The organism is Pseudomonas sp. LBUM1656 (genome assembly GCF_059716065.1).
Genome location: NZ_CP166800.1, coordinates 172,364 through 286,264, shown reverse-complemented (window position 1 = coordinate 286,264; position 113,901 = coordinate 172,364). Strand labels below are relative to the sequence as shown.

The window sequence follows — 113,901 nt, the reverse complement described above, 5'->3', positions numbered from 1 at the left end:
GAATCTCCTCAGGGCTGATCTCGCGACGCTGGAAGCCCAACCCTTCGCTGACCTGCAACACCAGCGCATCGACCTCCGGATCGTGCTCAGCCTGTCGGCTGCCCGGTTCGTAGTGGTAATAGCCATTGCCACTCTTTTGACCAAAACGGCCCAATTCACAGAGACGGTTATCCACTTGAACCTCGGGCGCATCCTGCCCTGTGCCCGCCAGTTCCCGAGCCCGCCAACCCAGGTCGACGCCCACCACGTCGTACATGCGGAACGGCCCCATGGCGAAGCCGAAACCTTGCAACGCCGCATCCACCTGATAGGGATAAGCGCCTTCCAGCAGCATCTTGCGCGCTTCCAGCACGTAGGTATTGAGCATGCGGTTGCCGATGAAACCATCGCAGTTACCCGCTACCACACTGACCTTGCCCATGCGCTTGCCCAACTCCAGTGCCGCATCGAGCACTGCGGTCGAAGTCTGCGCACCTCGGACGATTTCCAGCAACTTCATGATGTGGGCCGGGCTGAAGAAATGCAGGCCCAGGACTTGAGTCGGACGGCGAGTTGCAACAGCAATTGCGTCGATATCCAGCGCCGACGTGTTGCTGGCCAGAATCGCTTCGGGTTTGAGCAGTCCGTCCAGTTCACGGAAGATTTTTTGCTTGAGCTCAAGGTTTTCGTAAACCGCTTCGATCACCAGATCAACCTCGCGGATTGCCGAATAATCAGCTGCCGCCGTGACCCGTGCGATGCGCGCGTCCGCCTCGACCTGATCGATCCGGCCCTGTCGCACATTGTGCGCGTAGGTGTCTGCCACGGTGGCCAGTGCCTGTTCCAGCATCTGCGGATTGTTATCGACCCACTGCACCGGAACGCCGGCATTGGCCAGGCACATGACAATGCCACGGCCCATGGTGCCCGCACCAATCACGGCGGCGCGCTGAATGTTGAACGGTGTCTGGCTCATGGTTGTTCTCTTGTTGGCGATCCAAAGACAGCCTTCACCATAGTCAGCCGCTGGGCATTTTTGAAATTTATTCCTGTGATGAGCAACATTCAGCGGATGGATCTACCCGCGAATACACCAAAGATCCCTGTGGGAGCGTTTCAACTGGGCAGATGCGCTTCAGCCCATTCCCGCACCTCGGCGTATGGATAATTTTCCAATGCCGAAAATCCCGGAATCGAACGCGCCTTCAACTTGGTAAACAACGGCACGCTGATCCCGCACAAAAACCGGGTTACCCGCTCAGCCGACGGTACGTTGCCGGTGTGCTGTTCATGCCTGTGGATAAAATCACCGCACAGCGCTTCGAAGTTTTTATCCACAAGCGCCGGCAATTCCGGCGGCGATGGCAGCCGCGCCACGTGCCCATGACACACCGAACAATGTCCGCACAGACGAGGCGCGTTGTCGTCGCCGAAGTACTCGGCCAGGCGATAGCCCAGGCAATGATCGGTGGCGAACAGATCCAGCATGGCGTGAATCCGCGCGATCTCGGTGCGTTCGTGCTGGGTAAAATAAGCGTGCAGTTCGGCGCTCAGCGCGTGACTGTCGAAATTCGTTTCAAGCACGCTGTAGACCTCAGTCATCTGCTTGCTTTCGAGCTCGACCCAACCCTTCTCCTGGAAGTAATCCAACGCCTTGACCACGCGGTTTCGCTCGGCCTGATGCTGCTCATACAACGCGTCGAAATTCACTGTGGCCCAGGTCCGCGCACGACTGGAAGTCTGGATGATCGCCGCAACGAAATCTTTGCGCTCGCCCTCGAAGCGAGCCAGCAAGGCTTCAGGTTCCTGCAAATACTTAAAACGGTATTCGGCGTAATAGGCGTAACGCGGGGCGATGATCCTGCGTAACTCAAGCTGCACCAGCAAGGTCTTGAGCGGTAATTGACGAATATTGCTCTGATCCGACAGCGGCCCCAGCAGAAATTCCCACTGGCCCTCGGGTGCGGCGGCTTGTAACTCATCAAGCACACAGCGAATGCCATCCAGCTCCGGCGTGTCGCCGTAGACGAAGTTTTCCAGCACGTTGAGGCTGTCGCGATTCGCCAGTACCAGGCAGTCGGATGGTTGCCCGTCACGCCCGGCACGGCCGATTTCCTGGCTGTAATTTTCGATGGATTTGGGCAGGTCGAAATGAACCACGTTGCGGATGTCGCTTTTATCGATGCCCATGCCGAAGGCAATGGTCGCAACAATGCAATTGGACTGCCCGCCCATGAAACGCTTTTGAATGGCTTCCCGTTGTTCGTGGGGTAAACCGGCGTGATAGGCCTCGGCCTGGATGCCATTGCGCCCCAGGTGTTCAGCGATGTGCTCGGCGGTTTTTTGCAGGGTGACGTAGACGATGCTCGGCTGGCCGGGACGTTCGCTCATCCACTCGACCAGACGTCGGCGCTTGTCCTGACCGCGTACCGGCTCGACCAGCAGATTCAGGTTCGGCCTGTAAAAACCCGTGGTCACCACATCTTCCCGCGCGATGGCGAATTTCGCCTCCATGTCCGCGATCACTTTGGGCGTCGCGGTGGCCGTCAGCAGCAGCGCTTGAGGAATGTTGAACTGGCGCTGGTAGTCGGGAAGCTTGAGGTAGTCGGGGCGAAAATTGTGGCCCCACTCCGAGATGCAGTGCGCCTCGTCCACCACCAACAGAGAGATCGGTACCTGCTGCAAGAAATTGCGGAATCGCTCGTTCTTCAGGCGCTCCACAGAGATCATCAAAATCTTCAGTTCGCCGGACTTGGCCCGGGCCATCACATCACTTGCGTCATCACGGCTCTGGGCCGAATCGATACTGCCCGCCGCAATGCCGTGCCGTTGCAGGAAGGCCAACTGATCCTGCATCAACGCCAACAGCGGCGAGACCACCAGCGTCAAGTGCGGCAGCAACAGGGCCGGTAACTGATAGCAAAGCGACTTGCCTGAGCCGGTGGGAAAAATAGCCGCCGCCGATCGCCCGGCCAACACCGCGCTGACCGCCGCCTCCTGGCCAGGCCGAAACTGTGGATAACCGAAAACCTGTTCCAGGGTGTTGTGCATAAGCTGTCACTCCGTTGACCGCTGCGAAGCCCAAAGCCTAGCCGGCAAACGCAGCGAGTCGAGAAAAGGTCGGGGACCAAAACGATACGGGATGATACAGCCTCGCTCCAGGGGCCTTTGCCACAGGATGAAACAAACGAAACACTTTGTTCCTCGCGCAGCCCTTGGATCTGACGTTAAGGTCTTCTCGCACAACCACCGTCCGCGCACTTCACATCACGGCAGGACGCCTGATGAGCGCGGCACTTGAACAAGGAACGACCATGCCTCAAAAATCGTTTTTCGCGACCGCCCTGATCCTGACATCTCTGCTGCTGCACGGCTGCGACAGAATTCCCCAGGAACCACCGTTACTCGCTACGTGCGACACCCTGGAATGCGCAACCCAACAAGCCTGGCGAACATCCTGACGACTGCGGGACACGTGGCTACGGCACCCTCACGGCCACTCGCAGTTGCTCGTTCAACACCTGTTCCTGAAACACCCGGCTCTTGCTCGCCCAAACCGCATGAGCCGGGCTGATTTCGCCGGTGAACGCGGCCGCCAACTGACGCAAATCGGCGACGCTTCGCACGCGGGGGCAGAAGGGTTCGCCGTCGCAGTTCTGACTGGCGCTGCGGTAGGTGGTCAGTAACCGATCCCACAGACCGTCACGCACTTGCCTGACCGACTTGAGCTTCAAATCCTGTACGCCCAGTCGCTGTTTGAGACTCTGTTCGTCCAGCGTTTCACTGGCCAGCAGTGCCTTGCCGAACATCAACACCTCGGCGCGGGACGCAGTGTCCACATTCGCCTGGCTTGTCAGCGCATCGGGCCAACCGGTGCGATCCATATTGGCGAGAATTAACGAATTACCCGTGTCAGCCGCGCCCGCCAAACGACAGACACCCGCCCACAGCAACAAAATCGAGGCCATGCGTAGCCATTGCATACTTAATTCCCTTTAAGCGTTAAGCAGACGTTTTTTAACGTCCTACAGATTCTGACGCGCACCATACAGAGGATTGGTGCGTTGCGCCTGACAAACACGTAGGAAATTCGACCTGTAAGGGAATGGCTGAAAGAAAGCTCGGGGTGTACGTAGGAAAAGGTCGATCTCGCAGGTAAATCCCCTACAAAACCCGTCCATTTGCACTGTATTGCGACGCCTGAACGCACGCCTCTATAGTTTGCGCCGCCGCTGAAAAACAGGACTGACCTCATGCAAGACCGCTATCGCCCGCTCAAAACCAGCTACAGCGAAACGCCCGTATTGGTCATCGACACCGCCGCCAGCACCGGCGCCGTCCTCGACGCCGCTCACCAACGCCTGCGCGCCGCCAGCGACCTGCTCGAAACACTTTATTGCCTGTGCTTCAAACAGGCTGACGTAAAAGACATCCCACATATAGTGAATGCGCTTTATCTGTTAACGCAGGATGGCTGCGAACTTCTCGAAGTTGCAAGACAAAGAACACAACTTTAAAAGCACAAACATAGAAACAACTAACTTCCTCAACTTACAAACAACAAAAATTGGTCTGCAAGCTCTTAAACCAATCAAGAGCACCATAATGACTACATTCACTATTTTCTTCTGCGGCACCGGCTCGACCAAGTTCGACGACACCCATGAAAACTTCTGGGACGGTGAACGGGTCTCCACGCTTGCCTCTCACCCTACCGGCCGCGAGTTCGCCGAATGGATTGTGGTCGACGGTCCCGGCAGCGGTAACCTGCAAGCCGACGACCTATTTACCAAGTTCAAGGATTACGGCCTCAGTGGCTCACTGTTCGGCAAAGGCTGGGAGGCTCCCATCGACGATGCTGCCTACGAGGCGTGGTTCATCGGGCAGGTTCAGGCCAGCATTGATGATCCACGGCCGAGCATTTCCGATGAGGACGCAAGGAAGCTGATGGCGGAAAAGCGCGAGAAAATACATCACGGAATATTCCTATAGAAAGGGCCTATCCGAGGTTCGGCCCGTTCCTACAAGCGGGGACTCTTTGTCGTCTATCGCTGCCTGGTGGCTCATATCTATAGTCGTGACTGTCGCTGCCAAATCAGCGATTTCGGGCTTGGTCACCCGATGGAATTCATAAACGCGTCCGTTGTATGCTGCCGGCACTCAAGTGTCTACACGCTATATGGTGGCTGTGTTTGGGACGCCTTAGGGCGTGCCGGCCTTATGGGTTCCACCGGTTGACCAACCCGAACACAGTCCGCCTCCATCGCTTGGTCACGATGGTGATGGCTTCATCTAGTGCATTTGAGAATACATAAAATGAAAACACGGAATCCGTCCATAAATGATCGCTACCTCCCACTACAAACCAACCTCACCGATTCCCCGCCCCTGATCATCGATACAGAGGCAAACCCTCAGGACATCCTCGAAGCCGCCCTCCAGCGCATCCGAGCTTCCAGCGACCTCCTCCAAACCCTGCATTGCCAATGCTTCAAACACGGCGATGTCGAAGACATCCCGCACATCACCCACGCGGTCTACCTGCTAACCCAGGACGGCTGTGACCTGCTGCAAGTCGCCCAGCAACGCATGATGGACTGGAAAGCACCCGCCTGACGCCGAGTGAAGATCGTTCCCACGCTCTGCGTGGGAATGCCTCTACGGACGCTCCGCGTTCGGCTCTTGGAACGTCGAACTCCGGAGATAACCATGAGCAAATTCTTCGATGAGCTAATGGAAAGCGTGCAACAGATGAACGAAATCATATGCGGTGAGCGTGAGCCTTCCCGCGAATTCCATGTTGATGCGTTGCCAGTCAAAGAATCCCGGGATCAATCGGGTACCTGTATGGAAGCGATCAACAGATGCTCCCTTCCCCCAAAGCCAGACGCCCAATAAGATCCGCGTAAGCCCAACCGGACACTTCCACCATGAACCTCGCCCCCAACTTCCCCGACGACCACACCATGCACCTGCTCATGCAGTTGCTGCACGAAGAGCTCGGCCTGCCCGAACGCAAAACCATCAGCCTCAATACGTCGATCAACTTCGACCTGAGCTGCAATGGCGCTGATGCGCGGAATTTGATGGAAGCGCTGGAAGAACAGTTCGGGATCGACCTCGTGGACTACGACGCCTATCGCTACTTTCAGCCCGAAGGGTTTGATGTGCATCTGAAGCGAAAGGCAAAGGGTCGCGGTGACAAAGTCCCACTGACCATCGGCATGCTTTACCAAGCGGTCAAGGCGCAGCACTGGGACACACAGGAACTGGAAAGCCAATAAAGCAGCTGTAGCAGTTGAGCCAGTCTGCATAACTGCAATTATTCTGGCGCTATCACCCCAGAAGTGAAGGAATACTAGCTGCATGGCCAGAAAAACAGCGCCACTGCTTCCTCGTACAAAACGACTGCTTACCGAGTTCGGCGAACGCCTGAAACTGGCTCGTTTACGTCGAAGGCTGACCGCCAAAATGGTGGCCGAGCGAGCGGGTATGTCTGTCATGACCTTACGCTCACTGGAGTCGGGTGCTGCTGGGGTGACAATGGGGGCGTATCTGTCAGTGATGCAGGTATTGAGTCTGGAGCAAGACTTGAACAAGGTAGGCGAATCCGATGAGTTGGGACGTCGATTACAGGACGCTCAGTTAAGTCGAGCCCCAGGCCAAAAGATCAAAAAACCCAAGCGCGAACAAAGCTCCACAGCCGCCAAAGTAAGCAAACAGTGCGGCTCTCCGACAAGTAGTGTTATTCGTGAATCGGATTACAGCGGGATCGAACTTCACGACTTCCCACTGAATACCCATTCAATGTCCGCTTTACTCACAAGAAAAAAGAAGTCTGAACCCAACACATGGCGAGTCAGGTAGATTGCGGCGTGCATCCGTCTAACACGATGAAGCCCCCCATCGACTACGACGCCTATCGCGACTTCCACCCGCAAGGCTACGATGTGTTCCTCAAACACCGAGCCAAGGGACGCGCCGACAAACTGCCGCTGACCATCCAAATGCTCTACCAGGCCATCAAGGCCCGACGCTGGGACACTCAGACGCTGGAAAGCCTCTAACGTCCGCAGCGCACACCTATAAGGACATAGCGTGGACGTATTGATGGGTTTGCTCGCCGCCTTGCTTTGGGGCGGCACGGATTTTCTGGTGGGATTGAACGCCCGCGCAGTCGGCGTTAAACGCGCTGTCTATTTCGGTCAAGCGCTGGGCTTCAGCATCATGAGCCTGTTGCTGATCGCTTTTCCTGCCTTCATTCTCAAATCGATGTCGGCATCACTCGATGTCTGGCTGATCGGCATTCTCGCCGCGGTGTTGACCGTGTCCGGAGCGCTGGCCTTGTCCAAGGCGTTCGCGCTCGGCAAGGCCTCGATCGTCGCGCCGTTGGTGACTTCTTATGGCGTGGTCACCACGTTGCTGTCCTGGGCGGGCGGAGAAAAGATCAGCCTGATCCAACTGCTGTGCATCGCGCTGTGCGTGCTCGGGGTCATCCTCTCCAGCATCCACTCTGACTCGAAACTTCCACACACCACTCAGGCCAGCAGTTCGATTACCTATGCATTGTTGGCGGCGGTTTTTTATGGCACCAGTTTCTGGCTGCAAGGCCGCTTCGTTCTTCCGGTGCTGGGTCCGGTCACGATGCTTTGGCTGGCCTATCTGGTTGGGCTGATCGTGCTGGTTGTCATGGTGTTGAAGATCAAGGATGGCTTGAAAATCCCACCGTTGAAAAACTGCATGACGTTAACAGGCGCCAGCCTGATGAACCTCGGTGGGTTCTCTTCATTTGCCTGGGGCGCGGTGGCGGGATCGGTTTCCGTGGTGACGGTGATCAGCACGCTGTCTGGCGGCATTGCGGCGATTTTGGGTTACGTGTTTTTCAAGGAGCGACTGGTGAAGGTGCAGGTGCTGGGTGTTGTTTTGGTCCTGACAGGGGCGTTAGTCCTGCATCTGAAAACCTGAAACTGACGCCCACAAAAAAGCCGCCCTCAAAGGGCGGCTTTTTCATTCGCTAAATCCAAGCCTTACAGCTTAGGCCCAGCAGCCTTGATCGCGTCGCTCACTTCAAACTTCTTGAAGTTCTCGACAAACAACCCGGCCAGAGCCTTGGCAGCTTCATCGTAAGCAGCCTTGTCAGCCCAGGTGTTACGTGGGTTCAACAGGCCAGTCTCAACGCCCGGTACTGCCAACGGCACGTCAAGGTTGATGGTGTCGAGGTGCTCGGTTTCAGCACCGATCAACGCGCCGCTCTGGATCGCTGCAATCACGCCACGAGTGGTCGGGATGTTGAAGCGTTTGCCAACGCCGTAGCCGCCGCCGGTCCAGCCGGTGTTGACCAGGTAGACCTTGGAGCCGAAACCGCGGATGCGCTTGATCAGCAGCTCTGCGTATTCGCCGGCCGGACGCGGGAAGAACGGTGCGCCGAAGCAGGTGGAGAAGGTCGACTTGATGCCGCTGCCGGAACCCATTTCAGTCGAGCCCACCAGAGCGGTGTAGCCGGACAGGAAGTGGTAGGCCGCTTGTTCTTCGCTGAGGATCGAGACTGGCGGCAGGACGCCGGTCAGGTCGCAGGTCAGGAAGATCACAGCGTTTGGCTCGCCACCGAGGTTCTTCTCGGAACGCTTGGCAACGTGCTCCAGCGGGTAAGCGGCGCGGCTGTTCTGGGTCAGGCTGACGTCGGCGTAGTCGGCGTGCTTGGCATCATCGATAACGACGTTTTCCAGGACTGCGCCGTGCTTGATGGCTTTCCAGATGACCGGCTCGTTCTTCTCGGACAAGTCGATGCACTTGGCGTAGCAGCCGCCTTCGATGTTGAAGACAACGCCTTCGCCCCAGCCGTGTTCGTCGTCACCGATCAGGTAACGGCTTTCGTCGGCGGACAGGGTAGTTTTACCGGTGCCCGACAGACCGAAGAACAGGGTCACGTCGCCCGCTTCACCGATGTTGGCAGCGCAGTGCATTGGCAGCACGTCGACAGCCGGCAGCAGGAAGTTCTGCACCGAGAACATGGCTTTTTTCATTTCACCGGCGTAGCGCATGCCGGCGATCAGCACTTTCTTCTGGGCGAAGTTGAGGATCACGCAACCATCGGAGTTGGTGCCATCACGCTCTGGAACGCATTCGAAGTTGGCGACGTTGAGCACTTGCCACTCATCACGGCCAGCCGGGTTGTACTGGGCCGGGTTGATGAACAGGCAACGACCGAACAGGTTCTGCCAGGCAGTCTGGGTGGTCATTTTCACGGGCAGGTAGTGATCGGCAGACGCACCTACATGAACGTGGGAAACGAAATGCTCTTGCGCATTGTTGAAGGCCTCGACGCGGTCCCACAGGGCATCGAACTTGTCGGCCGGGAACTTGCGGTTGATCGGGCCCCAGGCAATGGCGGCCTGAGTGGACGGCTCTTCAACGATGAAACGGTCGACTGGCGAGCGGCCGGTACGGTGACCGGTGCGAACAACCAGCGCGCCAGTGTCGGCAAGCTCGCCTTCACCGCGATTCAGGGCTTCTTTAACCAGATCATCAACACTCAGATCGGTGTACACGGCGTTATTGGCTTGCGTCATGAGGTTCCCCGTCGGCCAGTGGCCGAGTGCTCCAAACGTTTTGTAGTAGAAAGTCGTGCACTACTACCGCGAAAAAAGTGGGCCGGATTATGCCAGAAAAGCCCAAAAATAGTAGGGCCCTCCCGTCAGAACGGCGTTATTCCGGCGCGGAGCAGTGAATTTACCTGCGCTGAACCGTTTTAGTGACGGGTATCTGACGGCGTATCGACACCCGCACCAGCGAACAATTGGCTGATATCGGCGGCATCAAACAGGTAGCGCTGGTTGCAGAATTGGCAATCGATCTCGATATTGCCGCCGTGCTCGATGACCAACGCTTGCGCGTCTTCCATCCCCAGACTGACCAGAGCATTGCCTGAACGTTCGCGCGAGCAGCTGCAACGGAAACGCAGTCTCTGCACATCGAACAGGCGCACTTGCTCCTCGTGATAGAGGCGATGAAGCACGGTTTCGTTGTCCAGGCTCAGCAATTCGTCAGCGGTCAGGGTGCTGCCCAGCGCGGTGATGTGCTGCCAACTGGCGTCGCGCTCTTCCTGGTCTTTCAAGCGGTCGGCAGGCAGTTGCTGCAGCAACAGGCCACGGGCACGACGGCCATCGGCGTACAGCCAGAAACGGGTGCCGACCTGTTGCGACATCACGAAGTAATTAGTGAAGCACTCCGACAGGGTTTCGCCATCCAGATCAACAATGCCTTGGTAACGCTGGCCTTGGGTCGGGTCGATGGTCAGCGCCAGTACGCCGTTGGGCATCAGGTCAGCAAGGGTCGCGTCGGGGGCAATCTGGTCGGCTTCATAACGGGCCAGACCACGGATTTCGCGCTCGCTGGAGCACTCGATCATCAGCAGCGGAATGGGGCCGTCGGAGCGGGCCTGAAGAATCAGCAAGCCATCGAACTTCAAGGTGCCAACCAGCAACGACGCGGCCGCCATCAGCTCGCCGAGCAGTTGCGCTACCGGCTCCGGGTACGAGTGTTTGGCGAGCACTTCGGCGTAACTGCGCTCTAACGAAACCAGCTCGCCGCGGGTGTCGCTGTCATCAAAGATGAAGCGTTGGGTGTAGTCGGTATCCGGTAGCTCGGTCATAGGTCTGGGTTCTGAAGTAATGACAAATGGTTACAAAACGTGAAATTTGCGCCTGTGCAGCACCACTTGGTGCGCGATGTTCAGCCATGGGAGGCATTTTATGAACAATCGGGGTTTGTTCCAAGCAAGGTGGAACCTGCGCCGGTTGGCTTTGTGCAAATTTGTGCCTCTGACGCTGTTGGCCTTCTGGTTATGGCTTACGGCTCAGATGCTGTGTTTGATTTTCGACGAGCGGCTACATCACCTGTTGAATGCGCCGCTGGGCAGTTACCCGATATGGCTACGCATCTGGGCGATTGCAAGTCTGCGCCCATTAGATGTGGTGCGTAGTGGCTGATTCCGGGGTGCTGCCGGCGAGTGCTACGCACTCGATCGCGAGCAGGCTCACTCCCACAAAGGACTGCGCAATACCTGTGGGAGCGTGGCTTGCCCGCGAAAGCGTCAGCCCAGTCGACACAGAAACATCTGCCTCACTCGTCGTTGCTACTACCACGAAACTTGAACAAATCCCGCCGCTGTTTCTTGCTCGGCTTGCCGTCGGTGCTCACGCCCAACGCGCCGGCCTTGCGCATGGCCGCGGCCGCTTCGCGCTTGGCGATGCTGGCATCGGTCTCCGCGTACAACGTCTGAGCCTCAGGCGCGCCACGGCGCACAATCGATAGCGCCTGAACCACCACCGTGCGTTCCTCGAACCCCACACGAATCTGAAACTCGTCGCCGACCCTCGGCTCCTTGCCCGGTTTGCAGCGCTCACCCCGGCAATGCACCTTGCCGCTTTCAATCGCCGCCTTGGCCAAGGCACGTGTTTTATAAAAACGCGCGGCCCACAACCACTTATCGAGACGGACCTTGTCGTCCTCTTCCTGTTTTTGTGCCATATGAATTCCTCTTTCCGCCTGTAGTCGGAACTGTACTACCGTTTCTGTCGGGCGCAAGAACTCGGCCCTCCAGATAGACTGTGATCTTGGCCGGCTCACCGGCATGGAGTGATCGAGTGACTATATTCCCGTCTTCATTGACCTCGCCGCAGGGCGGTTGCCAGGGCTGTCAGCAAAGCGAGCCGCTGGGCTTCGATTTTTCTTTTGCCTACCAACCGATCGTCGATCTGCGCGACCGGTCGATTTTTGCTCATGAAGCGTTGGTCCGCGGCGTTGCCGGGGAAGGCGCCCTGTCCGTGCTCGACCAGGTCAACGAGGAGAATCGCTACCGCTTCGACCAGCTCTGTCGGATGCGAGCGATTGAGGGTGCGGCCAATCTAAACATGCAGACACACTTGTCCATCAACTTCATGCCCAACGCTGTCTACCGCCCGGAGCTGTGCATTCGCAGCACCCTGGAGGCCGCGAAAAAACATAACTTTCCGATCAACCGTCTGATTTTTGAAACCCTGGAAAGCCAGCACGTAGATAACTATCGCCATTTGACTAATATTCTGCGTGAATACCGCGAATTCGGCTTCATGACCGCCATCGATGATTTCGGCGCGGGCTACTCGGGGCTCAATCTGCTGGCTGATTTCCAACCGGACCTGATCAAACTCGACATGGCGCTGATCCGCGATGTCGATCGCGACCGTGTTCGTCAGGCTATCGTTCGAGGGGTTGTCACAATCTGTGCGGAGTTGAACGTTACAGTCATTGCCGAAGGCATCGAAAGCGCCGGAGAACGGGATTTCCTGGCGGACTGTGGAATATTTCTGATGCAGGGTTACTGGTTCGCCAAGCCTGCATTCAAAGCGTTGGCCCAGGTAACGCCTGAGGCCTGGACGCGTTAATCGCCGGTTTTTTCCTATTGAAGACATTTGACCATTTGACCGTTATCGGTCTGCGCGAGTGGGTGGCGCTCCCGGATCTGGGAGTCGCGGGCCTGCGCGCAAAAATCGATACCGGTGCCAGTACCTCAAGCCTGCATGCCACCGACATCGAGCCGTTCGAGCGCGACGGTGAAAGCTGGGTGCGCTTCACCGCGCACCTTGGCACGGTGGTGCAGTTGCGTCATCGACGCTGCGAGGCGCCACTGGTGACGCGCAAAACCATTAAAAGCTCCAACGGTCACGCGCAGATGCGCTATGTGGTCAGCACCACACTGGCCCTGGGTGATCGGGTATGGCGGGTCGAATTCACCCTCGCCTGCCGCAAGTCCATGCGTTATCGCCTGCTCCTCGGTTCCAAAGCCCTGATCGACGGCCAACTGGTGGTCAATCCGGGTATCAAGTATGTACAAGACAAGCCGGTGTTCCCGGTATCTACCTCTTCCACAGGTGTTGCATGAAGATCGCTGTGCTGTCGCGGAACCCGCGTCTGTATTCCACTCGTCGTCTGGTCGAAGCCGGTACCGAGCGTGGCCATGAAATGGTGGTGATCGACACCCTGCGCGCCTATATGAACATTGCCAGCCACAAGCCGCAGATCCACTACCGCGGCAAGCCGCTGGAGGGTTTCGACGCGGTGATCCCAAGGATCGGTGCCTCTGTAACGTTTTATGGCTGCGCGGTGTTGCGCCAGTTCGAAATGATGGGGGTTTTTCCGCTCAATGAATCGGTGGCCATCGCCCGTTCGCGTGACAAGTTGCGGTCGCTGCAATTGCTCTCGCGCCGGGGGATCGGTTTGCCGGTGACCGGGTTTGCGCACTCCCCGGATGACATTCCCGACCTGATCGACATGGTCAACGGCGCACCGCTGGTGATCAAGGTGCTGGAAGGTACGCAAGGCATCGGTGTGGTGCTGTGTGAAACAGCGACGGCGGCAGAGTCGGTGATTGAAGCCTTCATGGGCCTGAAGCAGAACATCATGGTTCAGGAATACATCAAGGAAGCCGGTGGCGCGGACATTCGTTGCTTCGTGGTCGGCGACAAAGTGATCGCGGCAATGAAGCGCCAGGCCAAGCCTGGAGAGTTCCGCTCCAACCTGCATCGCGGCGGCAGCGCCAGCCTGATCAAGATCACCCCGGAAGAACGCATGACGGCGTTGCGTGCGGCAAAAGTCATGGGTCTGGCGGTGGCGGGTGTGGATATCCTGCGCTCCAACCACGGGCCGCTGGTGATGGAAGTGAACTCGTCGCCGGGACTGGAAGGGATCGAGACCACCACCGGGAAGAACGTGGCGGGGATCATCATTGAGCATCTTGAGAAGAATGGCGGGCCGAATATGACACGCACCAAAGGCAAGGGTTAACGTGCCGATCGTTCCCACGCTCTGCGTGTGAATGCCTCAACGGACGCTCCGCGTTCGGCTTTGAATGGGACGCGGAGCGTCCCGGGCTGCATTCCCACGCGGAGCGTGGGAACGAGCGGGTTAGACGGCATCCCGCGGCAGCATCAACCCAAGCGGCAACCGCACCCGAGCTTCGAGACCACCACCCGACCGATTGCGCAACTCAACATTCCCGCCATGCATCGAAGCAATCCGCTTCACAATCGCCAGGCCCAACCCTGTCCCCTTCCCGCCCCGGGCACGATCACCTCGAGTGAACGGGTTAAAGATCGCTTCCAATTCAGAGGGGTCAATCCCCGCCCCACGGTCCATGACGCTCAGCACCACGTACGGCGCGCTGGTATCGCCAGACACATAAGCTGCCACCTCAACCCCGCTGCCAGCATGGTGCAACGCGTTACCGATCAAATTGTTCAGCAACCGCTTCATCGACACCCGGCGCAGCGGAAACGGCTGGATCGGTTCCAGACGCAGCCGCACTTTTTCTTCGTTCTGGTTGTAGGGCGCAGCGACTTCACGCACCAGGTCGCTCAGGTCCACTTCCTCGACAGACTCGTCACGACCATCGCGGATAAACGCCAGGAACTGGTCGAGAATCGCGTCCATGTCCTCGATGTCGCGCACCATGTCGTCCGTCAGGTCGCTATGGTCGCCCATCAACTCCAGGGACAAACGCAAACGGGTCAGCGGCGTACGCAAGTCGTGTGACACCCCGGCCAGCATCAGTTCGCGCTCTCGGCCTGCCTGCTCGACGTCTTCAGCCATCTGGTTGAAGGCGCGATACACCTCGGTCATCTCGCTCGGCGTGTCGCTGATCGGCAGGCGCACGCTGCGACCCTGGCCAAGTTGCCTTGCGGCATACACCAGACGCTTCAACGGTTGATTGAGCTGGCTGACGAAGATCCACGCTGAAGCGGTGGACAGCAGGCCGATCGCGAGGAACCAGCCGAGCACGTTCCAGATTTTCTGGCCGCGCAACGGATGCGGGTACAGCGGCACTTTCAGCCAGCCATCGCCCAGGCTAGGCGCCCGAACCCACAGGGCCGGCGGTGAGTGCATGCGTAATCGCACTTCGGTGTCGGCCCCCAGCTCAGCCTGCATCTGTCGCTGATAGATCTCGCTGTAAGGCCAGTGTTGCTCGCCCTCCGGCACACCCGCGCCCACGACCCGGATCAGGGTGGCGGCATCAGCGATTTTTTCACGGTTTTTTTCATCGGCAGCCCAATAGGCGCGCAGCGTCAGGGCGACGCCGTGGCTGTATTGGCGGTCCACCAGCACGTCTTCGTTCATCAACAGATAAACCAGGGTCAGCGCCTTGGAGAACAGGACGACGATCAGCACCAGCCACAGGGTGCGGGAGAAGAAACTCTGGGGGAACCAAACGGGGGTTTTCATGGATAACCGCTACACACTTGCAGGAGCGAGCGATGCTCGCATATTGCGGATCGCGAGTCTGCGGACAATCGTCCGCCAGACCCGCTCCTACAAATCGCCGATCACTTGGTGGCGGCGCCATCCGGTACGAACACGTAGCCCACGCCCCAGACCGTCTGGATGTAACGCGGTTTGGATGGATCAGGCTCGATCATCCGGCGCAGACGGGAAATCTGCACGTCGATGGAACGCTCCAGGGCATCCCATTCACGGCCACGGGCCAGGTTCATCAGCTTGTCGCGAGTCAGTGGCTGACGCGCGTTCATGACCAGGGCCTTGAGCACCGCGAATTCACCGGTGGTCAGCATGTGCACTTCGTCACCGCGCTTGAGTTCGCGGGTGGCCAGGGACAACACGTAATCACCGAAGGTCACGTTTTCGTCTTCGCTGCCCGGCGCGCCCGGTACCGGTGCCGCCTGACGACGCAGGACTGCCTTGACCCGAGCCATCAGCTCATCCGGGTTGAACGGCTTGGCCAGGTAATCGTCGGCACCCAGTTCCAGGCCCTTGATGCGGCTCAGCTCATCGCCCTTGGCGGTGAGCATGATGATCGGGATCTGATTGTTCGCCGTGCGCAGTCGGCGGCAGGCGGTCAGACCGTCTTCGCCGGGCAGCATCAGGTCGAGGACGACCAGGTTGAACACTTCACGTGCCAGCAGGCGATCCATTTGTTCAGTGTTCGGTACGGCGCGGGCGCGGTAGCCCTTGCTGACGAAAAAGCGTTCCAGCAGGCTGCTCAGCCCTGGATCGTCGTCAACAATAAGAATTTTCTCGCCTTCAGCATTGTTTGCAGTGCTGCTCATTAGATGCTCCTTTGATCTCGGCGCGCATTATGGCGTAGCTGCCGTTATACGCACCGTGTGCATTGTTAGCAGATTTTTCCTTCACCGCCAGAAACCCGGCTCTCGCGCTGCCGCCTGCGATGCCCCCTGAATGATAGAACGCTGGTTATAATGCGCGGCCTTTTGTGTCAGGCAACGTCTGATCATGGCTGCAGGTCGCCTCTTTTTATTTTCATGGCGCCGGCAGTCATTGTTCGATTTCACGGGTCAACGGAATACCTGTTGATCCAGGTAGCGGCGCAGGCCAGGCCGCTCAACCAGACTCGCCGAGCCTTTATTTCTGCGGCCGCGAGCCTGCTTTCACAATTTGTCAGGTGGTTTTATGGACAGCATCAACAGCCGCATCGCCGAGGAACTCGGTGTACGCCCACAACAGGTCGAAGCGGCCGTCGCGCTACTCGATGAAGGCTCTACCGTTCCCTTCATCGCCCGCTACCGGAAAGAAGTGACCGGCAGCCTCGATGACATCCAGTTGCGTCATCTGGAAGAACGTCTGCGCTACCTGCGAGAACTCGACGAACGGCGCATCAGCATCCTTGCCAGCATCGAAGAGCAAGGCAAGCTGACCCCGCAACTCGAACGCGATATCAAACTCGCCGACACCAAGACCCGCCTCGAAGACTTGTACCTGCCGTACAAACAGAAGCGCCGCACCAAAGGCCAGATCGCCCTGGAAGCCGGCCTCGGCGAGCTGGCCGACGGCCTGTTCAACGACCCGAGCCTGACGCCGGACGCTGAAGCCGCACGCTTCGTCGACGCTGAAAAAGGCGTGGCCGATGTGAAGGCTGCCCTCGAAGGCGCCAAGTACATCCTGATGGAACGCTTTGCCGAAGACGCCGGTTTGCTGGACAAACTGCGCAGCTACCTCAAGCAGGAAGCGACCCTCAGTGCCCGCGTGATTGCCGGCAAGGAAGAAGAAGGCGCCAAGTTCCGCGACTACTTCGAACACGACGAGCCGCTGAAAAGCATGCCATCGCACCGCGCGCTCGCCATTTTCCGTGGCCGCAACGAAGGCATTCTGAGTTCGGCGCTGAAAGTCGGTGACGAGCTGCCGGGCACCATGCACCCGTGCGAAGGCATGATCGGCCAGCAATTCGGCATCCAGAACCAGAACCGCGCCGCCGATAAGTGGCTGGGCGAAGTGGTGCGCTGGACCTGGAAGGTCAAGCTCTACACCCACCTCGAAACCGACTTGCTCGGCGAACTGCGCGATGGCGCGGAAACCGAAGCGATCAACGTGTTCGCTCATAACCTGCACGACCTGCTGCTGTCGGCTCCGGCCGGCCCGCGCGCCACCTTGGGCCTCGACCCGGGCCTGCGTACCGGCTGCAAGGTCGCCGTGGTCGATTCCACCGGCAAGCTGCTGGATCACGCCACGGTTTACCCGCACGTGCCACACAACAAGTGGGACCAGACCCTCGCGATTCTCGCGGCCCTGTGCGCCAAGCACTCGGTGGACCTGATCGCCATTGGCAACGGCACTGCCAGCCGCGAGACCGACAAACTGGCCGCCGAGCTGATCAAAAAATACCCAGCGATGAAGATGACCAAGGTCATGGTTTCCGAGGCCGGTGCATCGGTTTACTCGGCGTCGGAACTGGCTTCCAAGGAATTCCCGGACCTCGACGTGTCGATCCGTGGCGCGGTGTCGATTGCCCGTCGCCTGCAGGATCCGCTGGCCGAGCTGGTGAAGATCGATCCGAAGTCCATCGGTGTCGGACAGTACCAACATGACGTGTCGCAGCTGAAACTGGCGCGCGGTCTGGACGCTGTGGTCGAGGACTGCGTGAACGCCGTGGGCGTCGACGTCAACACCGCTTCCGTGGCGCTGCTGGCGCGCATCTCCGGTCTCAACGCGACTCTGGCGCAGAACATCGTCAGCCACCGCGACGAGCACGGCGCGTTCAAAACCCGCGCCGCGTTGAAGAAAGTCGCTCGTCTGGGCGAGAAAACCTTCGAACAGGCCGCTGGCTTCCTGCGCGTCATGAACGGCGAAAACCCGCTGGATTCCTCGGCGGTTCACCCGGAAGCCTATCCGTTGGTGCAGCGCATTGCCGCTGAAACCGACCGTGATATTCGCTCGCTGATCGGCGATGCGAGCTTCCTCAAGCGTCTCGACCCGAAGAAGTACACCGACGAAACCTTCGGTCTGCCAACGGTCACCGACATCCTGCAAGAGCTGGAAAAACCGGGCCGCGACCCGCGTCCGGAGTTCAAGACCGCCGAGTTCCAGGAAGGCGTCGAAGAGCTCAAGGACCTGCAACTGGGGATGATCCTCGAAGGCGTGGTGACCAACGTGACCAACTTCGGCGCGTTCGTTGATATCGGCGTGCATCAGGACGGTTTGGTGCACATCTCTGCGCTTTCGGAGAAGTTCATCAAGGATCCGCGTGAAGCGGTGAAGGCCGGTGACGTGGTGAAAGTGAAGGTCATGGAAGTCGACATCCCGCGCAAACGCGTGGGTCTGTCGATGCGCATGAGCGACACACCGGGCGAGAAAATCGACGGTGCCCGTGGTGCGCGTCCGGGTTCAGCACCGCGCCAGTCCCAGAACACTGCACCGCGTAAAGAAACCACGGCAGCAGCCCCGGCCAACAACGCCATGGCTTCGCTGTTCGCCAACGCCAAGCAGTTGAAGAAGCGCTGATGGAGATTCCCGCCGGCCTGACCGAAAGCGCGTTTTTCAAGCTGCTGGGCTGTCGCTTGCACAGCCTGGAAACCGGGGTGGCGCAAGTCGCCCTGGCGCTTGAGCCAGAGTTGCGCAATCGCGGCGGCAAGCTGCACGGCGGGGCCTTGTTCAGTCTGGTGGACATTGCCATGGGGCTGGCCTGTTCCAGCACCCACGGCTTTGACCAGCAGAGCGCGACCATCGAATGCAAGATCAATTACATTCGCGCCGTTTCAGACGGTGAAGTGATGTGCACGGCACGGGTGATTCATCCGGGTCGCCGCACGCTGGTGGTCGAAGCTGACGTGATGCAAGGCGACAAACTCGTCGCAAAAGCACAAGGCACGTTCGCTGTCCTGTAGCTAGATGTCACTCATTTGAGGTAATTTCGGCGCTACGAAAGCGGCGCCGGAGTTCCCTGTGGGAGCGGGCTTGCTCGCGAAAGCGGTGTGTCAGGCAACATTCAAGTCGACTGATCCACCGCTTTCGCGAGCAAGCCCGCTCCCACAGGGGGTTGCGGTGATCGATCCTTGACCGACTGGCATGAGGTCCGTGCTGCTCAAAAACCAGGCGAAAACGCCAGTTTTAACTTCACCCTTGTAGACCGTCTTGCCCACCCCCATATTGGGGCGACTGACGCGTGAAGGAATCCAACTTGAGCGAACTTCTCAACCGCCGCCTGGCTCTGCTCGGCGAGCGCGCTAACCTCTCTCTGCTCGAACAGTGCCTTCACGGCATCGAACGTGAATGCCTGCGCGTGACCGGCGAAGGTCGCCTGGCGCAAACGCCGCACCCGGAAGAATTGGGTTCCGCGCTGACCAATGAACAAATCACCACCGACTATTCCGAGTCGTTGCTGGAATTCATTACCCCGGCTCTGCCAGACCCGGCCGACACCCTGGCGAGCCTGGACAAGATTCACCGTTTCGCCTACAGCAAGCTCGGCAACGAGTTTCTGTGGAGTCCGTCGATGCCGTGCCCATTGCCGGCCGAGGAAGACATCCCGATCGCCTACTACGGCACGTCCAACATCGGTCAGCTCAAGTATGTCTACCGCAAGGGCCTGGCCCTGCGATACGGCAAGACCATGCAGTGCATCGCCGGGATTCACTACAACTTTTCCCTGCCGGAAAAGCTCTGGCCGCTGCTCAGAGAGACTGAAGGCTTTGTCGGCACCGACCGCGACTATCAGTCGTCGGCCTACATCGCGCTGATCCGTAACTTCCGTCGCTACAGCTGGCTGCTGATGTACCTGTTCGGCGCCTCCCCTGCGCTGGACGCCGGTTTCCTGCGCGGTCGTTCGCACCAGTTGGAACAACTGGACCCGGACACCTTGTACCTGCCGTATGCCACCAGCCTGCGCATGAGTGACCTGGGTTACCAGAGCAACGCCCAAGCCGGCTTGACGCCGTGCTACAACGATCTGTCGAGCTACACCGACAGCCTGCGCAAAGCGGTCGCCACGCCGTATGCGCCGTACGTCGAAATCGGCACGCATCAGGACGGTGAGTGGGTTCAGCTCAACACCAACATCCTGCAGATCGAAAACGAGTACTACTCCAACATCCGCCCGAAACGCGTGACCTACACCGGCGAACGGCCGATCCAGGCGCTGGTGGCTCGCGGCATTCAGTACGTCGAAGTGCGTTGCCTGGACATCAACCCGTTCCTGCCGATGGGCATCGACCTGCCGGAGTCGCGCTTCCTCGACGCGTTCCTGCTGTATTGCGCGCTGAACGACAGCCCGCTGCTGACCAATACCTCATGCAGCAACGCGACTTCGAACTTCCTCAGCGTGGTCAAGGAAGGTCGTCGTCCGGGCTTGCAACTGCAGCGCGACGGTCAACCGGTCGACCTGAAGGAATGGGCCGGCGAATTGCTGGAAAAAATTGCTCCGCTCGCCGCGCTGCTGGATCAAAGCCACGGCGGCGATGCCCACAGCAAGGCATTGGATGCGCAGCTGGCCAAGGTCAAGGACCCGTCCCTGACGCCATCGGCCCAAGTGCTGGCGGCGATGGCTGAGCACAAGGAGAGCTTTGCCCAGTTCTCCCTGCGTCAGAGCCAGGCGCATGCGGAGTTTTTCCGCAGCGAGCCGTTGAACGGCGAAGATCAGGCGAAGTTTGAAGCACGCGCGCGCTCCTCGCTGGCTGAGCAAGTGGAGCTGGAGCAGAACGAAGTCGGCGATTTCGATGTGTTTGTCGGGTCGTATCAAGCGAGCATTCTGGCAATCAGCAACTAATCTCCTTGGCTCTGATCGTTCCCACGCTCTGCGTGGGAATGTCTCAAGGGACGCTCCGCGTCCAGTGACGCGGAGCGTCACGGGCTGCATTCCCACGCAGAGCGTGGGAACGATCATTACTTATGCGATCCCTGTGGGAGTGATCCTGCTCGCGATGGCCGCGCCACGGTCTTGCTTAGAATTTTCCGCTCATAAGCTCATTCGAAAAAGTTATTTATTTTCGGATTCTTAGATCATTTAGTCTCCTTTCACGCCGACTCTCGGTCGCCTGACAAGGAGCTTCTCAATGAAATTGAATGTCCCCCTTCGCCTCCTGGCGGCCGCGTCTTTGGCTGCGGCGAGTTTCTTTGCCCAGGCGGCCGACGTGACCGTCGCCTACCAGACCACCGTTGACCCAGCGAAAGTCGCCCAAGCCGACGGCGCCTACGAAAAAGCCACCAACGCCAAGATCGACTGGCGCAAATTCGACAACGGTGCCGACATCATCGCCGCCATCGCTTCCGGCGACGTACAGATCGGCTACCTCGGTTCCAGCCCCCTGACGGCGGCAATCACCCGCAAAGTCCCGGTCGAAACCTTCCTGATTGCCACGCAGATCGGTGCCGCCGAAGCCCTGGTCGCCCGCGACGGTTCCGGGATCAAAACTCCGCAGGACCTGATCGGCAAAAAAATCGCCGTGCCGTTCGTTTCCACCGGTCACTACAGCCTGCTGGCCGCGCTGAAGCACTGGAACATCGACCCGTCGAAAGTCACCGTGCTCAATCTTGCGCCGCCAGCGATCATCGCTGCGTGGAAACGCGGTGACATCGACGCCACTTACGTGTGGGACCCAGCGCTCGGTGTGGCCAAGGAAAACGGCAAGGTGCTGATCACCTCCGGCGAACTGGCCAAGTTCGGCGCGCCGACGTTCGATGCCTGGATCGTGCGTAAAGACTTCGCCGAGAAGCACCCGGAAATCGTCACCGCGTTCGCCAAAGTGACCCTGGATGCCTACGCCGATTACCGCAAAGACCCGAAAGCCTGGCTCGCCAATCAATCCAACGTCGACAAGCTGGTGAAACTTTCCGGCGCCAAGGCCAGCGACATTCCGTTGCTGCTGCAAGGCAACGTCTTCCCGCTGGCGGCTGACCAGGTGATCACCCTCGGCGCACCGACCACCAAGGCCATCACCGACACCGCGGTGTTCCTCAAGGAACAAGGCAAGGTCGAGGCCGTGCTGCCGGACTACGCACCGTACGTCAGCGCCAAGTTCATCACCCACTGATCGGGAGTTAACCGCAATGGCTTTGCTACAGCTGGAGCGCATCAGCGCACAGTACCCCGGCAGTCCGGAACCGGTACTGGCGGATATTTCCCTGAGCCTTGGGCCCCAGCAGTTGCTGGTTGCCCTCGGCCCGTCCGGCAGTGGCAAGACTTCGCTGTTGAACCTGATTGCCGGTTTCGTCGAGCCCAGCGCCGGGCGCATCACCCTTGATGGCGTGCCGGTCAAAGGCCCGAGCGCCGAACGCGGCGTGGTGTTTCAGGACGACGCCTTGCTGCCTTGGCAGGACGTGTTAGCCAATGTCGGTTTCGGTCTGGAACTGGCCGGTGTGTCCCGGGAAAAACGCGAAGTCCGAGCTCGGGAAATGCTCGCATTGGTGGACCTATCCGGTTTTGAAAATCGCCGAATCTGGCAGCTCTCGGGTGGCCAGAAACAACGTGTAGGCCTGGCCCGTGCCCTCGCCGCCGACCCTCGCGTTCTGCTGATGGACGAACCCTTCGGCGCCCTCGACGCCTTCACCCGCGAACAGATGCAGGAGCTGCTGCTGCAAGTCTGGCAGCGCACCGCCAAACCCGTATTCCTGATTACCCACGACATCGAAGAAGCGGTGTTTCTCGCCACGGATTTGATTCTACTGGCGCCGAACCCGGGGCAAATCGTCGAGCGCCTGAGCCTGGATTTCGGCCAGCGATACGCGGCCGGTGAATCGGCACGCTCGATCAAGTCCGACCCGCGTTTCATCGAGACCCGCGAACACGTGCTCGCCAAAGTGTTCTCCCAACGCAGCACCGCCCAGCGGCAGGAGCGCGCATGAGCAGTTATCAAATTCCCGCCGTTGCGGTGAAACCCGGTTCGACGGTCATTCCGGTCCGTCGCAGTTTGAGCACTCGGTGGATCAGCGTGCTGACGCTGCTCGCGCTGGTGTTCATTTGGTGGGCCGTCACCGCCACTGGAATGATCGAGCCGCTGTTCCTGCCGCCACCGTCTGCCGTGCTGCAAAAGGGTTGGCTGCTGGTGACCACCGGCTACATGGATTCAACGTTGTGGCAGCACTTGGGCGCGAGTCTCAGCCGCATCGGTCTGGGCCTTGGCTTTGCCGTGCTGACGGCCGTACCGGTCGGCATCGCCATCGGCCACAACCGCATCGCGCGGGGCATTCTCGATCCGCTGATCGAGTTCTACCGCCCGATTCCACCGCTGGCTTACCTGCCGCTGATCGTAATCTGGTGCGGCATCGGTGAGTTGTCGAAAGTCTTGCTGATTTACCTCGCGATCTTTGCCCCGATCGCCATCGCCACCGCGACCGGCGTGCGCACGGTCGACCCGGCCAAATTGCGTGCCGCTCAATCGCTGGGCGCAACCCGGGCGCAGTTGATTCGCCATGTGATTCTGCCAAGCGCGTTGCCGGATATTTTGACTGGTGTGCGTATCGGCCTGGGCGTGGGTTGGTCGACGCTGGTTGCCGCCGAGTTGATCGCCGCCACCAGCGGCTTGGGTTTCATGGTGCAGTCGGCCGCACAGTTCCTGGTCACCGATGTGGTGGTGCTCGGGATTCTGGTGATTGCGCTGATCGCCTTCGCCATGGAAATGGGCCTGCGCGCGCTTCAACGCAAACTGGTGCCATGGCATGGCCAGGCTCACTGAATATTCAACCTGTGGGAGCGGGCTTGCTCCGGGCGGCGTTCCGACGAATGCGGTGTGTCAGTCGATGGAATGTTGCCTGGCACACCGCATTCGTCGGAACGCCGCCCGGAGCAAGCCCGCTCCCACAAAAGCTCGGCACCCGGATTGAAGAGAAAGACCATGAGCAACCTGACCATCGTCCCCCTCAGCTCCGCCCTCGGCGCGCAAATCAGCGGCATCGACGTCAGCCAACCGCTGAATCAGGAACAACGCGATGCCATCGAACAAGCGCTGCTCAAGCATCAAGTGCTGTTCTTCCGCGACCAGCCGATCACGCCACAACAGCAGGCACGATTCGCCGCGAATTTTGGCGATCTGCACATCCACCCGATCTACCCGAATGTCCCGGAACAACCGGAAGTGCTGATCCTCGACACCGCCGTCACCGACGTGCGCGACAACGCGATCTGGCACACCGACGTAACCTTCCTGCCGACCCCGGCCATGGGCGCGGTGCTGAGCGCCAAGCTGCTGCCGAAATTTGGCGGCGACACGCTATGGGCCAGCGGCATTGCGGCGTATGAAGCATTGTCCGCGCCGATGAAAGGCTTGCTCGAAGGGCTGACGGCGACTCACGATTTCACCCGTTCGTTTCCGCTGGAGCGTTATGGCAACACGCCTGAGGCCCTGGCTCAGTGGGAAGAAGCGCGTAGAAAGAATCCGCCGTTGTCGCACCCGGTGATTCGCACGCACCCGGTGAGCGGGCGCCGGTCATTGTTCGTCAACGAGGGCTTCACGTCGAAGATCAATGAGCTGTCGGAAACCGAGAGCCAAGCGATTTTGAAGTTTTTGTTTGCCCATGCGACGCGGCCGGAATTCACCATTCGCTGGCGTTGGCAGAAGGATGACGTGGCGTTCTGGGATAACCGCGTGACACAGCATTACGCCGTCGATGATTACCGGCCGGCGCGGCGGGTGATGCAGCGGGCTACGGTGTTGGGGGATGTGCCGTTTTTTCGCTGAGCCAATCGCCCGATCGTTCCCACGCTCTGCGTGGGAATGCAGCCATGGACGCTCCGCGTCCACTGTGACGCGTAGCGTCACGGGAGGCATTCCCACGCGGAGCGTGGGAATGATCAAGTAGGGTGTTATTCGGCCGTCGAAGGCTTCTCCCAAAGATTGATCCCGCCTTCCTGGGCAAACCGGTCAATCTCCGCCAGCTCTTCCGCGCTAAAGCTCAAATTCTTCAACGCCCCGACGTTCTCGATTATCTGCTCCGGCCGGCTCGCGCCGATCAACGCCGAGGTCACGCGCGGATCGCGCAGCGTCCACGCCAACGCCAGTTGCGCCAGGCTCTGACCGCGACGCTTGGCGATTTCGTTGAGCCCACGCACATGGGCAATGTTGGCTTCGGACAGATGCGATTCCTGCAAAGAACCACCGCCCGGGCGATTGACCCGCGCATCTTTCGGAATGCCATTGAGGTATTTGTCCGTCAACAAACCTTGCGCCAACGGTGTGAAAGCAATCACGCCGGTGCCAAGTTCGTCGGTGACATCCAGCAGATCCTTTTCAACCCAACGATTGAGCAGGTTGTAAGCCGGTTGATGAATCAGCAACGGCACTTTCCACTCTTTCAACAGCGCCGCCATCTCACGGGTTTTCACCCCGGAATACGACGAGATACCGATGTACAGCGCCTTACCCTGCTGCACGGCGGTGGCCAGCGCACTGGCGGTTTCTTCCAGCGGCGTGTCCGGGTCGAAGCGATGGGAATAAAAGATGTCCACGTAGTCCAGCCCCAAACGCTGCAGGCTCTGGTCGAGGCTTGCCAATACGTATTTGCGCGAGCCGCCACCCTGACCGTAAGGCCCGGGCCACATGTCCCAACCGGCCTTGCTCGAGATGATCAACTCGTCGCGGTACTGCTTGAAATCTTCACGCAGCAAACGACCGAAATTGATCTCGGCACTGCCGTACGGCGGGCCGTAGTTGTTGGCCAGGTCGAAGTGGTTGATGCCCAGGTCGAACGCGGTGCGCAACAGCGAGCGCTGAGTGTCGATCGGCGTGCTGTCGCCAAAGTTGTGCCACAGGCCCAGGGACAGTGCCGGCAGCACCAGACCGCTGCGGCCCACGCGGCGGTAAGGGATAGAATCGTAGCGGTTTTCGGCAGCGGTGTAAGTCATCGAATCCTCTCTTGTCTGTCTTGAAGTTGGTATCGACTGCTTCGCAAGTTGCCCAGCATACGCCCAGACAAACGCCGATAAACCTCGGACTCGAGAAAATGCTGAAACGTTTCACAAATGATCGTTCCCACGCTCTGCGTGGGAATGCAGCCCGGGACGCTCCGCGTCCCATCCAGAGCCGAACGCGGAGCGTCCGTTGAGGCATTCCCACGCGGACGGTTCGACGCCTCGACGTGGGAACGATCAAGAACAGCGAGCAAGGTCAAACAGCATCCGCAAACACCTCCCCCAACCACTCCACAAAAACTCGAACCCGTGGCGACATGTGTCGGTTGTGGGGATACAACACCGAAACCGGCATTGGCGGAGGTGGCGTGTCGATGAGGACTTCCTGAACAAGGCCTTGGGCAATCTGCGTTTCCATTCGGTAATGCGGACACTGGATCAGGCCAAGCCCGGCAATCGCCGACGCTGCGTAAATTTCCGCACCAAACACTGAAACAGCGCCGTCGATAGCGACTTCTTTCAGTTCGCCATCGACCATGAATTCGAAGGGGAACAACTTGGCGGTGGTGCGCAAGACGTAGTTCACCGCCCGGTGGTGTTTCAGGTCTTCAAGGCTTTTTGGTTCGCCGTATTTGCGCAGGTACGCGGGGCTGGCGCAGGTGATCTGGCGCAGGTTGGCGATGCGTTTTCCGATCAGTGCCGAATCACTCAGGGTGCCGGCGCGCAGCACGCAGTCGACGCCTTCTGCGATCAGATCGACAAAACGGTCGGCTTCGCTGATGGACAGTTCGATGTCAGGGTAACGCGCCATGAACTGCGGCAATGCCGGGATCACAAAATGCTTGGCCAGGGTGCCGTGCAGGTCGACGCGCAGCCGGCCTTTGGGTGCGCAGCCGCGGAATGCCAGTTCGGCTTCTTCCAGTTCCGCCAGTAACTGCACACAGCGTAGGTAGTACGCCTCGCCATCAAGGGTCGGGCGTACCTTGCGCGTGCTGCGTTCGAGCAAACGCGTACCGAGCCATGCTTCGAATTGATTCAGCGTATGGGTCAATGTCGCCCGCGGCAGGTTCAGGTCTTCGGCGGCCAGCGTGAAGCTGCTGCGCTCGTAGATCCGCACAAACACCTTCATCGCTTTGACTTGATCCACGACGTTGCTCCTGAAACTCGATTGTTGGCGATTATCGAACAGTCAAGGCAACTCTCGTGCATTTATCGGCCTGAGTAAACATGTGAATCTGGCTTCACCCCAAGCAAACACCTTCAAAGGAATCACCGCCATGACCACTCAAACTTCGAAAGTTGCCATCGTGACCGGAGCCTCCCGCGGCATCGGCGCGGTGATCGCCAGACAACTGGCCAGCGAAGGTTTCGCCGTCGCCATCAACTATGCCAGCAGCGCCACCGAGGCCTCAAAGCTGGTTGTTGAATTGCGCCAGGCCGGCCATCAAGCCATAGCGATCAAGGCCGACGTGGCCAGTGCCGATGACGTGCGCCGCATGTTCGATGAAACCGAAACGCAACTGGGCAAAGTCGATGTGCTGATCAACAACGCCGGCATTCTCAAGGTGATGCCGCTGGCGCAACACACCGATGAGCTGTTCGACCAGACCTTCAACATCCATGCGCGCGGCACCTTTAACACCTTGCGTGAAGCGGCGACGCGTTTGAACAGCGGTGGGCGGATCGTCAACTTTTCCAGCAGCACCGTCGGCCTCAACCTGCCAGGCTACGCGGTGTACATCGCCAGCAAGGCGGCGGTGGAGTCCTTGACTCAGGTGTTCGCCAAGGAAATGCGCGGGCGCAACATTACCGTCAACGCTGTAGCGCCGGGGCCTGTGGCGACCGAGTTGTTTTTGCATGGAAAGAGTGAAGAACAAATTCAGAACTTCGCCAAAATGCCTCCGCTGGAACGCCTGGCGCAGCCTGAGGATATTGCCCGTGTGGTCTCGTTTCTGGTCGGGCCGGATTCGGCTTGGGTTAACGGACAGATTCTGCGGGCTAATGGTGGATTGGTTTAACTATGCTCAACTTGAGACCGCAGTCTTGATCGTTCCCACGCTCTGCGTGGGAATGCAGCCCGTGACGCTCCGCGTCACTGGACGCAGAGCGTCCCTTGAGGCATTCCCACGCAGAGCGTGGGAACGATCACATCTGAAGGGAGGACACGCATCATGCACACCACGATCATCATCACCTTCGGCCTGATCCTGCTGGCACTGATGCTGTTCATCGGCGAGAAAATCGGCTTCAGCCGCCAGACCCTGGCCTACAGCTTTGTGGTGCTGTGGCTGGCCCTGACGCTGATCAACGGCGCGGTCGGCATCGTCCATGCCGGCCAGCCGTTGAGCACCGAACTGGTCGTCGGCAGCGCGGTGTTCGGTGTACCGGTGGCGGCGCTGGTGCTGTTCATGGTCCTGAGCACTGAAACATGAACGCCACCGCCCTGATGTTCAACGCACCAAGTGCAAGAACTGCAAATGCCGTTCGTACTGATCGAGGATGTCGTTGATGATCTGCTCCTTGGTGTAGCCCACCAGATCGTAGTCCTGACTGCCCTCGCTTAAATGCACTTCCGCCCGGTAATAACGACGGTTGTTGAGTTCCTTGGAACCCATGCCGCCACGGGCAAACGATGGCGTGAAGTAACCACGCATCTGCACCTGATAGATAAACGGATGCTCCTCGCCGTGACCGATTTCCAGGCTGACGTTGTCGTTGGCCGGGTCTGGCTGAGTGACCACGTTCAAACCCTTCTCGACGAACACCGCACTCACCTCTTCAATCGCCGGGCGCACCGTCGTATCGAGGAACCGATAGACCTCATCGCGAGACGGGAAGTGCACGGCCTGAGTCAAACGCTGACGCCAGCCACCACGCCGCGAGCCGGACACCGGCGCCAGGGAATGCAGCTGCGCGATCTGCTTCTGCGACTCCAGATAGAACGCCTTGTGCAGCCCCCACATCATCAGCAGCAAGATCATCGAGAACGGCAACGAGGTCAGCACCACCGCTGATTTCAGCGCGTCGATGCTGCCGGAGAACAGCAGCGCGCTGGTCACCAGCGCCGTCATCGCGCCCCAGAACACACGCAGCCATTTCGGCCCGTCTTCATCCGGATTACCGCCCTTGGCGGATAGCGTCGACAGCACCACAGTGCCGGAGTCGGCCGATGTGACGAAGAAGACGAAGCTGATGAACACCGTCACCGCAATCACGGTTTTGCTCCACGGATAGGTTTCCAGCAGCAGGTAGAGGGTCATCGAGGGGTTGTCGATGGCCGACATGCCAAGCGCAGTCATGCCGTGGTTGAGCACTTGATCGATGGCGCTGTTGCCGAAGATCGACATCCACGCCAGGGTGAAACCGAGCGGAATCAGCAACACGCCAAAGACGAATTCGCGGATGGTCCGGCCACGGGAAATCCGGGCGATGAACAAGCCTACGAACGGCGACCACGCAATCCACCAGGCCCAGTAGAACACGGTCCAGCCGCCCAGCCAGTCGCTGGGTTTGTCGTAGGCGTAGAGGTCGAAACTCTTCATCGGCAGGGCGCCGAGGTAGTCGCCGATGTTCTGGATCAGGGTGTTGAGCAAGTGCTGAGTGGGGCCGGCGAACAACACGAACAGCAGCAGCGCGCAGGCCAGCAGCATGTTGATGTCGGACATCACGCGCACGCCTTTGTCGACGCCGGACACTGCAACGATGATCGCCGCGCCCATCATCAGCGTGATCAGGCCGACCTGAATCCACTGGGTGTGAGCGATGCCGAACAGGTAGTCCAGACCCGAGTTGAGGTGCAACACCCCGAAGCCCATGTCGGCGCCCAAACCGAACACCGTGGCGATGATGCCGAAGCCGTCCACCGCGTAACCGATCGGGCCGTTGATGCGCTTGCCGATCAGTGGATAGAGCGCCGAGCGCAGGGCCAGCGGCAGGTTGTGACGGTAGGCAAAATAGGCCAGGGCCATGCCGACAAACGCGAACACGCCCCAGCCGTGCAGGCCCCAGTGCAGAAACAGAATCTGCATCGCCTGCCGCGCCGCATCCGCCGTGCCGGCTTCGCCTTGGGGCGGTTGCGACAAGTGGGTCAGCGGTTCGGACACGCAAAAGAAGAACAGCGTGATGCTGATCCCGGCGGCGAACAGCATGCCGGCCCAGGACAGGTAACTGAATTCGGGCTCGTCGTGGTCGGCACCGAGCTTGATCTTGCCGTAGCCGGACAAGGCGGTGACCACCACGAAGACCAGATACAGGGTCATCGCGAGCATGTAGTACCAGCCGACCGTGTTGGCCGCCCAGTTTTGCGCTTCCAGCAGCCAGGCGCCGGCCTGTTCAGGCATGGCGATGACGACGATGCCAAACAGCAGAATGAAGGTCGCCGCGAAGTAAAACACCGGCGGATTCATGCGGACCTGGCCGCTCGGAGGGAGGGACGATGCACTCATGAAAGGTGCACCTCGAAGGGGTGAAACTGGGCAATCAGTAACGGACTCGGCAAGGCAAGCCTCCTGTTGTGAACGGGCAGCAAACCGGCGGTTTAACTTGAATGAGCGTTCAAGTTAAACATGAATAGGGTGCTAAGGACTAATCGCAGGGCTCGGCGGTACTCTGTGGCGAGGGAGCTTGCTCCCGTTGTGCCGCGCAGCGGCACCCGGTTTTTTGCAAAGGTACGGCTGCTTCGCACCCGAGCGGGAGCAAGCTCCCTCGCCACAAAATCTTGTGCCTTTACGCTAGCTCAAGGATGGGTATGACGGGGGATTTGGAGGATTCGTTCAGAGGGAAATTAGCTGGATGCCAGTATTTGGCTCGGCTTGAAACCAATCGCGAGCAGGCTCGCTCCCACAGGGATAAGTGTCGTCCACAAATCAGTGGTCCAACACCCGTCCACTGTGGGAGCGAGCCTGCTCGCGAAGAGGCCAGTTCAGTCAGCCGAGATTTCGGAAATCATTTCTGCGTCCCATCATCATGCTGCAAATTAGCCTGCGTCAGGTTGCACCCCGCCGGCACGCTACGGGTCAGCCAGACGTTACCGCCAATGGTCGAACCCTTGCCAATGGTGATCCGTCCCAAAATCGTCGCCCCGGCATAGATCACCACATCATCCTCGACAATCGGATGCCGTGGATGGCCCTTCTGCAACTGCCCGTCCTCATCCGACGGGAAGCGCTTGGCGCCCAACGTCACGGCCTGATAAATCCGCACACGCTCACCAATGATCGCCGTCTCGCCGATCACCACACCCGTCCCGTGATCGATGAAGAAGCTGCGACCGATCTGCGCGCCCGGATGGATGTCGATACCGGTGGCCGAGTGGGCGATTTCCGCGCTGATCCGTGCCAGCAGTGGCAGCCCCGCGCGGTACAAATGGTGCGCCAGACGATGGTGGATCACCGCCAGAATGCCCGGATAGCACAGCAACACTTCATCGACGCTGCGCGCCGCCGGATCGCCGTGATAGGCCGCCAGCACATCGGTGTCCAGCAAGCTGCGCAACCCCGGCAATGCGAGGGCAAAGTCCTGAATGATCGCAATGGTCTTGGCCTCGACTTCGGTGTCGGCCTCGGCACTGTGGCGAGCTGCGTAACGCAGTTCGAGTCGCGCCTGCGCCAGCAGCGCGTTCAACGCGACGTCCAGCGTGTGGCCGACGTAGAAGTCTTCACTCTCCTCACGCAAATCCACCGGCCCCAGACGCATCGGGAACAGGGCACCGCACAGCGCTTCAAGGATCTCCGCCATGGCTGCCCGCGAAGGCAACTCGCGACCGCCTTGCTCGCCGCTGGCGCGGCCGTTCTGTGCACGCCACTGATCGCGTGCCGTACGCAGTTGGCTGACGATGGTCTGCAATTGCCAATGGCTGGAACGCTGGCTCACGGTAAAAACTCCTCACGGGCGGCCGGACTGTCTGGCCGCGCTATCGGCGATTACTTTACGGCAAGGTCCGGAAGCCGAATTAAGAACCAATTGTGCTGTGTTCAGCACTTTCGGATATATGCGATTGGCGGTTGCCCACGCATATTGGCGTGCCTATAGTCCTGACATCTCCCTTGGCCAGTACGGACCCATGATCAAACAACAGCTTGCCCGCTTTAACCGCCTCGACCTCCTCGGCCACCCTACCGCACTGGAAAAACTCGAACGCCTGTCGACCTGGCTCGGCCGCGATGTGTACGTCAAACGCGATGACCTGACACCGCTGGCCATGGGTGGTAACAAGCTGCGCAAACTCGAATACCTGGCGGCCGATGCCTTGGCCCAGGGCGCCGATACATTGATCACCGCTGGCGCGCTTCAGTCCAACCACGTACGCCAGACCGCCGCCATTGCCGCCAGGCTTGGCCTGGGTTGCATTGCGCTGCTGGAAAACCCGTTGGGCACCGACGACGCCAACTACCTCGGCAACGGCAATCGGCTGCTTCTGGACCTGTTCGATGCCAAGGTCGAGCTGGTGGAAAACCTCGACAACGCCGACGAGCAACTGCAAGCCCTCGCCGATCGTCTGCGCAACAACGGCAAGAAGCCGTATCTGGTGCCAATTGGCGGCTCCAACGCACTGGGCGCTTTGGGCTATGTGCGCGCCGGGCTGGAACTGGCGGAACAGATCAAGGACACCGGCCTGGAATTTGCTGCCGTGGTTCTGGCCTCGGGCAGTGCCGGCACCCACAGTGGCCTGGCGCTGGCACTGAGTGAAGTACTGCCGGATTTGCCAGTGATTGGTGTCACGGTTTCCCGTAGCGAAGAAGATCAGCGCCCGAAAGTCCAGGGCCTGGCCGAGCGCACTGCCGAGTTGCTGGGCGTGAGCCTGCCGGCAAGTTTCAAGATCGAACTGTGGGACGAGTATTTCGGTCCACGCTATGGCGAGCCGAATGCCGGGACGCTCTCGGCGGTGAAGCTGCTGGCGGGTCAGGAAGGTTTGTTGCTGGATCCGGTGTACACCGGCAAGGCCATGGCCGGGTTGCTGGACGGCATCGGTCGTCAGCGCTTCAACGACGGCCCGATCATCTTCCTGCACACCGGTGGGGCGCCGGCGTTGTTTGCCTACAAAGACTTCCTGTAGTGATCGTTCCCACGCTCTGCGTGGGAATGCAGCCCGTGACGCTCCGCGTCACTGGACGCGGAGCGTCCCATGAGGCATTCCCACGCAGAGCGTGGGAACGATCTCGATCTCATATTCAATTAAAGAATAACAAATACAATATTTATTATTTTCCTATCTAAAAGCGCCATCATATAGTCACGCCGCAGGCGAATTTGCAGCGAGACGCATACGCTGCTTTAGGGCAGGATATCGCAGTCGTCCAAATCCCGATTTTGCCAACATTCCTAAAAGCGTCTTCATAAGAAAACACAGGGGCTTGTCATGAATTTTTCCGCACTACGTCGAAATCTGCTGGTCGGTTCGCTGGGCCTGGCGCTGAGCGCCGGTCTGCTGGGGCAAGCGGTTGCCGGTGAGCAGCTGCAAAAAATCAAAGACGCAGGCGTGATCAACGTCGGTCTGGAAGGCACTTACCCACCGTTCAGCTTCGTCGACGCCGACGGCAAACTGGCCGGTTTCGAAGTCGAGTTCTCCGAAGCCCTGGCCAAAGAGTTGGGCGTGAAGGTCAAACTGCAACCGACCAAATGGGACGGCATCCTCGCGGCGCTGGAATCCAAACGTCTGGACGCGGTGATCAACCAGGTGACCATCTCCGAAGAGCGCAAGAAGAAGTATGACTTCTCCGAGCCGTACACCGTTTCCGGGATTCAGGCGCTGGTACTGACCAAGAAGGCTGCGGAGCTGAACATCAAGACCGCCGCCGATCTGGCCGGCAAGAAAGTCGGCGTAGGCCTGGGCACCAACTATGAACAATGGCTCAAGGACAATCAGCCTAAAGCCATTATCAAGACCTATGACGATGATCCGACCAAGTTCCAGGATCTGCGTGTCGGCCGCATCGACGCCATTCTGATCGATCGCCTCGCCGCGCTCGAATACGCTAAAAAGGCCAAGGACACTACCGCCGCCGGCGAAGCGTTCTCCCGTCAGGAAGCCGGTATTGCCCTGCGCAAAGGCGAGCCTGAGTTGCTGGCTGCGGTGAACAAAGCCATCGACAAGCTGCGTGCCGACGGTACGCTGAAAAAGCTTTCGGAAAAATACTTCAGCGCTGACGTCACTCAATAATGGAAGAAGCTTTCCAACTCGCACTGGACTCCCTGCCCTTCCTGCTCAAGGGGGCTTACTTCACGGTCATCTTGAGCCTGGGCGGGATGTTCTTCGGCCTCATGCTGGGCTTCGGCCTGGCACTGATGCGCCTGTCGCGCTTCAAGCTGGTGAGCTGGATCGCCCGCATCTACGTGTCGTTCTTTCGCGGTACGCCGTTGCTGGTGCAACTGTTCGTGATCTATTACGGCTTGCCGCAATTGGGCATGGAACTCGATCCGCTGCCGGCGGCCCTGATCGGCTTCTCGCTGAACATGGCCGCTTACGCCTGTGAAATCCTGCGTTCCGCGATCAGCTCCATCGAGCGCGGTCAGTGGGAAGCTGCCGCCAGCATCGGCATGACCCGTGCGCAGACCCTGCGCCGGGCCATCATCCCGCAAGCGATGCGCACCGCATTGCCGCCGCTGGGCAACAGCTTCATTTCGCTGGTCAAGGACACTGCGCTGGCCGCCACCATCCAGGTGCCGGAGCTGTTCCGCCAGGCGCAGCTGATCACGGCACGCACCTTCGAAGTGTTCACCATGTACCTTGCCGCCGCGCTGATCTACTGGATTCTGGCCACGGTGCTCTCGCACCTGCAGAACAAGTTGGAAGAGCGGGTCAATCGGCACGACCAGGAGTCCTGACCCAATGATTGTCGTGGAAAAACTGACAAAGCAGTTCAAGGGTCAAGTCGTGCTCAACGGCATCGATCTGGAGGTGAAGGAAGGCGAGGTGGTGGCGATCATCGGGCCTAGCGGCTCGGGTAAAACCACGTTCCTGCGTTGCCTGAATTTTCTGGAAGAACCCACCAGCGGCCGGATCAAGGTCGGCGACATCGAGATCGATGGCAGCCGCCCGTTGAACCAGCAGCAGAGCCTGGTACGGCGCTTGCGCCAGCACGTCGGCTTCGTGTTCCAGAACTTCAATCTGTTCCCCCATCGCACCGCTCTGGAAAACGTCATCGAAGGCCCGATCATCGTGAAGAAGATCCCGCACGCCGACGCCGTTGCCCTGGGTAAAAAGCTCATGGCCAGGGTCGGCCTGGCGGGCAAGGAAGACGCTTACCCGCGACGTCTTTCCGGTGGTCAGCAACAGCGTGTGGCGATTGCCCGTGCACTGGCGATGGAACCGGAAGTGATCCTGTTCGATGAACCCACCTCGGCGCTCGATCCGGAGCTGGTGGGTGAAGTGCTGGCGACCATCCGCAGCCTGGCTGAAGAGAAGCGCACCATGGTCATCGTCACCCACGAAATGGGCTTTGCCCGGGACGTGGCCAACCGTGTGGTGTTTTTCGACAAAGGTGTGATCGTCGAGCAAGGCGAAGCCAAGGCGCTGTTTGCCAATCCGAAAGAAGAGCGAACCAAGCAGTTTCTCAGCAAGTTTCTGAATAACACCAACCCCTAATACCGCATCATTACTTGTTAACTTCCACGGATGGAAGTGACAACTATCCCCGCCACAAAATCCTCGCCTTCTGATTTGAACAATAGATCAAGCCCTATACCCACATGCGGTACATATATATGTCCTGCAACAGATTTAACCCGTCTAAAATCTGCCAAATCCCGCACTCAGGCCAAGCACGCGATCGCCGCCATCCACACCTGAAAATCGATGAATGCGCGGAAAAATTCGACGGAGCGGTGCAGCTTCTTAACTTTAAAGCGTAGGATTTTTCTGAATAACACTGAATACCTTACTTAACTAACCAATTCTATTGACACCTATTCAAGCGCACTCTTATCTAGTCTCCAGCAGGCGTCAGCCATCGTTCCAATTCATTATTTAAACTTGCAAATAGTGAACAACTTTGTTGCTCGGTAATTCACGCCTTTTGTTCTTTCAGAAACGGACTTCGCTGCAAGGCTTCAAGGAGAAACCCATGACAAGCATCTCGAATACATCCGGACTTGCGGCCCCTACCCTGGCGCAATCCCACAAGACCGGCATCAATGTCACGTCGGCGGCCCATCTGCTGATCGACGTGGCGCCCTACCCCGGCATGGACGAAGGCGACCTGATCGAACTGTTCTGGGACAACTGCTACGTCGCCTCCCGCGTACTCACGGTCGATGAGGTTGGCGAAATCGTCAGCTTGCGCGTGCCGCAAAGCTTCATCGCCAACGGCTCCTCAAGCATTCACTACCGCGTCATGCAGGTCGGACAAGGGCCGGCGCTGTCGCTCGCCACTCGGGTGCAGATCAAGCTCGATTGCCCGGGCGGCCAGCCGCTCACCCTGTGCGGTCACGAGAACGAGCACCTGGCACCGGTGGGCATTCCCGAAACCATTCGCCGTCAGGGGGTCAATCCGAACCAGATCAAGCGCGGCGTGCCGTTGACCATCGAGCCTTACCTGAACATGGCCGTCGACGATGAAATCACCTTGCGTTGGGGGGATGTGCGCATGGACTTGCCGCCGCTCAAGGCTGATGAGGTGGATAAGCCGATTCAAGTCTGGGTGCCGCCGGCGATCATCCTCGAAGCCGGCGAAGACCTTCGGCTGGAAGTGACCTACTGCATCCTTGACCGCGTGGGCAACAACTCCGGCTGGGCACCGCCGCGCAGGTTGAAGATCGGTTGCGCCAATCCCTACCTGAAGGCCCGGCCCAAAGAGCTGCTCATGGCCGCCGAAACCCGCAAACGCTGAGATCCCTTGTAGCAGCTGGCGAAGCCTGCGTTCGGCTGCGAAGCAGTCGTTAAACCAGAACACGCAGTCTTCCTGAAACACCGCAGCAGCTGATTTGGCGACTGCTTCGCAGCCGAACGCAGGCTTCGCCAGCTGCTACAAGAGCAAGTGTTGCTGCATAAACAAGTGTTGCGCTACGAACAGACGCCCTTCTATGCATATTCCCAAAAGTTAGTTTATTAATTTTTTATACACGCTTAGGGTATATGCACCGGACCACCGGACATTCTTGATTTTCGTTCGCCGCATCCATCGCGGCGACTCCATGAGATGTGAGGTAGGTATGGTCCGGAACACAATCACCCCAGTGCAGATCGCCAGGGCATTGCGTGCAGCCAAGGAGCGGCACTGATGTCCAGTCTGGCAGATGCAATCGTTCAGAGTGATCTGGACATCGCCCCGTTGTTGTTGCCCGCGCAGGTCTTGCGCAACGACGCACAAGCCATCAAGGCCGCCCATGAGCTGGCGCAAGTCGCCCGCCTGCAAGCAGCCAAACGTGACCGGCAGCGCAAGTTGCCATGGTCGGAAATCGAACAGTTCACCCGCAGCGGATTAGGCAGCATTGCCATCCCGCGCGAGTACGGCGGCCCGCAGGTTTCATTCGTCACCCTCGCCGAGGTCTTCGCGATCATTTCCGCAGCGGACCCGGCACTGGGACAGATCCCGCAGAACCAGTTCGGCATCCTCAATCTGGTGCTCGGCAGCGCCACGGAATCGCAGAAAAAACAGCTGTTCAAAAGCGTGCTCGAAGGCTGGCGCATCGGCAATGCCGGGCCGGAACGCGGCACCAAAAATACCCTGGAACTCAAAGCCCGGATCACCGCTGACGGTGACGGTTTTGTCATCAGCGGGCAGAAGTTTTACTCCACCGGTGCACTGTTCGCCCATTGGGTGGCAGTCAAGGCGTTGAACGACGACGGCAAGCAAGTGCTGGCCTTCGTCCGCCGAGGCACGCCGGGCCTGCGCATCGTTGATGACTGGTCGGGCTTCGGTCAGCGCACCACCGCCAGCGGCACCATTTTGCTCAACAACGTGCGCGTTGACGCCGAGCTGGTGGTGGATAACTGGAAAATCAACGACAGCCCGAACATCCAGGGCGCCGTGTCGCAATTGATTCAAGCGGCCATCGACGCCGGCATCGCCCGCGGTGCCATCGATGACGCTATCGAGTTCGTGAAAACCCGTGCTCGACCGTGGATCGACGCGAAGGTCGAACGGGCCAGCGATGACCTTTACGTCATCGCCGATGTCGGCAAACTGAAAATCGAACTGCACGCGGCCGAAGCGTTGCTACGCAAGGCCGGGCAAGTGCTTGATCAGGTCAACGCCGCGCCGCTCTCCGCCGAGTCCGCCGCCCGCGCCTCGATTGCCGTGGCCGAAGCCAAAGTGCTGACCACCGAAATCTCGCTGCTCGCCAGCGAAAAGCTCTTCGAACTGGCCGGCAGCCGCGCGACGCTCGCCGAGTTCAACCTCGACCGTCACTGGCGTAACGCGCGGGTGCACACGCTGCACGACCCGGTGCGCTGGAAATACCACGCGGTCGGGACTTATCACTTGAACGGCACCTTGCCCGCTCGCCACTCCTGGATCTAACGACCAGAACACTTTTGACCAGATCTCTGGAGAAACACATGACTCTTTCTCACCACGTCGCGGTCATAACGAGCGATGAGCAAGCCCTGATCGTCGCGACCGATCTGGCCGAAGATTTCAAGCGTGACAGCGCCCTGCGCGACCGCGAACGCCGTTTGCCTCACCCGGAGCTGGAAGTGTTTTCCCGCTCGGGTCTTTGGGGCATCAGCGTGCCCAAAGAGTACGGCGGTGCGGGTGTTTCCAACGTCACCCTGGCCAAGGTGATCACCTTGATTGCCCAGGCTGACGGCTCGCTTGGACAGATCCCACAGAACCATTTCTACGCCCTCGAAGTGCTGCGCGTGAACGGCAGCGAAGAGCAGAAAAAGCGCCTGTACACCGAAGTGCTCGCCGGCCAGCGCTTCGGCAATGCCTTGGCGGAACTGGGCACCAAAACCGCCCACGACCGCGTCACCAGCCTGACCCGCGACGGCAATGGCTATCGCATCAACGGTCGCAAGTTCTACGCGACCGGCGCGATTTACGCGCAACGCATTCCGACTTCGGTGGTGGATGAAAACAGCGTGCAGCAACTGGCGTTCGTCCCCCACAACAGCAAAGGCCTGACCGTCATCGACGACTGGAGCGGCTTCGGCCAGCGCACCACCGGCAGCGGCTCGGTGGTGTTCGAAGACGTCTACGTCGCCGCCGAAGACGTGATCCCGTTTCAAAGTGCCTTCGAGCGCCCGACCACGGTCGGCCCGCTGGCACAGATTCTTCACGCCGCCATCGACACCGGCATCGCCCGCGCCGCTTATGAAGATGCGCTGCACTTCGTGCGCACCAAAACCCGGCCGTGGATCGACGCCACCGATGAAAAAGCCACTGACGACCCGCTGACCCTCAAGAGCTTCGGCCACCTGAGCATTCGTCTGCATGCGGCTGAAGCACTGTTGGAACGCTCCGGCGAATTCCTCGACAAGGCCCAGGCCGACACCAATGCCGAAACCGTCGCCGCCGCCTCGATTGCCGTCGCCGAAGCCCGCGCCATCAGCACCGAAATATCCCTCGCCGCCGGCAGCACGCTGTTTGAACTGGCCGGCAGCCAGGCGACGCTGATCGAACACGGTCTCGATCGCCACTGGCGCAACGCACGGGTGCATACGCTGCACGACCCGGTGCGCTGGAAGTATCACGCCGTCGGCAATTACTACCTCAACGATGAAAACCCTCCGTTGCGAGGGACCATCTGATGGCCGAGGCCAAAAAGAAGATCCTGCTCAACGCGTTCAACATGAACTGCATCGGGCACATCAACCATGGCCTGTGGACGCATCCACGGGACAACTCCACCCAATACAAAACCCTCGAATACTGGACCGGACTGGCGCAGTTGCTGGAGCGCGGGTTGTTCGACGGTTTGTTCATCGCTGACATCGTCGGGGTTTATGACGTTTACCAAAACTCCGTCGACGTGCCGTTGAAAGAGTCGATCCAGCTACCGGTCAACGACCCGCTGCTGCTGGTTTCGGCCATGGCGGCGGTGACGAAAAACCTCGGCTTCGGCCTCACCGCCAACCTGACGTACGAGCCGCCGTATCTGTTCGCCCGACGCATGTCGACGCTCGATCACCTGAGTCGCGGCCGGGTCGGCTGGAACATCGTCACCGGCTACCTCGACAGCGCCGCCAAAGCCATGGGCCTGAGCGAACAAGTCGAACACGACCGCCGTTACGACCAGGCAGATGAATACCTGGAAGTGCTCTACAAACTCTGGGAAGGCAGTTGGGAAAACGGCGCGGTGCTCAATGACCCGCAGCAACGGATCTACGCCTTACCTGAGAAAGTGCACAAGGTCGAGCACAAGGGCGAGTTCTATCAGGTCGAGGGTTATCACCTCTGCGAGCCGTCGCCGCAGCGCACGCCGGTGCTGTTCCAGGCTGGCAGCTCCGATCGCGGTTTGCTGTTCGCCGGGCGTCACGCCGAGTGCGTATTCATCAGCGGGCAGAACAAACCGTCAACCAGGGTTCAGGTGGACAAGGTCCGCGCCAGCGCTGTTGAAGCCGGGCGTCATCCCGAGGACATCAAGGTGTTCATGGGCTTGAACGTGATTGTCGGCGCCACCGAAGAGCTCGCTTGGGCCAAGCATGCCGAGTACTTGAGCTATGCAAGTGCCGAGGCTGGAGTTGCGCATTTTTCGGCATCGACCGGGATCGATTTTTCCGAATACGAGATCGACGAACCGATCCAGTACGTGAAAAGCAACGCGATCCAGTCGGCGACCAAAAATCTGCAAAACAACGACTGGACCCGACGCAAATTGCTCGAGCAACACGCCCTCGGCGGACGCTACATCACGGTGGTCGGTTCACCTGAGCAAGTGGCGGATGAACTGGAATCGTGGATCGCCGAAACCGGGCTGGATGGCTTCAACCTGACACGGATTGTCACACCGGAAAGCTATGTGGATTTCATAGAACTGGTGATTCCGGAGTTGCAGCGGCGTGGGTCGTACAAGACGGCTTATGACGACGGCAGCCTGCGGGAAAAGCTGTTCCACGGCGAAGCGCATTTGCCTGAGCAACATACCGGATCTCACTACCGACGCTAATCCCTGTAACTGATCGTTCCCACGCTCTGCGTGGGAATGCAGCCAGTGACGCTCTGCGTCACAGCCGTAGGGACGCGGAGCGTCCCGGGAGGCATTCCCACGCGGAGCGTGGGAACGATCGGCCTTAACTTGACTGGAAAACTCATCATGAAAAAGACCTACCTCTCCCACCCAGTCAAAGCACTGGCCCTGGCCCTCGGCCTCTTCAGCTCCATCTCCTTCGCCGCCGACGCGCCGCTGAAAGTCGGCACCACTGCCGCCTTCGCCATCCCGCTGGAAGCCGCCGTCGAGGAAGCGAAAAAACAAGGCCTGCAAGTCGACCTGGTGGAGTTCAGCGACTGGATCGCCCCCAACGTCAGCCTCGCGGCCGGCGACATCGACGTGAATTACTTCCAGCACGTTCCGTTCCTGGAAAACGCCAAAGCCGCCGCCGGTTTTGACTTGGTGCCGTTCGCACCGGGGATCATCAACAACGTTGGCCTCTACTCGAAAAAATACAAAAGCTTCGACGAGTTGCCGCAAGGCGCCAGCGTCGCCATCGCCAACGACCCGATCAACAGCGGTCGTGGCCTGCAACTTTTGGCCAAGGCCGGTTTGATCACCCTCAAACCGGGTGTCGGCTACAAGGCCACCGAAGAAGACATCATCGCCAACCCGAAGAAAATCAAAATCCTCCAGGTTGAGGCCGTGCAACTGGTTCGCGCTTATGACGACGCCGATTTGGTCCAGGGCTATCCGGCCTACATTCGTCTGTCGAAGACCTTCGATGCCGGTTCGGCCCTGCTGTTCGACGGCCTCGATCACAAGGAATACGTGATCCAGTTCGTAATCCAGCCGAAAAGCAAAACCGACCCGCGCCTGATCAAGTTCGTCGATATTTATCAGCATTCGCCGGCTGTTCGTGCAGCCTTGGATAAAGCCCACGGCAAGCTCTATCAAGCTGGCTGGGAAAGCTGAGGATGACGGCCGCCACCCAACTGCGACTGGAAATTCCAGAGCCCCACAACGCGATACACACTGAACTGCATCCAGCCCTTAACCGTGCCCACGTGCGCTTCATTGGCCTGGGCAAAACCTACACCGGCCAGCAAGGCCCGGTGGCGGCGTTGCACGGCATCGACCTGGTGATCCAGCGCGGCGAGGTGTTCGGCATCATCGGTCGCAGCGGTGCCGGCAAGTCGTCGCTGATCCGCACCATCAACCGTCTCGAACAACCGAGTACTGGCCGGGTGTTGATCGATCAAGTGGACATCGGCGAGTTCGATGAAGACCGTCTGGTGGCGCTGCGCCGACGGATCGGCATGATCTTCCAGCACTTCAACCTGATGTCGGCAAAGACCGTTTGGCAGAACGTCGAGTTGCCCTTGAAAGTCGCCGGCGTGCCCAAGGAAAAACGCGAGCAGAAGGTCCGCGAACTGCTGGAACTGGTGGGCCTGCAAGGCAAGCACAAGGCCTATCCGGCGCAGCTGTCCGGCGGGCAGAAACAACGCGTCGGCATCGCCCGTGCCTTGGTGCACGACCCGGAAATCCTGCTGTGCGACGAAGCCACGTCGGCGCTGGACCCGGAGACCACGCAATCGATTCTCGGCCTGCTGCGCGAGATCAATCAGCGCCTGGGTTTGACCATTGTGCTGATCACCCACGAGATGGCGGTGATTCGCGATATCTGTGATCGGGTCGTGGTGCTGGAACACGGGCACATCGTCGAGCAAGGGCCGGTGTGGGAAGTGTTCGGCAACCCGCAACATGAGGTCAGCAAGACCTTGCTCGCGCCGCTGCAACACGCGTTGCCGGAAGAACTGCAAAGCCGCTTGCGCCCGCAACCTCAGTCTTCGGACGCGGCGGTGGTGTTGCGTTTGCAATTCACCGGCAGCGCCACGGATGAACCGGATCTGGCGGCACTGTTCTGCGCCCTCGGTGGCCGCGTGCGGTTGCTGCAAGGTGGCGTGGAACGGATTCAGGGCCACGCGCTGGGGCAATTGCTGCTGGCGGTGAGCGGATCGTCGGTCGGCGCTGAAGAATTGCGTCAGCGTGCCGGCCACTGGGCGCAACAGGCGGAGGTAGTGGGTTATGTGGTTTGATCGGTTGCTGCAAGGCTTCATCGACACGTTTTTGATGGTCGGCGTGTCGTCGCTGATTGCGTTGCTGGCGGGCATTCCGCTGGCGGTGATTCTGGTCACCAGCGCCAAGGGCGGCATCTACGAAGCACCGGCGCTGAACCGCGCACTGGGCGGCTTCGTGAACCTGTTCCGCTCGATTCCGTTTCTGATTCTGATGGTGGCGCTGATCCCGTTTACCCGGTTGATCGTCGGTACCACGTACGGAGTCTGGGCCGCCGTGGTGCCGCTGACGATCGCGGCCACGCCGTTTTTTGCGCGCATTGCGGAAGTCAGCTTGCGCGAGGTGGATCACGGCTTGATCGAAGCCGCGCAGGCGATGGGTTGCCGGCGCTGGCACATCGTCTGGCACGTGCTGTTGCCTGAGGCGCTGCCGGGGATTGTCGGCGGTTTCACCATCACACTGGTGACCATGATCAACTCATCGGCCATGGCCGGGGCGATTGGTGCGGGCGGGTTGGGCGATATCGCCTATCGATACGGGTATCAGCGGTTTGATAGCCAGATCATGTTGACGGTTATTGTGTTGCTGGTGGTGTTGGTGGCGGTGATTCAACTCGGTGGGGATCGGTTGGCTCGCGGACTCAACAAGCGCTAACCGAGATGGCCGCCGCGACAAACACCTTGTAGCAGCTGGCGAAGCCTGCGTTCGGCTGCGAAGCCGTCGTAAATCCTGCGTGCATAGTCTTCCTGAAACACCGCGGACTCTGATTTCACGACTGCTTCGCAGCCGAACGCAGGCTCCGCCAGCTGCTACAAGATCGCATTGCGGCTTAGCTGACTGGCATCAGGACAATCCCCCCCTCGCCAAAGAGGAACATTTCCCACAGGAAAATCAGTGTGCCTACAGGCCTGTTCCCTTTCATTTGCAGGACATTTCCTAGATCATTCTGCCCGCTTGCGCCGGTGGATTCTCGTGGCTAGTCTCCGTCCGTCACTGCTCATCAGTGATCGGGTTTAGTCGCCCGGACCGGACGCATAGCGCCACCCATTCTCAGGTATTTCCTTTGCCTGAAATCTATGGTGGCTGTGCGTAGGGCACCTTCGGGTGCGCCGGTTCCCGGTGTCCGGTCGACTAACCTGCGTGCAGCCGCCACCCCTAATTCGTTTAGTCGCGAGATCGGTTGGCTCCAACTAATCACCGGAGTTTTACCAATGAAAAGATCCGTCCCCGATCCACCTCCCGAAACATCCACCCAAGACAAACCCTCCGACGATCCGCCAAGAGATCGTTCCGCCCTTTATCGTGCAATCGATTTCTACCTCACCGGAGAACAGCCTTCAGCACCCGATGAGCTGCGGTTCTACAACGTCAGTGAAGACGTGAGCTTTGAAGACACCCAACTCTATGTCGCAGACCTGCTGCGCTGCGCCTCGGTCACCGCGTATCAGTGTGGTGACCACCTCAAAGGTGCGGACCGGGCCATGGTGTTCTCTGTCTGGCATCTGCTGGAGATTGCCAAAGCCATGGTTGATCGTTCCATTGATTGCCTGGGGATGAAGCAGGGTTGAGTCTGGCCTGAGCCTTCAGTCGTCAGTGATACCGCTTTCGCGAGCAAGCCCGCTCCCACATTTGATCTTCGGTGAATACAAAACTTGTGTTCTACGCGATTAAGGGTGGGAGCGGGCTTGCTCGCGAATGGCTGCGAAGCAGCCCCAAGTCTGATGGCGTATATTCGGCAAATCCCCATTGCCTGCGCAGCCGACCATGAAACAAACCCCCACCGACCTCGAGCAGATCACCGCCACCACTCTGGGCCATTACAACTCGGTGGCCGAAGGTTTTCGCGAGGGGACTCGCGATCACGATGTCAGCCAGAACATCGATGCCCTGCTGCGGCATATTCAGGGCGAGGCGCCGTTCGACATTCTCGATTTCGGCTGTGGGCCGGGGCGTGATTTGCAGACGTTCACGCGCATGGGCCACACGGCTGTCGGGCTCGATGGGTCAGAGAAGTTTGCGCAGATGGCGCGTGAGGACAGTGGTTGTGAAGTCTTGCAACAGGATTTTCTGAAACTGGATCTGCCGGGTGAACGCTTCGACGGGATTTTCGCCAACGCCGTGCTGTTTCATATCCCGCGTCAGGAATTGCCTCGGGTGTTGAAAGAATTGCGCGAGGCGTTGAAGCCGGGTGGCGTGTTGTTCAGTTCCAATCCTCGTGGTGAAAATCAGGAAGGGTGGAATGGGCCGCGGTATGGGGCGTATCACGATCTTGCGGCTTGGCAGCAATTGCTGACGGAGGCGGGGTTTGTGGAGTTGGAGCATTACTACCGGCCGGCAGGGCTGCCGCGGGAGCAGCAGCCTTGGTTGGCGAGTGTTTGGCGTAAGGTGTAAAGCCTTCAGTTGATCGTTCCCACGCTCTGCGTGGGAATGCCTCTCGGGACGCTCCGCGTCCCTGCGGCTATGACGCGGAGCGTCACTGGCTGCATTCCCACGCAGAGCGTGGGAACGATCATTAAGCGGCGTCTTTCTTCGGCTCGCGGATTTTGTACCAGGCAACGTAAAGTGCCGGCAAAAACAGCAACGTCAGCAATGTCGCAATGATGATCCCGCCAATCATGGCGTACGCCATCGGCCCCCAGAACACTTCCCGGGCAATCGGGATCATCCCCAGGCTCGCCGCCGCAGCGGTCAGCAGAATCGGCCGACGCCGATGCTCTGTGGCCTGCGCCACGGCATCCCACGGTGCAAGGCCCTCTTTCTCCAGGGCATCGATCTGGGTCACCAGAATCACCGAGTTACGGATGATGATGCCGATCAGCGCCAGAATTCCCAGGATCGCCACAAAGCCCATCGGCGTGCCCGTCGGGATCAGCGCCAGCACCACGCCAATCAAGCCGAGCGGCGCGACGCTGGCCACCAGGAACAGCTTCTGCACGCTGTGCAGCTGAATCATCAGGAAGGTCGCCATGAGGAACAGCATCAACGGCACCACCTTGGCAATCGGCCCTTGGGCCTTGCCGCTTTCCTCCACCGTACCGCCCGTGGCAACCGAGTAACCCACCGGCAAACTGGCGGCGAATTTATCGATGTCGGGCTTGAGCTGTTTCACCAGGTCGGTCGGCTGAATCTCGTCGCGCACCGCCGCCTTGATGGTGATGGTCGGCTTGCGGTCGCGACGCCAGACCAGCGGTTGCTCAAGCTCATAGCGCACCGTGGCGAAGGCTAGCAGCGGAATCGACGTGCCGACCGGGGTGACGATCTGCAAGTTCTGCAGGGTTTCCGGCGTGCCGCGTTCCGCGTCCACCGCGCGCCCCACGACGTTGATCAGGTAGATATCGTCATCGACCTGAGTGACCGGCGAGCCGACCACGATGCTGTTCATCAGGTTGGCCACGTCTTCCGACGACAGCCCCAATTGCCGCGCCTTGTCCTGGGCGATGTCGATGCGCAGGACTTTGCCCGGTTCGTTCCAGTCGTAAATAATCTCGCCGATGTGCGAGTTTTTATCCAGCTCGGTGGCCAGCGCGATGGCGTGTTTGCGCACCTGATCGATGTCCTTGCCGCTGACCCGGTACTGAATCGGACGACCCACCGGCGGGCCCATTTCCAGCGCCTGAACGTAGCTGCCGATGCCGACGAAATCTTTACGCAGCCGCTCGCGCAAGCGCTGGCTGAGGGCGTTACGCGACTCCAGCCCTTTGCTGACGATCACCAATTGCGCGTAGTACGGGTTCTGCAATTGCTGGTCGAGGGGCAGGTAGAAACGGATCGCACCCTCGCCGATGTAAGTGCTCCAGCGCACGATGTCCGGGTCGTCCTTGAGCGTCGCTTCGAGCTTGTCCACCGCCTTGCGGGTTTCGGCGATCGAGGCGTTTTGCGGCAGGTTGAGGTCGACGAGGATTTCCGGGCGGTCCGAAGACGGGAAGAACTGGTTCTGCACGAACTGCATGGAAAAAACCGACGCGACGAACAGCGCAATCGTGATGCCGATGGCCCACCAGCGATTGCGCATCGACCAGAGCATGCCGTAATTGAACGCACGACCGATACGACCCGGCTCGGCGGAATGAGGCTTCACGTTGGCGCTGAGGATGTGCACGCCGATCACCGGGGCGAACAATACGGCGACAACCCACGACACCAGCATCGCGACGGCGATCACCGCAAACAGAGTGAAGGTGTACTCACCCGCCGAGCTGGCGTTCAAGCCGATGGGCACGAAACCGGCCACCGTCACCAACGTACCGGTGAGCATCGGGAAGGCGGTCGAGGTGTAGGCAAACGTCGCCGCCTGCTCCTTGGTCTCGCCCATTTCCAGGCGCGTGACCATCATCTCGACTGTGATCATTGCATCGTCCACCAGCAGGCCGAGGGCGATGATCAGCGCGCCGAGGGAAATCCGCTGCATGGTGATGCCGCTGTATTCCATGAAGATGAAGACCATCGCCAGCACCAGCGGGATCGAGCACGCCACCACCAACCCGGCGCGCACACCGAGGCTGACGAAGCTGACGATCAGCACGATCACCACCGCTTCGAACAAGGCACTGGTGAAACCGCCGACGGCTTTTTCCACCACTTCAGCCTGGTCGGAAACCGTGTGCACACCGACACCCACTGGCAAGTCGGCGGTCAGGTCGGTCATGCGCTGGTGCAACGCCTTGCCGAACTCCTGGATGTTGCCGCCCTTCTTCATGGCGATGGCGAGGCCGATGCCCGGATGGCCGTTGTAGCGGAACTCCGGTGTCGCCGGGTCAACGTAGCCACGGCTGATCTCGGCGATGTCGGCCAAGCGGTAGAAGCGATCATTGAGCCGCAGGTTGACGTTGGCCAGGTCTTTCTCGGAAGCGAACTGCCCCGAGGTGCGCACCGAAATGCGCTCGGGACCTGCCTCGATCACACCGGCCGGGGTCACTGAGTTCTGGGTTTGCAGGCTCTGCACAACCTGGCGCTGATCGATGCCCAGCGCCGCCAGTTTGCGGGTGGAGAAATTCAGGTAGAGGACTTCGTCCTGCTCTCCGACCATCTCGACCTTGCCCAGCCCCGGCACTTCGCGAATTTCGGCGCGGACCTGTTCCACGTAATCGCGCAACTGGCGCATCGACAAGCCGTCGGCGGTAAAGGCATAGACCGAACCGAACACATCACCGAATTCGTCGTTGAACCCCGGCCCCTGAATGCCTTGAGGGAAATCGCCGCGGATGTCGTTGATCTTCTTGCGCACCTGGTACCAGATTTCCGGAATGTCCTTGGCGCTGGTGGTGTCGCGCAGGTTGACGAACACCGTTGATTCGCCGGGCCGGGTGTAGCTTTTCACGTAGTCGAGGGAGTCGAGTTCCTCGAGCTTTTTCTCGATGCGGTCAGTGACCTGCTTGAGGGTTTCTTCCTGGGTCGCGCCCGGCCAGCGGGTCTGGATGACCATGGTCTTGATGGTGAACGACGGGTCTTCCTCGCGGCCCAGGTTCATGTACGAGAACACGCCCATCAGCAGCGCGACGAACATCAAATACCAGACAAACGACTGATGCTTGAGGGCCCATTCGGATAAGTTGAAACTCCCTTTCATTGTGGGCTGTCCTCGTCGATTTTCACTTTTTGCCCGGGTTTCAGGCTGTTCACACCGGCGCTGACCACCCGTTCACCGGACTTCACGCCACTGGCCAGGATCATCGTTGAATCCGTGCGGCTGACCAGGCTGACGTCTCGTGGGGCAACGGTCTGGGTCTGAGTATCGATGACCCAGATGCGGGTTTTGCCATCGACCTCCTGAAGCGCGCTCAAGGGCAGTTCGATGCGCGGTTTGATCGCGGAGCTGAGGGTCACGCTGATCGCAGTACCCAGGCGGAAACCGGCTGGCGTATCTGTCAGGGTCAGGCGGGCTCGGCGGGTACGGGTCGCACTCTGGGCCTGGGGTTCGATTTCGCGAACGATGGCGGTGGTCGTGATGCTCGGGTCGAGTTGCACCGCAACCTGGAACACGACGTCGGTCGGCAGCTGGTCGACCAGGGTGTCCGGCAGGTCGATCACGGCTTCCTTGATGTCCGGCTGCGCCAGGGTCACCACTTGCTGGCCCGCGGTGACGACTTGCCCGGCTTCGGCATTCCACGCGGTGACGATGGCTTTGTGGTCGGAGCGCAGCTCAACGTAATTGAGCTGATCCTTGGCCTGATCGACCGCCGCTTTCGCTTGATCGAGGGAGGCCTGGGTGGTTTTGAGGTCGGTCTGCGCGATGTCGAGTTGCGCCTGGGCGCCGACGCCGCGATCGAACAATTCCTTTTGGCGCCGAGCGTTGGCCTGGGCGTTGATCAGTTGCGCCTGAACGCTGGCCAGATTGCCCTGGGCGGAACGCAACTGGTTCTGCTGATCGGTGGGGTCCAGCGTGGCGAGCAGCGCGCCCTTTTCCACTTCGGCACCGACATCGACATTGCGGCTGGCGATGCGCCCCGGCACGCGGAACCCGGTATTGCTTTCATAGCGGGCCTGGATGCTGCCGGCGAAGCGGCCGAGATTTTCCTCGTTCAAGGCCAGGACCTTGACCGATAGCACCGGGCGCACCGGCTCCGGTGGTGCTTCTTTTTCCGAGCAGGCCGCCAGCATCACCGCAGTGCACACCAGTAACAGACGCTTCATGGCTGGGCTTCCACTGCGAGATCCTTGTAGGTGTTTTCGGCGATGTCGACTTTCACGCCGGGGTGCAGCAACTGACCGCCGGCGATGACGACTTTCTCACCACCTTGCAGACCGGCGCTGATGATCACTTTGCCGGTCAGGTAGCGACCGACCGTGACGGTGTGCAGCTGCGCCTTGCCCTCGCCATCCACCAGCCATACCGCCGGATCACTGAGGTTTTTGGTCAGCGCCGACCACGGCAACTCCACAGCGGATTTGCCCGGTGTCTTGGCCGTGGCGCTCACCACCGAGCCCAATTGCATGCCTTCGGGCAGACCGTCGAGGGTGACTTTGACTTGCACGGTGCCGGTCTGCGCGGACACGGCCGGGGTGATTTCCCGCACGGTGCCGGTGGTTTTGATCGCCGGGTTGTCGAGCAGGCTGACCACGATGGTTTTATCTTCCGGGGCCTCGGCCAGCAGCGATTCGTAGACGTTGAACACCGCGTCGCGCTCACCGTCGCGCGCCAGGCTGAAGATCGGCACCGTCGCCTGCACCACCTGGCCGACCTCGGCCTGGCGCGCCGTAATCACACCCGGCGCATCGGCTATCAGCGCGGTGTAGCTGAGTTGTTCGCGAGCGTTGGCGAATTGCGCTTGGGCCGCAGTCAATGCGCTTTGACTGCTGCGCAAGGCGGCTTGGGCGGAATCGTATTCGCTTTGGCTGGTGTAGCCCTTGGGCAAAAGTTTTTGCTGACGGACGAACGCAGCGGCGGTCTGTTTGACCCGGGCCTGCTCGGCGACAACCTGGGCCTGGGCCGAGTCGACGTTGGTCTGCAAGTCCTTGGGGTCGAGTTTGGCCAGCACTTGCTTGGCCGACACCCGGTCACCGACATCGACCATGCGTTGAATGATCTTGCCGCTCACGCGGAACGACAATTCGGTCTGGACCCGGGCCTGAACATCGCCGGTGAGTGTCACCGACGCGGCGTAATCCGCGGGTTTGACCTCCTGGACGAAGACCCGCGGACGGTCCTTCTCGACCTGAGGTTTATCACCACAAGCGCTCAGCAGCGCAAGGAGGCTCAGGCCAACCACTGTTTTCAATCCGGGACCAGCCATGCAGACTCCTTTGCGTTGTACGGACGTGCCAATGGCGATACGACTGTGAGCTTAGAACAGGGTTCCACGTCTGCACTTGCGATCTTTATACTCCCTCTTGATCGTTCCCACGCTCTGCGTGGTAACGCCGCCATGGACGCTCCGCGTCCACTGTGACGCAGAGCGTCAAGGGATGCATTCCCACGCAGAGCGTGGGAACGATCAGAGAGAGAATAATGCTCAAAACCCTCGCGGTGGCCAATTACCGCTCGATCAATAAATTGGTGATTCCGCTGGGCCGGTTGAACCTGATCACCGGCCCCAACGGCAGCGGCAAATCCAACCTCTACCGCGCGTTGCGGCTGCTGGCGGAAACCGCTCAGGGCGGCGTCGTCAACGCCTTGGCCCGTGAGGGCGGCCTCGATTCGACGTTCTGGGCCGGGCCGGAAACCATCACCCGGCGGATGCGTAATGGTGAAGTCCCGATCGAGGCGACCGTGCGCCACGGCGTCAAACGCCTGCGCCTGGGGTTTGCCGGTGAGGATTTCAGCTATGCGATCGCGCTGGGTTTGCCGGAGCCGAGCCTGTCCGCGTTTTCCCTGGACCCGGAAATCAAAAAGGAATGCATCTGGAACGGCCCGTTTTATCGCCCGGCCAGTCTCATGGTCGAACGTAACGGCCCGATGATCCGAGCCCGGGTCGGTCGCGACTGGGACGTGCTGGCCCAGCACACACCGAACTTCGACAGCCTGTTCGATCAGGTCGGCAGCTTCCGTACCTCGCCGGAAGTCATGCAATTGCGTGAGTTCATCCGCCGCTGGCGCTTTTACGATCACTTTCGCAGCGATGCCGATGCACCGGTGCGCCAACCGCAACTGGGCACCCGCACGCCGGTGTTGCATCACGATGGTCGCGACCTCGCCGCCGCGTTGCAGACGATTCGTGAAATCGGCGACCCCGAGGCATTGCAGTCTGCGATCAGCGACGCGTTCCCCGGTGCACGACTGAATATCGCGCCGTTGCAGGGCGGGCGGTTTGCGATTGAGTTTTTTCAGGAAGGGTTGCTGCGACCGTTGTCAGCGGCCGAACTGTCGGACGGGACGTTGCGGTATTTGCTGCTGGTGGCGGCGCTGCTGACGCCTCGACCGCCGACGTTGATGGTGCTGAACGAGCCGGAGACCAGTCTGCACCCGGACCTGTTGCCAGCGTTGGCACGGTTGATTATCCGGGCGTCGGAGCAGTGTCAGGTGTGGGTGGTGTCCCATGCGCGGCGGTTGATTTCGGCGTTGCAGGAAGATCCGGAATGCAATTGCATTGTGCTGGAGAAGAACCTCGGCCAGACCGGAATTGTCGGGCAGCGGTTGCTGGATGAGCCGGCGTGGCATTGGCCGGATTAAGCGGCGCTTGAACCACCGCTATCGCGAGCAGGCTCGCTCCCACAGTTGACCGAGTTGTCCCGACGGACACGGTCTAATGTGGGAGCGAGCCTGCTCGCGATGAGGGCCGAAAGATCACCGCAAAGGTTGAAGAATCACCCCTGCCACTTCCCACCCTCGACAATCACGCTCTCAGGCTTGGTGTCATCGCTGAGTTCTTTACGCACGTATTGGTCATACAGCTTCAGCAAATACTTCTCCTCGCCCAGCTTCGCCAATTCAGCATTCACCCAATCCCGCAGTTCGATATTGCCCTTCTTCACCGCTGGCGCAATCGGCGCTTCTGCGCCCAACGTCTGGCTCAGCACGCGGTAGCCAGGGTTCTGCTTGGCCCAGCTGAACAGCACCAGATTGTCCTGTGCATAAGCATCGCCGCGCCCATTGGCCAGCGCTTGCAGAGACTCGGAGTTTTTCTCGAACTTCAGCAGTTTCCAGTCCGGGTGATTCTTGGTCAGCCAGATGTCGGCTGTTGTGCCGGTGGTCACGATGGTGGTGCGCGTCGCCAGGTCATCGAGGTTTTTCACCGTGCTGGCTTGAGGAACCAGTGCCTGCACCGCGACCTTGAGGTTCGGGTTGGTGAACTCCACCGCTTCCTTGCGCTCCGGGGTGACGGTCATGTTGGCCAGGATCAGATCGACCTTGTCACTTTGCAGGAACGGAATCCGGCTGGCAGGCTCCACCGCGACGAACTCGACTTTGTTCTCGTCGCCCAACAAGTCTTTGGCGAATTGACGGCCGATGTCAGTATCGAAACCCACATAACGCCCGGCTTCATCGACGAAACCGAACGGCGGTTTGTCGGTGAAGACGCCAACGATCAGCTTGTCCCGTGCCTTGATTTTTTCCAGGTAGCTGGCGGTGGCCGCAGGCTTGGCGGGCTCTTCGGTTTTGTTGCAACCGGCCAGCAACGCAAGGCCGAGCAGCGGGAGTATCAGCAGTGAAGTCTTGGCAGTTTTCATAGCAGTTCCAGTTCCTTTGTTTGAGTCGTTTTGAGTAGTGCGGCGACGTAGGAGAACTTCTCCAGGAACTGCTGCGCTCGTGCGGTTTGCGGGTTCGTAAAGAAAATCTCGGGAGGGTTTTGTTCAAGGATTCGCCCGGCATCCATGAACACAATTCGGTCCGCCACGGCGCGGGCAAAGGCCATTTCGTGGGTGACGATCAGCAGGGTCATGCCCTCACGGGCCAGGCCCTGAATGACTTCCAGCACTTCCTTGACCATTTCCGGGTCGAGGGCGGCGGTGACTTCGTCGAAGAGCATGACTTTGGGGTTCATGCACAGCGAACGGACGATGGCGATGCGTTGCTGCTGGCCACCGGAGAGCTGACGCGGGAAGGCGTCGCGCTTGTCCAGCAAGCCCACGCGCGCCAACAAGGCTTCGGCCTGATCGCGCGCTTCGCGGCGCTCACGTTTCTGCACTTTGACCGGGCCGAGCAGCAGGTTGTCGAGCACGCTCATGTGCGGGAACAGGTGATAACTCTGGAACACCATGCCGATCTGCTGCCGCACCTCGCGCCAGTCGGTGCCCTTGTCCAGCAACTCGCGCCCGTTGAATTTCAAGCTGCCGCTGTGCGCGACTTCCAGGCCGTTGAGGCAGCGCAGCAAGGTGCTTTTTCCACAGCCGCTGGGGCCGAGGATGACGATCACTTCGCCCGATTTAACCTGCAATTCGATGCCGTCCAGCACCTGTTGCTCGCCGAAAAACTTGTTGAAACCCTTGAACTCGATCAATGCGCTCATGCTTGCGTCCAGCGCCGCTCCAGCACGCGCGAGGCGGCTGATAGCGGGTAGCAGATGAAAAAGAAAAACAGGAACAGCGCGCCGTAGATCAGCACGGATTCGTAAGTGCGTTCGATGATTTGCTGGCCGACCTTGATCACGTCCACCACGCCGATCAGCACCGCGAGGGAGCTGGTCTTGATGATTCGCGTGTAGACGTTGATGGTCGGCGGCGTCATGCGTTTCAGCGCTTGGGGCAGCAGCACGTAGCCGTAGAGTTGCGGGCCATTCAAGCCAATCGACAACCCCGCTTCACGCTGCCCGCGCGGTAACGAATGCAGCGCACCACGCACCACTTCGCCGACCTCGCTGGCGCCCCACAGCGACAGCACCAGCACTGCGCACCAGAAGCTCGGAATGCTCAGGCCGAAAAAAATCGGCAGGCCGAAGAACAGCAAGTACAACCAGACCAGCACCGGGATCGCCCGGAACAATTCCAGGTAGACCCGCAGGATTGCGTTCAGCCATGTGACATTCAACGTACGCAACACGCCGTAGAGCACGCCGCCAACGGTGCTAATGGCGATGCTCAGAAAAGAGATCGACAGGGTTTGCGCCGCGCCCTTGCCCAGTTGCGGCAAGGACACCCAGAGCAAATCAAGACCCGAACTGGCCATGCTGGAGCCTCCTTTCCAGGCGGCTGAGCAACAGCGACAGCGGCAAGAACAACAGCACGCAAATCAGCGTCAGCACGGCGAGCATTTCGTAGGTTTTGTAGTAGAGCGCGATGTAGCTTTTGGTGGTGTAGAGAATCTCCGGTACCGCCACCGCCGAGACCACGGTGGTTTCCTTGAGCAGGAAGATGAAATTGGCGAACAGCGACGGCAGGCTGAGAATCCCGGCTTGCGGCAGGATCACATAGCGCAACAATTGCCCGTGGGACAAGCCGATGGAGCGGCCGGATTCGAGTTGAGCCTGTGGCACAGCGTCTACGCCGGCACGCAGTACTTCGGTCAGGTAAGCGCCGCCAAGAAAAGTCATGGTGATGATCGCCGCAGCAAACCCCGAGACCTTGATGCCCAGCGCCGGCAAGGCGAAATACACGAAGAACAGCTGGATGAGCAGCGGCGTGTTGCGCGCCAACTCGACATAGAGTCCGACCAGCCGCTGCAGGTAGGGCGTGCGAAACACCAGAATCGTTGCGTTGATCAGGGCCACCAGCAGCGATGTGCCGATGGCAATAAAGCCAACCTGCAGCGTCACGCCCACGGCTTTGAGAAACGCCGGGAGGGTGCCGAGGATAAAAGCGTAATCGAAGTTCATTGAACATCCTGGACGCCGCAGGGGTAAGCGACGGTGGCGCAGTCCATGGGCAGTGGATAACTGCCCGGCAAGAATCGACTTTAAAGGTATAAAAAGAAGAATTTAAATACCGTTAAAGCATATTGATATCACGCAAAAAACTATCCTGCGGATTTGCCGCGGCGAAGGAAGACGACTATTTTCCTTGCAGCTGTAGGAGGGATCTTTTTTTCAAAAAGACCCTCCAAGGACGCACAGCTTTTGGCCAGACTCCCCCGGCCGAACCATCACAAGGAAGAGAAAAATGGCTGACGTGAAAGTGCCACAGCGGTTGGACCCGCAGGAAATCGTGAAATTGTTGGTGGCGTTGCGCCGGGCGCTGGACGCCAGGGTGGCCTGACCTGTTCTTGAGCTGATCAACTCACCTGTGGGAGCGGGCTTGCTCGCGAATGCGGCGTGTCAGCTACATTAATCTCGACTGGCACTCCCTCTTCGCGAGCAAGCCCGCTCCCACATGAAATAGGCGCACGCAAAAAAACGCCGACGCTAAATAAGCCGTCGGCGTTCGAAACCTAGTAGGGGTTTACATCGCGAATCAGAACGCCGGCAGTACCGCGCCGCTGTACTTCTTGGCGATGAATTCTTTCACTTCCGGGCTGGTCAAGGCTTTGGCCAGTTTCTGGATGGCAACGCTGTCCTTGTTGTCCGGACGGGCCACCAGGAAGTTCACGTAAGGCGAATCGGCACCTTCGATGACCAGCGCGTCTTTAGCCGGGTTCAGGCCTGCTTCCAGCGCGTAGTTGGTGTTGATCATGTCCAGGTCGACCTGATCCAGCACACGCGGCAACATCGCGGACTCAAGCTCCTTGAACTTGAAGTTGTGCGGGTTTTTGGCGATGTCTTTCGGGGTCGCCAAGGCGTTTTTCGGGTCTTTCAACTCGATCAGGCCAGCCTTCTGCAACAGGATCAGGGCACGGCCGCTGTTGCTGCCTTCGTTCGGGATGGCAATGGTCGCGCCGTCCTTCAGCTCAGCCAGGGATTTGACTTTCTTCGAGTAGCCGCCGAACGGTTCAACGTGCACGCCGATCACGGTCACCAGGTTAGTGCCTTTGCCTTCGTTGAAGCTTTTCAGGTACGGCAGGGTCTGGAAGTAGTTGGCGTCCAGACGCTTCTGGTCAACCTGTACGTTGGGCTGAACGTAGTCGGTGAACACTTTGATTTCCAGGTCCACGCCTTCTTTGGCGAGGGTTGGCTTGATCAGTTCAAGAATCTCGGCGTGTGGAACGGGGGTCGCCGCCACCACCAGTTTCTCGCCAGCCTGGGCCAGGCCCGCAGTCAGGGCAGCCGCCAGTGCGGTGAACAACAGAACCTTTTTCATGCAGTGTCCTTATCGAAAATCACGGTCGTCATCGACGACGGCTATTAGTACGTGTGCCAGTGAAGTGCTATCGCTGGCGTGAAGCGGACAATACCGGGATTTTTTATTCCCGAACAATATCTTTTATTCACTTTCATATTCCATTTTGTTCATACAGCTCTAACCGGAGGGTTACAGCGTTCGGCTCAAGCTTTCGAGCAGATTCTTTAGCGCAGAACGCTCGTCCGCCGTACCATTTTTGCTCACTTGCGCGATCTGCTGCTCGATCTGCACCCACGACACAGGCACTTCAGGCAGATTCAAATGCTCCGGCAAAATCTCGTCACCGGTGCTGACCAGCAGCGCGAAGTGAATGACGTTTTCCAGCTCCCGGGTGTTGCCCGGCCAACTGTGCCGCTCCAGCACAAGCTGCGCAGCCTCGCTGATCAGCGGCACCGGCAGGTCGAGACGCTGGCTGTAGATACCGAGGAAATATTCGGACAGCGACAGGATATCGCCGACCCGCTCACGCAACGCCGGCAGTTCGAGCTGGCCTTCGCTGAGATAGTGATAAAGCCGTTCATGGAATTTCCCGGCCGCCACCGCTTGCGCCAGGTCGATGCTGGTGGCCGCCACCAGGCGCACGTCCACCGGGCTCGGTTGATGAGCGCCAACGCGGGTGACTTCGTGGTTTTCCAGCGCGGCGAGCAATTTGATCTGTATCGGCAGCGGCAAGTCGCCAATCTCATCCAGGTAGAGCGTTCCACCGTTGGCCGAACCGAACCAGCCCGCCCGGCTGCTGGCCGCACCGCTGTAACTGCCGGCGGCATAACCGAACAGCTCAGCGTCGGCGTAGGTCGGGCTGATGGCCCCGCAATTGACCGAGACGAACAACCCGCCGCGATCACTCGCACGATGGATGTGTCGCGCGAGCAATTCCTTGCCGCTACCGGTCTCGCCCCGGATCAACACCGAGATCGAGCGCGGCGCCAGTTGCTCCAGCTCCTGACGCAACTGCCGGGAGCGTGGGTCGACAAACACCAGCGCCTTGGCGCGAATGCTCAGGGGGCTTTTTTCGGCGTCGGGGAAGGTCAGCAGTGGCTGACCGAAGGCTTCAAAACTCATGGCAGGCTCCCGCCCAAAACCGCCGGGAGACGGGGGGCGTTTAACAAGAAAAAGGTTTACGCACGTCGCAGGGCGTGATGTTCCATTCGGTTTTGCAGGCGATAGAGATAGGCAAAACCCTGCTCCCAGCGCTGGTGTCCGGACTTCACGTTGATATGCCCGGCACCCGACAAAATCCCCGCCTCCGCGCCCCAGTTGCGGGCCAGTTCAAGGGCTCGCGGCGCACTCACGGCGCTGTCGTTGTCGGAGCTGACCACCTGACTTGGGAAGGGCAGCAGGTTGGTTGGGATCGGTGCGAAGTTACGCAGCGCCGGCGAGCACGCGGGGCGCTCGACGTCCGCAGGCGCGACCAGCAAGGCACCGCGAACCTGACGCAAAAAATGCAGTGGTGCAGTGGCGGCCCAATGCGCAACGGTAATGCAACCCAGACTGTGCGCAATCAAGATCACCGGCGTGCTGTCGGCGGCAATCGCCTCAGCCAGCGCCGCGACCCAGTCTTCACGACGGGGCGTCAGCCAATCGGCCTGCTCCACCCGAGCGCTGTTCGGCAGGCTGTTCTGCCAGTGGCTTTGCCAATGATCTTCCGGCGATCCTTGCCAGCCCGGCACAATCAGGTAGCGAATTGATTCGTTGCGCATGGGGGAACTCTCCTGCTGCGTGTCTGTTCCTGATCGAGTATAGGGACGGCAGTTATATTCGTTAAGGAATAAGAAGCTATTTATTAAGATCCATATCGAATATTAAACGCAGTCATTAGGAGCGGGCTTGCTCGCGAAGAGGCCATCACTTTCAGCATTTTTATCGACTGATACTCCGCATTCGCGAGCAAGCCCGCTCCCACAGGGGATTTGTGTTCCTCCCGCAGAATAAAAAAAGGGACCGCACCCTGCCAAGGAGACGGCCCCGGAAACTCAAAATCTGTTAGCGCTGATCAACATCGCTGGAATGTGATGATTGGCTGAAACGGTTATCCAATAAAGGAATATTTAATTACTTTATTAGGCCGAAATTGCATATACCAATCACTCCTTGCTTCACAACGTAACGTCTCTTTGGGTCAAATTGATGACCGCGTTTGAGTTTCCGAGTGCATCGATCAAGCCTGAGCGGCACGAACCACCTGCGCCTCTTTCGCGTCCTTGCGTACAAACCGGTTCGCCCGCCCAAACGTCCCGAAATCATTAAACCGCACGCCCATCTCGCGCATTACCTTATGCGCCACCGGCACGGTCAGCTGGCGGATGTAAAACGGTTCCTTCACCACAAAGTGATGAATCCCGTGGCTGCTGCCGAAGTTGAAGCAGAACGCCTGCATTGGCCACATCCACCAAGGGTTCAGCACCTGGGTTTGCTGAATCACATTCCCCGGCTCCACATCACCGTAGTAGTGCATGTTGGAGCTGACAAAGTGCAGGCAAAACGTACGCAACACGTTCGGGCCGATGATCACCACCGCCGCGATGTCGATCACCTGCATCACTGACAATGTCGTCGACGACCATTCGATCGGTGCACCCAGCAGATAGGCGACACCATTCGCCGCATGAAAACCGAGGAACACATACCACGCCCCCCAATGCACCAGCGCCAACGGCGCGTAGACCTTCAGCGCGCGTTTGATGATGCTGAATTTATGCGCCCAGGTTTTCGCCCGCAGTATGCGGATGAACGCCGACATCACGTTATCGCCGACCATCAACAGCCGCGCAAAACCCCAAGGTTCGCCATTGGTGATCGCGCGTTCTTCCATGTCGGCTTCCGTACCGGACACCTTGTGGTGATTGAGGTGCAAATGCCGGCGAATCCACGGGTTGATCGTGCTCGGCCGCGCCAGCCACACCAGGCCCATCATCAGGTTGTGCGGCACGCGTTGTTTGCGGAAGTACATGCTATGGATCAGGTCGTGTTCAAGCTCGTGGGTCAATGAAGCGAAGAACGCGTTGAGCAACAAGCACACCCACCAGGTCATGTGCCCGGTCAGGTAGAGCGCCGCCGAACCGATCATTCCGGCCAGGGCGAAGGCCAGAATGCCCGCGCCCATCGCGTCTTGATGGTTAAGAATCGGGTAGCGTTTGCGCAGTTCGACCCCTCTGGCCAGCACCACTTCGCGAATATGGGCTGATCGTTGGACTGCATTCAGTCGCTGGGGACTTGCAGAAGTACCGTCCATGCTTCCATCCTCTGGTTATTGATGTTCGCATCCTGCCTTGTGAACCCTCCCAACGCTGTAGCCGTGAACGCCAACCTGTTGACCGGAAGCGCCAATCAGCATGACTGAACCGACCTCCCTCGCCAGCTGGACCCGTGCCCTGCGCAAGCAACTCGATGCGCTGGGCCTCGACAGTACCGCCCTGTGCCATCAGGCGGGGCTCGACCCGCAGTTGATGGACGACCCGAACGCCCGTTACCCGTTGTCGGGCACCACACGCCTGTGGGAAATCGCGGTGCAGGTCAGCGGCGACCCGGCTATTGGCTTGCGAGTGTCGCGTTTTGTCAGCCCGACTACGTTTCATGCACTCGGTTATGCGCTGGTGGCCAGCGGAAGTCTGCGCGAAGTGTTCGAACGCATCGTGCGTTACCACCAAGTGGTCAGCGATGCGCTGGAACTGGAGCTGACCCGCGCCGAGGATCGCTACCGTTTCCGCCTAAAGATTCCCATAGGCAACCCCGCACCGGCGCTGGAGGCCATCGACGCGTTCGCCGCGATTTACGTGCGCACCTGCCGCAATCGCCTGGGACGAGATTACGCACCGCTGGCGGTGTACTTGCGTCGGCCGGAACCTGCCGACCCACATCAATGGCACAAAGTCTTTCGTTCGCCGGTGTATTTCGCCGCCGACGAAGACCGATTGGAATTTGCGCTGGTGGACTTCGACAGTCACCTGGACGACGCCAACCCGGAACTGGCCGAACACAACGAAGCGGTGCTCAAGCGCACCCTGGCGCAACTCAAGCCGCTGACCTGGGAGCGCAAGGTCCGCGATGCCATTGAAGAGCAACTGCCCGAAGGCGAACCCAGCGCCGAACACATCGCCAAAGCCCTGCACCTGAGCTTGCGCAGCCTGCAACGGCACCTCGCGGACGAAGGCTGTCGATTCGACACGCTGCTCAATGAAAGCCGCGAAAACCTGGCGCTGCTGCACCTGCGCGACCCGCAATGCTCGTTGAGCGAAATCAGCTATTTGTTGGGGTTCGCCGATACCAGCAGCTTCAGCCGCGCGTTCAAACGCTGGACGGGGATGACGCCGGGGCAGTTTCGGGATGGGTTGCGGTGACGGATCCGAGAAGTGTGTCGCCTGTTCTGGCCTCATCGCGAGCAAGCCTCGCTCCTACAGATGACCGCGTATCCCTGTGGGAGCGTGGCTTGCCCGCGAAGGCGTCCGTTGCAACGCCGCAAATCTTTCAGCTTTTGACCAGACTTCGTGCAACACCTGACTTCCACTGATCCATCATTGCCTCGCCAACCTCGGCAAAACCGCGGTTAGCCCGAATGTAGTGAGCCATCTCGCCCATCGCTACATCCATCCCATGAGCAACCTGTTGCAGCAGTTCATGACAGCGCCCTTCCGTCAGGTTGCAGGCCGAACGACCAAACCGCATCAACATTTTGTACTTGGGCCAAGCCTTTGATCCACCTAACAGCAACGCCATGCTGTCGGACTTGATGTAGACCGACGTCGTGACGATGTCGTAGGCCGGAGCAAGGTTGATCTTCGAATCGGTGGCGCAATGTTCGTACAGCACGCCGAAGTTCTTGAGGTGAGCGTCGCCATTCTTCACTCCGGAGGAAAGCGCGACGATCTTGAAGAAGGATTCAAGCGCCTTGTTGAGCATTGGTGGGGAAACGAATTCTTTGATTTGCTTCGCAGCCCCTTCATACGAGCCATCGTACTTGGCCTTCGACGGCCAGGCGTTGAGGACACAGAAATCCTCGAATCCCAAATAACCTTTGTCATTCAGATCGAAGCGTTCGACGACCAGAAATTTGCCGTGCTCGCTGAGTTCAAATGTCGGCACTTCAAGTCCGCAATGCAGCGCGGCACGCATGCAGAAATACTCGTTGGCAGCGAGTTCGGGATATTCCTCTGGACGAAAGGATTTGACCAAATGGGTTGCGCCTCGATGGGTCAGCCGGTCGACCGTTGTCGCACTGTCCCGGACAAGTACTTTCGGCTGCACACCTGAAACACCCGAATACTGGCCATAAGTGTGCAACAGATCATCGAACAAACCTTGCGCGCCGTCATGCACCAGAAGATCCGCGAGGCTGGTTTCAGGGGGACGGTCACTCGCATCTTGCGCGTTCGCAATGCCCACTCGTCCAAGCTGGTACGGGCCGACTATCGCCAGCATCGCGAAATCATCAAACCCGCGGACCGCTTTGCTGAAACGACGAACCAATTCATCGCGCAGAGCACCCTCTGGCAGGTTCATTTCGAAAATGGGCGGTACACCTTGCTCCCACGTGTAACTTTCAAGACGAGTCGGCATGGTAAGCGAGACTGCGTTTTCCTCATGCGCGTTTTCGGTGTAGGTAAAGACTGAATCGCCGCGAGACTGACTACGACCGAGGGTGCCTACTGCCGCTCCAGAAACACTAATGTGCAGCCTGTCCTTTTCCTGCTGCTCACTCATGGAAATTAACCTTCTTCAGAGAATCCAGGGTTGGACGCTTCGACTGACGGGGTACGGCGGTTAGCTCGTATCCGAAGCCGTTCAGGATCGCCTCAACCTTGCGCAGACCGATTTCCGAGATGGTGTTGTTCTCGATACCTGAAATCGTGGAACGGCTCATGCCGTACTGTTTTGCCAGTGCATCCTGAGAAAGCTTTCGCTCTTTGCGTAGAGACCGGATGAGTTCGCCAAGGTTTTCCATTGTTCAACCTGCATCGTATACCGTGCAATTTTCCACAAATTGTGGATATGCATTGTATTTAGTGCAGTTTTATACCGAAGTCCAGCTCAATTTTGATCCAGAGCTGTGAACCTATCGCCCCCGATCCCGTCGCAACAACTTGCGCACCCGCGCCACCAGTTTGCTCACGGCAAACGGCTTGAGCAAGTAATCGTCCTCATGCAACTCCAACCCGCGCAGGCGATCTTCGATGCCATCCTTTGTGGTCAGGAACAGCACCGGCGTGTCCCCAAGCTTGCGGATCTGTTGCTGCAACTGCCAGCCGTTCAGCCCCGGCAGCATCACGTCGAGGATGATCAGTTCGTATTCGCCGGATTCGATAAAGCGACGGCCGTCCATTCCGTTAAGCGCCACGTCGACCGAATAGCTCGCCTCGTTCAGGCCGTTGGCCAGGAGTTTGGCGATCTCCGGTTCGTCTTCTACTAACAGCACACGCATGGCACACCTCGATTGTCGTCGTCACAGGCTAGGCGCGTTCGTACCGGTTGCCCACCACAATATTTCTTTTCACCCTAATCAATTGTGGGAGCGAGCCTGCTCGCGATTGAGGCCATGTCAGTCGGCATCAACGCCGACTGACACTCCGCTATCGCGAGCAGGCTCGCTCCCACAGAGAGTGTGTTCAACACGTCAGATTGTCGCCAGTGCCCGCAACCGCTCGGCATCGACAATCTCGATCTCGCCGTACTTCAAATTCAGAATGCCCTGCCCTTGCAAGTCCTTGAGGATCTGGTTGGTGGTCTGGCGCGACAGCGACAACATCGACGCCAATTGTTCCTGGGGCAGTTGCAGCACCCGGCGCGGCGGATCGTATTCGCCGTAACCCTTGGCAATCATCAACAAGCGATGAGCCAGGCGTGCCGGGGCGGGCATCAGGCTCAACTGTTCGAGGCTGATGAAGGTCAGGCGCAGTTTGTGACTCATCAGCAGCGCCAGTTGCCGCCAGTACACCGGTTGTTCGTCGAGCAACGCCAGCAGCGCAGCCTGCGGGATATGCAGCAGGGTGCACTGGCCCACGCCAAAGGCATCGTGGGTACGTGGCTGGCCGTCGAACAGGCAGATTTCGCCGAACCAATGAGGCGACTCCACGAGGCTCAGCAACGCTTCCTTGCCCTGCTCGCTGACCGCGCCGATGCGCACCGAACCTTCGAGCACCGCGTACAACCCGCACGGCGGATCGCCGCGTTTGAACAACAGCTGCCCCGTCGACAACCGTCGCACCCGGGCTGCAGCCAGCAGACTATCCTGTAAGGGAACAGGCAAATGACTGAACCACTGCCCCGACTCCAGGCGCGAACGCCAGACCTGCATGTCCATTTAAACTCCTGGAGATTGTCGCCTGCCTGACAGAGCGAAAGGTGAACCCGAGGCATGATCAATCACCCTACAGGAGGAATAACAATGAAAAGCCTCGTTGACCATCTCAGTCAATACGCCGCTTACCACCGTGACCCGCGCAACATTGCCAGCCACTTTATCGGTATTCCGCTGATTGTGGTGGCGGTGGCGGTGTTGCTGTCTCGGCCACAATGGGGCGGAGGCTGGGTTTCGCCGGCGACGCTGGTGGCGCTGGCCTCGGCGTGGTTTTACCTGCGCCTGGAGGTGCGGCTCGGGGTGTTGATGACCGTGTTGCTGGGGCTGTGCGTTTGGGCGGGCCAGGTTCTTGCGCAGCAAAGCACGCTGGTGTGGCTGGCGAGTGGAATCGGGATGTTTGTGGTGGGGTGGGCGATTCAGTTTGTCGGTCATCACTATGAAGGGCGCAAACCGGCGTTTGTCGATGACGTGACGGGGTTGATTGTCGGGCCGTTGTTTGTGGTGGTTGAGTTGGCGTTTTTGCTGGGGTTGCGGCGGGATTTGAAAGAGCAGATCGAGGCGCGGGTTGGGGGTGTGCGGGTTAATCCGAAGCGCGCTGCTGCATAAGACGCCATCGCGAGCAGGCTCGCTCCCACAGGGGATTTGTGAACACCGCAGACACTGTAGGAGCCGGCTTGCTGGCGATCAATGACAACGCGGCGTGTCAGACACACCGCTATCGCCAGCAAGCCGGCTCCTACAGAGTCAGAGGCTGGCGAGTTTCTGCCAGACCTTTGGCTTGAAGAACAACGTCTCACCCTTCGCCAGGCCAATCAGGCTGTCGTGATCCTTGACCACTTCAGCTTCGATCAACTCGCTCTGGCCTTCGACCTTCAACGTGACCCGAGTCGTCGCGCCCAACGGACGGATATCCCGCACTTCTGCCGCGTGATGGTCTTCCAGCTCATGCCGCGACAACGACACTTCGTGCGGGCGGAACAGCACGTGGTTGTCTTCACCCAAATGCAGGCGGTTCGAATCGCCGAGGAAGTGATAAACGAAATCGCTGGCCGGGTTTTCATAGACATCACCCGGAGAGCCGATCTGTTCGATCACGCCTTTGTTCATCACCACGATACGGTCGGCGACTTCCATGGCCTCTTCCTGGTCATGGGTCACGAACACCGAAGTCAGGTTGATGTCTTCGTGCAGTCGCGCCAACCAGCGACGCAGCTCTTTACGGACCTTGGCGTCGAGTGCACCGAACGGTTCGTCGAGCAGCAGGACTTTCGGCTCAACCGCCAGGGCACGGGCCAACGCAATACGTTGACGCTGGCCGCCGGAGAGTTGCTCCGGGTAGCGATCCGACAGCCAGTCCAGTTGCACCATGTTCAGCAGTTCATGAACCTTCACCGCGATCTGGCTTTCGCTAGGGCGCTGGTTTTTCGGTTTCATGCGCAGACCGAACGCGACGTTGTCGAACACCGTCATGTGGCGGAACAGCGCGTAGTGCTGGAACACGAAACCGACGTTGCGATCACGCACGTCATGGCCGGACACGTCTTCACCGTGGAACACGATGTTGCCCTGATCCGGGGTTTCCAGGCCGGCGATGATCCGCAGCAGCGTGGTTTTACCGCAACCCGACGGGCCGAGCAGCGCCACGAGCTCGCCGCTTTGAATGTCCAGGCTGATGTTGTCCAGCGCCTTGAACGCATTGAAATTCTTGCTGACGTTACGCACTTCGATCGACATGAATTATTCCTCCGCGGCGCTGGCGCGCAGGCGGTTAATACGGTTTTCGCTCCACTGCTTAAGCAGCAGGATGAAGAGCGCCATGATCAGCAACAGGCTCGCTACCGCGAACGCGGCCACGTGGTTGTATTCGTTGTAGAGGATCTCTACGTGCAGCGGCAAGGTGTTGGTCACCCCGCGAATGTGCCCGGAAACCACCGACACCGCACCGAATTCCCCCATCGCCCGCGCGGTACACAGCACCACGCCGTAGATCAGGCCCCATTTGATATTGGGAACGGTGACGTGCCAGAACATCTGCCAGCCATTGGCCCCGAGCAAGCGCGCGGCCTCTTCTTCCTGGGTGCCTTGTTCCTGCATCAGCGGGATCAGTTCGCGCGCCACGAACGGCACGGTGACGAAGATCGTCGCCAATACGATGCCCGGCAAGGCGAATACGATCTGGATGTCGTGATCCTGCAGCCACGGTCCAAAAAGACCCTGGGCGCCAAACATCAGCACGTAGACCAGACCGGCGATAACCGGCGATACCGAAAACGGCAGGTCGATCAGCGTCACCAAAATGCTTTTACCGCGGAAAGAGTACTTGCTCACGCACCAGGCGGCGCTGACGCCGAACACGAGGTTCAGCGGGACTGAAATCAACACAGCGATGACTGTGAGTTTCAGCGCCGACAACGCATCGGGTTCAAGGATCGCGGTGAAGAACGAACCCAGACCATTCTTCAAACCCTGGGACACCACGATCACCAGCGGCAGCAACAGGAAAAGGGCAAACACCAGCCAGCCAAGACCGATCAGGATTCGCCGCGACGTGGCACTGCCACGGCGGGAGGCGTTCGAGGAGGCTGCTGCAATAGACGATTGGGACATGGTTCGCGCCTCCTTAAGGGGTTTCGATGCGCCGCTGCAGCAAGTTGATCAGCAGCAACAGGACAAAGGAAACCACCAGCATCAGTACACCAATGGAGGTAGCGCCGGTGTAATCGTACTGATCGAGCTTGACCATGATCAGCAGCGGCAGAATTTCTGTTTTCATCGGCATGTTGCCGGCGATGAAAATCACCGAACCGTACTCGCCAACCCCGCGGGCAAAGGCCAACGCGAAACCGGTCAACCACGCAGGCAACAGCGCGGGCACCAGAATATGGCGGAAAACCTGCAAGGGTTTTGCGCCCAGACACGCCGCCGCCTCTTCCACTTCACGGGGAATATCGGCCAATACTGGCTGTACCGTACGTACTACGAATGGAAGCGTCACAAAAGTGAGGGCAAGCGTGATGCCGAGGGGGGTATACGCGATCTTGAAACCCAGGTCCGCAGCAAACTGACCCACCCAACCATTCGGCGCGTACAGCGCAGTCAGCGCGATACCGGCCACTGCGGTGGGCAATGCGAACGGCAGGTCGATCATCGCGTCGATGATCTTGCGACCCGGGAAGGAGTAGCGCACCAGCACCCAGGCCAGCAGCGTGCCGATGATGCCGTTGATGATCGCGGCATAAAGCGCGGTGCCGAAGCTCAGCTTCAACGCCGCCAGTACCCGTGGCGCCGAGATAATCGCCCAGAACTGATCCCAGGTGAGTTGAGCGGCATGCACGAACATCGCCGCCAGTGGAATGAGCACAATCAGGCTGAGGTACACCAAGGTGTAGCCCAGCGTCAGCCCGAAGCCGGGTATGACGGGGGAGATACGACGCGACATATAAGTCCTTGGTTAAAAAGCTATCCGCTAAACGCATCAATGTGGGAGCGGGCTTGCTCGCGAATAGGGCGTATCAGTCAACATTTACGTCGTCTGACACTCCGCCTTCGCGAGCAAGCCCGCTCCCACAAAGTACGCGCCCAAGCATAAGGCTCGTGGCGTGGCTTAAGTCAGGTTACTGCGCCTGATAGATCTGGTCGAACACACCGCCGTCGTTGAAGAATTTCGGCTGAGCGCTTTTCCAGCCGCCGAAGTCCTTGTCGATGGTCACCAGGTCCAGGCTCGGGAACTGCTTGCTGTACTTGGCGGCCACATCCTTGTCACGTGGACGATAGAAGTTTTTCGCCGCAATTTCCTGACCGGCCGGGCTGTACAGGTGCTTGAGGTACGCCTCGGCGATCTCGGCATTGCCCTTTTTCTCGGCGTTCTTGTCGACCACAGCCACTGGCGGCTCAGCCAGGATCGACAGCGAAGGCACGACGATTTCGAACTTGTCGGCGCCGCCGTCTTCTTTCAGTGCCAGGAAGGCTTCGTTTTCCCAGGCCAGCAACACGTCGCCCTGACCGTTGTTGACGAAGGTGATGGTCGAACCGCGAGCGCCGGTGTCCAGGACAGGAACGTGTTTGAACAAGGTCTGCACGTATTCCTTGGCCTTGGCTTCGTCACCACCGTTGGCTTTCAAACCGTAGGCCCAGGCCGCGAGGAAGTTCCAGCGCGCACCGCCGGATGTTTTCGGGTTCGGTGTAATCACCGACACGTCATTCTTGACCAGGTCGCCCCAGTCCTTGATGCCTTTAGGGTTGCCCTTGCGCACCAGGAACACGATGGTGGAGGTGTAAGGCGTGCTCGCCTCAGGAAGACGCTTCTGCCAGTCGGCCGGCAGGGTCTTGCCGAGTTTGGCGATTTCGTCGATGTCACCGGCCAGGGCCAGGGTCACCACGTCGGCGCGCAGACCGTCGATCACGGCCCGGCCTTGCTTGCCGGAACCACCGTGGGATTGCTGGATTTTCACGTTATCGCCAGCGTGGTCTTTCTTCCAGAAGTTGACGAACTCAGCGTTGTAATCCTGATACAGCTCGCGAGTCGGGTCATACGACACGTTGAGCAACTCGTAATCCTTGGCAACCGCGGAACCCGCAAAAAGGGCACTGGCCAGGGCGGCCAAAGCGAAATGACGAATCGACGACATGGTGAAAGCTCCTGGAATCTCGGTGAGTTGGCTTTTTTTATGGTGTGCTGGAAGCGGGTTGCCGTTTTTTTAGCTCGGTTTGTTGCTCGGGTTCTGCAAACGGAATTTTTCTTTGCGTTCGATCTGGACCACCTGGGCGTTGTGCACGGTGATTTCCACAGCGCCAAAACGCAGATCCCGCAATGCGCTCTGGATCTCACGCAAGATGGTGGCTTCGTCTTGACCGTCAACGCTACGTAGGGATGCGCTCATCGTGCTGCTCCTTCAACTGAGAGGTTGCCTGGCAGTGGCGGCACTGCTTGTGGCGTGAGAGCAATAGTAGAGACGCGGGGATATTCTTAAAAAGACTATTTAAGAATGTTTATATAACCAGAAAACCGATCGTTCCCACGCTCTGCGTGGGAATGCATCCGGTGACGCTCTGCGTCACGGTTTTAATAGGAAATGGGCTTAGCGAATTTCCGGCTCGTGCGACCACTGCAACTGCTCGGCCGGGACCGGTCGCCCAAACCAGTAGCCCTGCCCCAGATCGCAGTCCTGTTCGAGCAGGAAACGCGCCTGCTCGACCTGCTCGATCCCTTCGGCATGCACTTGCATCCCCATGCTTTGCGCCAGCGCGATGATCACTCGCACGATCGCCACGTCATCCTCGTCCCACGGCAAACCGGCGACAAAACCCTGATCGATCTTGAGCTTTTGCACCGGCAAACGCTTGAGCCGCAGCAGCGACGAATAACCTGTGCCGAAATCATCGATGGCCAGACGCACACCCAGCTCGCGCAGTCGATGCATCTGCTCCAACGCCACTTCCGGGTCCTCCATCACCGCACTCTCAGTGACTTCCAGCTCCAGATACGCCGGATCCAGCCCGGTTTCGTGGAGCACCTTCGCCACTTGCTGAAAGAGCTCGCGGCGAGCGAACAATCGAGACGAGACGTTAACCGCGACAAACGACAACGCCACGCCCGCCTGCTGCCACAAACACATTTGCTGACAAGCCTGGCGCATCACCCAGGCGTCGATTTCTGCAATCAGCCCGGTGCGTTCTGCGATGGGGATGAATTCCGCCGGCGGCACCAGTCCGCGTTTCGGATGTTCCCAGCGCACCAGCGCCTCGACGCCCACCAGGCGACGGGTCCTGAGGTCGTGAACCGGCTGGTAATAAACGCGCAGCTCCTGCTGCTCCAGCGCTCGGCGCAGCTCTACGGCAGTCTCGACCCGATTCTGGGCATGGGCTGTCAGCTCTTCGGTGTAAAGGGCGTAGCCGTCGCGACCAGCGCTTTTGGCCTTGAATAGCGCCGAGTCAGCGTTACGCAATAGCTGTTCGGCGCTCGTTGCATCGCCGGGGAACAAGCTGATACCGATGCTGGTATTGATGAACAGTTGATGCCCGCCAATCAGGAACGGCTCTTTGAGACCATCAATGATCCGCTGCGCCAGCGCCGCAGCCTGCATCAACTGCGGACAGCTTTCGGCGAGCACCGCAAACTCATCACCCCCCAATCGCGCCAACGTGATCTCCGGGCCAAGCAAGGCCTGCAAACGCTCGGCCACTGCCTTGAGCAGTTGGTCGCCGACCGTGTGTCCGAGGCTGTCGTTGATCATCTTGAAATGATCCAGGTCGACCATCAGCAACGCACAGCCACGCTTGTGGAGTTGCGCCGACGTCAGTGCCTGCTCGGTACGGTCGGTGAACAGCAACCGGTTTGGCAAATCCGTCAGCGGGTCGTGATGAGCCAGATGCTTGAGTTCATGCTCTGAGTTCTTGATCGCGCTGATATCGGAAAATACGGCGACGTAGTGGCTGAGCTGGTCCTGATCGTCGCGAATGACGCGGATCGTCTGCCATTGCGGGTAGATCTCACCGCTTTTGCGGCGGTTCCAGATTTCCCCGCTCCACTCGCCGATGCAATTGAGTGTCGCGAACATCGCCTGGTAAAAATCCGCTGGATGATGGCCCGACTTGAACAGGCTCGGTCGCTGGCCCAGCACTTCCTCAAACGAGTAACCGGTGATTTCCATGAACGCGCGGTTAACGTGGACGATCAACCCGTTGCTATCGGTGACCAGCACCCCTTCACGAGTGCAATCGAACACCGCAGCCGCCTGACGCAAACGCTCGCGGTCGTCATTACGCTCACGCAATGTGACGCCGACACCCAGGCGTCGGAGCAATCGTGCTCGGGCAATGAAAATCAGCCCGGCACTAAACACGACCCAGACGTAACCGTTGATCAGTTGCCATCGCAGTAACTCAGCAGAGTCATCGAAGAAACTGTTCAATAAGTACCCGCTAAACTGCAGCCAGACTGCGGAAAGCACCAGGTAGAGCAGCGCTGCACGCAAGGCATCGCGATATGTGGCAGACATTCGGCCGTCCATGTCCCTACAAAATGGTTGGGATTATAGGTTAAAGAAACATCCGGGCACTCTTATCTGAAAGGGCGACTGGTTTTATCTGTGGGCTTAGTGATAATGCAACGGCTATTTTTTTATTTATCGAGGGCCCTATAGCCTATGTGGTACGAAGGTTTTCTCGGCTTGTCGCCCTGGTCACTGGTGGCAGTCACCCTGCTGATGACCCACGTGACGATCATTGGCGTCACGGTCTATCTGCATCGTTATTCAGCCCATCGCTCGCTTGAGCTCAATGCTGGCCTGAAACATTTCTTCCGCTTCTGGCTGTGGCTGACCACGGCGCAGAACACCCGCGAGTGGACCGCTATCCACCGCAAGCATCACGCCAAATGCGAAACCGTCGATGACCCGCACAGCCCGGTCATCAAGGGCCTGTCCACCGTTCTGCGCAAAGGTGCCGAGCTGTACCGCGCCGAAGCGGAAAACCCGGAGACCCTGCGCATCTACGGCAAGAACTGCCCCGAAGACTGGATCGAACGCAACCTCTACAGCCGCTACCCGCTGCTGGGTGTGGCGATCATGGCGGTCATCGACCTGCTGCTGTTCGGCACCATCGGCATCACCATCTGGGCCATCCAGATGATGTGGATCCCGGTGTGGGCCGCCGGCGTGGTCAATGGCCTGGGCCATGCCATCGGTTACCGCAACTTCGAATGCCGCGACGCGGCAACCAATCTGGTGCCTTGGGGCATCCTGATCGGCGGTGAAGAACTGCATAACAACCATCACACCTACCCGAACTCGGCAAAATTGTCGGTGAAGAAGTGGGAGTTCGACCTCGGCTGGGCCTGGATCCAGGTCTTCAGTTTCTTCCGTCTGGCCAAGGTCCAGCGAGTTGCGCCAATCGCCCACCGCGTCGAAGGCAAAGGCAGCCTGGACATGGACACCGCCATGGCGATCCTCAACAACCGTTTCCAGATCATGGCCCAGTACCGCAAATTGGTGATCGCGCCGCTGGTCAAGCAAGAGCTGGAAAAGGTCGATCATTCGGTCCGTCACCAGTTTCACCGGGCCAAGCGCCTGCTTTCCCGGGAAACCAGCCTGCTGGACGAAAAACACCACGTTCGCATCCAGACCATGCTCGAGCACAGCCAGGCGCTGAAGGTAATTTACGAGAAACGCCTGGCCTTGCAGCAGATCTGGGTCAAGACAAGCTCAAATGGTCACGACATGCTGGCCGCCATCAAGGATTGGGTTCATGAAGCAGAAGCCAGCGGGATTCAATCCCTGCGCGACTTCGCCGACCAGCTGAAAACCTACTCCCTGCGTCCCGCTGCTGTCTGACCCTGCGAAGGGTTTCCCTGTAGCAAGGGAGCTTGTCTGTGGCGAGGGGATTTATCGGAATGCCGCATCACCCCGTTCGGCGACGAAGTCGCCGCAAATCTGACGACGCGTTTTAACTGAAAAAACGCGTCGCCTATACCGCCCGGCGGGAGCCAGCTCCCGCGCCCCCAAGGCCGGGAACCAATCTCCAAATCCCCTATCTCAAAGACACTTCGCCACCCGGCGGGCTTTGCTGTAGCCGCTTTCGAATCTCGAGCGGCGCATGCCCTTTGAGATTTGTCCCGATGGTCCCCAAAAACCCACAAGACTCATCCCTTCCTCAGTGGCCGGACGCCGCTCAAACCCTGATGGCGCTCATGCATGCCCAGGGCGAAGTGGCGCGCCTGAGCGAACGCGAGCAGCTGTTCAGCTCCCTGCTGGTGAGCGTGAACGCGGTGCTTTGGGCATTCAATTGGGAAACCCGTCAGGTGCTCTACGTCAGCCCGGCCTATGAGCGGATTTTTGGCCGTTCCGCAGGCCTGTTGCTGTCCGACTACAACGAATGGCGCGACAGCATTTACCCCGACGACCTGGACTATGCCGAGCACAGCCTGGCCGAAGTCCTGGTCAAAGGCGCCGTTGAAGACCGCGAATACCGCATCATCGCCGCCGACGGCCAGGTGCGATGGCTCAGCGACAAATGCTTCATCAACCGTCAGGCCGAGCCGGGCCAACCGGTGATCATCGTCGGCATTGCCGAAGACATCACCGAAAAGAAACGAATGGAGGCCGAGCTGCAGCGCCTGGCCACCACCGACGTGCTGACGCAAAGCAGCAATCGCCGACACTTCTTCGAATGCGCCCAACGCGAGTTTGCGCAGGCGCGCAAACAAGGCGCACCGATGGCGTTCCTGTTGCTGGACATCGATGACTTCAAAGTGGTCAACGACACCTACGGCCATCAAGCCGGCGACAACGTACTGCAACGAATCGCCGAGAGCGGTCGTGCCGCCTTACGCCGGGGGGATTTTTTCGGTCGGATCGGTGGCGAGGAATTCGCAGCGGTGTTCCCCGGCTGCGCTCCCGACATGGCCATGCAAGTCGCCGAGCGCCTGCAGCGGCAGATTCAGCAATTGAGCTTCAGCCATGACGACCAGACGTTCGGCATCACCATCAGCCAGGGCTTGACCAACCTGAATGCGGAGGATGATTCCCTTGATAGCGTGTTCGCCCGCGCAGATTCGGCGATGTATGAAGCCAAGCGCCAGGGTAAAAACCGCATTATTTCCGGCTGACCCCAACACCAAATTCAACACCATCCCCCCTGCGGTAGCGAGCCTTTGTGGCGAGGGGATTTATCCCCGTTCGGCTGCGAAGCAGTCGCAGAACCGATGCACGCGGGGTATCTGATACTCCGGTATCGCAGGTTTGGGGCCGCTGCGCGACCCAACGGGGATAAATCCCCTCACCACAAAGGCCCGCTCCCACATTGGGTTATGTGGAGTGCTTACTTTTTGCGCAACCGCATCAATTCCGGCAACCCAATCCTGAGCAACCGCGCAGTCCGGCTCTTGGCCAATGCCTCAATGCCCTCATGCTCCGTCAGACGCGCCAGTTGCGCAGCAATGTTCATCACCAGCGCTTCGCGAGAGTAAACCCCGCCACCGAGCTGGTAGACCGCTGCAATCAGCTCTCGCAACTCCAGCGGCAGGCGCCAGCGGGTGCGCAGCGCCGAACCGTAGGCCGCGCCGAAGTCGGCCAAGGCCTCTCCCACCTCCTCCCATTCATCCAGCTCGCCACCGGCCTGCTTCCATTCCTGCAAACACCTCAGCAAGGCGAGGTCGCCGAGGCAATGCAGCATGCCCGCGCAATAACAGCGCTCCTGATCCAGGTCCAGCAAGCGCGCCAGCGTGCGGGCGTATTCGGCGGTGTGCAGCGACAACTCCCAATAACGCTCGGCGTAATCCGCGAGAAACGGATCGCTGAGCCGGGCACTGCGCTTGAGCGCCAGCCCGAGAATCAGGTTCATGCTTTGCCCGGTGCCCAAGCGATGCAGCGCCTGGGACAGGGTTTGTACGGCGTCACCCAGGTGATGAGCCGCACTGTTGGCGGCGGCGATCAGCACGGCGGTGACCTGCGGATCGGTGCGGATTTCGTCTCCCAGCCGGGTCAGATCGAGGCCATTGGGATTGAGACTGCGCTTGATCGCCACCTGCACGTCGGTCATCAACGGCGCACCCTCCGCCAGTTCACGGCGACGCTCCAGGTACACCGACAGGGTCATGCCGGGCGCTAGCGTTGGCACCTCGCAGGCAACCTCCTCTCCGGCGTTCACCAGCAATTCTTGCAGGCGATGAGTCAGGCCTTCCATGTCCAGGGGTTTGGTCAGATACGCCGTGGGCGCCAGGGGCAAGGCTTCGCGCACGCTGGCGCTGTCGTTGCGGCTGCTCATCAGAATGAAGGGCAGCGGCGGATTGCGCTTGCGTTGACGCACGTTGCGCAAAACATTTAGGCCATCAACGCCTGGCAGTTCCCAGTCGACGATCACCAAGTCGTAGGGATTTTCCGCCAACAGTTCCAGCGCCTGTTGGCCATCGGCACACACATCCAGCCTTGCGTCGCAGCGCACACTCAACAACACATGCTTTAGTAGGTCGCGAGACCAGGGGTCGGCCTCGGCGATCAAGACTCTCGGTACAGCGGGCAAATCTACGGCAGTCATGCAACACGCTCCCTCGCAATGCTTGAACCTTAGTCAACGCTCGCGGTTCGATACAGATCAAATGCCCTCAATGTGTTTCAAGAGGCGAAAAAAAACCCGCCGAAGCGGGTTTTTTGTCGATCAGATCACAAATCAGTCAGTGCCCGGACATCACAGTTCCGAGAAGCACTCTTCGATGATTGCCAGACCTTGGTCCAGTTGCTCGTCTGGCGAAGTCAGCGGTACCAGGACGCGCAGAACGTTGCCGTAAGTGCCGCAAGACAGCAGGATCAGACCCTTGTCGCGAGCCTTGGCCACAACCGATGCCACAGCGGCAGCGTTTGGCTTGTGGCTGTCCCCATCGACGAACAGCTCAACCGCGATCATCGCGCCCAGGGCACGGACTTCGCCGATCACCGGGTATTTGGCCTGGATGGCTTTCAGGCCAGTGACCAGACGCTCGCCGACAGCCTTGCAGCGATCCAGCAGGTGCTCTTCTTCGAACACTTCCATCACGGCCAGGGCCGCGGCGCAAGCGATCGGGCTACCGGCGTAGGTGCCACCGAGGCCGCCTGGAGCGATAGCGTCCATGTATTCGGCTTTGCCGCACACACCGGCCAACGGGAAACCGCCAGCGATGGATTTGGCGAAAGTGGTCAGGTCGGCAGAAACGCCCATCTGTTCCATGGCGAAGAACGTGCCGGTACGGCCAGCGCCAGTCTGCACTTCGTCAGCGATCAGCAGGATGCCGTGCTGGTCGCACAGGGCACGCAGACGCTTCATGAATTCTTTCGGTGCGACGTAGAAACCACCTTCGCCCTGAACCGGCTCGATGATGATGGCAGCAATGTCACGCGGCTCGGCGTCGTTCTTGAAAATGCGTTCGATGCTGGCGATCGAGTCGTCGACGCTCACACCGTGCAGTTCGTTCGGGTACAGCGCGCGGAACACGCCGCCAGGCATCAGGCCCATGCCGGCCGAGTAAGGCACGACTTTACCGGTCAGGCCCAGGGTCATCATGGTGCGACCGTGGTAAGCGCCGGTGAAAGCGATCACGCCAGCACGGCCAGTGGCGGCACGGGCGATCTTCACGGCGTTTTCTACAGCTTCGGAACCAGTGGTCACCAGCAGGGTTTTCTTGGCGAAATCACCTGGCACCTTGGCGTTGATTTTTTCGCACAGCTCTACGTACGGTTCGTACGCCAGCACCTGGAAGCAGGTGTGGGTCAGCTTGTTCAGTTGCTCGGTCACGGCCGCGATGATTTTCGGGTGCAGGTGACCGGTGTTCAGTACGGCGATACCGCCGGCGAAATCGATGAACTCGCGACCTTCAACGTCGGTCACTGTGGCGTTCTTCGCGGACTCGGCGAAGATCGGGTGAATCTGGCCAACACCGCGTGGTACAGCGGCTTCGCGGCGTTTCATCAGGGATGCGTTAGTCTTGCTCATAAAGTCCTCATTCACCGCTCATCGGGCGGCGTGGCTCAAGGAAAATGCAGCGGGGAGGCAACTACGGCAGCATGCGATGATCGACTGCCACAGCGTTCCCGGCCACAGAGAAAATTCCGTTTGAAGCGCAGAAAGGGACAGCGCTCTCGTGCCCTTTCCGCTTGTTGCATTCCCGTCCGCCGAGCTTAGATGCCCAGGCAGAGGTATTTGATTTCCAGATAATCTTCGATGCCGTACTTGGAGCCTTCACGGCCCAGGCCCGACGCCTTGATGCCGCCGAATGGTGCGACTTCGTTGGAGATCAACCCGGTGTTGACGCCGACCATGCCGTATTCCAGGGCTTCCGCCACACGGAACACACGACCCAGGTCGCGGGCATAGAAGTACGAGGCCAGACCGAACTCGGTGTCGTTGGACATCGCGATCACTTCGGCTTCGTCTTTGAAGCGGAACAGTGGCGCCAATGGGCCGAAGGTTTCTTCCTTGGCCACGGCAGCGTTTTTCGGCACGTTGGTCAGAATGGTCGGCTCGAAGAAGTTACCTTCCATGACCTTGCCACCCGCCAGAACGGTTGCGCCTTTGCTGATCGCGTCGGCAATGTGTTCTTGAACCTTGGCCACGGCTTTTTCGTCGATCAGCGGACCCGTGGTGGTGCCTTCTTCCAGACCGTTGCCGATCTTGAGTTTAGCCACGGCCACTTTCAGCTTCTCGGCGAACGCGTCGTAGACCGAATCCTGAATGTACAGACGGTTGGCGCAGACGCAGGTCTGGCCGTTGTTGCGGTACTTGGAAATGATCGCGCCTTCGACGGCCTTATCCAGGTCCGCGTCGTCGAACACGATGAACGGCGCGTTGCCGCCCAATTCCAGGGACACTTTCTTGATGTCCTTGGCGCATTCAGCCATCAGCTGACGACCGATTTCGGTAGAGCCAGTGAAAGACAATTTACGCACGATCGGGTTGCTGGTCAGCTCGCTGCCGATGTCGCCGGCACTGCCGGTCACAACGCTGAACACACCGGCAGGGATGCCGGCACGTTGGGCCAGTTCAGCCAAAGCGAATGCGGAGAATGGGGTTTGCGAAGCAGGCTTGAGCACCATGGTGCAACCGGCGGCCAGGGCCGGGCCGGCTTTACGGGTGATCATCGCGGCCGGGAAGTTCCATGGGGTGATTGCTGCGGTCACGCCGATCGGCTGCTTGATCACGATCAGGCGCTTGTCTGGCTGGTGGCCCGGAATCACGTCACCGTAGATGCGCTTGGCTTCTTCGGCGAACCACTCGATAAAGGAAGCGGCGTAAACGATTTCGCCCTTGGCTTCGGCCAATGGCTTGCCCTGCTCCAGGGTCATCAGGCGAGCGAGGTCGTCCTGGTTTTCGATGATCAGTTCAAACCAGCGACGCAGCTTGTTCGCACGGTCCTTGGCGGTCAGTGCACGCCAGGCCGGCAGCGCTTTGTCAGCGGCTTCGATTGCACGGCGGGTTTCGGCAGCGCCCATTTTCGGCACAGTGCCCAGAATTTCGCCCGTTGCCGGGTTGTTGACCTTGATCGTCAGACCATTGTCCGCATCAACCCAAGCGCCATCGATGAAGGCTTGCTGGCGGAACAACTGGGTGTCTTTAAGCTGCATGTCGGCTTTCCTTAACAGCACCGCGACCAGCGCGGAGCGAATTATGATTGTAGAAAGGCGCCTTGTAGGCTGCCGTCAGGGAAATCATTCACCGGGCTGAAGCACATAAATAGCGCACTGTTCGAAACTCGTGCGGTTCAGCACCCAGACAAGAGCGTTTGAAATCTCAAACGAATCCTAGGATCAAAGGGGGTAAAGGACAATAGCCTGTTCGAAAAAAAGAACGAAAACGCCGCATTTGCCTAATTTTTCTGATCAACGTAGCAAACGGTTGTTACGGTTGCGAAAACCGCAGTCGATTCAGCAGCATGGACGCCCGCAGTGCATATGAGTATCATGGCGCCCGCTTGCACCAGTAGCTCAGCTGGATAGAGTACTGCCCTCCGAAGGCAGGGGTCGTGGGTTCGAATCCCGCCTGGTGCACCATATAGTAGAAACGAGAAAGCCTCAGATTTTAGGGTCTGGGGCTTTTTTGTGGGTGCTGGTTCGCGCTGAACGAGTGGAGCCGAGTAAAGATTCAGTTGTTCGGTTTAACCGAACAACTGCACCGGAAGAAACCGCCTAAGCGGTTTTTTCATTCCGTCGTCCAATCAAACTCGTCGTACTCATCATCCTCTTCGTCCTCAACCTCTTCATCATCAAGGACGTCCTCCTCCAGCGCGTCCTCTGCCTGCTTCGCCAGAAGAAACTCCTTTCGACTCTCAGTCACAGCACGCCGCAATTCCTCACCCTTTTCCGGGCAGTTGAGCATTTGGGCGATGCGGTCGATTTTTTTTGCCACGGCATCCTCCAACGCATCGGCTATGGCCCGATAGTGCGCGCTTTCGGGTGTTGATGCCAAATCGCTGGGCGCTTTGCCTCTCAGTTTTCCTGCAAATTTTTGAGTCGGGCGGCGAGGTTTTCCTTGGGAAAGCGCTTTTGCAATGTCGCCATCAGCTCATCAGCCACTTTGGTTTGACCGGCATTTCGCAGGCGGATCACTTCCCGTAATTGGTCGTCGAGGAACTTCGGCGGGGCCGCGAAGCGTTTACTGACCTTCGCTTCTTCAGCCATTTCAGCGCTGATCGATTCGTTTTGCGCCGGCGCAGCCATATCAGCCATTGGCGCTATGGGCGCGGGTGCGGACATCGCACCGGCCGGAGCAGCCAGGGAGCGGGCAACCGATGCAGGCGCTTCTGCGGCTTCTTTCTTGGCCGCAAAAGATGAGGTATTGGGCGCCGGGGTGGAATCGTAGGTAGGCACTTGCTCGGGCGTACGTTGCACCAGCGCCAACATCAGGGCGACGCCAACGAGGCTGGCGAATGCGACTTGCCAACGAGGTTTCTGGCAGGCCAGAACCCAGCGTTGCCACACGTTCGGTTTCGGCTCAGGCGCTTCTCGATGTGCGGCGGCCAGAATGAACGCGTCGAGATGGGCCGGTGGTTCACCGGTCGCGTTTTCACGGAAATGCTTCACCACATCGTCTTCCGGTGTTTTGCGGGCGTCAGTCATGTCAGTACCTCCTCGGCCAGCAGCCGACGCAGTTTTTGCTGGGCGTAGCGCAAGCGACTCTTGACGGTTTCCAGGGGTGTTTCGGTGAGGGTGGCGATCTGCGGCAGGTCGAGATCGCCGTGGGCGCGCAGCAGGAAGACTTCGCGCTGGTCGGCGGGCAGGTTTTGCAGGGCTGCTTCGAGGCGCTGGCTGTCGCGGCTCAGGCTCAGCAGTTGCTCTGGATCGGTCGCCTCATCAATCACGGCGTGGGTTTGTTCGTCATAGCTGTCGTGCAAAGGGTTGTGAATGCCATGTTTGCGCCAGTGGTCGATCAATCGGTTGCGGGCAATCTGAAACAGCCACGTACGAAAATTCGCCCGGCCTTGTGGCTGACTGGTGCTGCGGATCAGGCTCAGCCAGGTCTCCTGGTAAACCTCTTCGGCGAGTTCGGGCTTGCCGCTCAAACCGAAGAGAAACCGGTAGAGGCCTTGGCGATGACGGGCGTACAAGATCTCGAACGCTGGCCCGTCGCCTGCGCGGTACCGGGCCAGCAGCGATTCATCGCTCGGTTCAGGCGCTGCCATGTCAGTTGTACTCTCCTTTATGCGGCTCACTATTGGAAGCGGTGGTGGTGCGCAGGCTCTGCGCCAACTCCACCAGTTGCACGAACTCTGCCCGCAGACCAAATCGGTCGTCACCCCGTGCTCCGCGCGCCAAAGCCTCGGTGTCCTTCAGGCTGAAATCACCGGTATAGCGGCCGTCCTTGAGTTGCTGGGAAAACGCGGCCACGGCCGCTGCAAATCGCAGGTCATCACTGGCTTTGCCGACTGGATCACCCGCAATCGGCCGTTCGATCAAGCGACTGTTCCCACCTTCAGGCAGCTGATAACGCACACGCAGCATCGCCAATTCCCCGGTTGTACCGGAAGCCACCGACTCAGACTTGCCGTATCGCAATGGCTCCAACCACCCCTTCTCGCCCTTCGGCACAATTTCGTACAACGCCGTCACCGTATGTCCTGCACCGATTTCTCCGGCATCGACTTTGTCATTGCTGAAATCCTCACGCTTCAGCGCCCGGTTCTCATACCCCAACAGTCGGTATTCGCTGACCTGCGCCGGGTTGAACTCCACTTGCAGCTTCACGTTTTTCGCCACCACTGCGAGGGTCGAGCCGAGTTGATCCACCAGCACCTTGCGCGCCTCGCGCAGGTTGTCGATGTAGGCGTAGTTGCCATCACCGGCGTCGGCCAGCTGTTCCATCAGGTATTCATTGTAGTTATCCACACCAAAACCCAAGGTGGTCAGGGACACGCCGGTCTTGCGTTTATCCACAGCCATTTGCTTGAGGCTGTCGAAGTCGCTGATGCCGACGTTGAAGTCACCGTCCGTGGCTAACAGGATGCGGTTGATGCCTTTGGCGATGAAGGCCTGTTGCGCCATCTGATAGGCCAGTTCGATGCCCGAGGCACCCGCCGTCGAGCCACCGGCGGTTAATTGGTCGATCGCTGTACGAATCTTCGCTTTTTCCCGTCCGGAAGTGGGTTCCAGTACGACACGCGACTCGCCGGCATAGACCACCAGAGAAACGCGATCCTGCTCGCGCAGTTGATCGACCAGCAATTTCAGCGTGCTTTTGACCAGCGGCAAACCTTCGCGACGGTCCATCGAGCCGGACACGTCCACCAAAAACACCAGGTTGGCCGGGGCCAGTTCCGCGACCGCTCGGTCCGACGCCTTGATGCCGATGCGCAGCAAACGGGTATGTGGATTCCAGGGCGACGGTGCCAGTTCGGTGGTCACGCCAAACGGCGAGCCATCGGTGGGCAACGCGTAATCGTAGGGAAAGTAATTGACCATTTCCTCCAGCCGCACCGCGCCTTCGGGCGGCAGGCGTCCCTGATTCAGCAAGCGGCGGACATTGGCGTAAGCGCCGGTATCGACGTCAGCGCTGAAGGTCGAGACCGGTGCCTCGGCCACGCTGTGAATCGGGTTATCCGCCAGCGCTTGATATTGCTCGCGCTGCTCATCCTGATAACCCGGCGCAGCCATCTCTGGCGCAAAGCCCGCTATGGGTGCCGGACGAATGCTGCGCTTGGCCATCGAGGCATCCGCCGCAACGGATTCGTTGCGCACCAGCGCCTCGGTTTTCATTTCACCTTGGGCCGGTGGCGGCACCGAAGCGGACTCAGGTGTGGATGAAACGCCGCAACCGGCAACGGCCAGCAGCAGCCCGACGGCGAAACCCTGGGCGGCCGGGCGGAGGACATGCAGAGGGAGGGACATGGGAGCTGACCTCAGGAGGAAATTGATCCATTCATCCTCTGAGACGAGCCCCCGCTCAGGTTCGGGTTAACCCGGCTGAAAAAATAATCTCAGCGGTGATAACGCCGCACCACACTGCTGTTTTTCAGCACATGGCCTTTGATTTTTTCCATCAGCTGCGTGCGGGTCAGGCCGGCGGGCAAGGCGTCCGGCGCCAAATCGAGGGCGTAGAGCTGGATGATGTAATGGTGGGAGCTGTCGCCGACGGGCGGGCAAGGACCGATGTAGCCGGTGGTGCCTTTGCTGTTGCTGCCGCCCATACCTTCGAGCGCGGATTTGGCGCCCACGCCGGCCGGGATCTGGCGGGTCGCGGCCTTGATGCCGTAGTGAATCCAGTGATCGACGCCGAGGCCTTTCTGGCCGTCCGGGTCGTGCATGACGATGGCGTAGCTCAAGGTGCCGGGTGGGCCGGCGTTCCAGCTCAGGGCCGGGGACTGGTTCTTGCCGCCGCAGCCGCTGGCGTCGCTGGCCGCTGCCGCGGTGAACAGACGGTTATCCGAAACACCGGGAATGCTGACGGTGAAGCGTTCCTGGGCCTGCGCCGGAAACTGCACGCAAAGGGCGACGGTAACGGCCGCCAGCCAAGGGTTCAGAGAGGTCAATCGGGTCATTCCGGAGCACCTTGTGCGGATGGGGCCTTCGTCGGCTTGCGAACTATAGCTGTACCGTTCGTGCGGTGGCAGTGGGAATTGGCTGAACCTCGGGTTACGCGCCAAACTCTTAAGTGAATCGCCTGCCTGGAGAGTGATCATGGCCCTGCACCGCGTCGCCCGTTTCGCCGATGTGCCCGAAAACCGAGGCCTGGAAGTACGGATCGCGGACACCAAAATCGTTTTGCTGCGGGTCGGCAATCAGTTGCGCGCCTATCAAGGCGAATGCCCCCACGCCGGGGCGCCGCTGGCCGAGGGTGCGCTGTGTCATGGGCGCTTGATCTGCCCGTGGCACAAGGCCGCGTATCGGATTGAGGATGGCGGGTTGTGTGAACCGCCGTCTCTGGACAGCCTCAAGCGCTACCCCCTGGAGATGCGCGATGACGAGGTCTGGGTCGATGACCAGCCGCTATCGGATCCCCACACACCGCCGGCCGATGACGAGCGTACGTTTGTGATCGTCGGCGCCGGTGCCGCCGGCACGGCAGGGGCGGCGGCATTGCGCGAAAAAGGCTTCGGCGGCCGCGTCGTGTTGATCGACCGTGAAGCCGATGCCGGTTACGACCGAACGGTACTGAGCAAATTCGTGATTGCCGGGGAGATGCCACCCGAAGAAGTCCCGCCGCTACGAGAGGAAAGCTTTTACCGCGAACAGCGGATCGAACGAGTCACCGGGGAAGTGGCGAGCCTGGATGCCACCAACAAAACCCTGCGCCTGGCCGACGGTCAGTCGCTGACCTATGACGCCGCGTTGCTCGCAACCGGCGGCACACCCAACCCTCTCACGCTGCCCGGTGCCGATTTGCCGCAAGTCTTCCTGCTGCGTTCCAAGGATCAGGCGACGCGGATTCTGAGCGCTGCGAAACCAGGACAGCGGGTGGTGATCATCGGCGACAGCTTCATTGCCCTCGAGTCCGCGTCGGCCCTGCGCCAATACGGTTTGGAGGTCACCGTGCTGGCCCGCCACGCGGTGCCGTTCGCCAAGCAGTTCGGCGAGGCCGTCGGCAAGTCGATTCGCGCCCTGCACGAGGCCAACGGCGTGGTGTTTCATACCGAGGGCGAAGCTGCGCAGATTGAAGGCACGGACAAGGTCGAAGCGGTGAAACTGGACAACGGTCAGCGTTTGCCCGCCGACCTGGTGCTGGTCGGCATCGGTGTCAGCCCGGCAACGGAACCGTTTGCCGATCTGCCCAAGGAAAAGGATCGCTCACTGCAGGCCGACGGCGGCATGCGCGTAGCCGAAGGATTGTGGGCGGCGGGCGATATCGCGACCTTCCCGCTCAACGGCCAGCCCCAGCGCATCGAGCACTGGCGCCTGGCACAGCAACAGGCACGCATCGCTGCCGCAAACATGCTGGGCGGCGACGAACACTACCTCGACGTTCCGTATTTCTGGACTTGGCACTTTGGTAAAAATTACGACTACCTCGGCCACGCCGAAAGCTGGGATGAGGTCGAGTTCAAGGGTGACCCTGACCATCCACCCTTTATCGGCCTGTTCAGCAAGAACGGCGTGGTTGCGGCGGCGGTTGCCTGTGATCGAGAGCGGGCGATGGCGATGCTCGCTGAACGGATGAAACAGCCGTTGCCGGTGGATGAGGCGTGGCGGCTGATTCGGGACGTGGATTAGGTTTTAAACAGCGGACAGCAAAACGCCCGGCGTCTGCATGTCGCAGAGACCGGGCGTTGCCTTGAGGCGAGCGGTATTACTGAATCTGTGGAGCGCCGCCGAGCTTGCCCATCACGAAGCCGACAAATTGCTCAACAGTCATTTTCTGGCCGTTGAATTCCACCTGATTGTTGGCGTAGTGCAGTTTGGTGACGATGTCGTTGCCTTCCAGTTTGGCCAACTGCGTACCGACTGCCATGCTGCTGAACATGTCCGCGGTCGCCGTTGCCTGATCGGCAATGAGTTTGGTGTCGGTCTGGCCTTCGATCTGCGATTGCACGGTAAGCAGGTCAACGAGCATCGGCTTGGACACTTGCAGATTGAAATCCAGCAGCGCGATCAGCTGTTGGGTCAGTTGGTCTGGCGGCAGGTCCATGGACTGCGGTTTGGTCAGGTCGAGCACCAGGTTGGCGCGGCTTTCACCGTTGGTGGATTTGAACGACAGATTTTCCAGGGCCACCTGCGGGCCTGCCGCGAGCAGTTTTTCCAGGCCGGTTTTGACCTGCGCCTCTTCGGCTGGGGTCAAGACCAGTTCTGGAGCCGGTTCACCGGCGGCAGCGGCTTCAGCGGCGGCTTTCTCGTACGGTTGCAGTTTGGTCTGGTAGACCTGCATCAGCGACATGGTCGCCGGGATGTCGAGGTTCTTCAGGCTCATGGCCATTTGCGCAGAGCCGACATTCTTGCCGTTCAGCGACACTTCACCCACCTTGTAATCGGCACGCCCCGAAGCGCTGGTGCCCGATTCTTCGGTCTGGTTCTTCATTTCAAATTTCTTGAAACCCAATACCGATTGCTGGGCGCCGAAGGTGGTTTTGCTGTCGGTCAGCTCCAGGGTGTTGTCGCCGACGTAATAGCCGTAGGTGCTTTTGGTCAGGTTGCTGGCAACGGTCAGACCGCTCAGCTCGACCTTCACCGGCGTCTGGTCTTCAGCCACCGTGGTCAACGTCAGGGTGTCCATGTAGCCGTTGGCCTTGACCTTCTGAGCCTTGGCGCTGGCAGCGACATCGAGGTTCAAGCCGGAAAATTTCAGGTTGGACGTGGCATCCAGCGCGACGTCCAGCGGCAGCAATTCAAGGGTGCCGTTGGTGGATTCGTCGTAACCGATATTGACCAGACCCTTGAGCGGCGACTTGTCCTTGGCAGCGGCAAACCATTTTTCGGTGGCAGGGGTTCTTTCCAGTTCGTAGTGACTGGTGGCCATGACCGGCAGCCATTTCAGCGAAACCAGACGTGAGAACGGCAGCGGACCGTGTTCGAGGCGGTCAACGAACAGCAATTCGACCGGCGCTTCGCCGAACATTTCACCTTCGCCCTTGAGGCGGTAGTGCGCGGTGCTGCTGAACACATGACGTTCCAGCGACACCAGTTCCAGCGTCGCTGTGCCGTTGGAACCGACCAGCGCGGCTTTTAGCTCTTTGTTGGCGTCTGCGATCGAAGTGTTCAGCACGCCTTCGATTTTGGTGCCGGTGTACCAGGCACCACCGGCGCTGATTGCACCGATGGCAACGACGATTCCAAGAAGCACGCCTGCTGATTTATTCATGAATTACCCGATCAATGTCCGTTGTTGAAAATGTGGTCGTCTTCCCTGAACCCATGACGGGTTACGGTCGCGACTGCGCTGAAAGTGCGATGCAGATTAGCATCAGGCGCACCGGGCGGCCCAATGTTTAAAGGTTAAAGAGTGTCTAGAGAACCCTGATGCCTGTGGACCACCGGCAGGGGTCGAGAGTTTCAGAGGTCATTAGATTGCCTTCGCGAGCAAGCCCGCTCCCACATTTGACCGAGTACTAATCCAGCGACTCGGTCAAATGTGGGAGCGGGCTTGCTCGCGAAGACGTCAGACCCGACAACACAGGCTCAAGAATACTGAACTTCCATCTCATCCAGCTGATGATCAAAGCTCTTGAGCCGCGCCGTCCACGTATACACCAGCACTTCAAAATCGCGATTGATCACCGCCCCGCCCGTCACTTCCGCGCGCGGGTCGCAGAAGTCCAGTTGATAGCGTTCACGGGCCATGGCGGCCGCCACATCGGAGAGTTCACGGGCATTGTTGAGCCAGTGCCTGTCCTCGTCGCAGACTTGCTTGTCCAGTTCCAGGCATTGCTTCTTCAAGGTCTCGAGGCTTTTTTCCAGCGGCGTGCCGGTCAGTTCGCCCATGACTTCCTGGAACGTACGCCCCGGTTGCCAGTAGCTGCCCCAGAAATACCGGTCAAACACCGTTTCGACCCGACGCAACGCCACCTTGGTGTCCCAGATCAGCACCAGGGTCTTGCCTTGTTCGAGTTGTCTTTTCTTGATGCGCTGGCCCTGGACTGAAGCCCAGGCCACCACGACGATTGCCATCACGGCAATCAGCGCCGCGGCACTGTCGAGGAACACCAAAGCCTTGTCGATCTGGTGGGCCAGCATGATGCCGTAAAAATAGGTGGCCGACAGCAGGACCAATGCCGTAATAGCGCACCAGAAGCCGGGAGCATAAGGGTTTTTCATTATTAGATCCCCATGACCAACGCGAGCCTTGATCGATGAAATCGACGCGCGACCTCATCAAGTCAAAGCATAGCAACGGGCTCAGGGATTGCCGGGGTTCGTGCCTTGCGTTCGTCCGCTTTCCCAGCCACCGCCCAAGGCGAGGAACAAATCGATCTGGCTCATCGCAACTTGGGTATTGGCGGCGGCCAGTTGCGCCCGCACATCGGTGTAGGTGCGTGTGGCTTGCAGGTCCGCCAGGAACGACGCGCGGCCGGCCTGGAAGAAGCGGTGGGTCTGGTCCGCGGCCAATTGCGCCGATTGTTCGGCGTCGGCCAAGGCATCGCGGCGCTGCAACAGCGCCGAATATTGCGCCAGGCTGGTCTGGGTCTCGCGGATGGCGTTGAGTACCACGCCATCGAAATGCGCCAGCGTGCCTTGGGTGGCCGCTTCAGCCTCGCGGATTCGCGCCCGGGAGCCGTTGGACGGCACGGTCCAGGTCAGCAACGGGCCGAAGCCCCAACGATTGGTCGCCGGTTTGCCAAGGTTTTCGAGGATGCCAACGGTACCGACCGTCGCGCCGATGCTGATGTCCGGGTACAACTCGCCCGTGGCGATGCCGATGCCGGCGGTCGCGGCCGCCAGCCGACGTTCGGCCTGACGCACATCGGGCCGGCGCTTGAGCAAGGTGGCGCCGTCACCGACCGGCAACAACTGGGTGATTTTCGGCAGCTCGTTACAGGTGGCGGTGCCGGCCGGCAATTGCTCGACCGGTTTGGCCAACAGCATCGACAAGCGGAACAACCCGGCCTGACGCGCCGCTTCATAACGCGGCATGTCGGCGCGCAAGGATTTGAATTGGGTTTGCGAGCGAGTGACCTGAGTTTCATCGCCGCGCCCGGCATCGCGCAAACGCTGGATCAGCGTGGTGCCTTGGGCTTGCAGGTCGAGGGAATGCTGGGCGATTTCCTGCTCCTCGTTGGCCGCGCACACTTGGGTGTAAGCCCGAACCACATCGGCCACCAAGGTGATACGTGCGGTATCGGCGGCGGCTTGAGTCGCGTCGGCATTGGCCTTGGCCGCTTCGATCCCGCGCTGCAAGGTGCCGAACAAATCGAACTGATACGAGGTGGTAATGCCGATGTCGCCGACGTTGGCCACCGGCACTTTATCCGCCAGCAAGAACGCTTCGCCGGATTCCTGCAAGCGCTGGGCGCCGATCTTCACCCCGCCACTCCAGCCGCCCGCCGCCTGCGCTTCGTCGACCTGGGCGCGGGCCCGGGAAAGGCTCGCCGCCGCCACGCGCAAATCGGTGTTGCTGGCCATGGCCTGCTGCACCAATTGGTCCAGACGCGGATCCTGATACAAGCGCCACCAATCAGCGGGCACCGGGGCCGAAACGACGTTTTTACCGTTCACCGCCAGGTCGCCCTGCAAGTCTTCACGGTGGATGGCGGCCTCGTCCGGCAGGTGATAATCCGGCCCGACCACCTGACAGGCCGACAGCAACACGCCTAAGCCGACGACCGCCAAACCCGAGGCCCTGCTCATTTCGCGGGCTCCTGCGGTTGGTCTTCGATGATCGATACCGTGGCGGTACGCCCGGCGATCATGCGGAAGTCCGCTGGCACGTCATCGAAGGCAATCCGCACCGGAATCCGCTGGGCCAGCCGCACCCAGCTGAACGCCGGATTGACGTTGGGCAGCAGGTTGCTGCCGCTGCTGCGGTCGCGGTCCTCGATGCCGGCGACGATGCTTTCCACATGGCCGCGCAAACGCGCGCGGTCGCCGACCACCCGGATGTCCACCGACTGGCCGACATGGATTCCGTCAAGCTTGGTTTCTTCGAAATAACCGTCAATGTGGAACGAATTGCTGTCCACCACCGACAACACCGGGCGCCCGGCAGTGACGAATTCCTGAGTACGCGGCGCGCGGTCGTTGACGTAACCGTCCACCGGGCTGCGAATGGTCGAGCGGTCGAGGTTGAGCTGGGCGCTGTCCACCGCCACCTGAGCTTCCATCAAGGCCACTTCGGCGCGGGCCACGCGGGACTGGCTTTCTTCCAGTTGTTCGCCCGGCACCAGATTGCCGAGGCCACGGTTACGCTTGGCTTCGCGTTGCGCCTGGGCCAGGGTTTCCTGGCGGTCGGCGACCGCTGCCTTGGCCTGACGCAAGGCCAGTTTGAAGCGGTCCTGGTCGATGCTGAACAGCACCTGGCCGCGTTTCACCAACTGGTTGTCGCGCACTTCCACTTGCTGAATGAGCCCGGACACGTCCGGGGCGATCTGCACGATGTCAGCACGGATGTGCCCGTCCCGTGTCCAGGGCGCGAACATGTAATACATCACCATGCGCCAGACCACGACGACGGCGAAGGTCACGATCAGCAGGGTCAGGACCACGCGACCGAGGGTTAAAAAAGGCTTTTTCATGTCATCAGGTATCGACTGAGTGAGTCCACGGCGCCGAGCAGCAAGGCGTAGAGAGCCACGTTAAACAATGCCCGGTGCCAGACCAGACGGTAAAAGTGCAGGCGCGTCAGCAACCCGTGCACCAACAGGAACAGCACGTACGTAATGCCCATCAGCACCAGCAGCGTGGGCAGGAATACCCCGCTGATATCCAGATCACCGATCATAAAGGCGCTCCATCGATGCCATGGGGAAGCGGTTCTTCGAGTTCACCCGAGGCTACGAATTCCACCCCGGGCAGCAGCGACAGACGCAGACCGCTCAAGGCATGCAACAAGTGCAGACGCGCGCCGTCATCGCACTCGGTGTTGAGGGCGCGGCGGGTGCGGTCGAGGGTCATCAGCAGCGGGCTCGGTGCCGGCAATCGCTCGCCGGCCTTGAGGCACGCTTTGAAATACTCGCCGACTTCGGCCACCACTTGATGCAGCAGCATTTGTGGTGTGCCGTGCACTCGCGGCGTGTAGGCAAGCAGGTCGAGCAAGTTCAGCGCTACGCGTACTTCCCGCAGCGCGATGCCGGTGTCTTGTCCGGTCATGGCCAATCGCGGCAGATGCTGCATCAAGCGATCGAGCATCTGCACACCGAGGTGGCGGTGTTCGGCCAACGTGGCTGGCTCGGTCAGGCTGACAATGTCGCGCCAGCTGAAACGGGTCAGGCGCTTGGCCGCGAGTTCCGCACCGAACGGCCGGGCGATCAGGGTCCAGACAAAAGCGAACAGCAAGCCGACGGGGCCGGCCAGGTTGGAGTTGGCGAAGCTGAGGAAATCCGCGTCGTAAGCGCCTTGAATGCTGATGAACGACGAGGTGTTGACCAGGGTCAGCAGCATGCCCAGGTAAAACTGCGGCTTGACCGTCAGGGTGCCGATGCAAATGAACGGCACCGCAAACGCCAGAACCAGCATCGGGAAGTCATGCAGGTTGGGCAGGACCAGGAACAGATAAAGGCTGGCAAACAGCACCGACATCGCGGTCCAGAAAAAGAACCGGAAAATCTGCGGCGCCGGGTCGTCCATCGAGGCAAAGAAACTACACGCCACCGCTGCCAGAATCACCGCGGCGCCACCGTCGGTCCAGCCGAGCAGAATCCACAGCACCGACGCGACAATGATCGCGGTCACCGTGGACGCCGCCGAATAGAGCATCAGCCCACGGTCGAGAAACGGCGACAGGCGACCCAGACGCCAATGCCGATACACCGCGCGCCAGCTGTCCTGGCTTTCGCACTGAATGGCGTATTGCAGGCTGCGGCAGTCTTGCCACACATCAATCCACTCGCCGAGGCGATACAACGCGTTGGAGAACAGCAGCTGTTTGCGGTCATCCAGCGCTTCGGCGGACGGTTGCAAGGCCTCAAGCTGATCTTTCAGCGCCTGCCAGCGGCCGAGGTCGGCATCTTTGTGATCCAGCCATTCGGTGGTCACGGTCAACAGCGGCGCGAACTTATCCACAAGCTCGGGGGTTCTTCGTTCAAGGGCGTAGAGCGCGTCGTCGAGGGCGTCGATCACCGGCAGCAGGTGAATCATCCGCCCGCGCAGTTCCTTGGTGTTGCGCACCGTCTGCGGTCGCGCGCCCTCGTGGGGCAACTGACCGATCATCAGCTCCAGGCTGTTGAAGGTCGCCACCATCGCCGAGCGCAAGGCACTGACTTCCTCCGGCTGTACGTTGCGGCTGAGGAAACGCAGGCTGTAAGTCGAGGCATCGGCGAACCATTTATTCACCGAATCGTTGAACACCGGCGCCAGCCGCCGTGGCCAGAACATCGCACCGACCACCGCCGCCACGGCGATGCCGAGGAAGATTTCCTCGGTTCGCGCTTCCGCGACATCCCACACCGCCAGCGGGTTATCGACCACCGGCAAGGCAATCAGCGGCAACGTGTAACCGGCGAGCATCAGCGCGTAACTGTTGGCCGTGCGCAGATGCAGGGACAGGAATAGCAACGTCCCGGTCCACAGCGCGATTACGACCACCAGCACATAGGGGCTCTGGACAAACATCGGCACGAAAAAAACCGCTGCCGCCGCACCGAGAAAAGTGCCGACCGCGCGGTACAACGCCTTGGAACTGGTGGGGCCGACAAACGGGCTGGAAACGATGTACACGGTGGCCATCGCCCAATACGGACGCGGCATTTGCATGAGCATGGCGATGTACAGCGCAATCATCGACGCCGCGAACGTACGCACCCCATAGAACCAGTCCCGCGCCGGAGGAACGCCGGTAAAAAATCCGCTCAAGGGTTGGCCACCGACGGTGCGTTGGCCGCTTCAAAGGCTCTCAATACCCGTAACGTCGCTTCAAGATCACTGCGGTCGATCCCTTCGAGCACTTCATGGCGCAACCGCACCAGCTCGATCTCGACAGCCTGCACCAACTCCCGACCGGTTTCCGTCAGGCTCAGGCATTTGGCGCGCCGGTCATGGGCGTCTTCGGTGCGACGAACGTAGCCGGCATGACACAACTGATCGAGCAGACGCACCAGCGACGGACTCTCCATCCCCGCCGCCTGCGCCACCGTCACCTGCCGCACACCCTCGCCCAGACGCCCGATCATCAACAACGGGACGGCGCAGGCTTCAGAGATTCCATAGTTGACCAGCGTGGTCTGGCAGATCTTCCGCCAATGCCTCGCGGCCACCACCATGGAGCTGCTGATGTTCATCTGGAGAGCGTCGAGGTTTTTCGGCACGAGGGGAAACACACACTGTTAGTTTGCTAACTATCAATATGGCATTGGAGGGGAAAGTTGGTCAAGTTTTGAAACAATTCTGGGCCAGAGGGAGGCTGAAAAAGTTCACAGACACGATTCAAGCCCAGATTTCTGCAACGCCTGTAAGTTTTTTGCACATTTCAGTCGTTTCGTTAAGATTTTTACACCCCCCATTAGCGCTGATGGCGCGTTTAATCGGGTTCGAGCCTAAAGGTCATCCAGATTTACCGAAATCGGTGTTTCATGCTGGCGTGAACGAACAATTTCCGCCCATTCAAGGTCATCGAGGCGTTCCATTGCGCACTCGAAAACATCGGCTGAAACCACTGTCACAGGCTCGCCATGTGCCCCATTCAGTACCTCTGCTGGATTTTTCTTGAAGTCAGACACTATTTTTTAAGATCCCGATGCTGACCGGATCGCGCCCAGGCCGAGTTGTTTGAACAGAAAAGCTGTGATTCACCGCGCGTCGCATCAATTTTCTCTCTGGCCATGGTTTGTACTGACGACGTATATACTCCGTCAGTACATCAGTCGAGGATGCAGACCATGTCAAAACAAGCCGTCTTTACAATGAAACTCGAACCGGAATTGCGCGAGCAGTTCATGGCTGAGGCAGAGGCTTCGCATCGCCCTGCTTCGCAGATTGTTCGTGACATGATGCGGCAATTCGTTCAAAAACAGCGCGAGTCGCGTGAGTACGAAGCGTTTTTACAACGCAAAGTGGACAGCGCGCGAGTGTCCATGAACGCAGGCGAAGGCCTGACCAATGATGAAGTTGAAGCAGAATTCGCCGCCAGGCGTGCGAGGGCTGCTAAAGGATGAGGATTATCTGGACGCCAGCAGCAGCAGCAGCAGCAGCAGCAGCAGCAGCACAGGATCGTGCAGAAATTTGGGATTACCTCCATGCCGTCAATCCAAAAGCAGCCATCGACATGGACACCCGTGTCACTCACTCAATATCTCGGCTGTCCCAATACCCTGAAAGCGGCCCCGCCGGAATCATTGCAGGCACTCGAGAGCTGATTCCGCACCAGAGTTATCGCATCGTCTATGAACTGGGACCGGGCGCGATCTGGATACTCGCGCTGGTCCACACTTCTCGACAGTGGCCGCTGGAGAGTTGAAGAACTCCTCAGATTTACACCCCCCGCCCCTTCCTCATCAGCACATCAAGTTGATCCACCACCTCCGCCCAATCCGCATCATCCAGAATCTCGTCCCTCAAAAACTCCGCCTGACTCTTGGTCCAGAAAAACGCATCCGCTAGATGCAGTTCCGGTTTGAGCGGTGAATGGGTGGCGATAAATTGGTCGATGCTGATCGGATCGCTGTCCAGGCCGAGTTGTTTGAACAGGGAAGGGAGGCTGTGGGTTGGGGATTCCATGTCGGGCTCCTTTTTTATGGCAAATGATGGGGTGACTGCTTTGCAGTCAATCGCGGGCAAGCCACGCTCCTACAGGATTGCGAGAACCCTGTGGGAGCATGGCTTGCCCGCGATGACGGTATCACTGACGGCGCAAAACTCACTGGCTCAACTCTCGCACCTCGGCATGCGGCACCATTTTCAGAAACTGCGGCATTTCCATGTGCAGCAGATTGGTGTGGTTGCCGGCTTCCAGGTAAATGTCTTTCTGGCGGGTCAGCAACGGGTCGATGACCACGTCGATCCCATAGGATTCGCCCAAGGCTGGGACAGCGCCGCGTTCGCAATCATCGAACAGGTGCGGCAGGTTGCTTTCCCGGGAGACCTGCCATTCGCCGCTGCTGCGAACTTTGCTCAGGTCCAGATGGCGGCTGGCGGGCAGCACAGCCATCAGGAAATGCCCGTGCTGGTCGTCGAGGATTACCGACTTGGCCACCCTTTCGGCAGGAATGTTCGCAAGCCGTGCGGTTTCAAGGCTGCTGGCCGAGTGCGGGTGGGAAATGATGTCATATTCGCAGTGCGCCTTATCCAGGCTGCTCTGCAGGGTTCTTGCCATACGCATGATGCACCTCGGTGTCCGCAAACACTGTTTGGCGGACGATGGTTAACACTTTTCTTCGTACTGAAAGTCTAGGCCTGCTGGCGCGTTCCGGAGTGAAATCCGCCCGCCGGGCCAAGGCCAACAACTGGTCAAAATTCGTACAATCCACAGCTCAGCTAGACTGTATAAAGAACCATCAATGACTCTCCCGGAGGGTCACGTGAACATTCGTTGCTGTGCGGTTGCGCTGCTGTTGGCCTTGAGCGGATCGGTCTTCGCGGCGGACACCGTCGTCCTGCTGGCTCCCAATCCCATGGGGATCTGGCTGATCACGTTCGGCATCGCCTTTCTGATCGCCGAGGCGGCGCTGCCCAATTACGGCGTGATCGGGCTGGGCGGCATTGTGATGTTTGTGATCGGCGCGGTGATCCTGAGCAACACCGAAGTGCCTGTGCCATTGATGGTCGGCCTCGGACTGATCAGTGCGCTGCTGTTGATCTTCCTGCTGATACACGCCCTGAAAACCCGACCGCGCGAAAACGTCAGTGGCGATGCCGGACTGGTGGGCAGCGTGACCCCGGTGATGTCGCTGGCCGGCAATGCCTATAACGGCTGGGTGCATCTGCAAGGAGAAAAGTGGCAAGTCCTCAGCACCACGCCGCTGCAACCCGGGCAAAGGGTGCGGGTGGTGGCACGCAAGGGATTACTGCTGGAAGTGGCCGCGGCTGATGCGGCGTCGAAGGGAGAATAGACATGGGCCTGCAACTGGGTTTTGCCGCGCTGCTGTTACTGCTGATTGCACTGGCGGGGTCGACCTTCCGCATCCTGCGCGAATACGAGCGCGGGGTGGTGTTCCAGCTCGGGCGCTTCTGGCAGGTAAAAGGGCCGGGCCTGATCCTGCTGATTCCGGTGGTCCAGCAAATGGTCCGCGTCGACCTGCGCACCGTGGTCCTCGACGTGCCGCCACAAGACGTGATCACCCGCGATAACGTCTCGGTCAAGGTCAACGCGGTGCTGTATTTCCGCGTGCTCGATCCACAGAAAGCCATCATCCAGGTCGAAGACTTCCTCATGGCCACCAGCCAACTGGCCCAGACCACGCTGCGGGCGGTGCTCGGTAAGCATGAGCTTGATGAACTGCTGGCCGAACGGGAGCGGCTGAACATCGACATCCAGCAAGTGCTCGACGCCCAGACCGATGCCTGGGGCATCAAGGTGGCGAACGTCGAGATCAAGCACGTGGACCTCAACGAATCGATGGTCCGCGCCATCGCCAAACAGGCCGAAGCCGAACGGGAACGCCGGGCCAAGGTGATTCACGCCGAAGGTGAATTGCAGGCCTCGGAAAAACTCATGCAAGCCGCCGAGATGCTGGGGCGCCAGCCGGGGGCGATGCAGTTGCGATATATGCAGACGCTGAGTTCGATTGCCGGGGACAAGACATCGACGATTGTCTTTCCGCTGCCGATCGAGCTGCTTAAGGGTATGGCGGATTTGTCGTCCAAATCCTGATGGCCCCAAAAGATCGCAGCCTCGTTTCACTCGACAGCTCCTACAGGGGATCGCATTCCAATGTAGGAGCTGTCGAGTGAAACGAGGCTGCGATCTTTTGACCTTCCCATAAACGCCAATGTCCGGTAATCCCGTCGGAGATTTCCTTCAAGTTGTAGTGGTGTTGGTGAACTTGTTCCGGTCTGAACCCAGGTCTAGTCTGGGTTTGTCACTGAATAAACGGTGACACGGACGTGCAAGTCCGACGAAACTGTTTGGGTCGCAATTGCCATGGCTCATTGCTTAATGGCGGCTGCGCGCAGGAGATCCTCGGATCTGCTGGGTGTCCTAAACAGTCCCGGTCTTGCACACCTGCGCACGGCCGCCACCCCATTCGCGTGCAAGCGAACGGTGACGGCTCCAACTTAACTGTTTAGGGTGTTTTATATGATCAAAGTAACTCCGAATCCTCCAGAGAACTCTGGAACCGATTCCGAAGATTCTCTCGCAGCCGAAAAACTCAAAGAAGCCGCTGAACGCGCCTTCGCCCACTACTTCCCCCCGGCTGACGGCAAACCAGCCAGGCGCCGCAAAGGCGCACTCTTCTCGGTTTCCCCCGACATCGACACCGAAGCCCTGCTGGCCAACGCCTCCGAAGACCTGCTGTCCATCAGCGCCATTGCTGCCGATCTCGCGGACGACGTGGACGGGACACGGCGATCGGTAGCCCTGGCGCTCAGCCGCATGGCCGATGGCGTGCAGTTGCTGGTTGAGCGGGCAATGGATCATTGGGAGGAATTGCAAATGGCGAAGGCTCAAACCAAGATTTAGTCAGGTAAATCTTCGGTGAGTTGAAGATAGCTTTCGCGAGCAAGCCCGCTCCCACAGGGGATCCCGGTCGTACACAAATCTAGTGCTCACCGAAGATCAACTGTGGGAGCGGGCTTGCTCGCGAAGGCGTCAGAGCCGTCGACAAATGACTTGGCAACTAGCGCGTCATAAGGCACCCGCGCCCAACGTTCAACCCGCTCACACAAGAGCTCCGAAGCCTCACGACGCTTCCCATCGCTATCCTCGGCAAACACCTGCGAAGGCTGTTTGGCATGCTGCCCCACCGCCCTAAACACTTGCTCCCTCTGCAAATCATCCAACCCGAAAAACCCAGCCAACCGCCCCGCCATGGCTCCCGGCAATTCACTGTAATTCACCGCGAATCCACTAAACGCCCGACATCGCGCCAACCCCAATTCCAGCAACCGCCCCAGCCGCCGCGCAATGAAATCCTCCCGACTACCGAACGGCAATTCGTCATCCAGCCCACTCGCCCCGATCATCCCCGGCACCATGTGCATGCCCGGGCGGCGTAGATGGGATACGGCGATTTCCAGCGGATCGCGGTACACAAACAACCAAGGCGTATCAGGAAAACAGTCGCGCAACAGGGGCAATTCAGCGATGTTCCAGGCATCGAGCTTGATCACCAACCTTTGCTCCGAACCGAGCCGGCGTTGACCGTAGGCGGACAACAACCCTTCGATGGCGGCACGCCGTTCGACGGTTGGCAAATCACTGCGCAACAAGGCATCCAGCGGCGGCGGTTCGCTGATGACGATGTGATTGTCGAGTTGCGCGAGCATCTGACTGATGAGGGTCGAGCCGCAGCGCGAAGCATGAAAAATAAACGCGCTCGGCGCCAAGCCGGGACTGCGGGCCTGCCAGTCGCCGAAAACAGCCAACGGCGTTTGCCGTCGAAACGCCTGATTGAACGGCAGTCGCAGCGCCTCTTCCACGGCATCGCGAAAAAACGGCTGATGCAGCCGCGTTGCGCCGAACCAGCACCAATCGACCTGCCACTCACCAGCCTGTTGCCAGACCCGAATCGGCAACCAGCCTTCCAGGCTCAGGCGCTCCATTGTTCATTCCATCGACGACGGCCGTTGCGCATTGCCGCCAGCAGTTCGTCCCGAGAAAACGCCAGGCCTCGCTCAGCCGCCAGTTCCAGCGTACGGATGATGAAAGCCTCGCTGTCCGGCAAGCCCTGTAACGTCTTTGAAAGCTGCGAATCACTGGCCACCAGACGCTGAAACTGCAACAAGGCGCCGTCACCCACGCCAGGCTGAGGCGTGGTCGACACGCCCTCGACAATTGCCTGCTCCAGCCAAACACCAGGACGGCAATCGAGTACCAGATGAACCCGCGCCTGAATATCACGATTGTCCACGCGATGCGGCCGCGACAGGTCGAGAAACCAACACTCTCCCGCAAGCATCGGCATGCGCTGGCCATCCAGCATGAAGTCCACTTGAGGCGGGCTGAACAGCGGGATGTGCAGGCGCAGATCGGCGTCTGGCCCGCCAAGGTCGTAATCTCGATGTTCATGAATCTGCCCGCCCGGCCCAAGTCGCAACAGGCGTGCGGACACGATCTCCAGCGGCAGATCCCGCAAGCCCTTCTGCCATCGCAGATCCCGCAACCACGGCGCGCGCAACAGCGACTCACCACGACCCGGCGACAGTTCCGTCAACGCATCCGCCGCCGATACCAGCGCCACACCACTCCAATCCCCGGTGTAGTAATCGCTGTTGAAATGCGCCTTCCACGTGTCCTCGCCAATCGCTGCCAACGCTTGCAACAGCAGCGGCAAATCCACCACCACCGGTAAGCGAGAGAAGGCCGGTCGGCTCATCGTTTCGGCAGCACCGCACACTCGCCGAGCCAGGTCAGCAAGCGGTCGAGGCAGGCCTCAACCGACTGCACCCCGGTGTCGAGCACCAAGGACGCCGACGGTGGCGGTTCATAGGGCGCGGACACACCGGTAAACCCGGCCAGGTCACCGCGACGCGCCCGCGCATAATGCCCTTTGGGATCGCGTTGCTCGCATACCGACAACGAAGCGCTGCACCAGACTTCGCGGTAATCCTCACCCAAGCGCTTGGCGAACACCTCACGCAGCTCCACCAGCGGCGCGATCATCGCGAGGATGACGATCTGCCCGTTCTCCACCAGCAACGCCGCCACTTCACTGGCGCGACGGATGTTTTCCAAGCGATCACTGTCGGTAAAACCGAGGTCGCGATTGAGCCCGACCCGAAGCCCATCACCATCGAGTACCACACTTTGCACACCGAGTTCGAACAACTCGGCGTGCAGCGCCTGGGCCAGCGTCGATTTACCCGCCGCCGGCAAACCGGTCAGCAGGATCGCGGCGCCGTGATGACCGTTGCGGGTCTCCCGTTGTTCGCGATTGATGCTCGCGGTCGGCACCCGTAGATCACTGGACTGGGGCATGGGTCACCGGCACGGCAATGTTGCCCGACGCCCACGCCGCTTCGCGGTTGGCCAAGGCGGTGGCGATGGATTGGACTTCAGTGGATTGCACCTCGTCCGGCATCGGGTCGAGGCCGGCGCTGGCGAAGATCTGACCGTAGGCGTTACGCAGATCGGCGTAAGACAAGTCACGGCGCAAATCCGCCTGCAAGGTGTTCAGTTCACCCTGGATCAGGTCCAGCTCACCGAGGCTCGCCGCCTGATGACGGTTGCGCAACTGCCCCAGAATCTGCCCGTCGATGCTCGACAACTCCTGGTTGGTCTGGAACTGATGCAGCGCCTCTTGATAGTTGGCGTTGGCCACGTAGAGCTGGGCCAGCACCGCAATCGACATAGCCTGACGCCGCGCCTTGGCGACTTCTTCGCCGGCCTTGGCCACGTTGATCGCGGCCGGTGCGGAAATCACGTTGAACAGGTTCCAGGTCAATTTCACCCCGTAATCGGCCCACTTGTCGTTGACCAGAAACGAGTTGCTGTCGTAATGCCCGCCCGCCGAAAACTCCAGCCCCGGCAACAGCCGCAGCATGGCTTTACGGGTTTCGGCGGTGCTGATGCGGGTCTGGTAATCCTGCTCGCGCAGTTCCGGACGACTGGCCAGCGCTTCGTGTTCAAGACTGGCCATGCCGACTTTCAGTTGCGGAATCGAGTAATCATCCGGAGTCGCGAGTTTCAGATCGGTGCCCATCGGCAGATTGATCAGGGTCGCCAGTTCGGTTTTGGCCAGGGACAGCGCCCGGCGCTGCTCTTGCAACTGGCGGGTGGCCTCGATCAGCGAACGCTGATAACCCAACGCCTGGATCGGATCGCCGATGCGCTGTGTGCTCATGCTTTGACTGTTGCTGCGCGCCGTATCGACCCGCGCCATCAGGCTGTCGATCTGCGTGAGCAAACGTTCGGCGGCCACCGCTCGCCAATAGGCCGAGCGCACGTCCTGGACGATGGTGTTGATCACCTTGCGCCGACGTTCCTGAACGATCAGTCGCTGATCGCCCTGCTGCTTGGCGCTGATGTAACTGACGCCGAAGTCGAGGACGTTCCACACCATGGTCAGGTCGGCGACCCGGCGGTCGCGGTCCTGGGAGGTCGACGGTTCCAGGGACTGGGTGTCGGTGAGCACACTCTGGCTGCTGGAGGCGCTGACGTTGCTACGCCCGGCATAGCCTGCCGCCAAGGCCATGCGCGGCAGCATGTCGAAACTGGCGAGGTCGAGTTGGCGCTTGGCCAACGCCTCTTCCATGATCTTGAGCCGGCCTTCGAGATTGTATTTCACCGCGCGGGCCATGGCCTGGTGCAAGGTCAGCGGACCACTGAGGGGCTCCTGACCGGTGTACATATTCTGCAGATCGCTCTTGGCGCGCTGTTCGCTGACGCTGCGCTCTATAGGTTCACTTTTGACGGCACATCCGCTTATCGCAAGCGCCAGCAGGCTGGCGCCGAACAACATGTGACTTCTATTCATCCTTGACTGCCCCTGGGTCCTGCACTGTTTTTAAGGTTTTTTCAGGCCTGCATTTCGCTGATGCCGACTTGTTTCAACGCTGCGGCCAGGCTGTCGACCTGCCGTTGCTCGGTGTCTTTGAGTTGTTGCAATTGCTGGTTCAGCGTCAGCGCGCCAAACACGCCGCGCAGCCCTTCGGAAACATCCCCGCCCCTGATCGAATGACTGCCGAAAGAGTTCAGCTCGCCTCGCTCACTGCCCGTGTCCTGATTGAACAGACTCGACAGCGTGCTGGTGCTGAACACCCCGCCATCGCCGCCACCAAAGCCGAGGAAACCCTGGCCCGCCCCCTCGGCACCGCTGTCGCTGCTGCTGAACACCTGGGCGATGAAGCTCGGTGCCAACGTACCGCGGTTGATGAAAATGTCGCCCAGGGGCCGGATGCCGTCGCCGATCACCCGTTGTTCGAACAGCGGGGCAAAGGTCAGCGGCGAGCCAAGCGTGCCCGTTGGCGGGGTGAATATGATCGGCTGCAGCGGTACGTTCGGTTGATCAGGAACCGTCACGGGTTGCGGGGCGCGGAACTCCGGATCCGCTGGCACCACCACAATTGGCGACGACGGCGCCGACACGGTGTTGATCGCATAACTGTTCGACTGGCTGGAGCCACTGCCGGCATTGCCCGAACCGTCACTGACACCGGCGATGTTCAGGCTGATCGCGTTGTTGCCGTTGCTGGTATTGCCGGTGGGCGTCAGCGTCGCGGTCCAGGTTTTGCCGCCGTCGCTGCTGGACAGGTTGGACAACGTGCCGTTGGCCACACTGATGTCGGACAGGTCGAAACCGTTCACCGCCTCGTTGAAAGTGAAGGTCACCAGCGAAGTCTGGCCAACGCCAAGGTTCGGGTTGGCGACAACGACTGTGGCGGTCGGCCGCTCGCCGTCGATGGCGTAATTGTTGGAAACCGCGACGCTGCTGCCGATGTTGCCGGCCAGGTCCGAGACATTGCTGGTGTCGAGGGCGATGAAGTTGCTCGGGTCGGACATGTTCGCGGTCGGCGTGAAGGTCGCGGTCCAGGTCTTGCCGCCATCACTGCTGGCCAGATTGCTCAACTCGCCGTTGGTCACGCTCAAATCCGACAGGTCGAAATCACTCACTGCCTCACTGAACGTGAAGGTCACCAGCGTGGTCTGGCCAATACCCAAATGCGAATTGGCAACCACGATGGTGGCAGTCGGGCGCGTGGCATCGAGGGCGTAGTTGTTGGAGATGGCAATCGCGGCACCGGTGTTGCCTGACGCGTCGGCGACGTTGCCGGTGTCGAGCAGGACCAGGTTGGTGGTGTCGTTGATGTTCGCCGTCGGCGTCAGGGTCGCGGTCCAGGTCACGCCGCCGTCGCTGCTGGCCAGGTTGGACAGCACACCGTTGGCGACGCTGAGGTCCGACAAATCGAAACCGGACACCGCTTCGCTGAAAGTGATCGTAACGGTGGTGGTCTCACCGATGCCCAGGCGATTGTCCGCGACCACTATGGTCGCGGTCGGCCGCGCCGTGTCGATGGCGTAGTTGTTGGAATCGGTCACGCCCACGCCGCTGTTGCCCGAGGCGTTCTGCACACCGCTGTTGTCCAGGCGGATCAGGTTGCTGCTGTCCGTCACGTCGACCGTTGGCGTGAAGGTCGTGGTCCAGGTGACGCCGCCGTCGCTGGACGACACATTGCTCAACGTGCCGTTGGCGATGGTCAGGTCGGCGTTGCTGAAACCGCTCACCGCTTCGCTGAAGGTGATGGTCACGCCCGAGGTTTCGCCGGCCTTGAGGGCGTTGTCGGCGATCACGATGGTCGCAGTCGGCACCTGGGTTTTCACCACGTAGTTGGCGGAGTTGGTGGTGCCCGTGCCGGTGTTACCGGCCAGGTCCGCGATACCGGTGTTGTTCAGGGTGATGAAGTTGGTCGCATCGGTCACACCAAGGGTCGGGGTGAAGGTCGCGGTCCAGGTGATGCCGCCGTCGCTGCTGCTCACCGCGCTCAACGTACCGTTGGCGATGCTCAGATCGCTGTTGTCGAAACCGCTGACCGCCTCGCTGAAGGTGATGGTTACCAGCGCGGTTTCGCCTGGTTTAAGGGTCGTATCGCTCAACACGATGGTCGCGGTCGGGCGTAGGCTGTCGATCGCGTAGTTATTGGAATCGGTGGTGCCCGAGCCAGCGTTGCCGGCCAGGTCGGCAATCCCGGTGTTGTTCAGCGTGATTATGTTGGTCGCATCGTTGACGCTCACCGTCGGCGTGAAAGTCGCGGTCCAGGTGATGCCGCCGTCGCTGCTGCTCACCGCGCTCAATGTGCCGTTGGCAATGGTCAGGTCGGCGTTGGTAAAACCGCTGACCGCTTCGCTGAACGTGATGGTCACCAGCGAGGTTTGGCCCAGCGCCAGCGAGGTGTCCGACACTACGATGGTGGCCGTCGGACGCACGGTGTCGATGGCATAGTTGTTGGAATCGGTGGTGCCGATGCCGACGTTGCCCGAGGCGTTTTGCACGCCGGTGTTGTCCAGGGTGATCAAGTTGGTCGTGTCAGTGATGCTGGCGGTTGGCGTGAAGGTCGCGATCCAGGTAATGCCGCCGTCACTGCTGCTCACCGCAGTCAACGTGCCGTTGGCGATGGCCAGATCGGCGTTGCTGAAACCGGTTACCGCTTCGGAGAACGTGATGGTGACCAGAGAGGTTTCGCCGATTTTCAATGCGTTGTCGGCGATCACAATGGTGGCCGTCGGCACCACAGTGTCGATCGTGTAATTGCCGGAATTGGTGGTGCCGCTGCCCGCATTGCCGGCAAGGTCGGCCACGCCGGTATTGGCCAGGGTAATGACGTTGGTCGCGTCATTCACGCCAACCGTCGGCGTGAAGGTCGCGGTCCAGGTGATGCCACCGTCGCTGCTGCTGACGGCGCTCAAGGTGCCGTTGGCAATCGTCAGGTCGGCGTTGGTGAAACCGCTCACCGCCTCGGCGAACGTAATGGTCACCAGCGACGTTTCGCCGGCACTCAGGGTTGGGTCTGCCAGGACGATGGTCGCGGTGGGGCGAAGCGTATCGATGGCGTAGTTGTTGGAATCGGTGGTGCCGCTACCGGCGTTGCCCGACAAGTCGCTGATACCGGTGTTGTCCAAGGTGATGAGGTTGGTCGTGTCGTTGATACTGGCGCTCGGTGTAAAGGTTGCGGTCCAGGTGATACCGCCGTCGCTGCTGCTCACGGCCGTCAACGTGCCGTTGGCAATGGTCAGGTCCGCATTGGTGAAACCGCTGACCGCTTCGCTGAAGGTGATCGTGACCAGCGACGTTTCGCCGATTCTCAACGCATTGTCTGCTACGACTACCGTTGCCGTCGGGCGCACGGTGTCGATGGCGTAGTTGTTCGAATTGCTGGTGCCGCTGCCGACGTTGCCGCTGCCGGCAGCCTGCACACCGCTGTTGTCGAGGGTGATCAGGTTGGTCGCATCGGTGATGCTGACGGTCGGCGTGAACGTGGCCGTCCAGGTGATGCCGCCGTCGCTGCTGCTCACCGCGCTGAGCGTGCCGTTGGCGATGGTCAGGTCGGCGTTGGTGAAACCGGTCACCGCCTCAGAGAACGTAATGGTGACGAGGGACGTTTCGCCGATTCTCAGCGCGCTGTCGGCGACCACAATGGTGGCCGTCGGCGCCACAGTATCGATCGTGTAGTTGCCAGAATTGGTGGTGCCGCTGCCTGTGTTACCGGACTGGTCGGCCACCCCGGTGTTGGCCAGGGTGATGACGTTGGTCAGGTCATTCACGCCAACGGTTGGGGTGAAGGTTGCGGTCCAGGTAATGCCGCCATCGCTGCTGCTCACGGCCGTCAGGGTGCCGTTGGCTATCGTCAGGTCGGCGTTGGTGAAACCGGTCACTGCCTCGGAAAAGGTGATGGTCACCAGCGACGTTTCGCCTGCGGTCAGCGAGGTATCGGCCAGCACAATCGTGGCGGTCGGACGCACCGTGTCGATGACGTAGTTGTTAGAGTCAGTGGTGCCGCTACCCGCGTTGCCCGAAAGGTCACTGACTCCGGTGTTGTTCAGGGTGATCAGGTTGGTCGTGTCGTTGATGCTGGCGCTCGGGGTAAAGGTCGCGGTCCAGGTGATGCCGCCGTCGCTGCTGCTCACGGCCGTTAACGTGCCGTTAGCAATGGTCAGGTCGGCATTGGTGAAACCGCTGACCGCTTCGCTGAAGGTGATCGTGACCAGCGAGGTTTCGCCGATTCTCAACGCCGTGTCCGTCACGACGATGGATGCCGTTGGCCGCACGGTGTCGACGGCGTAGTTGTTTGAGTCGGTGGTGCCGCTGCCGGCGTTGCCCGACAGGTCACTGACTCCGGTGTTGTCGAGGGTAATCAGGTTGGTCGTGTCAGTGATGCTGGTGGTCGGCGTGAACGTCGCTGTCCAGGTGATGCCGCCGTCGCTGCTCACGGCCGTCAAGGTGCCGTTGGCAATGGTCAGGTCCGCGTTGGTGAATCCGCTGACCGCTTCGCTGAAGGTGATCGTCACCAGCGAGGTTTCGCCGATTCTCAACGCAGTATCCGCCACCACGATGGTTGCCGTCGGCCGCACCGTGTCGATGGCGTAGTTGTTCGAATCGGTGGTGCCGCTCCCGGCGTTGCCCGCCAAGTCAGCGACCCCGGTGTTGTTCAGGGTAATCAGGTTGGTCGTGTCATTGATGCTGGCGGTCGGCGTGAAGGTGGCCGTCCAGGTAATGCCGCCGTCGCTGCTGCTCACCGCGGTCAACGTGCCGTTGGCAATCGTCAGGTCAGCGTTGGTGAAACCGCTGACGGCTTCACTGAAGGTGAAGGTGACCAGCGAGGTTTCGCCAATTTTCAGCGCGTTGTCGGCCACGACGATGGTCGCGGTCGGGCGCACCGTATCGATGGCGTAGTTGTTCGAATCAGTGGTGCCGCTCCCGGCGTTGCCGACCAGGTCGCTGACCCCGGTGTTGTCCAGGGTGATCAGGTTGGTTGCGTCAGTGATGCTGGCGGTCGGCGTGAAGGTTGCCGTCCAGGTGATGCCGCCATCGCTGCTGCTCACCGCGCTCAACGTGCCGTTGGCAATCGTCAGGTCGGCGTTGGTGAAACCGGTCACGGCCTCGTTGAAGGTGAACGTCACCAGCGAGGTTTCGCCGACCTTGAGCGCCGTGTCGGTGAACACGATGCCGACAGTTGGGCGTGCGGTGTCGACGACGTAGTTATTGGAGTTGGTGGTACCAACGCCGGCCGTGCCCAGGCCGTTGATCACCCCGGTGTTGTCCAGAGTGATGAGGTTGGTCGTGTCGGAAATACTGGCGGTCGGCGTGAACGTTGCCGTCCAGGTAATGCCGCCATCGGCGCTGCTGACGGCACTCAGGGTGCCGTTGGCGATGGTCAGGTCGGCGTTGGTGAAACCGGTCACGGCTTCGGAAAAGGTGATCGTCACCAACGACGTTTCGCCGATGCTCAGGGCGGTGTCAGCGACCACAATGGTCGCGGTCGGTGGCGGTGCATACGCAGTGTTGAGGACACCACCGTCGTTGTAGATTGATGCGACCGCGGTCGGCGAGGTGCCGGTTGTCCCGCCGCCCAACGCAGCACCACCCGCACCACTGCCCGCCGCATTGCCGGCCAGTGCCGCGAAGTTGGCGGCCGTGATCAGCAGCGTGCCTTTGTTCCAGATCGCGCCGACGCCCCGGCCGCCGATGCCGCCATTGGAGGCATTGCTGCCGTAGCCACCACCACCGCCACCGCCACCGCCGGCACCAATGTTGTTGGTGATGCTCGACGTGCCGATGATGGTCAGGGTGCCGGTTGAGGCGTTGTAGATCCCGCCCGCCGCATTGCCGCCGGCGCCACCGACCTTGTCCCAACCTGCGCCGCCGCCCCCGCCGCCAATGGAGATCGTGCCATTGGTGGCCGTCGATCCGTTGCCGCCGTTGCTGTAATAGGAAACCCCTAGCCCACCCGTGCCGCCGGTGCTGGTACCGCCGCGACCGCCCATGTGGGTCGCGTCATAACCACCGCCATAACCGCCGACGCCACCGGAACCTGCCTGACCACCCAACGTGCCCGTGCCCGGCCCGGCCGAACCGCCATGCCCGCCACCCTGGCCGCCCAGACCACCGCCGCCGCCACCGCCGCCACCGTAAAAAGCGCCCGTGACACCGCCGCCGCCACCACCGCCGGATGCGGCGTTGGAGGTCACGCTGACGTTGTTCAGCGTCAGGATGCCGGCGTTGAAAATCCCCCCGGCCATCGCCCCCGTGGCACCGTAACCACCGTTGCCGCCTGTGCCCGACACCAAACCACGGGTAATCACCAGGCCATCAAGGGTCACGGTTCTGCCTGCGGCAATTTCAATCACGCGGGTCCTGTACTGACCATCGAGAATCACGTCCGCCGCGCCGTCATTGTTCAAGTCGCCATCGACGGTGATGTTCTTGTTGATCAGCAGTTCGGACGTCAGCTGCACCGTCATGCTGGCGTTGAAGGTGACGATATCGCCGTTCTGCGCCGAGGCGATGGCGGCACGCAACGAGCCGACACCGGTGTTGGCGTTGTTGGTGGCGGTCCAGGTCGCCAGGCCCCACTGATACTCGCTCATGGCCGTGGCCGACAGCACGTTGGCGCTTTCAATGTTGCCGGTGACAATTTCCAGATTCCAGTCGCCGCCGATCCCGGTGCGGTTGCTGGACGCGGCCACATCACGGCCGGTCAGTTGCGCCAGCGAGTCGACGAAACTCAAGCCGCGCTCACCTTCGGCGGTGTAGCAGCCATAGATCATGATGTCGCCACCGACATTCATGTCCTTGCCGATCTCCGCCAGCACCGCGCTGCGGGCCGCGACGTTGTCGGCCGACAGATAGCTGTCGCCCAGCCACAGATCGCCCGCGTTGCCGTGGGCAATGATCTGTATCGAACTGATGCCCTGATGGGTATCCACATAATCGGCAATCTGTTGCAGGCCGTCCCGGCTCGCGTCCAGTTGAACCACCTGAGTGCCAGGCGCCACGCCTTTGAGCAGGCTGTCGGCGTCCTTGACCCGGGAATCGACGAACACCACGCTCTGGCCCGGCACGGCGACGGGTGCTGTGGCGGGCGCGGCGTCGGCCTGACCGTGGGTGTCCTTGCTGGCGACCGGTTGATCGGTCGCAGGCGCTTTCGCGGCGTCGGCCGTGGGATGGCTGTCAGGTTGGGCGGCATCCGCCACGGTGGCCGCGACCGCGCCGTCGAACAGCATTCGCGGCTCCAGGGACATGATCATCGGCGAGGCCAGTGCCCGTGCGCCTTGGGTAACTCGCGACTTGCCTTTGCTCCACCACATGCTGCTCACCCGGACTCGAACTTTCGTGACGCGAAAATGAAAATGCCGCGATCAACTGATCGCGGCATCGGCTTTCATGCGAATGACATTGGCGGCGCTGGCTGAGCCATCGAGCCAAAAGGACAATTCGGCGTACTGCTTGAACAAATCCGGCGGCAGGATCGTGCGCCGCGATTGCAGTTCGACCCTCGGTTTGACCTTGTGCAGGCCCGAGACCCCTAGGGCCTGGTCGAACTCCGGCGCGTCGTAGGCGAGGTTGTCAAAGTCATGCTCGAACCAGGGTTCGCCGATGAAATCGTAGACCAGACGCATCACCCGATCCGGCGCCTGGGTCAGCAGGTCGTAGTCGACGATCAGCAACGAGTCGGCGTGTTCGCCGTAATAGGCTTCCTTGAGCGCCGCCCAGGCAAACCCCACCAGGCGATTGCGCTGGGCCAGGGTTTCGCAACGGCTGTAGACGGTGTTGCGCTCGACCGCGTCGCCGAACAACTTGGTGTTTTCAAAGGGGTTGGCGCGGTACAGGCGCTCGATGCTGTCCATGACCCAGGCGACATTGCGCACGCAGGCAATGACCTTGGCTTGAGGGAACAGGTCGCTGATGGCCGGCAGGCGCGAGCTCCATAACCGATTGGTGTCGAACACCACCGGTTTGTCGGCCTTGTCGGCGTAGAAGGAGTCGAACAGACCACGCAGCAAACGTCGGCGCAGATCGGTATCGATCACCGCGCCAAACTCACTGCCGGCGCTGCACTGCTCCAGAACACCGGAAAACAGCGCGCCCACGGGGCTGGTCATGCCGGCGTGAAAGCGTGGGTTCTGCAACAGAATGGCAGAAAGCAGGGTCGAGCCTGAACGCGGCAAGCCGGAGATAAAGTGGTACTGCTGCATCCCTTCACCTAGTCATAAGTCCTTTATGTATGACGGAGCGTAGACTATGAATTGGCGCAGCAGTAGTAGTGTTTAGATATCAAATCGAAGCTAAATCGTCTGAAAAACAAGATTTTTGTTACTGGCTCAATGCAACACGAATAAGCGCGCATTGGCGCCACCGGCCTGCGTTTCGCCAACGTTCTGCCAGCCGGCGGGCAGCGGCGCGAATTCATCCGGCACTCCTACAGTGCCGATCAACCACACCCGCCCCGTACCTTTGTGCAAGCTGCCAAGGCTGTCGAGGTAGATGTCCTGGGTCACCAACGTGCCAAATCCATAGGCATTCGGCCGGCTCGAAGCACCACCGGGTAACGGTGGCGTGTACAGCAACGGCTTGGCGTCGGTGCGGTTGTAATAGACATAGCTGAGGTACCAGAGCATGTCGCTGGTGACGATCCGGTCACCGGCCACGAAGTGCTGGTTCACGTAATTGACCATGACGTTGAACTGATCGTTGGTATCGACCGTGGCGTTGTTGTTCAAGCCCACCAACTCGACACCGGCAAACACCACCAGCACCGTCAGGGCCAGCACCCGGAAGCCCGAATACAGGCGATCAATGGCCAGGGCGGCAATCATCGGCAGACCGAGGGCGTACGCGGTGAGGTAACGCTCGATGAACACCGGCGAGATCAACGACACCGAAAACACCAGCAACAACGGCAAAACGGTATAGATCACCACCAATGCACTGCCACGAATGACACTGCGATCACGCGCCAGCGCCACCCACGCCAAGGCCAGCAACGCCAAGGGCAATGTGAGGAAAATCAGCGTCGGCAGGTTCTCGCCATCGTCCTGGATCAGAAACGACCAGATCATCGATGGCAATGAACCGAGCGTGACCGGCGCCTCCCACCCGACATCGCCATTGGCCTTGAGCTGATCCATGTGCTGCACCAGATCGATCAGGCTCGGCACCCAAGGCAGGTACAACAACACGATGGCTACATTCGCCAGCCACCAGCCCGGGCGTTGAATATGCCGCAAGCGATAGCCCGGCTGCAGGCGGATCACCCCCAGATACAGCCAGTGGCAAAGCACGCACAGGGCGGTGAAGTAATGGGTGTAAAACGCAGCGCTCATGAGCAGCACATACGCCACCAGATAACGCATGCGCCGGGGGTATCTGATCCAGTAGACCAGGGCAATCGTGGCGGCGAGCAGCCACAGGCCCAGCAGCGAATACATCCGTACTTCCTGACTGTAACGCACCGCCGTGGGCAGCAGCGCCAGCAGCAAACCGGTCAGCAGCGCGGCACGTCGGGTGGCGAGCAAGTCCACCAGCCAGACGCCGAGCCATACCGTGGCAATCCCGGGTAACGCGCTGAGACTGCGGATCGAAAAAATACCGTCGCCGAACAGCGCGATCCAGCCATGCAGCAGCATGAAATACAGCGGCGGATGCACATCGTGGGCAGCGTGCACCCAGATCTCGACAAGGGAATATTGGCTGAGCAGCAGGCTGGAACCTTCGTCGCCCCAGATAGCCGCCGCCGTCAGGTCGTAGAAACGCACCAGCGCGGCCAAGGCCAGGATCGGCAACAGCCCATGCTCGCGCACCCACCGAAGCAAGCGTTTAACACTCGCCCAGGCACCGGGTGACGCTTGCGGGCCTTGGGTGCCGTCGAGCGGCAATTCTCTATACGCCTCCATTGCCTCCCCTCAGGACTGCCGGTGAAAAAGCGTGAAGCCGGCAATCACTGTAGGGCAGCGACAGCGCTGCCGTCGATGCTGGCTTTGCGACCAACGACATTCGGCATTCATACGGATCTACTACGCTCTGGCGTGGCGTGACCCAGCCACGGAGATGAATGGAGTCGGCAATTCGCAACGATGTGCCCGCACGGGCAAATCTGCGTGGCGCGCCACAACTAACCTGAGGGATGAGGAACTATGGAAGTATTCATGGGCACTGTGCAGTCTTTCGCCTTTAACTTTGCGCCTAACGGCTGGGCCCTGTGCAACGGCCAGACGCTGGGAGTCTCGCAATACCAGGCGCTTTTCTCACTGCTGGGAACCTACTATGGAGGCAATGGCTCAACCAACTTCATGCTACCCAACCTGCAAGGCCGAGTGCCGATTGCGCAAGGCAACGGGCTGGGCCTGACCCCCCGCGTCATCGGCGAATTCTCCGGGACGGAGAACGTCACCGCGACCATCACCAATCTGCCGAATCATACCCACGCGTTGTCCGGGCTCACGGCCACCACCTCCCTGCAACTGGCCAGCCCGGCGAGCAACCCGGTCACCAATCCAACCGCGACCAACGCGTACATCGGCGCTTCGGGCGGCGGCCCGGGCTCGGCAAGCATCTACTCCGATGCACAAGGCGCTGCGGCCGTACCGCTCAAGGGCGTAGCGACCGCTGTGACGGGGGAAATCTCGTCTGCGGGTAACGGCTTGCCGATGGAAACGATGAACCCGTTCCTCGTGCTCAACTTCAGCGTTGCCTTGAACGGATTGTTCCCTTCGCGCAATTGAGGTCTGGCCGGGGGATGCCAATCCTCCGGCCTTTTTTTTGGGGAGTGATGCCATGTTGCAACAGGTTCAAAGCCGACACTTTCAAGCGCTGGTGGGCAAGACGGGGACGCTGCGGTTGCCGGATGGCAGTGAATTGCCGATCCACATCGACACGCTTGAAGAAACGCCCCGTTCGCGGATGCCGAACAGCGAGCGCGTGCCGTTCAGTGTCGAGTTCAATAGCCTGGAACCCACCGCGTTTGTTGATGGATTATGCACGCTGGAGCTGCCCGAGTTGGGTCAGGTGCAGGACATCTTTGTCTCCCGTGTACCCGCCATGGGGCGCGACCCGGGGGTGGGATATTTCCACATCGCCTTCAACTGACCACACCGCTCCCACATTTGATTGGTGGTGGATTCAGCCTTGTGGATACCACACCAACCGCTCCGCCGCCGGGTTGCGCTCTTCAACCTGGAACCCCAGCGCCAGGTAATGCTGGCGCGCATGAGGATTGCTGGCCCAGACCACCGTCGCCACCGGGCAGCGGATCTGCTGCGCGGCTTTTTGCACGCCTTGCAGCACCTTGCGGCCAAAACCCTGGCCGCGAGCCTGTGGAATGAACGCCAGGTACAGCACGCGAATTTCATTGGGGCCAAAATCGGTGGTCAGTGCGCCGATCGCCGTGTCGAGTTTTTCAATCACGTAATGCATGGCGTTGGGGAAACGTTCGCCCAAACCCTGCTCCTGCACCTGAAACTGCTGGGCGACCACCTGCTCGACGACTTCCCGCTCGCCATCGATCCATTGCAAATCCGGCCGCGCCGCCTGGTAAAGGCTTTGCAGAAAAGGTCCATCGCTGGTCCGCGAGGGCCGGACCACCAAGCCATCGGCGGCCACTGAATCGGTATTTGCCATCGCTGCTCTCCTTAGAAACCACTTTCCCTGACACCCAGCGCGGCCATGCGCCGCCAAGCCACGCCCAACAATGATTCACCGCTGCCCTGCAACACCACCACACCGCGCAAGGGTTGCATCGGCGTCGGTGCGTGCTCGAGGGTGCTCAACCGCGCCCCGTATTGTCCCTGCACCGGTTCTGCCCGTTGATGCGCATCCCGGCGGACCGCAATCGGCCCGTGGTGATCGGAGGTCAGCGCCTCCTGATCGACATAGGCCGCGCCATTGGTGTCGATTTCGGTCAATTGCACGGCGATCGCCGGGTGCATCGGATCGTCAGCGATGAACCGTCCGGTGGCGCCTGGCGCCACGCGCCACAGTTCGGCTTCGGCCAGATAGCCGCGCAACCTTGCGCCGTCTTCGACGACCCGCGCCAGCGGATCTTTGGTCGACAACCAGCGACCGACCACCCATTGCGGAAGCAGATCGCGCACGGTGCCGGCATGGGGCGCGCGTAGCAGCAGACGTTCACGCTGGGCAGCAAGTCCACGGTATTCCGCCACCGCTTCGGCCAGGCGTTGTTCGACGATACCCGCGTCGGCGGCGGTTTCACTGCGACTGGCCTGACGTCGCATCTGCAACTGCTGGATCTGGATTTCGCGACGAACGATGGCCTGGCGCGAGTCCAGGTCCGGCGACTCCAGCTCGATCAACACCTCGCCCTGCGCAACCACTTGGCCGTCCAGCACATTCACCGTTTTGACCCGCGCCGCGACCGGCGCGTGCAACGCACTGGCGCGTCCCGCTTCAAGCATCGTCGGCAACTCCACCGCACTGCGCCACGGCAAGACCAGCACCAGCACCAGTCCGAGCAACACCAGACCGCTGAGCAACACTCGGGGTGCATACGCCTGCTCCCGTCGACTCCACCATTGCCGCCACTCGCTCAAGATCGGAAAAAAGATGAACCACACCAGCTCCACCAGCATCAGGAAAATCCCCAACACCTTGAAGAACAAGTGATAGACCGCGAGCGCAATCCCGAAAAACAACGCCGCGCGCCACAGCCATGCGCCGTAGCCCCATATCAGCAAACGGCGCTGCATTTTCGGCGACCAAGGCTCCGGCGCCGGCGCTCCATAACCGAACAAAAACTCGCGCAATCGCCAGCGACACAAGGCAAAAGCTCGCCCTTGAAGGTTGTCCACCTCCCAGAAATCGCTGAGCAAAAAGTAACCATCGAAACGCATGAACGGGTTGAGGTTGATCACCAGCGTGGTGATCCAGGTCGCACTGGCGAGCATGAACGCCGCGGTGCGTCCGGGGCCGTCAGGCAGCAGTGACCAGACCAGCAGGGCGATGCTCGCCAGAAGCAATTCTGCCAACACACCACCCGCGCCGATCAGCAGCCGCGCGCGGCGATCATTGACCCGCCAGGCATCGCTGACGTCGGTGTAAAACATCGGCAGCAACACCATGAACGCCACGCCCATGCTCTGCACCCGACAGCCTGCGCACTTGGCCATGAAGGCGTGGCCGAACTCGTGACAAAGCTTGGCGAAAAACAGCGCCACGCCGAACGCCAGCGCGCCGCCGAGGCTGAACAGGTGCGGGAAAGTGGCGATAAACCGCTGCCAGTCCCGAGAGACAAGAAACACCCCGAGTCCCAAGATTGCCGGCAATCCGTAGCGCAGCGCTCGCGGGCCGAAGCGCTCCAGCCACGGCCAGGCACGATTGAGAAAAGCGTCGGGGCGCCACAGGGGAATGCGGAAAAACAGGTATTGGTGCAGCAGAATCTGCCACAGCGTCTGACGCTGGGCGGCTGCCTTCAGGCTGTAACTGGCGCGCTGTTGCGGGTCGAGCGCGCTGATCAGATCGTGGCCGCGCAAAAAGCCCAGCAACTGCTCCAGCTCCGCGCCATCCAGCGGCAAGCCGGGCTCGCGGTTGGCGGCGCGCAGCACTTGTTCGGGATCACCCAACGACCAATGACGCAGCAAACGCATCGCGGCGGCGCCGAGTTTGAAATAGCGCCCGCGCACCGGGTCGGCCAGGGTCCAGCGCGGCGAGCCATCGAGGGCCGGAGCCGCCACGGACAGTTGC

104 protein-coding genes, 1 tRNA gene and 4 pseudogenes (2 of these 109 only partly in view) are annotated in these 113,901 nt (G+C 59.8%); 49 read left to right on the top strand and 60 right to left on the bottom strand.

All coding sequences use genetic code 11. From position 1 onward, the window contains the following. The 3 genes from ACA072_RS01295 to ACA072_RS01285 form a co-directional block, all read right to left on the bottom strand. Window positions 1-955 carry the 5' portion of a 3-hydroxyacyl-CoA dehydrogenase gene (locus ACA072_RS01295; RefSeq protein WP_497622607.1) on the bottom strand. 272 nt of this gene lie to the left of the window's left edge, so the window shows 955 of its 1,227 coding nt (coding positions 1-955); it begins with the start codon at window positions 953-955; its stop codon lies off the left edge, out of view. Between the two features lie 140 nt (window positions 956-1,095). Then, window positions 1,096-3,030: a RecQ family ATP-dependent DNA helicase gene (locus ACA072_RS01290; protein ID WP_497622605.1), complete on the bottom strand. Its 1,935-nt coding sequence runs from the start codon at window positions 3,028-3,030 to the stop codon at window positions 1,096-1,098. A gap of 428 nt (window positions 3,031-3,458) precedes the next feature. Beyond that, the gene (locus ACA072_RS01285; RefSeq protein WP_497622603.1) at window positions 3,459-3,962 is read right to left on the bottom strand and encodes a polysaccharide deacetylase; all 504 of its coding nucleotides are present in this window, start codon (window positions 3,960-3,962) and stop codon (window positions 3,459-3,461) included. A 270-nt stretch (window positions 3,963-4,232) separates the two neighbouring features. Here ACA072_RS01285 and ACA072_RS01280 point away from each other — a divergent pair, with 270 nt between their 5' ends. The 9 genes and pseudogenes from ACA072_RS01280 to ACA072_RS01240 all read left to right on the top strand — a co-directional run bounded on the left by ACA072_RS01280 (window position 4,233) and on the right by ACA072_RS01240 (window position 7,944). Further along, window positions 4,233-4,496 (top strand): hypothetical protein, encoded by a 264-nt coding sequence (locus tag ACA072_RS01280; RefSeq protein WP_497622601.1) that lies wholly within the window; start codon window positions 4,233-4,235, stop codon window positions 4,494-4,496. An 88-nt stretch (window positions 4,497-4,584) separates the two neighbouring features. Further along, window positions 4,585-4,825: pseudogene (locus tag ACA072_RS01275) on the top strand (hypothetical protein); the annotation flags it as partial. Continuing rightward, window positions 4,801-4,971, top strand: a complete 171-nt coding sequence (locus ACA072_RS01270) for an antitoxin PaaA2 family protein (protein ID WP_497624931.1) — start codon at window positions 4,801-4,803, stop codon at window positions 4,969-4,971. The pseudogene ACA072_RS01275 and the gene ACA072_RS01270, both read left to right, overlap by 25 nt. Before the next feature lie 324 nt (window positions 4,972-5,295). Continuing rightward, the gene (locus tag ACA072_RS01265) at window positions 5,296-5,595 is read left to right on the top strand and encodes a hypothetical protein (protein WP_497622599.1); all 300 of its coding nucleotides are present in this window, start codon (window positions 5,296-5,298) and stop codon (window positions 5,593-5,595) included. A 93-nt stretch (window positions 5,596-5,688) separates the two neighbouring features. After that, window positions 5,689-5,820 (top strand): annotated as a pseudogene (locus ACA072_RS01260) (transcriptional regulator); the annotation flags it as partial. A gap of 89 nt (window positions 5,821-5,909) precedes the next feature. Then, window positions 5,910-6,263: a DUF1493 family protein gene (locus ACA072_RS01255; protein ID WP_497622597.1), complete on the top strand. Its 354-nt coding sequence runs from the start codon at window positions 5,910-5,912 to the stop codon at window positions 6,261-6,263. A gap of 82 nt (window positions 6,264-6,345) precedes the next feature. After that, a complete protein-coding gene (locus ACA072_RS01250) occupies window positions 6,346-6,846 on the top strand; it encodes a helix-turn-helix domain-containing protein (protein WP_497622595.1) in 501 nt (166 codons plus the stop codon). A gap of 38 nt (window positions 6,847-6,884) precedes the next feature. Further along, a pseudogene (locus ACA072_RS01245) lies at window positions 6,885-7,046 on the top strand (DUF1493 family protein); the annotation flags it as partial. 43 nt (window positions 7,047-7,089) lie between these two features. Next, a complete protein-coding gene (locus ACA072_RS01240) occupies window positions 7,090-7,944 on the top strand; it encodes an EamA family transporter (protein ID WP_497624930.1) in 855 nt (284 codons plus the stop codon). Window positions 7,945-8,006: 62 nt separating this feature from the next. Here ACA072_RS01240 and ACA072_RS01235 read toward each other — a convergent pair whose 3' ends face one another. Together ACA072_RS01235 and hslO are read right to left on the bottom strand one after the other, a co-directional pair. Beyond that, a complete protein-coding gene (locus ACA072_RS01235; RefSeq protein ID WP_497622593.1) occupies window positions 8,007-9,548 on the bottom strand; it encodes a phosphoenolpyruvate carboxykinase in 1,542 nt (513 codons plus the stop codon). Between the two features lie 179 nt (window positions 9,549-9,727). Then, window positions 9,728-10,630, bottom strand: a complete 903-nt coding sequence (gene hslO, locus ACA072_RS01230) for an Hsp33 family molecular chaperone HslO (protein WP_497622591.1) — start codon at window positions 10,628-10,630, stop codon at window positions 9,728-9,730. Between the two features lie 100 nt (window positions 10,631-10,730). On the opposite strand from hslO, the pseudogene ACA072_RS01225 reads away from it, so the two are divergent. Continuing rightward, window positions 10,731-10,955: pseudogene (locus ACA072_RS01225) on the top strand (phosphatase PAP2 family protein); the annotation flags it as partial. 145 nt (window positions 10,956-11,100) lie between these two features. On the opposite strand, the gene ACA072_RS01220 reads toward ACA072_RS01225, so the two are convergent. After that, window positions 11,101-11,508, bottom strand: coding sequence for an RNA-binding S4 domain-containing protein (locus ACA072_RS01220; protein WP_497622589.1), 408 nt, complete (start codon window positions 11,506-11,508; stop codon window positions 11,101-11,103). Window positions 11,509-11,624: 116 nt separating this feature from the next. On the opposite strand from ACA072_RS01220, the gene rimA reads away from it, so the two are divergent. From rimA to rimK, 3 genes are read left to right on the top strand one after another with little or no spacing between them, the layout of a single operon-like run. Next, a complete protein-coding gene (gene rimA, locus ACA072_RS01215; protein WP_497624929.1) occupies window positions 11,625-12,404 on the top strand; it encodes a S6 modification regulatory phosphodiesterase RimA in 780 nt (259 codons plus the stop codon). A 17-nt stretch (window positions 12,405-12,421) separates the two neighbouring features. Continuing rightward, the gene (gene rimB, locus ACA072_RS01210; protein ID WP_010464766.1) at window positions 12,422-12,901 is read left to right on the top strand and encodes a retropepsin-like aspartic endopeptidase RimB; all 480 of its coding nucleotides are present in this window, start codon (window positions 12,422-12,424) and stop codon (window positions 12,899-12,901) included. Further along, window positions 12,898-13,803: a 30S ribosomal protein S6--L-glutamate ligase gene (gene rimK, locus ACA072_RS01205; RefSeq protein WP_007949201.1), complete on the top strand. Its 906-nt coding sequence runs from the start codon at window positions 12,898-12,900 to the stop codon at window positions 13,801-13,803. The genes rimB and rimK overlap by 4 nt, the downstream gene beginning before the upstream one ends. A gap of 120 nt (window positions 13,804-13,923) precedes the next feature. Here the strand turns inward: rimK and ACA072_RS01200 are convergent, their stop codons facing one another. Continuing rightward, on the bottom strand, window positions 13,924-15,237 hold the full coding sequence (locus ACA072_RS01200; RefSeq protein ID WP_497622587.1) for an ATP-binding protein: 1,314 nt from the start codon (window positions 15,235-15,237) through the stop codon (window positions 13,924-13,926). A gap of 101 nt (window positions 15,238-15,338) precedes the next feature. Next, window positions 15,339-16,079, bottom strand: coding sequence for an osmolarity response regulator transcription factor OmpR (gene ompR, locus ACA072_RS01195; protein ID WP_497622585.1), 741 nt, complete (start codon window positions 16,077-16,079; stop codon window positions 15,339-15,341). 361 nt (window positions 16,080-16,440) lie between these two features. On the opposite strand from ompR, the gene ACA072_RS01190 reads away from it, so the two are divergent. The 7 genes from ACA072_RS01190 (at window position 16,441) to tauD (ending at window position 24,932) form a co-directional block, all read left to right on the top strand. Then, a complete protein-coding gene (locus ACA072_RS01190) occupies window positions 16,441-18,765 on the top strand; it encodes a Tex family protein (protein ID WP_497622584.1) in 2,325 nt (774 codons plus the stop codon). Then, window positions 18,765-19,148, top strand: a complete 384-nt coding sequence (locus tag ACA072_RS01185) for a PaaI family thioesterase (RefSeq protein ID WP_008019061.1) — start codon at window positions 18,765-18,767, stop codon at window positions 19,146-19,148. The genes ACA072_RS01190 and ACA072_RS01185 overlap by 1 nt, the downstream gene beginning before the upstream one ends. A gap of 293 nt (window positions 19,149-19,441) precedes the next feature. After that, window positions 19,442-21,025 (top strand): glutamate--cysteine ligase, encoded by a 1,584-nt coding sequence (gene gshA / locus ACA072_RS01180; RefSeq protein WP_497622582.1) that lies wholly within the window; start codon window positions 19,442-19,444, stop codon window positions 21,023-21,025. 286 nt (window positions 21,026-21,311) lie between these two features. Continuing rightward, a complete protein-coding gene (gene tauA, locus ACA072_RS01175; protein WP_497622580.1) occupies window positions 21,312-22,289 on the top strand; it encodes a taurine ABC transporter substrate-binding protein in 978 nt (325 codons plus the stop codon). Window positions 22,290-22,305: 16 nt separating this feature from the next. Further along, window positions 22,306-23,100: a taurine ABC transporter ATP-binding subunit gene (gene tauB / locus ACA072_RS01170; protein ID WP_497622579.1), complete on the top strand. Its 795-nt coding sequence runs from the start codon at window positions 22,306-22,308 to the stop codon at window positions 23,098-23,100. After that, window positions 23,097-23,930: a taurine ABC transporter permease TauC gene (gene tauC, locus ACA072_RS01165; RefSeq protein ID WP_497449716.1), complete on the top strand. Its 834-nt coding sequence runs from the start codon at window positions 23,097-23,099 to the stop codon at window positions 23,928-23,930. Before tauB ends, tauC begins: the two co-directional genes overlap by 4 nt. Before the next feature lie 159 nt (window positions 23,931-24,089). After that, the gene (gene tauD, locus ACA072_RS01160) at window positions 24,090-24,932 is read left to right on the top strand and encodes a taurine dioxygenase (RefSeq protein WP_497622578.1); all 843 of its coding nucleotides are present in this window, start codon (window positions 24,090-24,092) and stop codon (window positions 24,930-24,932) included. 125 nt (window positions 24,933-25,057) lie between these two features. Here the strand turns inward: tauD and mgrA are convergent, their stop codons facing one another. Together mgrA and ACA072_RS01150 are read right to left on the bottom strand one after the other, a co-directional pair. Beyond that, window positions 25,058-26,095, bottom strand: coding sequence for an L-glyceraldehyde 3-phosphate reductase (gene mgrA / locus ACA072_RS01155; protein ID WP_102593420.1), 1,038 nt, complete (start codon window positions 26,093-26,095; stop codon window positions 25,058-25,060). A gap of 262 nt (window positions 26,096-26,357) precedes the next feature. Then, entirely contained in the window at window positions 26,358-27,248 is an 891-nt protein-coding gene (locus ACA072_RS01150) for a LysR family transcriptional regulator (protein WP_497622577.1), read from the bottom strand. Window positions 27,249-27,378: 130 nt separating this feature from the next. On the opposite strand from ACA072_RS01150, the gene ACA072_RS01145 reads away from it, so the two are divergent. Both ACA072_RS01145 and ACA072_RS01140 read left to right on the top strand, forming a co-directional pair. Beyond that, the gene (locus ACA072_RS01145) at window positions 27,379-28,119 is read left to right on the top strand and encodes an SDR family oxidoreductase (protein ID WP_497622575.1); all 741 of its coding nucleotides are present in this window, start codon (window positions 27,379-27,381) and stop codon (window positions 28,117-28,119) included. A 153-nt stretch (window positions 28,120-28,272) separates the two neighbouring features. Next, window positions 28,273-28,533 carry a hypothetical protein gene (locus ACA072_RS01140; protein WP_462029051.1) on the top strand — a complete coding sequence of 87 codons (261 nt, stop codon included), beginning with the start codon at window positions 28,273-28,275 and terminating at the stop codon, window positions 28,531-28,533. Window positions 28,534-28,551: 18 nt separating this feature from the next. Here ACA072_RS01140 and betT read toward each other — a convergent pair whose 3' ends face one another. Together betT and epsC are read right to left on the bottom strand one after the other, a co-directional pair. Continuing rightward, on the bottom strand, window positions 28,552-30,507 hold the full coding sequence (betT, locus tag ACA072_RS01135) for a choline transporter BetT (RefSeq protein ID WP_497624928.1): 1,956 nt from the start codon (window positions 30,505-30,507) through the stop codon (window positions 28,552-28,554). Between the two features lie 538 nt (window positions 30,508-31,045). Then, window positions 31,046-31,972 (bottom strand): serine O-acetyltransferase EpsC, encoded by a 927-nt coding sequence (gene epsC / locus ACA072_RS01130; protein ID WP_497622573.1) that lies wholly within the window; start codon window positions 31,970-31,972, stop codon window positions 31,046-31,048. A gap of 190 nt (window positions 31,973-32,162) precedes the next feature. Here epsC and ACA072_RS01125 point away from each other — a divergent pair, with 190 nt between their 5' ends. The 13 genes from ACA072_RS01125 (at window position 32,163) to ACA072_RS01065 (ending at window position 45,601) form a co-directional block, all read left to right on the top strand. After that, window positions 32,163-33,155, top strand: coding sequence for a D-cysteine desulfhydrase (locus ACA072_RS01125; RefSeq protein ID WP_497622571.1), 993 nt, complete (start codon window positions 32,163-32,165; stop codon window positions 33,153-33,155). A 303-nt stretch (window positions 33,156-33,458) separates the two neighbouring features. After that, on the top strand, window positions 33,459-34,259 hold the full coding sequence (tcyJ, locus tag ACA072_RS01120) for a cystine ABC transporter substrate-binding protein (protein WP_219093208.1): 801 nt from the start codon (window positions 33,459-33,461) through the stop codon (window positions 34,257-34,259). Continuing rightward, window positions 34,259-34,924 (top strand): cystine ABC transporter permease, encoded by a 666-nt coding sequence (tcyL, locus tag ACA072_RS01115; protein ID WP_084318303.1) that lies wholly within the window; start codon window positions 34,259-34,261, stop codon window positions 34,922-34,924. Before tcyJ ends, tcyL begins: the two co-directional genes overlap by 1 nt. Before the next feature lie 4 nt (window positions 34,925-34,928). Next, window positions 34,929-35,684 (top strand): L-cystine ABC transporter ATP-binding protein TcyN, encoded by a 756-nt coding sequence (gene tcyN, locus ACA072_RS01110; protein ID WP_497622569.1) that lies wholly within the window; start codon window positions 34,929-34,931, stop codon window positions 35,682-35,684. A 478-nt stretch (window positions 35,685-36,162) separates the two neighbouring features. Next, on the top strand, window positions 36,163-36,927 hold the full coding sequence (locus ACA072_RS01105; protein ID WP_497622567.1) for a hypothetical protein: 765 nt from the start codon (window positions 36,163-36,165) through the stop codon (window positions 36,925-36,927). Between the two features lie 390 nt (window positions 36,928-37,317). Further along, the gene (locus tag ACA072_RS01100) at window positions 37,318-38,559 is read left to right on the top strand and encodes an SfnB family sulfur acquisition oxidoreductase (RefSeq protein ID WP_497622566.1); all 1,242 of its coding nucleotides are present in this window, start codon (window positions 37,318-37,320) and stop codon (window positions 38,557-38,559) included. A gap of 38 nt (window positions 38,560-38,597) precedes the next feature. Further along, complete coding sequence (locus tag ACA072_RS01095; protein WP_497622564.1) at window positions 38,598-39,791, top strand: SfnB family sulfur acquisition oxidoreductase; 1,194 nt, start codon at window positions 38,598-38,600, stop codon at window positions 39,789-39,791. Beyond that, on the top strand, window positions 39,791-41,149 hold the full coding sequence (locus tag ACA072_RS01090; protein ID WP_497622562.1) for an LLM class flavin-dependent oxidoreductase: 1,359 nt from the start codon (window positions 39,791-39,793) through the stop codon (window positions 41,147-41,149). Before ACA072_RS01095 ends, ACA072_RS01090 begins: the two co-directional genes overlap by 1 nt. A 147-nt stretch (window positions 41,150-41,296) precedes the next feature. Next, complete coding sequence (locus ACA072_RS01085; RefSeq protein ID WP_497622560.1) at window positions 41,297-42,106, top strand: MetQ/NlpA family ABC transporter substrate-binding protein; 810 nt, start codon at window positions 41,297-41,299, stop codon at window positions 42,104-42,106. A gap of 2 nt (window positions 42,107-42,108) precedes the next feature. Further along, entirely contained in the window at window positions 42,109-43,230 is a 1,122-nt protein-coding gene (locus ACA072_RS01080) for a methionine ABC transporter ATP-binding protein (protein ID WP_497622558.1), read from the top strand. Continuing rightward, window positions 43,220-43,864, top strand: coding sequence for a methionine ABC transporter permease (locus ACA072_RS01075; protein WP_497622557.1), 645 nt, complete (start codon window positions 43,220-43,222; stop codon window positions 43,862-43,864). Before ACA072_RS01080 ends, ACA072_RS01075 begins: the two co-directional genes overlap by 11 nt. Before the next feature lie 557 nt (window positions 43,865-44,421). Continuing rightward, window positions 44,422-44,778 (top strand): DUF6124 family protein, encoded by a 357-nt coding sequence (locus ACA072_RS01070; protein ID WP_497622556.1) that lies wholly within the window; start codon window positions 44,422-44,424, stop codon window positions 44,776-44,778. A gap of 196 nt (window positions 44,779-44,974) precedes the next feature. Further along, a complete protein-coding gene (locus ACA072_RS01065; protein WP_497622554.1) occupies window positions 44,975-45,601 on the top strand; it encodes a class I SAM-dependent methyltransferase in 627 nt (208 codons plus the stop codon). Between the two features lie 121 nt (window positions 45,602-45,722). Here ACA072_RS01065 and ACA072_RS01060 read toward each other — a convergent pair whose 3' ends face one another. Genes ACA072_RS01060 through ACA072_RS01050 form a run of 3 tightly spaced genes read right to left on the bottom strand, consistent with a single transcriptional unit; the run spans window position 45,723 to window position 50,940 of the window. Further along, entirely contained in the window at window positions 45,723-48,776 is a 3,054-nt protein-coding gene (locus ACA072_RS01060; RefSeq protein ID WP_497622552.1) for an efflux RND transporter permease subunit, read from the bottom strand. Next, window positions 48,773-49,840 carry an efflux RND transporter periplasmic adaptor subunit gene (locus tag ACA072_RS01055; RefSeq protein WP_497622550.1) on the bottom strand — a complete coding sequence of 356 codons (1,068 nt, stop codon included), beginning with the start codon at window positions 49,838-49,840 and terminating at the stop codon, window positions 48,773-48,775. Before ACA072_RS01055 ends, ACA072_RS01060 begins: the two co-directional genes overlap by 4 nt. Beyond that, complete coding sequence (locus tag ACA072_RS01050) at window positions 49,837-50,940, bottom strand: efflux RND transporter periplasmic adaptor subunit (RefSeq protein WP_497622548.1); 1,104 nt, start codon at window positions 50,938-50,940, stop codon at window positions 49,837-49,839. The genes ACA072_RS01055 and ACA072_RS01050 overlap by 4 nt, the downstream gene beginning before the upstream one ends. Before the next feature lie 215 nt (window positions 50,941-51,155). On the opposite strand from ACA072_RS01050, the gene ACA072_RS01045 reads away from it, so the two are divergent. After that, window positions 51,156-52,316 (top strand): AAA family ATPase, encoded by a 1,161-nt coding sequence (locus tag ACA072_RS01045; protein ID WP_497622547.1) that lies wholly within the window; start codon window positions 51,156-51,158, stop codon window positions 52,314-52,316. Window positions 52,317-52,450: 134 nt separating this feature from the next. On the opposite strand, the gene ACA072_RS01040 is transcribed toward ACA072_RS01045, so the two are convergent. The 8 genes from ACA072_RS01040 to ACA072_RS01005 all read right to left on the bottom strand — a co-directional run bounded on the left by ACA072_RS01040 (window position 52,451) and on the right by ACA072_RS01005 (window position 60,026). Then, window positions 52,451-53,314 (bottom strand): transporter substrate-binding domain-containing protein, encoded by an 864-nt coding sequence (locus ACA072_RS01040; RefSeq protein WP_497622546.1) that lies wholly within the window; start codon window positions 53,312-53,314, stop codon window positions 52,451-52,453. Beyond that, window positions 53,311-54,093, bottom strand: coding sequence for an amino acid ABC transporter ATP-binding protein (locus tag ACA072_RS01035; protein WP_497622545.1), 783 nt, complete (start codon window positions 54,091-54,093; stop codon window positions 53,311-53,313). Before ACA072_RS01035 ends, ACA072_RS01040 begins: the two co-directional genes overlap by 4 nt. Then, entirely contained in the window at window positions 54,090-54,749 is a 660-nt protein-coding gene (locus tag ACA072_RS01030; RefSeq protein WP_497622544.1) for an amino acid ABC transporter permease, read from the bottom strand. Before ACA072_RS01030 ends, ACA072_RS01035 begins: the two co-directional genes overlap by 4 nt. After that, window positions 54,730-55,395 carry an amino acid ABC transporter permease gene (locus ACA072_RS01025; RefSeq protein ID WP_497622542.1) on the bottom strand — a complete coding sequence of 222 codons (666 nt, stop codon included), beginning with the start codon at window positions 55,393-55,395 and terminating at the stop codon, window positions 54,730-54,732. The genes ACA072_RS01030 and ACA072_RS01025 overlap by 20 nt, the downstream gene beginning before the upstream one ends. A gap of 574 nt (window positions 55,396-55,969) precedes the next feature. Further along, entirely contained in the window at window positions 55,970-56,752 is a 783-nt protein-coding gene (locus ACA072_RS01020; RefSeq protein ID WP_027617236.1) for a MetQ/NlpA family ABC transporter substrate-binding protein, read from the bottom strand. A 171-nt stretch (window positions 56,753-56,923) separates the two neighbouring features. Further along, window positions 56,924-57,856, bottom strand: coding sequence for a sigma 54-interacting transcriptional regulator (locus tag ACA072_RS01015; protein WP_497622540.1), 933 nt, complete (start codon window positions 57,854-57,856; stop codon window positions 56,924-56,926). 56 nt (window positions 57,857-57,912) lie between these two features. After that, entirely contained in the window at window positions 57,913-58,494 is a 582-nt protein-coding gene (locus tag ACA072_RS01010; RefSeq protein WP_497622538.1) for an alpha/beta hydrolase, read from the bottom strand. A gap of 458 nt (window positions 58,495-58,952) precedes the next feature. Further along, the gene (locus tag ACA072_RS01005; protein WP_497622537.1) at window positions 58,953-60,026 is read right to left on the bottom strand and encodes a fatty acid desaturase; all 1,074 of its coding nucleotides are present in this window, start codon (window positions 60,024-60,026) and stop codon (window positions 58,953-58,955) included. A 100-nt stretch (window positions 60,027-60,126) separates the two neighbouring features. Between ACA072_RS01005 and ACA072_RS01000 the strand changes: the two genes are divergently transcribed. Beyond that, window positions 60,127-61,131: an AraC family transcriptional regulator gene (locus tag ACA072_RS01000; RefSeq protein ID WP_497622536.1), complete on the top strand. Its 1,005-nt coding sequence runs from the start codon at window positions 60,127-60,129 to the stop codon at window positions 61,129-61,131. Between the two features lie 127 nt (window positions 61,132-61,258). Here the strand turns inward: ACA072_RS01000 and ACA072_RS00995 are convergent, their stop codons facing one another. From ACA072_RS00995 to ACA072_RS00980, 4 genes are all read right to left on the bottom strand, one after another. Continuing rightward, entirely contained in the window at window positions 61,259-62,491 is a 1,233-nt protein-coding gene (locus ACA072_RS00995) for a type II toxin-antitoxin system HipA family toxin (protein ID WP_497622535.1), read from the bottom strand. Further along, on the bottom strand, window positions 62,484-62,732 hold the full coding sequence (locus tag ACA072_RS00990) for a helix-turn-helix domain-containing protein (protein ID WP_462029522.1): 249 nt from the start codon (window positions 62,730-62,732) through the stop codon (window positions 62,484-62,486). Before ACA072_RS00990 ends, ACA072_RS00995 begins: the two co-directional genes overlap by 8 nt. Window positions 62,733-62,843: 111 nt before the next feature. Continuing rightward, a complete protein-coding gene (locus ACA072_RS00985; RefSeq protein WP_497622534.1) occupies window positions 62,844-63,209 on the bottom strand; it encodes a response regulator in 366 nt (121 codons plus the stop codon). Window positions 63,210-63,401: 192 nt separating this feature from the next. Further along, window positions 63,402-64,088: a Crp/Fnr family transcriptional regulator gene (locus ACA072_RS00980; protein WP_497622531.1), complete on the bottom strand. Its 687-nt coding sequence runs from the start codon at window positions 64,086-64,088 to the stop codon at window positions 63,402-63,404. An 84-nt stretch (window positions 64,089-64,172) separates the two neighbouring features. Between ACA072_RS00980 and ACA072_RS00975 the strand changes: the two genes are divergently transcribed. Next, window positions 64,173-64,691, top strand: a complete 519-nt coding sequence (locus ACA072_RS00975; protein WP_497622530.1) for an Mpo1 family 2-hydroxy fatty acid dioxygenase — start codon at window positions 64,173-64,175, stop codon at window positions 64,689-64,691. Window positions 64,692-64,829: 138 nt separating this feature from the next. On the opposite strand, the gene ACA072_RS00970 is transcribed toward ACA072_RS00975, so the two are convergent. From ACA072_RS00970 to dibA, 6 genes are all read right to left on the bottom strand, one after another. Continuing rightward, window positions 64,830-65,819: a sulfate/molybdate ABC transporter ATP-binding protein gene (locus tag ACA072_RS00970; protein WP_497622528.1), complete on the bottom strand. Its 990-nt coding sequence runs from the start codon at window positions 65,817-65,819 to the stop codon at window positions 64,830-64,832. Between the two features lie 3 nt (window positions 65,820-65,822). Next, window positions 65,823-66,692, bottom strand: a complete 870-nt coding sequence (gene cysW, locus ACA072_RS00965; protein WP_497622526.1) for a sulfate ABC transporter permease subunit CysW — start codon at window positions 66,690-66,692, stop codon at window positions 65,823-65,825. Window positions 66,693-66,705: 13 nt separating this feature from the next. Further along, a complete protein-coding gene (cysT, locus tag ACA072_RS00960) occupies window positions 66,706-67,524 on the bottom strand; it encodes a sulfate ABC transporter permease subunit CysT (RefSeq protein WP_131060524.1) in 819 nt (272 codons plus the stop codon). Between the two features lie 175 nt (window positions 67,525-67,699). Next, window positions 67,700-68,713: a sulfate ABC transporter substrate-binding protein gene (locus tag ACA072_RS00955; RefSeq protein ID WP_497622524.1), complete on the bottom strand. Its 1,014-nt coding sequence runs from the start codon at window positions 68,711-68,713 to the stop codon at window positions 67,700-67,702. Window positions 68,714-68,782: 69 nt separating this feature from the next. Beyond that, a complete protein-coding gene (gene oscA, locus ACA072_RS00950; protein ID WP_007945260.1) occupies window positions 68,783-68,965 on the bottom strand; it encodes a sulfur starvation response protein OscA in 183 nt (60 codons plus the stop codon). Between the two features lie 198 nt (window positions 68,966-69,163). Next, entirely contained in the window at window positions 69,164-71,083 is a 1,920-nt protein-coding gene (dibA, locus tag ACA072_RS00945) for a phosphodiesterase DibA (RefSeq protein ID WP_497622523.1), read from the bottom strand. 147 nt (window positions 71,084-71,230) lie between these two features. Between dibA and desA the strand changes: the two genes are divergently transcribed. Then, window positions 71,231-72,415: a delta-9 fatty acid desaturase DesA gene (gene desA / locus ACA072_RS00940; protein ID WP_461978390.1), complete on the top strand. Its 1,185-nt coding sequence runs from the start codon at window positions 71,231-71,233 to the stop codon at window positions 72,413-72,415. 284 nt (window positions 72,416-72,699) lie between these two features. Beyond that, window positions 72,700-73,689: a GGDEF domain-containing protein gene (locus ACA072_RS00935; RefSeq protein WP_497622522.1), complete on the top strand. Its 990-nt coding sequence runs from the start codon at window positions 72,700-72,702 to the stop codon at window positions 73,687-73,689. Window positions 73,690-73,901: 212 nt separating this feature from the next. Here ACA072_RS00935 and ACA072_RS00930 read toward each other — a convergent pair whose 3' ends face one another. The 3 genes from ACA072_RS00930 to gabD form a co-directional block, all read right to left on the bottom strand. Beyond that, window positions 73,902-75,116, bottom strand: a complete 1,215-nt coding sequence (locus ACA072_RS00930; RefSeq protein WP_497622521.1) for an HDOD domain-containing protein — start codon at window positions 75,114-75,116, stop codon at window positions 73,902-73,904. Window positions 75,117-75,266: 150 nt separating this feature from the next. Continuing rightward, window positions 75,267-76,544: a 4-aminobutyrate--2-oxoglutarate transaminase gene (gene gabT, locus ACA072_RS00925; protein ID WP_497622519.1), complete on the bottom strand. Its 1,278-nt coding sequence runs from the start codon at window positions 76,542-76,544 to the stop codon at window positions 75,267-75,269. A gap of 185 nt (window positions 76,545-76,729) precedes the next feature. Further along, window positions 76,730-78,172: an NADP-dependent succinate-semialdehyde dehydrogenase gene (gene gabD / locus ACA072_RS00920; protein WP_010464868.1), complete on the bottom strand. Its 1,443-nt coding sequence runs from the start codon at window positions 78,170-78,172 to the stop codon at window positions 76,730-76,732. Between the two features lie 349 nt (window positions 78,173-78,521). Between gabD and ACA072_RS00915 the strand changes: the two genes are divergently transcribed. Then, window positions 78,522-78,598, top strand: a tRNA-Arg gene (locus tag ACA072_RS00915). A 148-nt stretch (window positions 78,599-78,746) separates the two neighbouring features. On the opposite strand, the gene ACA072_RS00910 is transcribed toward ACA072_RS00915, so the two are convergent. The 5 genes from ACA072_RS00910 to ACA072_RS00890 all read right to left on the bottom strand — a co-directional run bounded on the left by ACA072_RS00910 (window position 78,747) and on the right by ACA072_RS00890 (window position 82,578). Further along, window positions 78,747-79,013 carry a hypothetical protein gene (locus ACA072_RS00910; RefSeq protein ID WP_497622516.1) on the bottom strand — a complete coding sequence of 89 codons (267 nt, stop codon included), beginning with the start codon at window positions 79,011-79,013 and terminating at the stop codon, window positions 78,747-78,749. Between the two features lie 20 nt (window positions 79,014-79,033). Next, window positions 79,034-79,663: a hypothetical protein gene (locus tag ACA072_RS00905; protein ID WP_497622514.1), complete on the bottom strand. Its 630-nt coding sequence runs from the start codon at window positions 79,661-79,663 to the stop codon at window positions 79,034-79,036. Next, the gene (locus ACA072_RS00900) at window positions 79,660-80,226 is read right to left on the bottom strand and encodes an RNA polymerase sigma factor (RefSeq protein ID WP_497622512.1); all 567 of its coding nucleotides are present in this window, start codon (window positions 80,224-80,226) and stop codon (window positions 79,660-79,662) included. Before ACA072_RS00900 ends, ACA072_RS00905 begins: the two co-directional genes overlap by 4 nt. A gap of 1 nt (window position 80,227) precedes the next feature. After that, window positions 80,228-81,928, bottom strand: a complete 1,701-nt coding sequence (locus ACA072_RS00895) for a vWA domain-containing protein (RefSeq protein ID WP_497622509.1) — start codon at window positions 81,926-81,928, stop codon at window positions 80,228-80,230. 89 nt (window positions 81,929-82,017) lie between these two features. Continuing rightward, window positions 82,018-82,578 carry a YbhB/YbcL family Raf kinase inhibitor-like protein gene (locus ACA072_RS00890; RefSeq protein WP_497622507.1) on the bottom strand — a complete coding sequence of 187 codons (561 nt, stop codon included), beginning with the start codon at window positions 82,576-82,578 and terminating at the stop codon, window positions 82,018-82,020. Between the two features lie 139 nt (window positions 82,579-82,717). On the opposite strand from ACA072_RS00890, the gene ACA072_RS00885 reads away from it, so the two are divergent. Further along, window positions 82,718-84,247 (top strand): FAD-dependent oxidoreductase, encoded by a 1,530-nt coding sequence (locus ACA072_RS00885; RefSeq protein ID WP_497622505.1) that lies wholly within the window; start codon window positions 82,718-82,720, stop codon window positions 84,245-84,247. A gap of 76 nt (window positions 84,248-84,323) precedes the next feature. Here ACA072_RS00885 and ACA072_RS00880 read toward each other — a convergent pair whose 3' ends face one another. The 8 genes from ACA072_RS00880 to ACA072_RS00845 all read right to left on the bottom strand — a co-directional run bounded on the left by ACA072_RS00880 (window position 84,324) and on the right by ACA072_RS00845 (window position 92,337). Beyond that, the gene (locus tag ACA072_RS00880; RefSeq protein WP_497622503.1) at window positions 84,324-85,829 is read right to left on the bottom strand and encodes a YdgA family protein; all 1,506 of its coding nucleotides are present in this window, start codon (window positions 85,827-85,829) and stop codon (window positions 84,324-84,326) included. A gap of 317 nt (window positions 85,830-86,146) precedes the next feature. Next, window positions 86,147-86,782 (bottom strand): NADH:ubiquinone oxidoreductase subunit N, encoded by a 636-nt coding sequence (locus ACA072_RS00875; protein WP_497622502.1) that lies wholly within the window; start codon window positions 86,780-86,782, stop codon window positions 86,147-86,149. An 81-nt stretch (window positions 86,783-86,863) separates the two neighbouring features. After that, window positions 86,864-88,312, bottom strand: coding sequence for an efflux transporter outer membrane subunit (locus ACA072_RS00870; RefSeq protein WP_497622501.1), 1,449 nt, complete (start codon window positions 88,310-88,312; stop codon window positions 86,864-86,866). Continuing rightward, on the bottom strand, window positions 88,309-89,196 hold the full coding sequence (locus tag ACA072_RS00865) for an efflux RND transporter periplasmic adaptor subunit (protein ID WP_497622500.1): 888 nt from the start codon (window positions 89,194-89,196) through the stop codon (window positions 88,309-88,311). The genes ACA072_RS00870 and ACA072_RS00865 overlap by 4 nt, the downstream gene beginning before the upstream one ends. Next, the gene (locus tag ACA072_RS00860) at window positions 89,193-89,402 is read right to left on the bottom strand and encodes a DUF1656 domain-containing protein (RefSeq protein ID WP_008148151.1); all 210 of its coding nucleotides are present in this window, start codon (window positions 89,400-89,402) and stop codon (window positions 89,193-89,195) included. The genes ACA072_RS00865 and ACA072_RS00860 overlap by 4 nt, the downstream gene beginning before the upstream one ends. Further along, complete coding sequence (locus ACA072_RS00855) at window positions 89,399-91,471, bottom strand: FUSC family protein (protein ID WP_497622499.1); 2,073 nt, start codon at window positions 91,469-91,471, stop codon at window positions 89,399-89,401. Before ACA072_RS00855 ends, ACA072_RS00860 begins: the two co-directional genes overlap by 4 nt. Next, on the bottom strand, window positions 91,468-91,896 hold the full coding sequence (locus ACA072_RS00850; protein ID WP_497622498.1) for a MarR family winged helix-turn-helix transcriptional regulator: 429 nt from the start codon (window positions 91,894-91,896) through the stop codon (window positions 91,468-91,470). The genes ACA072_RS00855 and ACA072_RS00850 overlap by 4 nt, the downstream gene beginning before the upstream one ends. A gap of 255 nt (window positions 91,897-92,151) precedes the next feature. Next, the gene (locus tag ACA072_RS00845) at window positions 92,152-92,337 is read right to left on the bottom strand and encodes an antitoxin (protein WP_497624927.1); all 186 of its coding nucleotides are present in this window, start codon (window positions 92,335-92,337) and stop codon (window positions 92,152-92,154) included. Window positions 92,338-92,493: 156 nt separating this feature from the next. On the opposite strand from ACA072_RS00845, the gene ACA072_RS00840 reads away from it, so the two are divergent. After that, the gene (locus tag ACA072_RS00840; protein ID WP_497622496.1) at window positions 92,494-92,769 is read left to right on the top strand and encodes an antitoxin of toxin-antitoxin stability system; all 276 of its coding nucleotides are present in this window, start codon (window positions 92,494-92,496) and stop codon (window positions 92,767-92,769) included. After that, entirely contained in the window at window positions 92,766-93,071 is a 306-nt protein-coding gene (locus ACA072_RS00835; RefSeq protein ID WP_497622494.1) for a type II toxin-antitoxin system RelE/ParE family toxin, read from the top strand. The genes ACA072_RS00840 and ACA072_RS00835 overlap by 4 nt, the downstream gene beginning before the upstream one ends. 14 nt (window positions 93,072-93,085) lie before the next feature. On the opposite strand, the gene ACA072_RS00830 is transcribed toward ACA072_RS00835, so the two are convergent. Continuing rightward, window positions 93,086-93,331, bottom strand: coding sequence for a DUF2789 domain-containing protein (locus ACA072_RS00830; protein ID WP_497622492.1), 246 nt, complete (start codon window positions 93,329-93,331; stop codon window positions 93,086-93,088). Between the two features lie 139 nt (window positions 93,332-93,470). Next, the gene (locus ACA072_RS00825) at window positions 93,471-93,932 is read right to left on the bottom strand and encodes an aminoacyl-tRNA deacylase (RefSeq protein WP_497622491.1); all 462 of its coding nucleotides are present in this window, start codon (window positions 93,930-93,932) and stop codon (window positions 93,471-93,473) included. A 199-nt stretch (window positions 93,933-94,131) separates the two neighbouring features. On the opposite strand from ACA072_RS00825, the gene ACA072_RS00820 reads away from it, so the two are divergent. The 3 genes from ACA072_RS00820 (at window position 94,132) to ACA072_RS00810 (ending at window position 96,233) form a co-directional block, all read left to right on the top strand. Next, window positions 94,132-94,662 carry an NfeD family protein gene (locus ACA072_RS00820; protein WP_497624926.1) on the top strand — a complete coding sequence of 177 codons (531 nt, stop codon included), beginning with the start codon at window positions 94,132-94,134 and terminating at the stop codon, window positions 94,660-94,662. 2 nt (window positions 94,663-94,664) lie between these two features. Beyond that, complete coding sequence (locus ACA072_RS00815; RefSeq protein ID WP_131060480.1) at window positions 94,665-95,423, top strand: slipin family protein; 759 nt, start codon at window positions 94,665-94,667, stop codon at window positions 95,421-95,423. A gap of 426 nt (window positions 95,424-95,849) precedes the next feature. Then, the gene (locus tag ACA072_RS00810; RefSeq protein ID WP_497622489.1) at window positions 95,850-96,233 is read left to right on the top strand and encodes a DUF6124 family protein; all 384 of its coding nucleotides are present in this window, start codon (window positions 95,850-95,852) and stop codon (window positions 96,231-96,233) included. Between the two features lie 86 nt (window positions 96,234-96,319). Here the strand turns inward: ACA072_RS00810 and ACA072_RS00805 are convergent, their stop codons facing one another. The 7 genes from ACA072_RS00805 to ACA072_RS00775 all read right to left on the bottom strand — a co-directional run bounded on the left by ACA072_RS00805 (window position 96,320) and on the right by ACA072_RS00775 (window position 110,099). After that, window positions 96,320-97,315, bottom strand: a complete 996-nt coding sequence (locus tag ACA072_RS00805) for a sulfotransferase family protein (RefSeq protein WP_497622487.1) — start codon at window positions 97,313-97,315, stop codon at window positions 96,320-96,322. Next, window positions 97,303-98,088, bottom strand: a complete 786-nt coding sequence (locus ACA072_RS00800; RefSeq protein WP_497622485.1) for an aspartyl/asparaginyl beta-hydroxylase domain-containing protein — start codon at window positions 98,086-98,088, stop codon at window positions 97,303-97,305. Before ACA072_RS00800 ends, ACA072_RS00805 begins: the two co-directional genes overlap by 13 nt. Next, window positions 98,085-98,690, bottom strand: coding sequence for an adenylyl-sulfate kinase (gene cysC / locus ACA072_RS00795; RefSeq protein WP_497622483.1), 606 nt, complete (start codon window positions 98,688-98,690; stop codon window positions 98,085-98,087). Before cysC ends, ACA072_RS00800 begins: the two co-directional genes overlap by 4 nt. Further along, the gene (locus ACA072_RS00790) at window positions 98,674-100,188 is read right to left on the bottom strand and encodes a TolC family protein (RefSeq protein WP_497622482.1); all 1,515 of its coding nucleotides are present in this window, start codon (window positions 100,186-100,188) and stop codon (window positions 98,674-98,676) included. Before ACA072_RS00790 ends, cysC begins: the two co-directional genes overlap by 17 nt. Window positions 100,189-100,229: 41 nt before the next feature. After that, window positions 100,230-107,429 carry an Ig-like domain-containing protein gene (locus tag ACA072_RS00785; RefSeq protein ID WP_497624925.1) on the bottom strand — a complete coding sequence of 2,400 codons (7,200 nt, stop codon included), beginning with the start codon at window positions 107,427-107,429 and terminating at the stop codon, window positions 100,230-100,232. Window positions 107,430-107,564: 135 nt separating this feature from the next. Next, window positions 107,565-108,401, bottom strand: a complete 837-nt coding sequence (locus ACA072_RS00780) for a sulfotransferase family protein (RefSeq protein WP_497622480.1) — start codon at window positions 108,399-108,401, stop codon at window positions 107,565-107,567. 126 nt (window positions 108,402-108,527) lie between these two features. Next, complete coding sequence (locus tag ACA072_RS00775) at window positions 108,528-110,099, bottom strand: glycosyltransferase family 39 protein (RefSeq protein WP_497622478.1); 1,572 nt, start codon at window positions 110,097-110,099, stop codon at window positions 108,528-108,530. Between the two features lie 240 nt (window positions 110,100-110,339). On the opposite strand from ACA072_RS00775, the gene ACA072_RS00770 reads away from it, so the two are divergent. Both ACA072_RS00770 and ACA072_RS00765 read left to right on the top strand, forming a co-directional pair. Continuing rightward, window positions 110,340-110,927 (top strand): phage tail protein, encoded by a 588-nt coding sequence (locus ACA072_RS00770; RefSeq protein WP_497622477.1) that lies wholly within the window; start codon window positions 110,340-110,342, stop codon window positions 110,925-110,927. Between the two features lie 52 nt (window positions 110,928-110,979). Further along, the gene (locus tag ACA072_RS00765; protein ID WP_497622475.1) at window positions 110,980-111,291 is read left to right on the top strand and encodes a DUF6916 family protein; all 312 of its coding nucleotides are present in this window, start codon (window positions 110,980-110,982) and stop codon (window positions 111,289-111,291) included. Between the two features lie 33 nt (window positions 111,292-111,324). Here the strand turns inward: ACA072_RS00765 and ACA072_RS00760 are convergent, their stop codons facing one another. Beyond that, entirely contained in the window at window positions 111,325-111,822 is a 498-nt protein-coding gene (locus tag ACA072_RS00760; protein WP_497622473.1) for a GNAT family N-acetyltransferase, read from the bottom strand. Between the two features lie 11 nt (window positions 111,823-111,833). Beyond that, window positions 111,834-113,901: the 3' portion of a site-2 protease family protein gene (locus tag ACA072_RS00755; RefSeq protein WP_497622472.1), read on the bottom strand. Its footprint extends 29 nt past the window's final position; only the last 2,068 of its 2,097 coding nucleotides appear in the window; the start codon falls outside the window, past its right edge; the stop codon is at window positions 111,834-111,836.

Coding starts and splice junctions, on each gene's coding strand:
- ACA072_RS00875 (WP_497622502.1), bottom strand. CDS start 86,782: ATGAAAAACCCTTATGCTCCCGGCTTCTGGTGCGCTATTACGGCATTG.
- ACA072_RS01070 (WP_497622556.1), top strand. CDS start 44,422: ATGAAAAGATCCGTCCCCGATCCACCTCCCGAAACATCCACCCAAGAC.
- tcyN (WP_497622569.1), top strand. CDS start 34,929: ATGATTGTCGTGGAAAAACTGACAAAGCAGTTCAAGGGTCAAGTCGTG.
- ACA072_RS01085 (WP_497622560.1), top strand. CDS start 41,297: ATGAAAAAGACCTACCTCTCCCACCCAGTCAAAGCACTGGCCCTGGCC.
- ACA072_RS00760 (WP_497622473.1), bottom strand. CDS start 111,822: ATGGCAAATACCGATTCAGTGGCCGCCGATGGCTTGGTGGTCCGGCCC.
- cysT (WP_131060524.1), bottom strand. CDS start 67,524: ATGTCGCGTCGTATCTCCCCCGTCATACCCGGCTTCGGGCTGACGCTG.
- ACA072_RS01010 (WP_497622538.1), bottom strand. CDS start 58,494: ATGCGCAACGAATCAATTCGCTACCTGATTGTGCCGGGCTGGCAAGGA.
- ACA072_RS01105 (WP_497622567.1), top strand. CDS start 36,163: ATGACAAGCATCTCGAATACATCCGGACTTGCGGCCCCTACCCTGGCG.
- ACA072_RS01025 (WP_497622542.1), bottom strand. CDS start 55,395: ATGAACTTCGATTACGCTTTTATCCTCGGCACCCTCCCGGCGTTTCTC.
- ACA072_RS00835 (WP_497622494.1), top strand. CDS start 92,766: ATGAGGATTATCTGGACGCCAGCAGCAGCAGCAGCAGCAGCAGCAGCA.
- ACA072_RS00975 (WP_497622530.1), top strand. CDS start 64,173: ATGAAAAGCCTCGTTGACCATCTCAGTCAATACGCCGCTTACCACCGT.
- ACA072_RS01145 (WP_497622575.1), top strand. CDS start 27,379: ATGACCACTCAAACTTCGAAAGTTGCCATCGTGACCGGAGCCTCCCGC.
- ACA072_RS00970 (WP_497622528.1), bottom strand. CDS start 65,819: ATGTCGATCGAAGTGCGTAACGTCAGCAAGAATTTCAATGCGTTCAAG.
- ACA072_RS00825 (WP_497622491.1), bottom strand. CDS start 93,932: ATGCGTATGGCAAGAACCCTGCAGAGCAGCCTGGATAAGGCGCACTGC.
- ACA072_RS00805 (WP_497622487.1), bottom strand. CDS start 97,315: ATGGAGCGCCTGAGCCTGGAAGGCTGGTTGCCGATTCGGGTCTGGCAA.
- ACA072_RS00900 (WP_497622512.1), bottom strand. CDS start 80,226: ATGGCAGCGCCTGAACCGAGCGATGAATCGCTGCTGGCCCGGTACCGC.
- gabD (WP_010464868.1), bottom strand. CDS start 78,172: ATGCAGCTTAAAGACACCCAGTTGTTCCGCCAGCAAGCCTTCATCGAT.
- ACA072_RS00770 (WP_497622477.1), top strand. CDS start 110,340: ATGGAAGTATTCATGGGCACTGTGCAGTCTTTCGCCTTTAACTTTGCG.
- tcyL (WP_084318303.1), top strand. CDS start 34,259: ATGGAAGAAGCTTTCCAACTCGCACTGGACTCCCTGCCCTTCCTGCTC.
- ACA072_RS01240 (WP_497624930.1), top strand. CDS start 7,090: ATGGGTTTGCTCGCCGCCTTGCTTTGGGGCGGCACGGATTTTCTGGTG.
- desA (WP_461978390.1), top strand. CDS start 71,231: ATGTGGTACGAAGGTTTTCTCGGCTTGTCGCCCTGGTCACTGGTGGCA.
- ACA072_RS01265 (WP_497622599.1), top strand. CDS start 5,296: ATGAAAACACGGAATCCGTCCATAAATGATCGCTACCTCCCACTACAA.
- ACA072_RS01140 (WP_462029051.1), top strand. CDS start 28,273: ATGCACACCACGATCATCATCACCTTCGGCCTGATCCTGCTGGCACTG.
- ACA072_RS01055 (WP_497622550.1), bottom strand. CDS start 49,840: ATGAAGCGTCTGTTACTGGTGTGCACTGCGGTGATGCTGGCGGCCTGC.
- ACA072_RS01020 (WP_027617236.1), bottom strand. CDS start 56,752: ATGAAAAAGGTTCTGTTGTTCACCGCACTGGCGGCTGCCCTGACTGCG.
- ACA072_RS00860 (WP_008148151.1), bottom strand. CDS start 89,402: ATGATCGGTGATCTGGATATCAGCGGGGTATTCCTGCCCACGCTGCTG.
- ompR (WP_497622585.1), bottom strand. CDS start 16,079: ATGAGCAGCACTGCAAACAATGCTGAAGGCGAGAAAATTCTTATTGTT.
- ACA072_RS01250 (WP_497622595.1), top strand. CDS start 6,346: ATGGCCAGAAAAACAGCGCCACTGCTTCCTCGTACAAAACGACTGCTT.
- ACA072_RS01255 (WP_497622597.1), top strand. CDS start 5,910: ATGAACCTCGCCCCCAACTTCCCCGACGACCACACCATGCACCTGCTC.
- ACA072_RS00930 (WP_497622521.1), bottom strand. CDS start 75,116: ATGACTGCCGTAGATTTGCCCGCTGTACCGAGAGTCTTGATCGCCGAG.
- ACA072_RS00830 (WP_497622492.1), bottom strand. CDS start 93,331: ATGGAATCCCCAACCCACAGCCTCCCTTCCCTGTTCAAACAACTCGGC.
- ACA072_RS00765 (WP_497622475.1), top strand. CDS start 110,980: ATGTTGCAACAGGTTCAAAGCCGACACTTTCAAGCGCTGGTGGGCAAG.
- ACA072_RS00865 (WP_497622500.1), bottom strand. CDS start 89,196: ATGAAAAAGCCTTTTTTAACCCTCGGTCGCGTGGTCCTGACCCTGCTG.
- ACA072_RS00880 (WP_497622503.1), bottom strand. CDS start 85,829: ATGAATAAATCAGCAGGCGTGCTTCTTGGAATCGTCGTTGCCATCGGT.
- ACA072_RS01040 (WP_497622546.1), bottom strand. CDS start 53,314: ATGAAAACTGCCAAGACTTCACTGCTGATACTCCCGCTGCTCGGCCTT.
- ACA072_RS00780 (WP_497622480.1), bottom strand. CDS start 108,401: ATGCAGCAGTACCACTTTATCTCCGGCTTGCCGCGTTCAGGCTCGACC.
- tauB (WP_497622579.1), top strand. CDS start 22,306: ATGGCTTTGCTACAGCTGGAGCGCATCAGCGCACAGTACCCCGGCAGT.
- ACA072_RS00810 (WP_497622489.1), top strand. CDS start 95,850: ATGATCAAAGTAACTCCGAATCCTCCAGAGAACTCTGGAACCGATTCC.
- ACA072_RS01075 (WP_497622557.1), top strand. CDS start 43,220: ATGTGGTTTGATCGGTTGCTGCAAGGCTTCATCGACACGTTTTTGATG.
- cysC (WP_497622483.1), bottom strand. CDS start 98,690: ATGCCCCAGTCCAGTGATCTACGGGTGCCGACCGCGAGCATCAATCGC.
- ACA072_RS01090 (WP_497622562.1), top strand. CDS start 39,791: ATGGCCGAGGCCAAAAAGAAGATCCTGCTCAACGCGTTCAACATGAAC.
- ACA072_RS01100 (WP_497622566.1), top strand. CDS start 37,318: ATGTCCAGTCTGGCAGATGCAATCGTTCAGAGTGATCTGGACATCGCC.
- ACA072_RS00980 (WP_497622531.1), bottom strand. CDS start 64,088: ATGGACATGCAGGTCTGGCGTTCGCGCCTGGAGTCGGGGCAGTGGTTC.
- ACA072_RS01015 (WP_497622540.1), bottom strand. CDS start 57,856: ATGAGTTTTGAAGCCTTCGGTCAGCCACTGCTGACCTTCCCCGACGCC.
- ACA072_RS00815 (WP_131060480.1), top strand. CDS start 94,665: ATGGGCCTGCAACTGGGTTTTGCCGCGCTGCTGTTACTGCTGATTGCA.
- betT (WP_497624928.1), bottom strand. CDS start 30,507: ATGAATCCGCCGGTGTTTTACTTCGCGGCGACCTTCATTCTGCTGTTT.
- ACA072_RS00935 (WP_497622522.1), top strand. CDS start 72,700: ATGGTCCCCAAAAACCCACAAGACTCATCCCTTCCTCAGTGGCCGGAC.
- ACA072_RS00985 (WP_497622534.1), bottom strand. CDS start 63,209: ATGCGTGTGCTGTTAGTAGAAGACGAACCGGAGATCGCCAAACTCCTG.
- gabT (WP_497622519.1), bottom strand. CDS start 76,544: ATGAGCAAGACTAACGCATCCCTGATGAAACGCCGCGAAGCCGCTGTA.
- ACA072_RS00885 (WP_497622505.1), top strand. CDS start 82,718: ATGGCCCTGCACCGCGTCGCCCGTTTCGCCGATGTGCCCGAAAACCGA.
- ACA072_RS01235 (WP_497622593.1), bottom strand. CDS start 9,548: ATGACGCAAGCCAATAACGCCGTGTACACCGATCTGAGTGTTGATGAT.
- ACA072_RS00990 (WP_462029522.1), bottom strand. CDS start 62,732: ATGGAAAACCTTGGCGAACTCATCCGGTCTCTACGCAAAGAGCGAAAG.
- ACA072_RS01200 (WP_497622587.1), bottom strand. CDS start 15,237: ATGAAAACCCCCGTTTGGTTCCCCCAGAGTTTCTTCTCCCGCACCCTG.
- ACA072_RS00895 (WP_497622509.1), bottom strand. CDS start 81,928: ATGTCCCTCCCTCTGCATGTCCTCCGCCCGGCCGCCCAGGGTTTCGCC.
- ACA072_RS01035 (WP_497622545.1), bottom strand. CDS start 54,093: ATGAGCGCATTGATCGAGTTCAAGGGTTTCAACAAGTTTTTCGGCGAG.
- hslO (WP_497622591.1), bottom strand. CDS start 10,630: ATGACCGAGCTACCGGATACCGACTACACCCAACGCTTCATCTTTGAT.
- ACA072_RS00890 (WP_497622507.1), bottom strand. CDS start 82,578: ATGACCCGATTGACCTCTCTGAACCCTTGGCTGGCGGCCGTTACCGTC.
- ACA072_RS00785 (WP_497624925.1), bottom strand. CDS start 107,429: ATGCTGTTCGACGGCGCGGTCGCGGCCACCGTGGCGGATGCCGCCCAA.
- ACA072_RS01185 (WP_008019061.1), top strand. CDS start 18,765: ATGGAGATTCCCGCCGGCCTGACCGAAAGCGCGTTTTTCAAGCTGCTG.
- ACA072_RS01080 (WP_497622558.1), top strand. CDS start 42,109: ATGACGGCCGCCACCCAACTGCGACTGGAAATTCCAGAGCCCCACAAC.
- tauD (WP_497622578.1), top strand. CDS start 24,090: ATGAGCAACCTGACCATCGTCCCCCTCAGCTCCGCCCTCGGCGCGCAA.
- cysW (WP_497622526.1), bottom strand. CDS start 66,692: ATGTCCCAATCGTCTATTGCAGCAGCCTCCTCGAACGCCTCCCGCCGT.
- ACA072_RS01045 (WP_497622547.1), top strand. CDS start 51,156: ATGCTCAAAACCCTCGCGGTGGCCAATTACCGCTCGATCAATAAATTG.
- ACA072_RS01290 (WP_497622605.1), bottom strand. CDS start 3,030: ATGCACAACACCCTGGAACAGGTTTTCGGTTATCCACAGTTTCGGCCT.
- ACA072_RS00775 (WP_497622478.1), bottom strand. CDS start 110,099: ATGGAGGCGTATAGAGAATTGCCGCTCGACGGCACCCAAGGCCCGCAA.
- ACA072_RS01220 (WP_497622589.1), bottom strand. CDS start 11,508: ATGGCACAAAAACAGGAAGAGGACGACAAGGTCCGTCTCGATAAGTGG.
- ACA072_RS01050 (WP_497622548.1), bottom strand. CDS start 50,940: ATGGCTGGTCCCGGATTGAAAACAGTGGTTGGCCTGAGCCTCCTTGCG.
- ACA072_RS01285 (WP_497622603.1), bottom strand. CDS start 3,962: ATGCAATGGCTACGCATGGCCTCGATTTTGTTGCTGTGGGCGGGTGTC.
- mgrA (WP_102593420.1), bottom strand. CDS start 26,095: ATGACTTACACCGCTGCCGAAAACCGCTACGATTCTATCCCTTACCGC.
- ACA072_RS00905 (WP_497622514.1), bottom strand. CDS start 79,663: ATGACTGACGCCCGCAAAACACCGGAAGACGATGTGGTGAAGCATTTC.
- tauA (WP_497622580.1), top strand. CDS start 21,312: ATGAAATTGAATGTCCCCCTTCGCCTCCTGGCGGCCGCGTCTTTGGCT.
- ACA072_RS00955 (WP_497622524.1), bottom strand. CDS start 68,713: ATGTCGTCGATTCGTCATTTCGCTTTGGCCGCCCTGGCCAGTGCCCTT.
- ACA072_RS01095 (WP_497622564.1), top strand. CDS start 38,598: ATGACTCTTTCTCACCACGTCGCGGTCATAACGAGCGATGAGCAAGCC.
- tauC (WP_497449716.1), top strand. CDS start 23,097: ATGAGCAGTTATCAAATTCCCGCCGTTGCGGTGAAACCCGGTTCGACG.
- ACA072_RS01000 (WP_497622536.1), top strand. CDS start 60,127: ATGACTGAACCGACCTCCCTCGCCAGCTGGACCCGTGCCCTGCGCAAG.
- ACA072_RS00870 (WP_497622501.1), bottom strand. CDS start 88,312: ATGAGCAGGGCCTCGGGTTTGGCGGTCGTCGGCTTAGGCGTGTTGCTG.
- rimK (WP_007949201.1), top strand. CDS start 12,898: ATGAAGATCGCTGTGCTGTCGCGGAACCCGCGTCTGTATTCCACTCGT.
- oscA (WP_007945260.1), bottom strand. CDS start 68,965: ATGAGCGCATCCCTACGTAGCGTTGACGGTCAAGACGAAGCCACCATC.
- ACA072_RS00800 (WP_497622485.1), bottom strand. CDS start 98,088: ATGAGCCGACCGGCCTTCTCTCGCTTACCGGTGGTGGTGGATTTGCCG.
- ACA072_RS01060 (WP_497622552.1), bottom strand. CDS start 48,776: ATGAAAGGGAGTTTCAACTTATCCGAATGGGCCCTCAAGCATCAGTCG.
- ACA072_RS00840 (WP_497622496.1), top strand. CDS start 92,494: ATGTCAAAACAAGCCGTCTTTACAATGAAACTCGAACCGGAATTGCGC.
- dibA (WP_497622523.1), bottom strand. CDS start 71,083: ATGTCTGCCACATATCGCGATGCCTTGCGTGCAGCGCTGCTCTACCTG.
- ACA072_RS01065 (WP_497622554.1), top strand. CDS start 44,975: ATGAAACAAACCCCCACCGACCTCGAGCAGATCACCGCCACCACTCTG.
- ACA072_RS01030 (WP_497622544.1), bottom strand. CDS start 54,749: ATGGCCAGTTCGGGTCTTGATTTGCTCTGGGTGTCCTTGCCGCAACTG.
- ACA072_RS01005 (WP_497622537.1), bottom strand. CDS start 60,026: ATGGACGGTACTTCTGCAAGTCCCCAGCGACTGAATGCAGTCCAACGA.
- ACA072_RS00995 (WP_497622535.1), bottom strand. CDS start 62,491: ATGAGTGAGCAGCAGGAAAAGGACAGGCTGCACATTAGTGTTTCTGGA.
- ACA072_RS01280 (WP_497622601.1), top strand. CDS start 4,233: ATGCAAGACCGCTATCGCCCGCTCAAAACCAGCTACAGCGAAACGCCC.
- ACA072_RS01125 (WP_497622571.1), top strand. CDS start 32,163: ATGATCAAACAACAGCTTGCCCGCTTTAACCGCCTCGACCTCCTCGGC.
- ACA072_RS01190 (WP_497622584.1), top strand. CDS start 16,441: ATGGACAGCATCAACAGCCGCATCGCCGAGGAACTCGGTGTACGCCCA.
- ACA072_RS00790 (WP_497622482.1), bottom strand. CDS start 100,188: ATGAATAGAAGTCACATGTTGTTCGGCGCCAGCCTGCTGGCGCTTGCG.
- ACA072_RS00850 (WP_497622498.1), bottom strand. CDS start 91,896: ATGAACATCAGCAGCTCCATGGTGGTGGCCGCGAGGCATTGGCGGAAG.
- tcyJ (WP_219093208.1), top strand. CDS start 33,459: ATGAATTTTTCCGCACTACGTCGAAATCTGCTGGTCGGTTCGCTGGGC.